Source organism: Neobacillus ginsengisoli (genome assembly GCF_030813055.1).
Genome location: NZ_JAUSTW010000009.1, coordinates 173,014 through 256,679, shown reverse-complemented (window position 1 = coordinate 256,679; position 83,666 = coordinate 173,014). Strand labels below are relative to the sequence as shown.

Annotated in this window: 79 protein-coding genes, 1 rRNA gene and 2 pseudogenes (1 of these 82 running past the window's edge); 68 read left to right on the top strand and 14 right to left on the bottom strand. The window is 38.3% G+C overall.

All coding sequences use genetic code 11. The features are described from left to right. The first annotated feature begins 90 nt into the window (after nt 1–90). Nucleotides 91–207 (top strand): 5S ribosomal RNA (rrf, locus tag J2S10_RS23380). A gap of 252 nt (nt 208–459) precedes the next feature. Here the strand turns inward: rrf and J2S10_RS23375 are convergent. Further along, nucleotides 460–612 (bottom strand): Fur-regulated basic protein FbpA, encoded by a 153-nt coding sequence (locus J2S10_RS23375; protein WP_307412886.1) that lies wholly within the window; start codon nt 610–612, stop codon nt 460–462. Nucleotides 613–735: 123 nt separating this feature from the next. Beyond that, entirely contained in the window at nt 736–1,509 is a 774-nt protein-coding gene (locus tag J2S10_RS23370; protein WP_307412883.1) for an alpha/beta hydrolase, read from the bottom strand. Nucleotides 1,510–2,077: 568 nt separating this feature from the next. On the opposite strand from J2S10_RS23370, the gene J2S10_RS23365 reads away from it, so the two are divergent. From J2S10_RS23365 to J2S10_RS23295, 15 genes and pseudogenes are all read left to right on the top strand, one after another. Continuing rightward, entirely contained in the window at nt 2,078–2,587 is a 510-nt protein-coding gene (locus tag J2S10_RS23365; RefSeq protein ID WP_307412881.1) for a GNAT family N-acetyltransferase, read from the top strand. Nucleotides 2,588–2,628: 41 nt separating this feature from the next. Beyond that, the gene (locus J2S10_RS23360) at nt 2,629–3,447 is read left to right on the top strand and encodes an amino acid ABC transporter substrate-binding protein (RefSeq protein WP_370876268.1); all 819 of its coding nucleotides are present in this window, start codon (nt 2,629–2,631) and stop codon (nt 3,445–3,447) included. A 36-nt stretch (nt 3,448–3,483) separates the two neighbouring features. Then, a complete protein-coding gene (locus J2S10_RS23355) occupies nt 3,484–4,182 on the top strand; it encodes an amino acid ABC transporter permease (RefSeq protein WP_307412879.1) in 699 nt (232 codons plus the stop codon). Between the two features lie 67 nt (nt 4,183–4,249). Continuing rightward, on the top strand, nt 4,250–4,960 hold the full coding sequence (locus tag J2S10_RS23350) for an amino acid ABC transporter permease (protein ID WP_307412876.1): 711 nt from the start codon (nt 4,250–4,252) through the stop codon (nt 4,958–4,960). Further along, on the top strand, nt 4,957–5,712 hold the full coding sequence (locus J2S10_RS23345; RefSeq protein ID WP_307412874.1) for an amino acid ABC transporter ATP-binding protein: 756 nt from the start codon (nt 4,957–4,959) through the stop codon (nt 5,710–5,712). Before J2S10_RS23350 ends, J2S10_RS23345 begins: the two co-directional genes overlap by 4 nt. Nucleotides 5,713–5,964: 252 nt before the next feature. Next, the gene (locus J2S10_RS23340; protein WP_307412872.1) at nt 5,965–6,945 is read left to right on the top strand and encodes a sulfonate ABC transporter substrate-binding protein; all 981 of its coding nucleotides are present in this window, start codon (nt 5,965–5,967) and stop codon (nt 6,943–6,945) included. 27 nt (nt 6,946–6,972) lie between these two features. Continuing rightward, a complete protein-coding gene (gene ssuD / locus J2S10_RS23335; RefSeq protein WP_307412870.1) occupies nt 6,973–8,112 on the top strand; it encodes an FMNH2-dependent alkanesulfonate monooxygenase in 1,140 nt (379 codons plus the stop codon). A 13-nt stretch (nt 8,113–8,125) separates the two neighbouring features. Continuing rightward, on the top strand, nt 8,126–8,884 hold the full coding sequence (gene ssuC / locus J2S10_RS23330) for an aliphatic sulfonate ABC transporter permease SsuC (protein WP_307412868.1): 759 nt from the start codon (nt 8,126–8,128) through the stop codon (nt 8,882–8,884). Nucleotides 8,885–8,899: 15 nt separating this feature from the next. Then, nucleotides 8,900–9,658: an ABC transporter ATP-binding protein gene (locus tag J2S10_RS23325; RefSeq protein WP_307412865.1), complete on the top strand. Its 759-nt coding sequence runs from the start codon at nt 8,900–8,902 to the stop codon at nt 9,656–9,658. Between the two features lie 403 nt (nt 9,659–10,061). After that, the gene (gene ssuE / locus J2S10_RS23320) at nt 10,062–10,619 is read left to right on the top strand and encodes an NADPH-dependent FMN reductase (RefSeq protein ID WP_307412864.1); all 558 of its coding nucleotides are present in this window, start codon (nt 10,062–10,064) and stop codon (nt 10,617–10,619) included. Nucleotides 10,620–10,676: 57 nt separating this feature from the next. After that, nucleotides 10,677–11,699, top strand: coding sequence for an LLM class flavin-dependent oxidoreductase (locus tag J2S10_RS23315; RefSeq protein WP_307412860.1), 1,023 nt, complete (start codon nt 10,677–10,679; stop codon nt 11,697–11,699). A gap of 21 nt (nt 11,700–11,720) precedes the next feature. Beyond that, nucleotides 11,721–13,055, top strand: a complete 1,335-nt coding sequence (locus J2S10_RS23310) for an LLM class flavin-dependent oxidoreductase (protein WP_307412857.1) — start codon at nt 11,721–11,723, stop codon at nt 13,053–13,055. Between the two features lie 54 nt (nt 13,056–13,109). After that, complete coding sequence (locus tag J2S10_RS23305) at nt 13,110–13,364, top strand: glutaredoxin family protein (RefSeq protein WP_370876267.1); 255 nt, start codon at nt 13,110–13,112, stop codon at nt 13,362–13,364. A 203-nt stretch (nt 13,365–13,567) separates the two neighbouring features. After that, nucleotides 13,568–14,392 (top strand): dienelactone hydrolase family protein, encoded by an 825-nt coding sequence (locus J2S10_RS23300; RefSeq protein ID WP_307412851.1) that lies wholly within the window; start codon nt 13,568–13,570, stop codon nt 14,390–14,392. A gap of 33 nt (nt 14,393–14,425) precedes the next feature. Beyond that, nucleotides 14,426–15,419 (top strand): annotated as a pseudogene (locus J2S10_RS23295) (aldo/keto reductase). 429 nt (nt 15,420–15,848) lie between these two features. On the opposite strand, the gene J2S10_RS23290 reads toward J2S10_RS23295, so the two are convergent. The 3 genes from J2S10_RS23290 to J2S10_RS23280 are packed head-to-tail and all read right to left on the bottom strand — an operon-like array spanning nt 15,849 to nt 19,593. After that, the gene (locus J2S10_RS23290; protein WP_307412848.1) at nt 15,849–16,964 is read right to left on the bottom strand and encodes a Ger(x)C family spore germination protein; all 1,116 of its coding nucleotides are present in this window, start codon (nt 16,962–16,964) and stop codon (nt 15,849–15,851) included. After that, nucleotides 16,961–18,061, bottom strand: coding sequence for a GerAB/ArcD/ProY family transporter (locus J2S10_RS23285; RefSeq protein ID WP_307412846.1), 1,101 nt, complete (start codon nt 18,059–18,061; stop codon nt 16,961–16,963). The genes J2S10_RS23290 and J2S10_RS23285 overlap by 4 nt, the downstream gene beginning before the upstream one ends. Then, nucleotides 18,058–19,593 (bottom strand): spore germination protein, encoded by a 1,536-nt coding sequence (locus tag J2S10_RS23280; protein ID WP_307412844.1) that lies wholly within the window; start codon nt 19,591–19,593, stop codon nt 18,058–18,060. The genes J2S10_RS23285 and J2S10_RS23280 overlap by 4 nt, the downstream gene beginning before the upstream one ends. A gap of 255 nt (nt 19,594–19,848) precedes the next feature. Here J2S10_RS23280 and J2S10_RS23275 point away from each other — a divergent pair, with 255 nt between their 5' ends. From J2S10_RS23275 to J2S10_RS23265, 3 genes are all read left to right on the top strand, one after another. Next, nucleotides 19,849–21,234, top strand: coding sequence for a protoporphyrinogen oxidase (locus J2S10_RS23275; RefSeq protein ID WP_307412841.1), 1,386 nt, complete (start codon nt 19,849–19,851; stop codon nt 21,232–21,234). 238 nt (nt 21,235–21,472) lie between these two features. Next, entirely contained in the window at nt 21,473–21,934 is a 462-nt protein-coding gene (locus J2S10_RS23270) for a YsnF/AvaK domain-containing protein (RefSeq protein ID WP_307412840.1), read from the top strand. A gap of 108 nt (nt 21,935–22,042) precedes the next feature. Then, a complete protein-coding gene (locus tag J2S10_RS23265; protein ID WP_307412838.1) occupies nt 22,043–22,480 on the top strand; it encodes a YsnF/AvaK domain-containing protein in 438 nt (145 codons plus the stop codon). Nucleotides 22,481–22,599: 119 nt separating this feature from the next. Here the strand turns inward: J2S10_RS23265 and J2S10_RS23260 are convergent, their stop codons facing one another. After that, nucleotides 22,600–22,908, bottom strand: a complete 309-nt coding sequence (locus J2S10_RS23260; protein ID WP_307412835.1) for a hypothetical protein — start codon at nt 22,906–22,908, stop codon at nt 22,600–22,602. 218 nt (nt 22,909–23,126) lie between these two features. Here J2S10_RS23260 and J2S10_RS23255 point away from each other — a divergent pair, with 218 nt between their 5' ends. After that, nucleotides 23,127–23,474, top strand: coding sequence for a hypothetical protein (locus J2S10_RS23255; protein WP_307412832.1), 348 nt, complete (start codon nt 23,127–23,129; stop codon nt 23,472–23,474). Nucleotides 23,475–23,835: 361 nt separating this feature from the next. Next, nucleotides 23,836–24,378 carry an NADPH-dependent FMN reductase gene (locus J2S10_RS23250; protein WP_307412830.1) on the top strand — a complete coding sequence of 181 codons (543 nt, stop codon included), beginning with the start codon at nt 23,836–23,838 and terminating at the stop codon, nt 24,376–24,378. A gap of 193 nt (nt 24,379–24,571) precedes the next feature. Here the strand turns inward: J2S10_RS23250 and J2S10_RS23245 are convergent, their stop codons facing one another. Continuing rightward, entirely contained in the window at nt 24,572–25,669 is a 1,098-nt protein-coding gene (locus J2S10_RS23245; protein ID WP_307412828.1) for a BMP family lipoprotein, read from the bottom strand. A 385-nt stretch (nt 25,670–26,054) separates the two neighbouring features. Between J2S10_RS23245 and J2S10_RS23240 the strand changes: the two genes are divergently transcribed. Next, entirely contained in the window at nt 26,055–27,155 is a 1,101-nt protein-coding gene (locus J2S10_RS23240; RefSeq protein ID WP_307412827.1) for an FAD-dependent monooxygenase, read from the top strand. Nucleotides 27,156–27,380: 225 nt separating this feature from the next. Next, nucleotides 27,381–27,473 (top strand): annotated as a pseudogene (locus J2S10_RS23235) (nitroreductase family protein); the annotation flags it as partial. A gap of 207 nt (nt 27,474–27,680) precedes the next feature. Here J2S10_RS23235 and J2S10_RS23230 read toward each other — a convergent pair. Next, a complete protein-coding gene (locus J2S10_RS23230) occupies nt 27,681–27,887 on the bottom strand; it encodes a hypothetical protein (protein ID WP_307412825.1) in 207 nt (68 codons plus the stop codon). Between the two features lie 185 nt (nt 27,888–28,072). Between J2S10_RS23230 and J2S10_RS23225 the strand changes: the two genes are divergently transcribed. From J2S10_RS23225 to J2S10_RS23215, 3 genes are all read left to right on the top strand, one after another. Next, nucleotides 28,073–28,924, top strand: a complete 852-nt coding sequence (locus tag J2S10_RS23225; protein ID WP_307412823.1) for a pentapeptide repeat-containing protein — start codon at nt 28,073–28,075, stop codon at nt 28,922–28,924. Between the two features lie 174 nt (nt 28,925–29,098). After that, nucleotides 29,099–29,491, top strand: a complete 393-nt coding sequence (locus J2S10_RS23220; RefSeq protein ID WP_307412822.1) for a VOC family protein — start codon at nt 29,099–29,101, stop codon at nt 29,489–29,491. Nucleotides 29,492–29,551: 60 nt separating this feature from the next. Next, nucleotides 29,552–29,710, top strand: coding sequence for a DUF3934 family protein (locus tag J2S10_RS23215; protein WP_307412820.1), 159 nt, complete (start codon nt 29,552–29,554; stop codon nt 29,708–29,710). Nucleotides 29,711–29,880: 170 nt separating this feature from the next. Here the strand turns inward: J2S10_RS23215 and J2S10_RS23210 are convergent, their stop codons facing one another. Together J2S10_RS23210 and J2S10_RS23205 are read right to left on the bottom strand one after the other, a co-directional pair. Continuing rightward, the gene (locus J2S10_RS23210; protein WP_307412818.1) at nt 29,881–30,708 is read right to left on the bottom strand and encodes an HAD family hydrolase; all 828 of its coding nucleotides are present in this window, start codon (nt 30,706–30,708) and stop codon (nt 29,881–29,883) included. Nucleotides 30,709–30,855: 147 nt separating this feature from the next. Next, complete coding sequence (locus tag J2S10_RS23205) at nt 30,856–31,584, bottom strand: GntR family transcriptional regulator (RefSeq protein WP_307412817.1); 729 nt, start codon at nt 31,582–31,584, stop codon at nt 30,856–30,858. 331 nt (nt 31,585–31,915) lie between these two features. Here J2S10_RS23205 and J2S10_RS23200 point away from each other — a divergent pair, with 331 nt between their 5' ends. The 8 genes from J2S10_RS23200 to J2S10_RS23165 all read left to right on the top strand — a co-directional run bounded on the left by J2S10_RS23200 (nt 31,916) and on the right by J2S10_RS23165 (nt 39,302). Beyond that, entirely contained in the window at nt 31,916–32,224 is a 309-nt protein-coding gene (locus J2S10_RS23200) for a PTS sugar transporter subunit IIB (RefSeq protein ID WP_307412815.1), read from the top strand. Between the two features lie 5 nt (nt 32,225–32,229). After that, nucleotides 32,230–33,600, top strand: coding sequence for a PTS sugar transporter subunit IIC (locus J2S10_RS23195; protein WP_307412813.1), 1,371 nt, complete (start codon nt 32,230–32,232; stop codon nt 33,598–33,600). A 202-nt stretch (nt 33,601–33,802) separates the two neighbouring features. Beyond that, nucleotides 33,803–35,116, top strand: a complete 1,314-nt coding sequence (locus J2S10_RS23190) for a 6-phospho-beta-glucosidase (RefSeq protein ID WP_307412811.1) — start codon at nt 33,803–33,805, stop codon at nt 35,114–35,116. Between the two features lie 24 nt (nt 35,117–35,140). Continuing rightward, nucleotides 35,141–35,476, top strand: coding sequence for a PTS lactose/cellobiose transporter subunit IIA (locus J2S10_RS23185; RefSeq protein WP_307412808.1), 336 nt, complete (start codon nt 35,141–35,143; stop codon nt 35,474–35,476). Nucleotides 35,477–35,545: 69 nt separating this feature from the next. Continuing rightward, nucleotides 35,546–36,250: a chitin disaccharide deacetylase gene (gene chbG, locus J2S10_RS23180; RefSeq protein ID WP_307412806.1), complete on the top strand. Its 705-nt coding sequence runs from the start codon at nt 35,546–35,548 to the stop codon at nt 36,248–36,250. A gap of 586 nt (nt 36,251–36,836) precedes the next feature. Beyond that, complete coding sequence (locus J2S10_RS23175) at nt 36,837–38,018, top strand: NupC/NupG family nucleoside CNT transporter (RefSeq protein WP_307412804.1); 1,182 nt, start codon at nt 36,837–36,839, stop codon at nt 38,016–38,018. 104 nt (nt 38,019–38,122) lie between these two features. Beyond that, nucleotides 38,123–38,752 carry an AmiS/UreI family transporter gene (locus J2S10_RS23170; RefSeq protein ID WP_307412803.1) on the top strand — a complete coding sequence of 210 codons (630 nt, stop codon included), beginning with the start codon at nt 38,123–38,125 and terminating at the stop codon, nt 38,750–38,752. Nucleotides 38,753–38,864: 112 nt separating this feature from the next. Further along, the gene (locus J2S10_RS23165; protein WP_307412801.1) at nt 38,865–39,302 is read left to right on the top strand and encodes an SRPBCC family protein; all 438 of its coding nucleotides are present in this window, start codon (nt 38,865–38,867) and stop codon (nt 39,300–39,302) included. Nucleotides 39,303–39,360: 58 nt separating this feature from the next. Here J2S10_RS23165 and J2S10_RS23160 read toward each other — a convergent pair whose 3' ends face one another. Further along, complete coding sequence (locus J2S10_RS23160; protein WP_307412800.1) at nt 39,361–40,806, bottom strand: DEAD/DEAH box helicase; 1,446 nt, start codon at nt 40,804–40,806, stop codon at nt 39,361–39,363. A 331-nt stretch (nt 40,807–41,137) separates the two neighbouring features. Between J2S10_RS23160 and desA the strand changes: the two genes are divergently transcribed. From desA to J2S10_RS23120, 8 genes are all read left to right on the top strand, one after another. Beyond that, nucleotides 41,138–42,169, top strand: coding sequence for a Delta(5) desaturase DesA (gene desA, locus J2S10_RS23155; protein WP_307412798.1), 1,032 nt, complete (start codon nt 41,138–41,140; stop codon nt 42,167–42,169). A 90-nt stretch (nt 42,170–42,259) separates the two neighbouring features. Continuing rightward, a complete protein-coding gene (locus J2S10_RS23150; protein ID WP_307412797.1) occupies nt 42,260–42,799 on the top strand; it encodes a response regulator in 540 nt (179 codons plus the stop codon). A gap of 773 nt (nt 42,800–43,572) precedes the next feature. Then, the gene (locus J2S10_RS23145) at nt 43,573–43,971 is read left to right on the top strand and encodes a GNAT family N-acetyltransferase (protein ID WP_307412796.1); all 399 of its coding nucleotides are present in this window, start codon (nt 43,573–43,575) and stop codon (nt 43,969–43,971) included. Between the two features lie 417 nt (nt 43,972–44,388). Next, nucleotides 44,389–45,357: an efflux RND transporter periplasmic adaptor subunit gene (locus J2S10_RS23140; RefSeq protein WP_307412795.1), complete on the top strand. Its 969-nt coding sequence runs from the start codon at nt 44,389–44,391 to the stop codon at nt 45,355–45,357. After that, on the top strand, nt 45,357–46,067 hold the full coding sequence (locus J2S10_RS23135) for an ABC transporter ATP-binding protein (protein ID WP_307412792.1): 711 nt from the start codon (nt 45,357–45,359) through the stop codon (nt 46,065–46,067). The genes J2S10_RS23140 and J2S10_RS23135 overlap by 1 nt, the downstream gene beginning before the upstream one ends. Next, nucleotides 46,045–47,211 (top strand): ABC transporter permease, encoded by a 1,167-nt coding sequence (locus tag J2S10_RS23130; protein ID WP_307412790.1) that lies wholly within the window; start codon nt 46,045–46,047, stop codon nt 47,209–47,211. The genes J2S10_RS23135 and J2S10_RS23130 overlap by 23 nt, the downstream gene beginning before the upstream one ends. 162 nt (nt 47,212–47,373) lie before the next feature. Next, nucleotides 47,374–48,612 carry a sensor histidine kinase gene (locus J2S10_RS23125; RefSeq protein WP_307412787.1) on the top strand — a complete coding sequence of 413 codons (1,239 nt, stop codon included), beginning with the start codon at nt 47,374–47,376 and terminating at the stop codon, nt 48,610–48,612. 39 nt (nt 48,613–48,651) lie between these two features. Beyond that, nucleotides 48,652–49,710 carry a tartrate dehydrogenase gene (locus J2S10_RS23120; RefSeq protein WP_307412786.1) on the top strand — a complete coding sequence of 353 codons (1,059 nt, stop codon included), beginning with the start codon at nt 48,652–48,654 and terminating at the stop codon, nt 49,708–49,710. A 199-nt stretch (nt 49,711–49,909) separates the two neighbouring features. On the opposite strand, the gene J2S10_RS23115 is transcribed toward J2S10_RS23120, so the two are convergent. Further along, nucleotides 49,910–51,097: an MFS transporter gene (locus J2S10_RS23115; RefSeq protein ID WP_307412783.1), complete on the bottom strand. Its 1,188-nt coding sequence runs from the start codon at nt 51,095–51,097 to the stop codon at nt 49,910–49,912. Nucleotides 51,098–51,303: 206 nt separating this feature from the next. Between J2S10_RS23115 and J2S10_RS23110 the strand changes: the two genes are divergently transcribed. The 5 genes from J2S10_RS23110 to ftsH all read left to right on the top strand — a co-directional run bounded on the left by J2S10_RS23110 (nt 51,304) and on the right by ftsH (nt 57,455). Next, nucleotides 51,304–51,585 (top strand): hypothetical protein, encoded by a 282-nt coding sequence (locus tag J2S10_RS23110; protein ID WP_307412781.1) that lies wholly within the window; start codon nt 51,304–51,306, stop codon nt 51,583–51,585. A gap of 299 nt (nt 51,586–51,884) precedes the next feature. Beyond that, nucleotides 51,885–53,354: a protein adenylyltransferase SelO gene (locus J2S10_RS23105; protein WP_307412779.1), complete on the top strand. Its 1,470-nt coding sequence runs from the start codon at nt 51,885–51,887 to the stop codon at nt 53,352–53,354. Nucleotides 53,355–53,931: 577 nt separating this feature from the next. Beyond that, the gene (locus tag J2S10_RS23100) at nt 53,932–54,660 is read left to right on the top strand and encodes an ABC transporter ATP-binding protein (RefSeq protein ID WP_370876271.1); all 729 of its coding nucleotides are present in this window, start codon (nt 53,932–53,934) and stop codon (nt 54,658–54,660) included. After that, a complete protein-coding gene (locus J2S10_RS23095; protein WP_307412776.1) occupies nt 54,657–55,427 on the top strand; it encodes an ABC transporter permease in 771 nt (256 codons plus the stop codon). The genes J2S10_RS23100 and J2S10_RS23095 overlap by 4 nt, the downstream gene beginning before the upstream one ends. A 204-nt stretch (nt 55,428–55,631) precedes the next feature. Next, complete coding sequence (gene ftsH / locus J2S10_RS23090; protein WP_307412775.1) at nt 55,632–57,455, top strand: ATP-dependent zinc metalloprotease FtsH; 1,824 nt, start codon at nt 55,632–55,634, stop codon at nt 57,453–57,455. A 400-nt stretch (nt 57,456–57,855) separates the two neighbouring features. On the opposite strand, the gene J2S10_RS23085 is transcribed toward ftsH, so the two are convergent. Continuing rightward, nucleotides 57,856–59,676 (bottom strand): helix-turn-helix domain-containing protein, encoded by a 1,821-nt coding sequence (locus tag J2S10_RS23085; protein WP_307412773.1) that lies wholly within the window; start codon nt 59,674–59,676, stop codon nt 57,856–57,858. A 368-nt stretch (nt 59,677–60,044) separates the two neighbouring features. Between J2S10_RS23085 and J2S10_RS23080 the strand changes: the two genes are divergently transcribed. From J2S10_RS23080 to J2S10_RS23035, 10 genes are all read left to right on the top strand, one after another. Then, nucleotides 60,045–61,184, top strand: a complete 1,140-nt coding sequence (locus tag J2S10_RS23080) for an acyl-CoA dehydrogenase (protein WP_307412771.1) — start codon at nt 60,045–60,047, stop codon at nt 61,182–61,184. A gap of 42 nt (nt 61,185–61,226) precedes the next feature. Continuing rightward, nucleotides 61,227–62,861: an AMP-binding protein gene (locus tag J2S10_RS23075; RefSeq protein ID WP_307412902.1), complete on the top strand. Its 1,635-nt coding sequence runs from the start codon at nt 61,227–61,229 to the stop codon at nt 62,859–62,861. Nucleotides 62,862–62,874: 13 nt separating this feature from the next. Further along, nucleotides 62,875–64,236, top strand: coding sequence for an acetyl-CoA carboxylase biotin carboxylase subunit (locus J2S10_RS23070; RefSeq protein ID WP_307412770.1), 1,362 nt, complete (start codon nt 62,875–62,877; stop codon nt 64,234–64,236). A gap of 15 nt (nt 64,237–64,251) precedes the next feature. Beyond that, nucleotides 64,252–64,464: an acetyl-CoA carboxylase biotin carboxyl carrier protein subunit gene (locus J2S10_RS23065; RefSeq protein ID WP_307412768.1), complete on the top strand. Its 213-nt coding sequence runs from the start codon at nt 64,252–64,254 to the stop codon at nt 64,462–64,464. Nucleotides 64,465–64,485: 21 nt separating this feature from the next. After that, nucleotides 64,486–65,403: a hydroxymethylglutaryl-CoA lyase gene (locus tag J2S10_RS23060; protein WP_307412766.1), complete on the top strand. Its 918-nt coding sequence runs from the start codon at nt 64,486–64,488 to the stop codon at nt 65,401–65,403. A gap of 13 nt (nt 65,404–65,416) precedes the next feature. After that, nucleotides 65,417–66,199 (top strand): enoyl-CoA hydratase, encoded by a 783-nt coding sequence (locus tag J2S10_RS23055; protein ID WP_307412764.1) that lies wholly within the window; start codon nt 65,417–65,419, stop codon nt 66,197–66,199. A gap of 24 nt (nt 66,200–66,223) precedes the next feature. Beyond that, complete coding sequence (locus J2S10_RS23050; RefSeq protein ID WP_307412762.1) at nt 66,224–67,768, top strand: acyl-CoA carboxylase subunit beta; 1,545 nt, start codon at nt 66,224–66,226, stop codon at nt 67,766–67,768. Nucleotides 67,769–67,830: 62 nt separating this feature from the next. Next, on the top strand, nt 67,831–68,517 hold the full coding sequence (locus tag J2S10_RS23045; protein WP_370876270.1) for a CoA transferase subunit A: 687 nt from the start codon (nt 67,831–67,833) through the stop codon (nt 68,515–68,517). Nucleotides 68,518–68,544: 27 nt separating this feature from the next. Continuing rightward, a complete protein-coding gene (locus tag J2S10_RS23040) occupies nt 68,545–69,195 on the top strand; it encodes a 3-oxoacid CoA-transferase subunit B (protein WP_307412759.1) in 651 nt (216 codons plus the stop codon). 1,052 nt (nt 69,196–70,247) lie between these two features. Beyond that, on the top strand, nt 70,248–72,440 hold the full coding sequence (locus tag J2S10_RS23035; protein ID WP_307412757.1) for a transglycosylase domain-containing protein: 2,193 nt from the start codon (nt 70,248–70,250) through the stop codon (nt 72,438–72,440). A 156-nt stretch (nt 72,441–72,596) separates the two neighbouring features. On the opposite strand, the gene J2S10_RS23030 is transcribed toward J2S10_RS23035, so the two are convergent. Next, complete coding sequence (locus J2S10_RS23030; RefSeq protein WP_307412755.1) at nt 72,597–73,784, bottom strand: HD-GYP domain-containing protein; 1,188 nt, start codon at nt 73,782–73,784, stop codon at nt 72,597–72,599. 143 nt (nt 73,785–73,927) lie between these two features. Between J2S10_RS23030 and tnpA the strand changes: the two genes are divergently transcribed. The 11 genes from tnpA to J2S10_RS22975 form a co-directional block, all read left to right on the top strand. Continuing rightward, the gene (tnpA, locus tag J2S10_RS23025) at nt 73,928–74,329 is read left to right on the top strand and encodes an IS200/IS605 family transposase (protein ID WP_307412753.1); all 402 of its coding nucleotides are present in this window, start codon (nt 73,928–73,930) and stop codon (nt 74,327–74,329) included. A gap of 48 nt (nt 74,330–74,377) precedes the next feature. Continuing rightward, the gene (locus J2S10_RS23020) at nt 74,378–74,986 is read left to right on the top strand and encodes an N-acyl amino acid synthase FeeM domain-containing protein (RefSeq protein WP_307412752.1); all 609 of its coding nucleotides are present in this window, start codon (nt 74,378–74,380) and stop codon (nt 74,984–74,986) included. Beyond that, nucleotides 74,986–75,750 carry a ThiF family adenylyltransferase gene (locus tag J2S10_RS23015; RefSeq protein ID WP_307412750.1) on the top strand — a complete coding sequence of 255 codons (765 nt, stop codon included), beginning with the start codon at nt 74,986–74,988 and terminating at the stop codon, nt 75,748–75,750. The genes J2S10_RS23020 and J2S10_RS23015 overlap by 1 nt, the downstream gene beginning before the upstream one ends. 247 nt (nt 75,751–75,997) lie before the next feature. Beyond that, nucleotides 75,998–77,002 (top strand): aminoglycoside phosphotransferase family protein, encoded by a 1,005-nt coding sequence (locus tag J2S10_RS23010; RefSeq protein WP_307412748.1) that lies wholly within the window; start codon nt 75,998–76,000, stop codon nt 77,000–77,002. A gap of 419 nt (nt 77,003–77,421) precedes the next feature. Then, nucleotides 77,422–78,249 carry a sugar phosphate isomerase/epimerase family protein gene (locus J2S10_RS23005; protein WP_307412744.1) on the top strand — a complete coding sequence of 276 codons (828 nt, stop codon included), beginning with the start codon at nt 77,422–77,424 and terminating at the stop codon, nt 78,247–78,249. Between the two features lie 18 nt (nt 78,250–78,267). Beyond that, on the top strand, nt 78,268–79,335 hold the full coding sequence (locus J2S10_RS23000) for a Gfo/Idh/MocA family protein (RefSeq protein ID WP_307412742.1): 1,068 nt from the start codon (nt 78,268–78,270) through the stop codon (nt 79,333–79,335). An 11-nt stretch (nt 79,336–79,346) separates the two neighbouring features. Further along, nucleotides 79,347–80,660 carry an ABC transporter substrate-binding protein gene (locus J2S10_RS22995; RefSeq protein ID WP_307412739.1) on the top strand — a complete coding sequence of 438 codons (1,314 nt, stop codon included), beginning with the start codon at nt 79,347–79,349 and terminating at the stop codon, nt 80,658–80,660. A 69-nt stretch (nt 80,661–80,729) separates the two neighbouring features. Further along, on the top strand, nt 80,730–81,608 hold the full coding sequence (locus J2S10_RS22990; RefSeq protein ID WP_307412737.1) for a carbohydrate ABC transporter permease: 879 nt from the start codon (nt 80,730–80,732) through the stop codon (nt 81,606–81,608). Nucleotides 81,609–81,620: 12 nt separating this feature from the next. After that, complete coding sequence (locus tag J2S10_RS22985; protein WP_307412735.1) at nt 81,621–82,460, top strand: carbohydrate ABC transporter permease; 840 nt, start codon at nt 81,621–81,623, stop codon at nt 82,458–82,460. Between the two features lie 75 nt (nt 82,461–82,535). Further along, nucleotides 82,536–83,579: a Gfo/Idh/MocA family protein gene (locus tag J2S10_RS22980; protein ID WP_307412733.1), complete on the top strand. Its 1,044-nt coding sequence runs from the start codon at nt 82,536–82,538 to the stop codon at nt 83,577–83,579. Between the two features lie 12 nt (nt 83,580–83,591). Then, nucleotides 83,592–83,666 carry the 5' end (the start) of an AraC family transcriptional regulator gene (locus J2S10_RS22975; RefSeq protein ID WP_307412731.1) on the top strand. It continues 822 nt past the right edge of the window, so only the first 75 of its 897 coding nucleotides appear in the window; it begins with the start codon at nt 83,592–83,594; its stop codon lies off the right edge, out of view.

Sequence of the window (83,666 nt, the reverse complement as noted above, 5' to 3'; positions counted from 1 at the left end):
AGGACTTAACCAGTTTTAAAGCGAACTCGTTTTTACAATACTTCTTCTGCATTATCTAGTTTTGAGGGAATGAAACCTCAACATAAATAGTCTGGCAGCAATAGCGAGAAGGTCACACCCGTCCCCATACCGAACACGGAAGTTAAGCTTCTCAGCGCCAATGGTAGTTGGGACGCGAGTCCCTGTGAGAGTAGGACGTTGCCAGGCAAAAATGAAAGACAATCTGATAAGGGTTGTCTTTTTTATTTTATGTCCGTAAGGGCAAATGAATAAACAGGTTTAATGCTCCTGAATTTGATGAAAATGAAGCATTAATAACATTTTATTATTACATTTCTTATTTACCAATCTCTGAGAAAATTACTTCTTTAAATTATCTGTAAAAAAACTAAGGACCTTCCGATTGTCGGATCAGTCAAATCAAATGCATGATCTATTGAATGATGAGATATCCTTATATTATTGTCTTAAGGACCTATATTCTTTTTCAAGTTCACTTAAAGTCCACTCAAAAAGATGTTTGTCATCTTTTTTATAAAAGCCCAATGCAATCAACTTATCAATCAAGTATTGTTTTTTCTTCTCAACAGCATCTCGAAGTAAATTGCTCATTCTTCAAACACCTCCGATTACCCTATGATTATCGTTGAGCAGCTCTAAGAATAATTCCCTCACTTCCATTTAACATCCATCTCATTAAGTGAATGAGTTGCAAGCAAACCTGTTGTAAAGAGGTTAGGATATTTCCATCTCCCTAGGATTACTAGCATATTTCTCAATAAATAGACAGCATTGGTCAGCAATGAATTTCTTTTCATAATCCATCGAAGCAACGTGATAGGAGTTATACAGTGGAATGATTTTTTTTATATCGGACTGAATATGAGCCATTATATAATCCGTGTTTTCAGGGGGAACGACATGGTCTTCCTCTGATCGAAACGCAAATGTCGGACACGTAACACTTGGAAGTTTTCCCCGTGTGATATCCATTAAGGATAGCAACTGCTTAATAGATCGTATTGGTGCCTTTGCATAAGTAATTTCATGTACATCGTTTGCCTTAATATCCGGTGCTCCTTCATCAATAAATCGAGGCTCCATTTTATCTTTAAACTCCTCCATTTCAGGAATTGCTGTCATTGCTGCATTCACCAACACAATCCCTTTAATGTCAGGGTATTTACTTGCAAGATTTATTGTTAAGGTACCACCCATGGATTGACCGATAATAAAGATATCGCGGCAATGTTGTTGTAAGAAACGATACCCATCTTCTAGACTTTGAATCCAATCCCAGTAGTTGCATCTTTCCATATCCTCATAATGCGTTCCATGACCTTTTAATCTTGCTCCGTATACAGTATAACCATGAGATGAAATATACTCTCCTAAAAACCGGACGCTTTGGGGGGTTCCAACAAATCCGTGGGAAATCAGGATACCAATATGATTCCCATTAAAGAAAAAAGGTTCTGCTCCTGGTAAGACGGGATATTTTTCAAGCATATTAAATCTCCTTCCCTATTCCTGCTATTTTTTATAAAAAAAATAAAGCACCTACCCTCAAAAGAGTTAGGTGCCTTTGGAAGACCAATCAGCCATTCAATATAAAGTATCATAATAATATACTTAACTATTCCGATGAGTCAACTGTGTTTTTAAAAAAATATTAAATTAAATATTTCAAAAAATGAATTGACAACAGATTCTTTAGGCTTTATATTTTAGTCAATAGTTTCAATCCCAAGTAAACAAGTAGGTAAAATACGAATGAAGGCTTACTGGTCAACCGGCGGCCCTTAGTATAAAGTGAATTTTATACTAAGGGTCTTTTTATTTAGGGATGTTACATTAAATTTCAAAAATAGTAAGTGGGAGGTAAAAAGCAATGTCGATCTCATAGTCAAATTGTTGTTAAATTAGATGGTAATTGCATGTAATGAAGCACATATTGAAAAAAGAGAAAAATTTATCTGCCTGATTTTCATTTATCTTAACAAAAGCCGATTGGACTACCAAAGGCTCCTGTATCTAACAGGAGCCTTTTCTATTGAAAACATGAGGAGGAAAAAAATTGAGTAATACATATCGCTTAGCCACGTTGGAAGATGCGGAAGAGCTGTTGAGTCTAACATTAAGGGCATATGAACCAATTAGAAAACTAGGCATTCAGTTCCCGGCTGCAACTGCAGATATAGAGCTTGTTAAACATAATATAACGAATCATTCTTGCTATGTGTTAGAGCAAAATAATTCAATCGTTGCAACCCTTTCCGTTAGATTATTCGAAGAAGTAACTGATTTGCCTTGTGTATGGTGGTTCGCGGTTGACCCCGCCTATAAGAAACAAGGATTTGGGTCAAAAATACTACGATATGTTGAAGAGGTTATTATTAGAGATACTTTGAAGGCACCTGCTGTTGCACTCGGTACATCCGATAAGCACCCTTGGTTAATTCCAATGTACGAAAGGAATGGATATGAGCGATTTTATGAAGTGGATCACGGAGAACGAGGAAAAGGTGTTTTTTTAAGAAAGGTTCTGATACCAGAGATGTTTTTTACTACAAATAAAAAAATATAAACCAAAAACAAATAAAGAATAAAAAGATGGGGGTTAAGGAATTGAAAAAAATTACATTTGCCGTAACATTATTAGCTATTATATTACTAATCACAGGCTGCGGGTCAAACACTGCTGGCATATCTGAAAAAAATGACGCAGGTAACAAAGAAGTCAAGACGATTGTCGTGGGGACAGGTACGCAGTTTCCGAATATCTGCTTTATCGATGATAAAGGAAATTTAACTGGTTATGATGTAGAACTCGTGAAGGAAATTGACAAACGACTTCCTGAATATAAATTCGAGTTCAAAACTATGGAGTTCTCGAATTTGCTGCTTAGCCTGGAAACGAAGAAAATTGATTTTATCGCCCATCAAATGGAAGTGAACGAAGAGAGACAGAAGAAATTCCTTTTTAATGATGTACCATATAATGTTTTTCCGCTAAAAGTTACTGTTCGTCAAGATAACAACGATATTAAGTCAATTGAAGATTTAAAAGGTAAGAAAGTCATTGTAGGCGCGACAAGCAACGCAGCGGTACTCCTTGATAAATATAATAAAGAACACGGTAATAAAATTAACATTGTCTATTCCGGTCAAGGATCTGATGATACCAAAACGCAATTGAAAACAGGCCGTGTAGATGCAACGATCAGCACGCCATTTGCAGTAGATTTTATCAATAAAGCTGCTAATGCACAGCAAAAAGTGGTAGGGCCGGCACTCTCTAATTCAAAAGTATATTTCCTTTTACGTAAAGACGAAACGGATTTGAAAGCAAGTATTGATAAAGCACTAAAAGAAATCAAAGCAGATGGTACATTAAAGAAACTGAGCACAAAGTGGTTAGGTGAAGACTATACACAGGCTGAATAGATTTTAATAGATGCATAGAAAGGTAAAGGGTGTGAAATGGGAAAAGCGTTCGATAGTTCACTTGTGTGGGAGTTTATCCCCAAATTGTTGTCATACTTTCACGTAACATTGCTTATTCTTGCTTTATCCGTTCTGTTTGGCATTGTCATTGGATTTTTGGTTGCCCTGCCGCGCCTATATAATATGCCTATTTTGGGCCATATAGCCGCCGTATATGTATCGTTTATGAGAGGTACTCCAATATTGATCCAATTATTCTTGATTTTTTACGGGTTACCGGCACTTTTAGAAGCTGTTAATATTGATCTTTTTAAGACGGGACCGTTGGTGTTTGTTATTGTTACTTACTCACTTAGCAGCGGGGCTTCATTTTCTGAAATCATACGCGGTTCGGTTAATAGTATTGAAAAAGGTCAAGCTGAAGCCGCGTATTCCGTAGGGATGACAGGGAAACAAGCATTTGTACGTATTGTCCTTCCCCAGGCCTTAGTCATTTCATTCCCTAACTTCGGTAACTCGGTTATCGGATTTTTAAAAGATACTTCTCTTGCTTTCACCATTGGAGTAATGGATATGATGGGCAGGGGGGACACCTTGATTACAGCTACCGCTCATGCATTGGAAGTGTATATGTCATTATCAATCATATACTATGCAGTTGCTGTCCTGCTTGAAAAAGTCTTTGCTTTTTTTGAAAACAGATTGCAACGGCACGAGCAAAGGTTAATCTCATAGTTTTATCGGATTACTCAAGGCTTTTTATATATTAATCTATTTTGAATTAGAAGGTGAGGTGGAGACGATGACCATTGATATCCCATTTATCTTTACGGCATTGTTGGAAATTTTAAAAGCTTTGCCACTTACACTTGTCATTACGATTGTACCGTTAGTCATTGGTTTTGGTATAGGTGTTGTCATTGCAATGATTAGGCTTTATAAAGTAAGGCTTCTTCATCGGATTGCTGATTTTTATGTATCTTTCCTACGGGGTACACCAATAATCTTGCATATTATGCTCATTTATCTGGGATTGCCAATAGTCATTGATCGTTTATGCAAGTATTATGGTTGGGGATTTAAAACAAATTCGATCCCAGTTCTTGTGTTTGTGTTAACCGCATTTTCGATCACTGCCGGTGCCTATATGTCGGAAATCATTCGATCAGGGATATTAGCAGTGAATCGCGGGCAGATTGAAGCAGCCTATTCTGTGGGCATGAGCAGTTCACAAGCAATGAGACGCATCGTGCTTCCTCAAGCCTTTGCGGTTACATTACCAAATTTGTGTAATATATTTGTCGGATTTTTGCACACTTCCTCCATTGCTTTTATTGTGTCTCAAAAGGAGTTGAATGGCGCAGCGAATATTGTGGCATCAAATAATTTAAAATTTCTCGAGGCTTATATTGCAGCTGCTATTATTTATTGGACCATGACCATTATGGCAGAATCGTTTACAGCCTTTTTAGAAAAGCGGGTTACTTTATACAATAGAGGTGAAGTCCGATGATTCAATTAAAAAACATTCATAAATCCTTTCATAAACATTCTGTTTTGAAAGGAATCAATTTATTTGTTAAAAAAGGAGAGGTTGTCGTCATTCTCGGTCCAAGCGGGTCAGGAAAGACAACGCTACTTCGGTGCATTAATTTTTTGGAGAGGCCGAATGATGGAGAAGTGACCATCGGAGATTTTACTATTAGTTGTAAACGACCAAGTAAGCAGGAAATTCTTAAACTACGGAAAAAAACGGCGATGGTTTTTCAACATTATAATTTATTTAAGCATAAAACTGTACTCGAAAATGTGATGGAGGGGCTAGTGATTGCACAAAAGGTTCCGAAAGAAACAGCGAGGAAGAGAAGTCTTGAAGTGCTTGAAAAGGTTGGTTTATCGGATAAAATAGATACTTATCCGATCCAGTTGTCCGGGGGACAGCAGCAACGTGTTGGCATTGCCCGAGCTCTGGCTTTAAATCCGGAGGTTATCTTGTTTGATGAGCCTACATCTGCACTGGATCCGGAACTTGTAGGGGAAGTATTAGAAGTCATTCGGAATATTGCCAGTGAAGGGATCACGATGGTAATTGTAACACATGAAATGGGGTTTGCACGGGACATCTCAAATCATGTCGTTTTTATGGATCAAGGTACGATTGTAGAACAGGGAAGCCCAATAGAAATATTCACAAACCCTAGAGAAGAACGAACTAAGCAGTTTTTAAAACGGATTACACCGGATGTGTTGTATGGTGTTTCATAATCCTTAATAGATATTTCTTTTTTATAGTTCTAGATAGTTAAAATTTCTAAGATCCTGATTTATTTTTTTAAAACTTAAAACCTAGTTGATAAATTCAATTATAAATCTTTCAGACGATATAAATAATGCTGGTCGGACTACCGAAGGCTCCTTTCTCCATTTCATGAGATTAGGGGCCTTTTTTGTAAACTTTATTCCGAATGAGATTTCAAAATCTACTAAGAGTAATTTGAGAAGCAGGAGGAGTCGAGCGTGATTAAAAAATATAAGCGTAATTGGTGGGTGGCATTTATCTTACTTTTGTCTTTTCTTCTAAGTGGATGCAGTACCTCCACATCTGGAGAAAAACAAGAGTCTGCGTCCAATACCAAGGAGTTAAAGGTAATTAATATTGGTTATCAAAAATTCGGGACCTTAAACATATTAAAGGCGAAGGGAAGCTTGGAAAAAGGATTAAAACCGCTTGGTTATTCTGTTAAATGGACCGAGTTTCCCGGAGGACCCCAGTTGCTGGAGGCACTAAATGTAGGAAGTCTGGATTTTGGCCATACAGGTGAAGCGCCGCCAATTTTTGCTCAAGCGGCGGGTGCACCACTTGTATATTATGCTGATGCATCTGCAAATCCAAAAGGAGAGGCGATTTTAGTACCAAAAAATTCACCAATCAAAACGCTGAAAGACTTAAAAGGAAAGAAAATCGCTTTAAATAAAGGGTCAAATGTCCATTTTTTATTAGTAAAAATATTAGAAAAAGCAGGCATTCCATACGGTGATATTAAAACTGTATTTCTTCCGCCTGCAGATGCACGGGCAGCGTTTGAAAAAGGAAGTGTAGATGCCTGGGTGATCTGGGATCCGTTTTTAGCAGATGCCGAGCGTGCTACAAATGCTCGTATTTTAGCAGATGGAACGGGGCTAGTGAACAACCGCGAATTCTTCTTAGCTACAAGTAAGTTTGAAAAAGAGAATCCTAAAGTCTTAGATGTGATTTTTAAAGAACTAAAAAAGACAGATAAATGGGTGGAAGGAAATCCAAAAGAAGCAGCAAAATTCTTGGCTCCTCAAATTGGAATGAGTGTGGATACTTTAGAGTTAACACTGAATAGAAGAACATTTGGATTAGAAAAGATGAATAAAAAAGTGGCAAAAGATCAGCAACAAATTGCTGATGCTTTTTACAAACTTAAATTAATTCCGAAAGATATCCAGGTACAAGAGGCAATATCAAAATAGATAAATGAAAGAAAGGGGATTTAAAAGATGAAAGTTTTTTGGTTTTTACCAACTCATGGAGATTCACGTTATTTAGGAGTAACAACAGGTGGCAGGGCAGTTACTTACCCATACTTGAAACAAGTCGCTCAGGCGGTTGATCATCTGGGATATACCGGTGCCTTACTTCCAACAGGAAGATCTTGTGAAGATTCATGGGTAGTGGCTTCAAGCTTAATTCCTGTTACATCAAGAATGAAATTTCTTGTCGCTGTACGGCCCGGCCTAAGTTCTCCGTCGCAGGCAGCAAGAATGGCAGCTACTTTTGATCGTTTGTCAAATGGCCGATTATTGATCAATGTCGTAACAGGTGGAGATCCTGTAGAGCTTGCGGGAGATGGCTTACATTTAAGCCATACAGAGCGCTATGAACTAACGGATGAATTCCTTACGATTTGGAGGGATTTAGTAGAAAAGGGAGAAGCTGATTTTTCAGGAGAGTACTTAAAAGTAGATAATAGTAAATTATTATATCCACCTGTTCAAAACCCTTATCCGCCTCTTTATTTCGGTGGATCTTCTGAAATTGGTCAAGAAATAGCTGCTAAACATGTGGATGTTTACTTAACATGGGGTGAACCGCCTGCAAAAGTCGCAGAGAAAATTGTGCAAGTAAAACAATTGGCAAAAGAGCAAGGCAGAACTGTTCGCTTTGGTATACGATTACATGTAATCGTAAGAGAAACAGAACAAGAAGCTTGGGCTGCAGCGAATGATTTGATTAAATATGTCGACGATGAATTAATCGCTTCCTCTCAAAAAATATTTTCCCGATTTGATTCCGTAGGACAGCAGAGAATGGCGGAATTGCATAATGGAAGGAAGGAGCAATTAGAGATCAGTCCTAATTTATGGGCCGGAGTTGGTCTTGTTAGAGGAGGAGCAGGGACTGCATTGGTCGGAGACCCTGAGACTGTTGCTAAAAGAATGAAAGAATACGCTGATCTTGGAATTGAAACATTCATTTTATCCGGATATCCACATTTGGAAGAAGCGTATCGCGTATCAGAATTATTATTCCCGCACCTTCCATTAGAACAGGATGTAACGGTTTCAGATACAGCTACTATCATCAGTCCATTTGGAGAAATTGTCGCAAACAACGAATTCCCAAAAGTTTTAAAGTGAAGGGTGGATGAAGATGAATAAAAAACAGATTGTTCCGTGGATTGTTCCTATTTTATTACTTGTTTCCTGGCAGCTGACAAGTCAATTTGGGATCCTATCTTCACGGGTGTTACCGAATCCTTTAGATGTCTTCAAATCAGCTGTGGAATTAGCTCGATCCGGTCAGCTTTTTGAATATATTCGTGCAAGTACTAAACGAGCTTTATTAGGTTTTTTTATCGGGGGAGGAATTGGCTTTGCATTAGGGCTATTGAACGGCTTGTCTAGAATTTCGGAAAGTCTGCTGGATAGTTCCTTACAAATGATTCGGAACATTCCCCATCTTGCTTTAATTCCGATCGTGATTTTATGGTTTGGAATCGAAGAAGAGGCAAAGCTGTTTCTTGTTGCATTAGGTACTTTTTTTCCGATTTATTTAAACACATTTCATGGAATTCGTTCTATAGACAAATCTCTTATTGAAATGGGAAAAGTATATGGTCTTAAAGGATTTTCGCTATTCAATAACATTATTTTACCGGGTGCTCTCCCGTCTATTCTAGTAGGAGTGCGGTATGCATTAGGAATTACTTGGGTAACACTTATTGTCGCAGAAACGATTGCATCGAATTCTGGTATTGGGTATATGGCGATGAATGCTAGAGAATTTATGAGGCTGGATGTCATCGTATTGAGTATTATTCTTTATGCACTTCTTGGAAAACTGTCAGACCTTGCAGCGAAAATTGCCGAGAAAAGATTTTTAAAATGGCATCCGACTTATCAAAAATAGATAGGAGGGTTATCAATGACTCAAAATAAAGTGAAAGATATGATTTTAGAAGTCTCTAATATAGAAAAATCATTTGGTAATCATAATGTACTTCGAAATATTAATCTAAAGGTTAATAAAGGAGAATTTATTGCAATTGTAGGAAAAAGCGGGTGTGGTAAGAGTACACTGTTACGTTTACTTGCCGGCCTGGATACTGCAAGAGATGGGACTATTTTTGTTAACGGTAAACGTTTGGAAGGTAGAAACCAAATTGCAAAAATAATGTTTCAGGATGGCCGACTACTGCCATGGAAAAAAGTGTATCAGAACGTCGGTTTAGGATTAAAAGCGGACTGGCAAGAGCGTGCTGAAACGGTATTGGAACAAGTCGGATTGAGAGACCGGATAAATGATTGGCCCTCCGTATTATCAGGAGGACAGCGGCAAAGAGTAGCACTTGCAAGAGCATTGGTTCATGAGCCGGAGATACTGTTATTAGATGAACCACTTGGCGCGCTTGATGCACTAACACGGATCGAAATGCACCGGCTAATTGAAGATTTATGGATGGAAAAGAAGTTTACCGCTGTTTTGGTAACTCATGATGTAGAAGAAGCAGTAGCTCTTGCTAATAGAGTCATATTAATTGAAGATGGAGAAATTGTGATGACCCATCCTATTAAACTTCCATATCCACGCCAGAGGGATCATCCTTTATTTTCTCCAACAGTAAGCCATATATTGAAACGAATTTTGGGAAAAGACAAATTGTCTAATCGAAAAATAGAGTGACAGGCACCATCCAATTTTTGAATGGTGCCTGTCACCTATGTAAAACGCTAAGAAAGGAGTGCATTTTATATGTCAGAGATCAATTTAAGCTCACGGAATATTTTCAGAAAGGAGTTAGGAAAGGACCCTTTGAAAAAGAACGGAAATCTAAATCTGCCTGATTTACAGTTTTTCAATTGGTGCAATCATCAATACAGATTAAACAGGGGGATATATAATACCATCGATCAATGGTTTTATGATTATGGGATCAAGGAAGTTCTTTCTCGTTGAATTTTTATTTACTATTTTATCTATAGTCCTATTAAATTATTATTTTAGTAAAACGTTATTTTAAAACCAAGTTTTTTAATAGCAATAATGAGCTATAGTAAAAATCCATTCAAGAAAGGGAGCATAACTGATGAGTAAAGTAACAATTATTTCTGGAAGTCCTGCTGAAGAAACGAGATTAAATGGGATATTAGATTATGTTGTAAGTTATTTTAAGGGTGTTAATATACCGCCTAATATAATCAATATCCGCAATCTTCCGGCACAAGTTTTAATCCAAGCGAAATTTGATAGCGAAGAAATTGTTGAGGCCAATAAGAAGGTTGAGGATTCAACTATGATTGTGGTTTTGACTCCTGTTTATAAAGCATCCTTTACTGGAGTTTTAAAAACTTACTTGGATCTGCTTCCGCAAAATAGTCTTGAAAATAAAACGATTTTGCCCATTGCAATCGGAGGAACCTTTGGTCATCTTTTAATGATCGATTATGCACTTAAGCCGGTGCTGGCAGCTCTTGGAGCAACCCATATATTAAAAAGCACTTTTATTTTAGATAGCCAAGTAAAAAAACTAGGTGGTAATCGTTATGAATTAGATTTAGAAGCTAAAAATCGATTAGAACCTTCATTGAATTTCTTAAAGACATCTTTCTCTCCTGAAAAGAATGTTTCCCGCTCCATTGTGTAATGAAATAAACAGTCTGTTGGTCTATATATAACTTATTTTTTCAAGGAGGGGAATCAAGTGGGATTACGACTAAGCATTTTGGATCAAAGCGTCATCGCTGAAAATGAAACAGCAATTGATGCGTTTAACCATACGATTGAATTAGTCCAGAAGGCGGAAGCGTTGGGGTATCACCGCTTCTGGGTATCAGAGCATCATAATTCAGATAAATTAGCAGGGTCTGTACCGGAAGTCTTAATATCACATCTTCTGGCAAAAACGAATCGAATTCGAATTGGTTCAGGAGGAGTTATGCTGCAGCATTACAGTCCATATAAAGTTGCCGAAATCTTTAATGTGTTAGCTTCTTTAGCTCCGGGGAGAGTGGATCTAGGATTAGGGAAAGCTCCCGGTGGTCTTCCGTTATCAACAAAAGCCCTTCAGGAGGGATTATCAGAAAAAACGAAAGAGTTGTGGGAAAAACTAGTTGATTTAAAAAAGTTTGTGTTCGATAACATTGAACCACACGCCCCTTTTTACGGACTGAAAGCTGAGCCTGTGCCTTCTAATCCTCCGGACCTTTTCTTATTGGGTGCAAGTGCATCAAGTGCCAAACTCGCAGGAGAATTAGGATATTCCTTTGTATTTGCCCAATTCATTAATAGTAATAAGGCTATCCTCGAAGAAGCTTTTGAGGTATTCAGTCGGCTGCAGGAACGGAAAAAATCAGAACCGATCTCTTTTATTCTTGCTCTTTCGGTCATTGTGGCTGACACAGATGAGGAAGCAAAGCAGCTTGTAACCAATTCGGAAATTTTTAAAGTTCATCTTGAAAGCGGAAAGACAGTGACAGTTGGGAGTATCGAGCAAGCAGAGATTTTTGCCAAACAGGCAGATGAAAACTATCGAATTGAAATACAAGAAGCCAGCATTATTCATGGTTCAAAGGAAACAGTGAGAGAAAAACTGCTCCAAATTCAAGATATCTACGATCTGGATGAGGTTATTATTATCACTCCCATTCAAAATTTTGAAGATAGACTTAAATCCTATGTACTCTTAAGTGAAGCATTTTCAGAAATTTCTGTTCTATTAAAATAGCTGTATGAAGGAGAGAGGAAAATGACAAAAGATAAAAAACTTAGACTAGGAGTTATGCTTCATGGCGCCGGGGGAAATATGGCTGCTTGGAGGTATAAAAATGCACCAGCCGATGCGAGTGTGAATTTTTCCTTCTATAAGCAATTAGCACAAAAAGCAGAAGCGGCAAAATTAGATTTGGTTTTTGTAGCAGATGGATTATACATTAACGAAAAATCCATTCCTCATTTTTTAAACCGCTTTGAACCGCTTACAATCTTATCTGCTCTTGCTTCGGTAACTTCTCATATCGGTTTAGTAGGAACTCTTTCTACATCTTATAGTGAACCTTTTACAGTGGCAAGGCAATTTGCATCACTTGATAGGATAAGTGACGGCCGGGCGGGTTGGAATGTTGTTACCTCACCGCTTGAGGGATCAGCCAAAAATTACAGCAAGCTGGAACATCCCTCCCATCAATTGCGGTATAAAATCGCAGATGAATATTTAGAGGTTACCAATGGTCTCTGGGATTCATGGGAGGAGGATGCATTTATCAGGGATAAAAAGACAGGTGTATTTTTTAACCGGGATAAAATGCACACCTTGAATCATCAAGGAGAATTCTTTTCGGTTGAGGGCCCTTTGAATATCAGCCGTTCAAAACAGGGGCAGCCCGTAATTTTTCAAGCAGGATCATCTGAACCGGGAAAAGATTTGGCTGCAAAGTGGGCGGATGCTGTGTTTACGGGACATGACAATATTGAACAAGCGAAAGAATACTATCATGATGTAAAAAAACGTGCAGTATCCTTTGGCCGGTCTCCAGATGAAATCCTCATATTTCCTGGTATTAGCCCTATCATCGGTCGCACCAATGAAGAGGCGGAGAAAAAATATTTGGAAATCGCGAGTTTAGTTACTGTAGAAGATTCCTTAAATTATTTAGGCCGTTTTTTTGACCATTTTGATTTTTCTCAGTTTCCACTTGATGAATTATTTCCTGATATTGGAGAAATTGGTAAAAATAGCTTCAGGAGTACAACCGACAGAATCAAGAAAATGGCCAAGGAGGAACAATTAACTCTTCGTCAAGTAGCTATTCGAGTAACGACACCTAAGACCACTTTTATCGGAACACCTGAAAAAGTTACTGACCTCTTACAGCAATGGTTTAAAGAAGGGGCTGCAGATGGGTTTATGCTTGGCAATGCTGTTTTACCGGATGGTCTCAATGATTTTATCCACTATGTGTTGCCGCTATTACAAGAACGCGGACTTTTCCGTTCGGAGTATGAGAATGACACACTAAGAGGGAATCTAGGAATTCCCGTACCAAAGAACCGTTATAGTAAAGAACTTTATTTTAATAAGTAGGTGAAAAGATTCACTGAATTCGAGTCAGCCGTAAAAAAAGAAAGGGTGATAATGATGGCACAAAATAAAAGGATTATTATATGGAGCAAGAAAGCTTGTCCAAATTGTGAAGAGGTAAAAAACTATTTAAGTGAGGCGGGCTATAAATACACCTCCATTGATGTCGAGAATAAAGATTACTTAAGAGATGTTTTGGAAACAAAGTATGGTATCCGCCATGTTCCCGTTATTGAGGTTGGTTCAGAACAAGTATACGAGGCAATATGGGAGAAAGATTTTGAGAAACTCAAGATTCTGATCAATAAATAAGACTATTAAAGCAAGCAATTAGAAGTAATCTATTTAATAGATCGTCTATAAGACGGTCTATTTCTTTAGGTTAATTATTCTCTAACAAAGTCTTACAAAACAGCATCGTTTAAATTTGAATTTGAATGAGGTTTTATTTAACATGGGATTAAAGGAAACTCTTGGAAAGTTTAAGATTATATTTTAGGAATGGAGGAGAATGTATGTCGTTGGAAACAAAGTGGGTTCAATATGGGGAAAATCAAGAATTTATTGGCTATATGGCAAAAATGGATCAAGAGAAGGAAAACCTGCCTGCCGTTATTATCATTCAAGAAATATGGGGCGTAGACGCCCATATTCAAAATATCACTGAAAGATTCGCCCAGGCGGGTTACCTTGCTTTTGCTCCTGATTTATATGCGAAAAATGGGAATCGTATTGAAGAGTTACGTTCAGAACGAATAGATGAGGTAAAGGCATTTCTAGATTCGTTGCCCCATACCGTGTGGAATAATCCAGCGGAAAGAGAGCAAGCTCTAAAAGAATTACCTGAGGAAAAACAAACTCGCGTTTCCCAAACATTTGAAAGAATGTTTGGAGGAATGCATTCATCCGATTATATTGAGCAGCTCGTTGCAACTTCAAATTATTTGCGGAATGACTGTGATGCATCAAAAGGACAAGTTGTTGCTTCAATTGGATTTTGTATGGGTGGAGCTCTTTCAGCGTTGTTAGCCTGTCGCGATCCTCTTTTAAAAGGGGCTATCATTTTTTATGGCAATGCACCATCTAAGGAAGAGCTGAATCAAATTAACTGCCCGGTTTATGGTTTTTATGGTGAAACTGATAAACGAATATCGGACTATGTCCCTGCATTTGCCGAACAAATGGAGCAACATGGCAAAACATTTGATTATCAAATTTATAAAGAGACAGGCCATGCGTTTTTTAATGATACCCGTGCTTCTTACAGTGTGACCGCTGCAAGGGATGCCTTTCAGAGGGTGTTACAGTTTTTCCACAAAGTGCTTGTTTTAGAAAAGTAGTTAATTTTAAAAAAAGAGAGGATGAGGTTAGCTATGCAAAAAAGAATGCTTGGGAGTACTGGCTTAGAGGTTTCGGCTCTTGGCTTGGGTTGTATGGGAATGTCCGATTTTTATAGTGGCCGCTATGATGAACAGTCAGTCAAAACGATCCATAAAGCTCTTGAATTAGGTGTTACACTTATGGATACCGCTGATATGTATGGGGTAGGCAGGAATGAAGAATTAGTGGGACGGGCAGTTAAGGGTTATCGGGACCAAGTGGTTATTGCCACTAAATTCGGGAATGTAAGAGCGGAGGATGGTGCGTTTTTAGGCATAAATGGCCGTCCTGAATATGTAAAACAAGCTTGTGAGGCCAGCCTTCGCCGCTTAGGTGTGGATCACATTGACCTTTACTATCAACATCGGGTTGATCCAAATACACCAATAGAGGAGACCGTCGGTGCGATGGCTGATTTAATTAAAGAAGGGAAAATACGATATATTGGTTTATCGGAGGCTGCTCCACAGACGATACGCCGTGCCCATAAAGTTCATCAAATTACGGCTGTCCAAACAGAGTACTCTCTTTGGAGCAGAGACGTTGAAGATGAAATTCTTCCGGTTTGCCGGGAATTGGGAATTGGGAATTGGTTTTGTACCCTACAGCCCTTTAGGCAGAGGATTTCTGACTGGACAAATCCAAAGGTTTGAGGATTTGGCAGAAGACGACTATCGCCGTCATTCTCCCCGTTTTCAGGGTGAAAATTTTCAAAAGAACATAGATTTAGTCAAAAAGATTAAAGAAATTGCTGAGGAAAAAGGCTGTCTTCCTTCGCAGCTTGCTCTTGCCTGGCTGTTAGCACAAGGAGAAGATATTGTTCCAATCCCCGGAACTAAGAGGGTTACGTACTTAGAGGAAAATATTGGAGCACTTTCAATTTCGTTAACAGCTGACGATCTTGCCCGTATTAATCAAGTTGCCCCACGCGGAATTGCAGCAGGTGAACGCTATCATGAAGCTGGCATGAATGGGGTTAATTTATAATAAAAGTCATAAACGAGGTCTGCTTAGATCAATAAAAGCAGGCTTCTTTTTGATTAAGAGTAGACTATTTCTATACTAACTCCAAACATTGAACGCCTGTTAACTTTGGGATTAAGTAGCTAATTCAAACAACCGACCTAGTTTTGGGCTTATTTCATTCATAGGTAAAGTGTCTTTTTTTCATCCTATGCATAGCTTCGATACTACTTATTAGGTTAGTTGTACGAAATGATTTCAGTCCTAACATTTGAGCTGGCCCTTTTCTTAATGAAATTGGTTCTGGTCTTCTAAGAGAAAAAAGAATTATTTTCGAACATAATACTATCAGGGTTAGCAACAAAATTGCTTACAAGTAATGCACTTCAATTATAATCCAGAGGGCTTTTCGTTGTTTCCTCCTTAAAAGAATGTAAACTCCTTTCTCTTTGTTTATTTGACAGCCCCCATGGATCGTGTTGTTACATCTACAGAAGTATTGATAGTTGCTTCTCCTAGGGCTTTGCCCCAATGATCCCGTACTTGCTCATAATGCTTATTTTGATAGGCTCTGGCATATACCCCTAGGCCAATCGGGTCAATTTTATGTTTTTGGATTTTCTTTATGAATTGACCAAATTGCATTTTCAGTTGTTCTTCTACCATCTGTTCTAGTTTGTCATTATTATTAATCATATCAAATGGAGATGGACGCTCCGTTAATTCCATGTACATATTAATGTGAATGTCGAATGTGAATTTACCATGTCTATACCCTGTATGAATTTTTGTTTTTACGCTATGCGCATTAAAGCTTAACATATTTCTGTAGATTGTGTTCTCCTCTTTCCCCTTTATAATAGGAAGGGTAAAGATATAATCGGCCTTGTCTCCTTGCAGTATTTGTAACAAGGTTGTTTCCTGAGAATCAAGCGAAGCACTGAGCGTTCCTTTCTCGTTTAATAATGTACTGCCAGTCACTATGACTTCTTTCCCCAGTTTAATCTTAGGGATGCAGGGAGTGAGGCCTTTGTCAAACATCTGCCGATGCAGGTCCTGTAGCGTTGTTTGTATGGATTCTCCCCTTCCATGTGAAGAATCGATCAGGGACCTTAAATATATTGAGGTGATTGGTTTGTTTTTAGGATTAAAGTGCATAATCCCTGAAACAGGACCATCTACGATTATTATTCTGGGATTGACCGTAGCTTTAGTATCACGATAAGAGTTATCTAGTAAGGAAAACCAATTTGGATCTTGAAGCAATCGTTTCCCGATAAGTAGAACCTGAACTTTTGATCCGACGTTCGTACCAGTTCCGCGCCTGTCGAATTCCTTTCTAGATTGCCGGATCGTTTTTGCCCTGACTTCATGTAATTCTTTTTTTTCTTTCACTTCTTTATTGAATATAGGACTTGATTCATAAAATACCAATTCATTTTCTTCATTCAAATCTATACCAAACGCTAAGGCAAACATTGTATCCTCCAAGTATGGTGGTTGCACAATTGCTGATGGAAGGATTAGTAGAGAAAATAGCAACAGAAAAAGTCCAATCAACCACTTCATTTGGTAACCCTTCCTCGAATACGTTCATGGATACTTAAGTAAATCCACAAAAATAAAGGAATGATATATATGAAGGGAAATGCAATTTTCGCACTCAGCCCTTGCAACAGGTCATTTTGATTAAAAGTAGGAACAACAAAATACATGAACATCACCATCAACAGTAATAATAGGAGCAAATGTTTGCTGTGATCCTGTTTCCCGAACAGCCAACTTGTACAGAAAGTAGCACCATACATATAAGGCATCCAGGTCCTAGATAGCACCATCAAGTAAAACGCAAGAAAAATAATTTCCATTCTCTCTAAAAATCGGAATTCCACTACTTTTAATATGCTTACTGTAGGTTCGTTAAATAGAGTAATTTGGTCTGGACTAAAAAAGACAAAACATGCAATAGTTACAAATAAAAATACCAGCATTGTTAATGAATTGGCGATTATAATGCCGATGGAAGCTTTTTGCTTCTTTTGTAAAAATGGATATAGCAAAAACGTAAGTTCAAAGCCATAAAAAGAATATGAAGTAGATTGAGTAGCCAACAGCACCTTCTTCATATCTTTGAACAGAGGGAGAAGGTGAATCCAGTGATGGTTTTCCCGCAAGGCAACCCAGTAAAAGAAAGGCATCCATAATGTAATGAAAAAGACGAGTTCTGCGTATCGACCGATAATGCGAAACCCATTACGAGCAATAGTATAAGTAGGGATTGCGAATAAAATCATAAGTACATAACCATCTACTCCCGGCAAAATCCATACTTGAATAAAAAGGATTGCCCGCTGAAAAATGATAAACCCACTATAAGCGAAATACAGGGCACTCAAAAGGGCAATGGCTTTTCCTGCCCACTTTCCAAAATACTTTGTACACAAATCAAATAGTGTTCCTTCTGGATATTTCTTCATTATTTGAATCATGATTAGGCTCGCTGCAACAGATGCCATCCAGCCAAAGATGATAGGGATCCAACCATCCGTACCTGCCTTTTCTGCCAAGATTCGTGGGAGTTGCAGTACACCGATGCCCACTTGTGCGCCATGTATTAAAAAAATATATTGCATTAATGTAATCTCATTGTAAGCATACTTTTTCACTTTCCATCTCCCCGAGGGTGATTGGAGCCTTGTTTCTTTGCTTGAATCGCTCTTGCGCTCAAAGGACGACGGTTCATTTTCCAGAGTGGAACACGCAAAAAACTATCCTTCCAATCGGAAAAATAGACTGGAGCAAATGGACTGCTGTATGGATTGCCCAGCGATTCCAAAGAAATAAGATGTCCAATCAAAGTGAGCAAACCAACCACAATACCTACAATTCCAAAAAAAGATGCTAGCAACATCATAGGAAATCGCAATAACCGAATGGCTGAGCTCATATCATAATTAGGTATAATAAAAGAAGCAATAGCGGTAGAGGCGACAACTATAATCATCATGTTGCTGACAATCCCAGCTTGTACAGCAGCTTGACCGATAACAATAGCCCCTACAATTCCTACGGTTTGCCCAATGGGAGCAGGAAGGCGTATCCCTGCTTCACGCAGCATTTCAAGAGCAATCTCCATAATAAGTGCTTCAATCAGCGGAGGAAAAGGCACCTCAGCCCGGTATTTTCCTATGTTTAGCAACAATTTTACAGGAATTAACTCATAATTAAACGAAATAATAGATATATAAAGTGAGGGTAAAAGAATAGCCACGAAAAAAGCAAGTAACCTCAGTAACCGTATAAAATTAGCAGTTAGGAAACGTGAGCCGTAGTCATCGACATTTTGAAAAAAAGATACAAGTGTTACTGGTGCGACCAACGCTGAGGGTGATCCATCCACCATAACGACAAATCTTCCCTCCAAAATATGAGAGGCAGCCGCATCCGGCCGTTCCGTTGAGATAAATTGCGGAAATGGGGAATAGGTATTATCCTCAATGAATTCCTCTAACTCTCCTGCATTAAGAATCGCATCGACATCTAATCGTCGGATGCGATCCTCCAGCTCTTGTAATACCTCTGGGTGTGCAACATCTTCTAAGTACATAATCGAAACCTTGCACTTACCTCGGCGTCCAACTATCATCTCTTTGATTTTTAGCTCACGGCTAGTAATATAGCGGCGGATTAAGGCGATATTTCTGCTGCCTGTCTCCACAAATCCTTGATGTGCCCCCTTTAAAGAGGCTTCGAGCTGTGGATCTTCAATTGCTCTTTCTGGCCAACCTTGGGTGTCGAAGGTCATTGCATCGTTTCGTCCCTCGACTAACAATACACTTTTACCTTGTAGTATACTGTTCTCAAGCTCTGTCCAATGATTCGATGATCCTACGTGACCAATCGATACCGGTAAGTTGGGATTCTCCTTATCTTCAATTCCATATATTAACGGGCGAAGGATATGATCATGGACGGAGTCTGTATTAGTTAGACTTGCAAGGTAAATAAGGACCGCTTTCTCACCACTCTTCTGAATATCCAAGTGTCGTACAATTAAGTCAGGGGTATGGGTGAAAAGTGTATACAAATCTACAAGATTTTCAGATAGGGTTGTGCTTATCTTTTTATTTTGAATTTCGTTTGCTTGTTTTTGAGGCTCATAAAAACTTTTTCTTGGTTTATTATGAAAAATCTTCATTTTACCATCACCCACAGGAATTAAATTATTATTATAATTAACTACTTATGTAAAAATAATTCAGGATATATCAAGTAAAAGGACAGTGGGTGTGCTTATATGTGCAGTCGATTCAAAAAGGGAATATCATTGATTTTTATTTAAGTAAATCAAGAGATACGCCAATTTTAGGAAGGAGCCATCATTTTCAACCTACTATTAGAGATATGGTACACTGTTAAGGACTATTAATGTAAATAAACAGAGGTGTCCAAAGTGAAAACAGTCCTAGTAATTGGCGGAGGCATTACCGGATTATCTGCCATGTATGAATTACAAAAATGGAAAAAGGCGAATCATGCTGACTTAAAACTTATTCTTGTAGAATCATCTAGTGAACTTGGGGGGAAAATTCGTACGGTAAAAGACGGCAGTTTTGTGATGGAATCAGGAGCTGATTCCATTGTCGCACGTAAAGCGAACAGCATGCCGTTCATCGATGAACTGGGCTTGGAGAGAGAAGTGGTCTATAATTCCACAGGCCGATCTTTTATTTATACAGATGGGGAATTAAAGCCGATCCCTGCAGATTCCGTCTTCGGAATCCCTGCAAGTATCGAATCGTTAGCCAATAGCACACTCGTCTCAGCGGAAGGAAAAGTGGAGGCATTAAAAGATTTTTTTACAAAAAACGAAACGTTCACAAAAAGCGATTCAGTCGGGACCTTTCTGGAGTATTTTTTTGGCAAAGAATTAGTTGAAAAACAAATTTCTCCAGTTCTTTCAGGTGTATATTCAGGTGAGCTAAGCGACTTAACGATCGCTTCCACACTTCCTTACCTTCTTGATTACAAGGAGGAATACGGAAGCATAATAAAAGGTTTTGAAGCAAATAAGAAGAGATTTCAAAGTAACGGAGAAAAGAAGTTTCTTTCATTTAGAAACGGCTTACGTTCATTGATTGATGCGTATGAGTCAAAGCTTGATGAGGTTGAAATTTTAATGAATACAAAAGCCGCCAAAATCACAAAAAGCAACAATCGTTATCATGTGAAATTAAACAACCATGAAATTATTGAAGCGGATTTTGTGGTGCTCAGTATCCCTCACACCGCTGCGGAAACATTATTTGGCGATGAAGAGCTTGTAAAAGAATTTACGGGTTTTAAAAATAGTTCACTTATTAGTATGTATGTGGGCTTTGATGTTCCAGACAGTATCCTACCGGCAGACGGAACCGGTTTTATTGCGGCAAACACTGATGAATTGTCGTGTAACGCCTGCACTTGGACAAGCAGGAAATGGGAGCATACCTCTGAAACCGGTAACTTGCTGGTAAGGTTATTTTATAAAAGCAGCCATCCTTCGTTTACAGCTTTAAAAGAAATGAATGAAGAACAACTGCTTCAGGTTGCCCTTATGGATATTCACAAAGGCCTTGGGATTATCGCTGAACCTGTGGCAAGTGAAGTAACAAACTGGACGGAACAGATGCCGAATTATTTGATTACCCATCCGAAAAGTGTGGAAGCGCTTGAAAACAAATTGGCGGAAACCTTCCCGGGAGTTATCATTGCAGGGTGCTCATATTATGGGGTTGGTATTCCGGACTGTGTTGAAAACGGGGTCCGTACAGCAGAGAAGATCATAGAATTTCTTTAATTAATGAAAATTTTTAATAAAGAAAACCGCTCTGTATTTTTTCATATCTTTATCCTCCCCTTTTTATATTGATATAAATTAATTTTAAAGGCTTTCATAGAGGATTGCGAATTTTAAAATTTATTTTGACACCCCCCTTTTTTAAAAAGAAACAATATAATTTCCAAGTTGTGGGTGGGATAGGATAAATCCTAATGGAGCATTCTGTACATGAATTAAAAATTTAGGGAGGGTAACGATGAGCGAATTATTTGGTTTTTTTGAGGATGAGAAGGATGAAAAGAATGAGAAGGTAGAAGCAGTTGATGATAAAAAACTGCTTCTACGTCAAGAGGAATTAGACATTGACAAGGATCGGGTTGAAACAGGTGAGGTCATCCTGAGCAAGGAAATTGTTGAAGAAACAAAGGCGGTTGACGTCCCGGTCATGCATGAGGAAGTGGTTATTGAGAGAAGGGCTATCGATCATGAACTGAGTGATTCCCCAATTGGTGAAGAAGAAACTATTCACATTCCTGTCAATGAAGAAAGAGTAGAAGTTGGAAAACATACAGTAGTAACAGGTGAGGTTTCTGCTTACAAGCGTGAAATTGAAGAAACACGCCATGTTGAAGAAACTCTTAGAAGAGAAGAAGCACGTGTGGAAACGACCGGCGACCCTAATATCGTGAATGATGAGGAGATTTCCCATTTAGAGTAAAAATATTATAAAAACACCTCACAAACAATTTTGAGAGGTGTTTTTTCAAAAAATCTTAAATATGGTTGTATATGCCTTAATTCAAAAACGGACTATGGAGGATGCAAAATGTCAATGAATATAGGCAAAAAATCGAACGATATTTTATCAAATCAGAAAACGGAAGGGAAGCTTAAACTACGTACTGAACAATTGGATATCATAAAAAAATGGGTGCAAACCGGAACAGTGACCGTACGGAAAGAAGTGATCAAGGAGGAAAAAACAATCGTCGTCCCGGTAACCCGCGAAATCCTTGTAATCGAAAATAAGATTTTTGATTCTGATAATATAAATGAAAATACAAAAACGATTCAAATTCCGATTAGTGAAGAACGCATTGAAGTGATAAAACATCCAACGGTTTTGGAAGATATCAAAATTTACAAACGGCAATTCCCTAAGATTGAGCATGTTGTAACGACCCTGAAAAGTGAAAAAGTTCATGTGAAAATTATCGGGAATGCTAAAATTAAAGACAATGAGACTCAGAATGAGCATTCCTAAAAGGGGTATACCATGCTGGGTTTTTACATAGGTTACAGGGAAATACAAATGATATATGTGAAAAAGAGTCCCAAGTGAAAACTGCACAAAGGACTCTAAAACAAAATTTATTAAAAATATTACCGCTTCAACCGTTGTAGGACACGTTCCTCAAAATTTGACGAATCTATATCCAATCCCAATATTTCATTTCTAAAGGGCTTGAAACGACCATTATTCACTTCTAGCGTAAAATAACCCCTTTGACTTAAAAGATTAATATCCCCAATAATATTTTTCCCGCGTACAGGATCGAACAAATTAACTAAATTAGGATTGCTGGGATGGGCTCTGAATCTACAGCCTTGTTCCACACAAACTCTTACAATGTTTCGCACCTTTGGATGAGCAATGCTCTCAATTTTCTTGCTTAAATCGTTACTGGCCATAATTGTAATCCTCCTTTCCAGTTAAAACGATATGCGACGAATGAAGATAATATGCATTTTTTAAAGGAACCTAGAATCCTACTGAAATCGAAAAATGGATTGCTGCATCTGGAGAAAAACTGCTTTTCTTAAACAAGCCTTACAGGCACACCTGACCTACTTTTCATCCGTAAAAACCGGGTTAAATGAGGTGGAAACGATAGTCTTAGAATATATTAATGAAAATACATGCTCTTTTACGGAATTTGTTTCATTTCGTAAGTAAGCAAAGGAGCATTGATGGAATTTGTGATCGCCACTTTGCAGCCATTCTAAACGGGCTAACATATGGACCTTATCCTCTTTTAGAATGCGATAGACCGTTACCAAATTATCAAAATCAAGCACCTGTTTCAAAGGTAAGCTTAACTTCCATAGGATTAGACGTCCTATATAATCAACAAGACTATCTTGAAATAGAAGAGCGTGATTGGTGGCTAGGCGAGGTTTTTTTAAAAATAATAAATGGTACCGAGATGGCAATAGGCTTTTACAACGGTAAGCGTGAACCAGGTCATCGCGGATAAGAATATATTACCCATTTTATTAGGCAGAATAATTCGAGATTCTTCATCAGCACTTAAGTGTTTTTATCATCGAATATGGATGGTAAAGACACTTTTTTTTGGTTGACAAAAAGAAATATATGTATTATTATTATCTCGAATTCAAAATATATTAATCAAAGATATCTTAATTAAGAATTTTTATATTCACATCAACTAACGATTTATTACCCTTCATAACTGAAAAAGATTTGCCAGATAAAGAATCTGGACTGAATTCATCGATTTCAGTTGAAGAACAACAAAGAGTAAATAGGAGGTGTAGGCATTGAGTTTTTTAGGCAGAATATTTGGTGGAACAAATAATAAGGAGGAAGAAACAATGACAAAATTAAATATCGGGATCATCTTAGGTAGTACACGACAAGGGCGCGTTAGCCCACAAGTTGGAGAATGGGTTAAAGGAATCGCAGACAAACGTGGAGATGCACAATATGAAATCGTAGATATTGCAGACTTCAAATTACCATTTTTGGGTGAAGGTACCGGTCAAGAACAAGGAATCCAAGCTTGGAATGAAAAACTGGCTAGCTTAGATGGATTTGTCTTTATTGTCCAAGAATACAATCACAGCATTACAGGCGCATTAAAAAATGCATTGGATTCAGCGCGCGAAGCTTGGAATAATAAGGCGGCAGGTATCGTGAGTTATGGATCAACAGGTGGGGCCCGTGCTGCTGAACATTTACGTGGAATCTTAGGTGAGTTACTCGTAGCGGATGTACGTGTTCATCCAACCTTATCCTTATTTACTGATTTTGAAAACGGAACTGTATTTAAACCGGCTGCATTACATCTGAACAATGTTAATGCAATGCTTGATCAAGTTATCGCTTGGAGCGGTGCTTTAAAAACTTTGAGATAAAATCAATTTCTAATCGGAAGATGTAAATTCCGATAATTTGGTGAAAAAGCAAAATTACAGTACGATTTTCAAATAAAATCACACCAGAATGAGCATATGAAATAACAGTAAATTTCGAACAAAATGGCATGGTATTAAACCATGCCATTTTGTGATCTTATGCTGCTGTTTGTTTCCTCCAGCATAAGAATTATTATTTAGCACTAAATGTTTTTAATTCAGCACGGGTGCCGGGAATTTTTATAGATCCAGACTTAATTTTACTTGTCCAGTCACTTACAGCTTTTTCAATTGCTGCTTTATTTGGAACATCCGGGTTAAGTGGCGCTAAACCAACACCATTTTCAGTTAAACCATAAACTGTTGTTTTTCCACCGGGGAAATTACCATTTTTCGCTTTAGTAGTAAGGTCTAGTACTGCATTGTCAACACGTTTCATTGCAGATGTAATCACAACGTTTACTTGTTTTCCTCCAGCAGTTACAACACCTTCATCACTTTGGTCATTGTCTACACCGATTGCCCAAATTGCTTGACTTGGATTTTTGGCTTTTCGGTCACGTGCTTCTTTAAATAATCCGTTACCAGTTGCACCGGCAGCGGCAAATACAACATCATCACCTGATTGGTACATTCTAGAAGCAATGGCTTGCCCTTTAGCTGCATCCGTGAAGGTTGCAGCGTATTGAATATCTACAGTAGCATTGGGATTAGCTGCTTTAACACCAGCAACAAAGCCTGATTCAAAACGTTCAATTACCGCACTTTCCATACCGCCAATAAAACCAATTTTATTTGATTGGGTGGTCATTCCAGCAACAACACCCGCTAAGAATGAACCCTCATTTTCTTTAAAAAGAATACTTGCAACGTTTGGTTCCTTCACTTCAGCATCAACGATGGCAAAATGCGCTTTTGGCTGTTGCTTCGCAATTTTATCAACATCATTTTGCATTAAGAAGCCAATACCATAAACTAAGTCAAAACCTTGTCGGGCAAGTGTGTTTAAGTTAGTTGCATAGTCCGCATCAGATTGGGATTGAAGATAATCATATCCGTTCTTGCCTTTTTGCAAATTGTTTGCTTTACCAAAATCTTGAAGCCCTTTCCATGATGACTGGTTAAATGATTTGTCATCAATACCACCAATATCCGTAACCATACCAACAGTGAACCCTTTTGCTTTGTTTCCGCCGGCATTGGTATTATCAGTAGTCTTTCCACATGCACTTAATAGTGTTCCAGCTGCCAGCACTAGCGATAATGCCAGACCGATTTTACGCTTTTTCAAGTTATGTCCTCCTAAATTTAGTAGTTATGAGAAACCAAGTTAAGTTCCTAGCAAACGAAAACTAAATTTGTTTGCTTTAAATTAGTTTACCGAGAGTAGGACAGTTTCATCCATTTCAACGATGTGCATTTTTATTTTGGAATTATCTTATCAAAACAATATGACAAGTATAATAATCGAACATAGGATTGACCAACAACAGAATTTTTGTTAATCTATAGTTAACTTTTTTTCTTATGGAGAAACTTTTTCGAAGAATAATATAATCGTTTTAAAAAGAATGTTTAACTTGAAGAAACGAATATCGTACAACGAATATAAATGATTCAGTGTACAGAATGTATCCTGAACGATGAATAATAAATGAGACCAGAAGGTGGCAATAATGAATTTACAAGCAGATGTTTGTATTGTTGGTGGGGGTCCTGCAGGGGCATTACTTGGGTTTTTATTAGCTAAAAACGGAGTGTCCACTATTACTATTGAGCGTTCTGCGGGGGGAATCAGAGAATTTAGAGGGGAACATATTAACGCTGAAACAGAGGCAATCTTAAAAGAACATGGATTGTTTGAAAAGATTGAAGAACAAGGAATTTTGAGAATGAACAAGGTCGAATTCTTTGCCGGAAAACAAATCGTTAATAAAGTCACACCTACTCCTCAGGAGGAGCATGTGGGAATACACGTCCCTCAAGCACATATCCTGAATGCGATTGTTCAAGAATCGGAACCATATAAAAATTCCTGTCTTCTTTTGAATACAACTGCAACAGAATTGATTCAGGATGAAAATGGATTCTATACTGGTGTTAAGGCAGTAAAGGATGGGGAAGAACTAATTATTAGCAGCTCAGTAATCATAGGAGCTGACGGCCGTTATTCTACTGTAAGAAAGCTTGCGAATATACCGGTGAACAAAATGAAACATGGTTATGACGTATTATGGGCAAAAATTCCCGCTCCGTTAGGCTGGGAGCCAACGACAAGAATGTTGCTTGTTGAAGGCCATCAGTTGGCTTTGTTCACACAAACCGGCGGGTTCATCCAAATTGGCTGGAATATAGAAGAGGGTTCCTTTTCTTCATTAAAAAGAACACAGTTAAAGCCATTTCTTGAACCGTTGATTGAAAGTTTCCCAGAATTAAAAGAAATAGTGTTGCAGCATCTAAATTCATGGAAAAATTTCGTTTGCTTAAAGGTAGAAAGTTCCCGTTGTGAAACATGGGTAAAGGACGGTTTAGTGATTATAGGCGACGCAGCGCATACAATGACTCCTACGGGGGCAATCGGAATAAACTGCGGGATGAAAGACGCACATGTGTTGACTCCAATCCTAACCGAAGCGCTTTTAGAAAAAAACATTAGTGCACAACGATTGAAAGTATTCGAAGAGAGCAGAAGATCGGAAATCGAAAAACAACAAGAAATGCAGAAAAAACAAGAAGAAGTATTTTCGGGAAAATTTGCGCAGTTTGTTCTTAAATGAAATTATTAATAATCGTTAGCAGATGAATTTTAAGACAACTTTTTTAAAAAGACTTAGAGGTGCAGCTATCTGCACCTATTTTTATGGAAATAGCAAATAAAACCTCCCCTTAATTTCTCTAAATTAAGGGTATTAATAAGGATATATTTAATTTAATTCGATTTTTTTCGGTTTTTAACCCATTTCTAATTTTTTTGACAATTAATTCTTCATTTTCTAAATCACGCAATCGCTAACAATCAAGAGCAGGTAGAAACTGCATCTGCCGTCATTGCGGTATTGGGCGATAAAGAAATGTATAAAAGTGTAGAAAATGTATAAAGAAGTGCTTTTGAAGACGCTTACCATTAGACGATGTGTTGATTGATTATATTTAAAAAAGGTGACAGGCACCATAAAAAGACATTTTTTGCAATCTGTCCGCAGTGGGTGGACAGTTTAGTTTTGATTTTTGGTGTCCGCTCTGTACGGACAAGGAAAAATTGAAATTGTTAGTAATTTAATATTAGAAATAAAAAATTCCCTTCAATCAAGGGAATTTTTTATTTCATTTGCTTTATTTGTTAGATTGTTTACAGCGTTTGCCGTTCCGTCTACAGCACTCATAGCGGCGTTTTCGGTTGCTTCTAAAGCATTATGAACTCCGTGGAATGCAGCTCCTGCAGTATCTTTTACGCTTTCTGAAATGCTTTGGTCATCTCGACGATTGTTATTATATGTTTGATCTGACATATTTTTCACCTCCTGAACAGCAATAGGTTATGTAATAAATGGAGAAATATTCATTTTTCTACATGAACCATTTTAGAAGAATATCTAATTGTTAAGAAAGATTTACTAAATTATAATGATTAGAGGTTTATCCATTATACAGATAAACTATAAAAGTAATAGCTTTATTAAAGGAAGTGTAAGGATTGTCAAATCAATTAACGAAAAACGACAATATTCTTAATCAGTTTAGGGCAGACTGTGAAAATTGTTTTGGCTTGTGCTGTGTAGCTTTGCCGTATGCAAAATCTGCTGATTTTGCAATTGATAAAGATGCCGGTACTCCCTGTCAAAACTTACAATCAGATTATCGTTGCAGTATACATAAAAATCTCAGAAAAAACGGGTTTCGCGGCTGCGCTGTATATGAATGCTTTGGCGCAGGTCAAAAGGTTTCTCAAGTCACGTATTCCGGAAACGATTGGCGAAATTACCCTGAGTTATCTAAGGAAATGTTTGAGGTATATCCGATTATGCAGCAACTTCAGGAAATGCTTTGTTACTTAAATGAAGCACTTAGTTTAGAAGAAGCTCAGCCGATTTATAAAGATTTGCATGCTGCTCTAGAAGAAACGGAATTTCTCACGAATCTTAGTCCAAAATCTATCCTGGGCCTTAATGTACCGGCTCATCGAGCGATTGTTAATAATTTACTTCAACAAACGAGTGAACTGGTACGTGCACAGGTTTCTCCTAATAAAAATCTGAAAAAAATAAGGAAGGGAAGCGACCTAATCGGTGCAGATTTGAGAGGGGCCGACCTTAGAGGGACAGATTTAAGAGGAGTGTTGCTTATAGCAGCTGACCTCAGACAAGCTGACATGAGAATGACTGATCTTATCGGTGCAGACTTTAGAGACGCTGATTTAAGCGGAGCTAATCTTACAGGAAGTATTTTTCTCACACAAGCACAAATTAACTCAGCTAAGGGAGATCATAATACAAAATTACCACCTTCTTTACACACTCCTCATCATTGGTTTAAAGTTAGTAAATAAGCTTCAGAAGGATTGAGTTATGCTGAATTTTAAAAAAATTACAAAAGTGCCGGCATATATAACACGTGAAAAAGAAAGGAAAATCAACTTCTAACAATGATAGAAAAAGGTGTTGAGTCCTTTGGTCTTCAAAAATCGGGTGGCGCATTTCGGTTGTTAAGGAGGAGTTAATAAATGAGCAGGGATATTTCTACAGCGATCCCGATGTTGGCAGTAAATGATGCTAAAAATGCAATCGAGTTTTACAAAAATGTGTTTCGCGCCGACGAGGTAAACAGAATGGTAACGATCGATGGGAAAATTGAGCATGCTGAGGTGAAGGTTGGAAATGCACACATCATGATAGCCGATGAATTTCCCGGACACAACCGTGCGGCGAAATCGCTTGGCGGTAAACCAGGAATCATTTATTTATATGTAGATAATGTTGACGATGTAGTAGAACGTGCTGTGAATTCAGGTTCAACTTCCCTTAGACCGATTCAGGATATGCCACATGGAGACCGTGTAGGAAAAATTGAAGACCCTTTCGGTCATGTATGGATGGTTGCTACACCATTGAAGTAAAATAGCAAAACAAAAAATTACTGGCACGCAGGTGTCCAAAAATAATGGAGTGATTTTAATATGAATAAACCTAAGGGTAAAGGTGGAACAGGTAGAGGAACAGGCAAGAAGGGCTGGAATCGTTGGCAAGCCAGTGCCAACAGAGCCAAGAGTGCCAAACCTTATGTAAGCAAAAGTGCTAAAAAATCGGAAGGGTCAAAGGATGCCGGCAATAGTTAACATTTGATGTTTAGTGATTTTACAATAAGGAAAGAAATAAATGAATATATAAGTGTAAGGTTGTTTATATATGAATTTAAATGCAGCAATCCGCTAGACATGTTTCTCATTTATGCAAACAGGCCTAGCGGATTCGCGTGAACATGGATGGTAATAATCGAAATTCCCAGCTAATTAACTGATAGTTCCTCTTCCTTGTTTAATAATTGTAATAGATGACAAACAGCATAAGCAAAACCATCTTCATCATTTGTCTTTGTTACTAAATCAGCTTTTTGCTGAATTTGAAGTGGTGCATTGCCCATTGCAACCGAAGTCGTGGCTACTTCAAATTGTGCGAGATCGTTGCCGCCATCGCCAAACGCAATAATTTCATCAAAAGATAGATTCATCATTTGCCGGTAACGTAATAATGCCTTTCCCTTATGTGCTTCGTTTGAAGTAATTTCCACATTATTAGGAAAAGAAGATGCCATTGTAATCGGAAATTTACCGGCTAATGCCGTTTTTACTTCTTCTACCTTTTCCAATTGATCATGGTGTACCAAAGCAATAAGTTTATAGATTTTAAGATTATCTTTTTCCAGAATTTCATCATAATTGTACCCTTGAAAAAGGATATCGAGTTCTTTTTTATTTTTACCATGTAATGGTGGCAAAGTGGACGGGAAGCCGCCATAATTTGTATATACGAGAATTCCTACACCTAACCCCTTTAAAATCTTGAATATTTCTTTATATGTGGAAACAGATAGAGTAGCCTCATAAAGCAGTTCACTTGATTTTGAGTATAAAACAGAACCATTAATACAAAAAATAGGAACTTCCATATTTTGCACCGCTTTTAATTTAATTACATCCGCATAAGCCCGACCTGTGTTCAAAATAATGCAGTGTCCCAGTTCTTGCAATTCATTTAAGGCTTTCACATTCGCATCAGAAATTTCATGTTCAGAATTTAATAACGTTCCATCTAAATCTATTGATATACATTTCATTGTTTATCTAAATTCCTTTCTATTTTTTCTTAAAGATTACTATATCAGATTTATAGGACAAAAAGTGCATGGATGTTGTTGCTAAAATAGAATGTCATATTTTTCGAACCAATCTGTAATAAGCAGGCAATGATTTCCTGCTATGTTTTAGTAGTTTCTTTCAATTACAAAATGGGCTAAATCGCCGCGATAAATTGTTTTCGAGTATTCAATAATTGTCCCATCACTTAGGTAGGCCAGAGTGTCGAGCTCAAAGCATGGATCGCCAATGCTGATATTCAATTTATCTGCTGCCTCCTGGTCAACAGTAAACAATTCTAGTGTTTCGATTGTCTTGTTTATTTTCAAACCAAATTGACTTTCTAAAAGTTTATATAATGATTTTTCACAAGCATCTCGATTTAAAGCAGGAGTTTTATACCAGGGTAAATAGGCAATTTCATACTGTAAAGGTACTTCATTGACAAAACGAACCCTCTCAAGCATATTGACGGGGTCACCCTCGCGAATCTTAAGTTGTTCACTGAGATACTCGTCCGCCGGTATTACTTCCAATTTCAGAACTTTAATTAACGGCTTTTTGCCCTGCATCTTAATTTGCTTCGAAAAGTGTTCAACAGTTGTTGTTAAAATTTGTTTTACTTTGTTGGCTGAAACAAAGGTGCCGCTTCCCCTTTTACGAAAAACATAACCTTCCGTTGTTAACTGTTGTAATGCAGTTCGTACCGTTGTCCTGCTTACCCCGTATTTCTCGCAAAATTCAGCCTCAGTCGGCAGCTGAGAGTTCGGCTTATATTCACCGTCGTTTATTAATTGAATAATTGCCTCTTTCACTCTTAAGTGCAAGGAATTTCCGTCTTTCACATATTCTTTCATATCGAACGTCCTCCTCAATATACTTAGAATAACAAAAATTAGGACTCAAATATAGAAATAATACAAATTTTATTAATTTGTAATAACAAATAAAAATAATGATAACAAATTTATAAAAAATGTATTGTAAATATTCAGAATTGTCATTACAATTAGGTTATAACAATTCAACACTACGTTTTCAAAATAAGGTATACGTTACATAAGGGGGAGGAGGTCAAACAACCGCATTACTGTTAAATTACGTTTTCAATTGGCCCATTTCCATTTTTATTAATGCAATTATTTTTCATTTTTGTAAACGTTATCATTTTTGCTTAGGTGGGATTTTATGAAAATCTTATTATGTTGTTCAGCCGGAATGTCCACAAGTCTCTTAGTTTCAAAGATGGAAGCAAGTGCAAAAGTTCAAGGTATCGATTGTAAAATTTGGGCAGTTGGTTCAACAGAAGTTAATAACCAAATAGAGAAGGCTGATGTGCTGCTTCTTGGACCGCAAGTTCGTTATTTGCTTTCGCAGCTTAAGAAAGTCGGAGAGAAGAAAGGAATTCCTGTGGAATCTATAAATCCTATGCATTATGGACTTTGCAATGGAGAGGAAGTATTGAAACAAGCAATCAATCTGTTAAAAGGGGCGTGAGGGACATGATGAATTTTATTGATAAATTTTTTATGCCATTCGCAAATAAACTCGGCAATAACAGGCATCTTCTTGCGATTCGTGACGCATTGGTTGGAATGATTGCAATTACAATTATTGGTTCTTTATCTGTGTTATTAACTAACTTAGGTGCAGTACCGGGCTTTGGTGATTACTACCAAAAATTTATGATATCCATTTTCGGTACGAATTGGAAGACATTGGGGTTAGATATTTGGTGGGGAACACTTGCCTTCATGACCATATTTGCCGTTTTTGGTATTGCTAATAAACTAGCAAGGTCTTACGGTGATGATGGTTTCGAAGCAATGTTTGTGTCCGCTGCTTCCTTTTTTGTTCTAGTTCCTCAAGTAGCAAATGTTACACTCACTCCCGCAAGCGGCAAAGCATTGACAGGGGGAGCGTGGGGTTTTGTCAGCTGGAATTATTTCAATGCTACAGCCTTATTCACAGGGATCATAGTAGCGATTGTGGCAACTGAAATATTCGTCCGCTTAGCTAAAGTCAAATATTTAGTGATTAAGTTGCCTGATGGTGTCCCACCAGCTGTAGCTCGTTCTTTTGCAAAGTTACTCCCAGGAATGGCGACGATATTTATAATAGGTTTGTTTGGACTTATTTTACGAACATTTATCAGTGATGGTGCATACCTCAATGATTGGATTAATAAAGTACTGGTCTCACCGCTCACAGGTGCAGTAGATTCCATGCCGTTCGCAATTCTGATCGTTTTCTTGATTCACGTCTTCTGGATCTTTGGTCTTCACGGTCCAAACATACTAGGAGGAATCTACACACCTTTATTAACGAAGCTAGGGCAAGATAATGTAAATATGTATGCACAAGGCGTGAATGATTTAAGCAAATATCACGTCCTTGCTGGCAATTTCTTCGATGCGTTTGTTTTTCTTGGCGGTTCTGGAGCAACAATTGGCTTATTAGTTGCCATGTTTATCGCCGGTCGAAAACGCCATAAACAATTACTTGCATTAGGTACACCACCGGGGATTTTTCAGATTAACGAACCCATACTGTTTGGTCTTCCAATCGTTTTAAATCCAATCTGGTTCATCCCGTTTATATTAGGACCAATTATCATGACGATCGTATCCTATTCAGCTATCCATCTAGGTTTAGTTTATCCAGTTGTTGCTGTAATTCCTTGGGTGACCCCACCGATAATTGGCGGTTTGCTGGCAACTGGCGGTCATATTTCAGGTGCTGTGTTAGCGGCCGTTAATTTAGCCATTTCCATCTTTATTTATTTGCCTTTTGTTATTGCACAGGGTCGAATTGAAGCTAAGAAAGAAAAAAGTAATACTACAACCGAACCAACTGATACCTTAAGTTTATAAAAACAGGTAAAAACACTAATTCTATGAAATTTACTATAAGCCCTGAGCACAACAGAATCATCGTATTTGTTTTCAACCCCGTTCCTACTCAGGGCTTTGCTTTTGGTCTGATCCAAGTGTTTTACTATTTGCTACATTTATTGGGGGTCTTACATAGAATTTTAACGACTTAAATAATCGATTCTACAAGAGGTGTAAAAGAATGAAAACAGGTTTAAAAATCGCAACGATTGGCGGGGGATCCAGTTATACACCTGAATTAATCGAAGGGTTTATAAAATATCATTCCGAGCTCCCAGTCAGAGAAATATGGCTTGTAGACATAGAAGAAGGAAAAGAAAAGCTTGAAATTGTCGGTAATCTAGCAAAAAGAATGGTTCAAAAAGCAGGAGTTTCTATTGAAATTCATTTAACTTTAGATCGAAAAGAGGCTTTAAAGTCAGCTGATTTTGTTACCACCCAATTTCGCGTAGGGCAGCTTGCTGCACGCGAACTAGATGAGCGTATACCGTTGAAACACGGTGTTCTTGGTCAGGAGACAAATGGTCCCGGCGGCTTATTTAAAGCCCTAAGGACGATCCCGGTTATCCTTGAGATTTGCAGAGAAATGGAAGAGTTTTGTCCGAATGCCTGGCTGATAAACTTTACAAACCCTGCCGGCATGGTAACAGAGGCAGTGCTCCGTTACAGTAATATCGATAAAGTTGTCGGGTTATGTAATGTGCCGATCGGAATGGAAATGGGCGTTGCCAAACTGTTAGAGGTAGATCATAAAAAAGTTAGGATTGATTTTGCAGGTTTGAACCATATGGTGTATGGACTTGATGTTTTTGTTGATGGGGTATCTGTGAAGGATCTAGTGATTTCATTAATTACTGACCCCGATAAAAGCATTACGATGCAAAACATCCATGCAATGGGATGGGAGCCGGAATTCATAAGAGCGTTAGCCGTTTTTCCGTGTCCCTATCATAACTACTATTATAAGGCTGGAGACATGTTGGAAAAAGAATTGGAAAATTTTAAAGAAGGCGGAACACGAGCAGAGGTAGTCAAAAAATTAGAAGAGGAACTGTTCGAGTTATATAAAAATCCAGCTTTAGCTGTTAAGCCTCCTCAGTTAGAGATGCGTGGAGGTGCCTACTATAGTGATGCTGCAGTAAGGCTCATTCACTCCATGTATACAGATAAACGGGACATCCAAGCGGTTAACACAATGAATAATGGAGCTATAGCCAGTATCCCTTTTGATTCCGCAGTAGAAGTCAGCTGCATCATTACAAAGGATGGACCTAAACCGATTGCGATGGGGGATTTACCTATACAAGTGCGTGGTCTCGTAAACCAAATGAAGTCATTTGAACGGGTAGCGATTGACGCTGCCATCAACGGTGATTATGGAACGGCTTTACTAGCCATGACAATAAATCCACTGGTACCCAGCGACAGAATCGCAAAAGTTATTTTAGACGAAATGCTTGAATCTCACAAAAAATACCTTCCACAGTTTCATTAAATAACAGAATAGGAGGGAAATAGAATGGATAACTTAGAAGTAGTGATCTTTCAAATTATTCTCCATGGCGGCAACGGAAGGAGCGCTGCGATGGAAGCAATATACTTAGCAAAACAGGGTGACTTTAATGGCGCAAAAAGTAAATTAAAAGAATCAGCAAACGCATTAAATGAGGCACATCATATTCAAACGTCTCTTATTCAAAGTGAGATCAGAGGAGAAAAAACCGAGATCTCCCTGTTAATGGTTCATGCGCAAGACCATTTAATGAATGCAATGATAGTAAAAGATTTGGCGGAGGAAATAGTTGATTTATATCAAAGGTTTAAATTATCAAAACGTATACCAATGGAAGAGTAAAGTAAATACTTGTTCGGAGTTCTTTTGCTCCTGGAGTGTTAAAAATTTTCGATTAAAGGTGATTCCTACATGATAAAATTAATCGTTAATGCAGACGACTTTGGATTAAGCCGTGGAGTTAACAATGGAATTATAGATAGCTATTTATATGGAATAGTCAATTCAACATCGATGATGATGAATATGTCAGGGACAGAACATGCCCTACACTTAGCTAAGAAATATCCGGAACTCCGCGTTGGAATCCATCTCGTACTTACATGCGGGCGTCCGATCTTAGAAGATGTGCCGAGCTTGGTCGATGAAAACGGGCAATTTAAGTCCTTGTCTATTTTTATGGCAAAAAATATTTCATTAGATGAATTGGAAAGAGAATGGAACGCTCAAATCGAACGATTTATCCATTCAGGACTTAACCCAACCCATTTCGACAGTCATCACCATGTCCATACATTAATAGAACTGTCTCCGGTTGTAAAAAGATTGTCGGAAAAATTCGGAATCCCAGTAAGACGGAATGGCAGTATAGGCATTGATGGTGTAGAATCACTCGCAGACCTAACACTTTTTGATTTCTACGGAGAAGGCGTAACACCCCATTATTTTACAAACCTCCCAGCCCGCCTACAGGATGGGGTAACCGTCGAAATTATGTGTCATCCAGCCTATTTAGATAATAATCTATTAAAGGGTTCTTCATATACTTATAAGAGGTTAGTTGAACTTGATATTCTGACATCAGTAAATCTGCCTGAAAACACCTGCTTGTTGTAATTCGGTAAACAAATAGAAAAGGACTTTTGTGAAATAATGAAAATAATTTGATTGGCAGTCTATAGCTATAAGTGAGCATTTAAGAAAAGATGGAGTTACAATTACAGACATCAGTTAGCAAAAAAATAATAAAAGAGCAGCCATTGCATGAGCGCAGTGGTTTTTTCTGTTAAAAATTGCTTTCCAGTTTAGAGCAAAAATGGTTGAGAAGTTTTTGTCATCTTAAATTCTTGTTGAAGGTGTTTTCTCGCAACTGCTTGCGAATTTGGAATGCAGGTTTTGGTGTGATATTGTTGTAAAACAATTCACCTTTTGTTAATATTTACATTTACATTTTTTCGTTGATGAGTTTACAAAATTTCGTAATTTCTAAAAATAAGATAATATTTTGTCAATTTTAATGTTGAAAAAGACAGATTCCAGGAGTGATGAAAAAATAATTTCACATTTGTTCAAATTTGTTTTTACACTTGTTCAATAATGTGTTATAGTTATTAAGCAAACAAAACATATCAAAACGTAAAAATGAAAGCGGTCACTAAAGTTATATCTTCTAGGAATTAATTACATCATTGTGGAGGACAACATGAAATATATCATTGCTATCATTGGATTACTAGTTGTTTTTGGACTTGCTTACGTGGCAAGTAATAATCGGAAAAATATTAAAATCAAACCGATTATTCTTATGGTCGTCATTCAAGTATTATTAGCAGGTTTATTATTAAATACAAAATTTGGTTTAGTATTAATTAAAGGATTTGCTGACGTTTTTAGTAAGCTATTAGAATACGCAGGTAGCGGAGTATCATTTGTGTTCGGAGGTCTTGCGAATAAAGGTGAAATGTCATTCTTTCTTAACGTCTTACTTCCAATCGTGTTCATTTCCGTGTTAATTGGTATTTTCCAGCATTTCAAAATACTTCCTTTTATAATGAAAGGTATTGGATTGTTGTTAAGTAAAATAAATGGTATGGGTAAATTAGAGTCATACAATGCAGTTGCTTCCGCAATGGTTGGCCAATCAGAAGTATTTATCACGGTTAAAAAACAACTCGGCCTCCTCCCTGCCCATCGTTTATATACATTATGTGCTTCAGCTATGTCAACGGTTTCGATGTCAATTGTCGGTGCATATATGACAATGATTGAACCAAGATATGTCGTTACAGCACTTGTGATTAACCTTTTTGGCGGATTTATTATTTCATCTATTATTAATCCGTATACGGTTCCAGCAGATGAGGATATACTCATTATTCAAGACGTAGAAAAACAAAGCTTCTTTGAGATGTTAGGGGAATATATTGTTGATGGATTTAAAGTAGCGATCATTGTCGGTGCAATGTTGATTGGATTTGTTGCGTTAATGGCATGTATCAATAACGTTTTTCAATTGATTTTCGGAATTTCATTCCAAGAAATTTTAGGGTATATTTTTGCGCCAGTTGCTTTTATTATGGGTGTTCCATTTGCCGAAGCTGTCCATGCTGGTGGAATTATGGCAACGAAGCTTGTGACAAATGAGTTTGTTGCCATGATGGATTTAGCAAAAATCCATGCAAGCTTTAGCCCGCGTACATTAGGAATTATTTCTGTCTTCCTAGTCTCATTTGCCAACTTCTCCTCAATTGGTATTATTGCTGGAGCAGTAAAAAGTCTAAATGAGAAAAAAGGAAACACAGTAGCACGATTTGGTTTAAAACTATTATATGGCGCAACACTAGTTAGCGTTTTATCATCCGTGATTGTAAGTATGGTTTTATAAATAATGATGAAAAAGCAATTTCTCTTCTTAATAGAGAGGAGAAACTGCTTTTTCTTATTTTGAAGGAGGGAAGGTTGTGAAAAAGGCTTTTCACAACGATTGATATGAGTTTCGTTGGTTTATTTCTTTCAGGTGCAGTTTTATTTCTAAATAGTCTTATGTTGATAGGAAAAGCAGAAGCAAAGAGTGTCGGTATCTTTAATATTTTCGTCGGAATCCTTCAAATGATTATTCCATTTTATTTAATCGTTCATTCTAATCAAAGTAATTGGGAGTTATATACTAACGCAGCAATCTTTTTATTTGGTTTAACATATTTATATGTAGGGGTAACGTTATTGAAAGATCTTGACGGAGCTGGGCTTGGTTGGTTTTGTTTATGGGTTGCAATTGTTGCAGTCGTTTATACCTTTACAGCCATTCAACACTTTCATGATGTTGTCAGTGCATTGACTTGGGGAATGTGGGCATTTTTATGGTTTCTATTCTTTTTATCAAATACACTAAAAAAGAAAATTGACAAATATATTGGTATTGTTGGAATTGTACAATCATGGGTAACGTTAACCATACCAGCTTTGCTTTATTTTTTAGGTATCTGGAATACATCTTTTGTTTATCAAATCTGGATCTATGTATTAATTCTCTCAATAGTGTATTTTATTGGCAGTCTTTTTAAATTGAAATTTTCAGTAAAAAAAGTGAATGGTGGCAAAAAAATTCAAGTGATTTAAGTAGGAGTTATTCTTATTTGTAGAAATTTGCATTTAAAACTGAGAGTATAATGTATACTTAATGGAACACGGCTAAATATATTAAATAAATGGAAAGAAGGGAATTTTAGTAATGAACAACCTTACAAAATTTAAACTATTGAAACCGGCGAATGAAGTATTTGAAGCCTTCATAGACCCTTCAAAAATCGGAAATTTTTGGTTCTCTTCAAGCTCTGAAAGATGGGAACAAGGTAAAACGGTTACGTTAAGATATGATGAATACAATGCTCAGGTGGATATAAAGGTAATAGAACTCGAGTTAAATAAGAAAATCGTGTTCAAATGGGGTCCTGCTGCGGAAGAACATATTGTTACGATTTCACTGAATGAGTTGGATCATTCAATTACCATAATTGAAGTTAACGAAGAAGGGTTTAAAGAAAATGATGTGGATTTACTACATAAATTGATTGACAATAAAGAAGGTTGGGTCTATATGTTGACCTGTTTAAAGGGATATTTAGAATTTGGTATTAATAAATTGCGAGCAGGAATAGTGAAGGATTAACCAACTAAAGCAAAAAGGACGATTATGGAAGGCATAATCGTCCTTTTTGTGGATTAAATTACTTAATAGCTTTGCTAACTTTCAGTTTCTTCCCCTTGATAGGTGTCTTCTCCAAAGCTTGTAAGACTAGCGAGCCTTTTCCGTTCAGAATATCAACATATGACAAATTATCCAGAATGGTAATAATGCCAATATCATCAGCTGCTACACCGGGAATTTTTGCGATCGTTCCAACAAAATCTACCGCTCGAAGCTTTTTATTTTTACCGCCGCTAAAATGTAGTTTCATAATATCTTGGTTTATTCGGGCCGTTTTATTATTTTTAACAACCCGGCGGCCGTGTAGTTTTTCTTCGAAAGCGGCTTTTCCTGCAGCAACCTCCTGTTGTTTTGGAGCTTCTATTTTAGGAATTTCAAAGCCGATATAGCCCTCAATGGCTCTAATGAACTTTCCTTCATAAGGTGTCGCAAACGTAATCGCTTTTCCTTTATTGCCCGCTCGGCCTGTTCTTCCTGTTCGGTGGACGTAGCTTTCTTTTTCCATTGGAACATCATAGTTAATGATTAGTGTTACATTATCAATATCAATGCCACGTGCTGCAACATCGGTGGCTACCAGATAACGGAAATTACCCATTTTAAAACCATCCATTACGGCAAACCGCACTTCTTGTTCTAATCCTCCATGGAGTCGTTCACAAGAATAATTGGATTGTTCCAATTCGGTAAACACTGTATCAACACGATCTTTTGTTCTGCAAAAAATGATACAGCTCTCCGGGTTTTCAACGACCGTAACATCTTTTAGGAGGGTTATCTTTTCTTCGTCTTTCACTTCAAGTAAAAAATGTTCAATTGTAGTTGTCGTAATTCCGGTTGATGCAATCTCGATATTATTCGGATTTTTCATATATTTATGGCAGAGATTTTCAACATCTTTAGGCATTGTCGCAGAAAAGACCATCGTTACTCTGTTTGAAGGGAGTTCTTGTATAATCGCTTCTACCTCGTCAATAAACCCCATATTTAGCATTTCATCGGCTTCATCTATAATAAGATACTTAATTTGGTCTAAAACCAGTGTTTCTCTCTCGATATGGTCCATAACACGCCCGGGTGTACCCACGACGACGTGCGTTTTTTGTTTCAATTCTTCTTTTTGTTTGGCAAAAGGTTCTTTCCCGTAAACGGCCATTGCTTTAATCCGTTTAAACCTTCCAATATTCGTGATATCCTCCCGAACTTGAACAGCAAGCTCCCGAGTTGGTGTAAGAATTAATACCTGCGGCTTTTTTTCCTCCCATTCAATCATTTCACAAATAGGTATCCCAAAAGATGCCGTCTTGCCGCTGCCTGTTTGCGATTTTACGACAAGATCTTTATTTTCCGTTGCTAATGGAATGACTTTACTCTGAACCGCTGTAGGAGTTTCGTATTTTAATACAGCAAGAGCTCTTTTTATTTCATCGCTTAAATGATAATCCTCAAAACTATTTTTACTCATAATGTTACCTCATTTTTTTTATATTATCTCACTTAAACATAGGATTCTCTCAAAGCACTATCATATGCAAAATCTGAGTATGGTTCATTATACTTTAAATGTTTAATATATGGGCTCTTATATCGAAATAATAAAAAAAACATACATAACAGGCTGAAAAGAAATCACAACTCATTTTGACCGAATGTGGAAACACTTTACAAATGTGTAAATTGTGATCAACTTGTACATGACATTTATCATGTTTTGCACATGACACCTGCTACTTACAAGAACATATTAATTCCTACATAATAAGGATTAACAACACAAGGGAAGTGAATTTAATAAAATGACCTTACAAAATACGAAAAACTTGAGAAAACAAATCGCCCCTTTTGAAAAATCAACGACAAAGGAAAGTGTATGGCAGCTCATCAACACGGTCGTGCCATTTTTAATCTTATGGTACCTTGCCTATAAAAGCCTGTCCGTTTCATATTGGTTAACATTAGGTATTTCTGTGATAGCAGCTGGGTTTTTGACAAGATTATTCATTATTTTTCATGACTGCACCCATCATTCCTTTTTTAAAAGCCGCCGCGCCAATAGAATTGTTGGGACAGCAATGGGTGTGTTAACGATCTTCCCGTTTGATCAATGGGGATATGAGCATTCTGTTCATCACGCCACAAGCGGTAACTTGGATAAGCGGGGGACAGGAGATATTTGGACACTTACAGTGGATGAATATTTGGCTGCACCACTAAGACTTCGTTTAGCTTATCGTTTTTATCGCAACCCATTTGTTATGTTTGGATTAGGACCAATTTATGTTTTCCTCTTGAAAAATCGATTTAACCGAAAAGGTGCCAAAAAGAAGGAACGCATGAACACTTATTTGACGAATGTATTAATTGTTTTATTAGTTGGATTGCTTTCATGGGCAATCGGATGGCAGGCATTTCTTTTAGTCCAAGGTTCAATTTTCATGATTTCAGGTTCTGTAGGTATTTGGCTGTTTTACGTACAGCACACATTTGAAGATTCATATTTTGAAGAGGATAAAACGTGGGAATATGTGAAAGCGGCAGTGGAGGGTAGTTCATTTTATAAGCTTCCAAAACTGATGCAATTTTTAACCGGAAATATTGGTTATCACCATGTGCATCATTTAAGTCCAAGGGTGCCAAATTATAAACTTGAAGAAGCACACAATAATACGGTTCCATTACAAAACGTCCCAACGATTACCCTTGCTACAAGCTTGAAGTCACTCCGTTTCCGTTTATGGGATGAGGAAAAAAAGAATTTTGTAAGCTTTAAAGAAGTTAAAGCTTTAGCCAAAAATAGTATTTCTGTTCAAGTAAAACCTGAACTATAACTTCACCGTTTATCGCTGACTCCCCTTAATAATCGTTAATTTAAGGGGAGTCTCTATTTATAGGAGCAACCGGAGAGGGAGAGAACGAATATGATTCGGATAGTCATTGCAGAGGATCAGGAAATGCTGTTAGGGGCAATTGGTTCTCTACTCAATTTGGAAGAAGATATGGAAGTAGTCGGTCTGGCCGGCAATGGAGAAGAGGCTCTTTCCCTTGTGCACCGATTACAGCCAGATGTTTGTATCATGGATATTGAGATGCCTGAAAAGAGCGGACTTGAGGCAGCAGAAGCGTTAAAGTCATTTGAATGCAAGGTCATCATTCTTACAACCTTTGCAAGGAACGGATATTTTAGGCGGGCAATAAAGGCCGATGTACAAGGTTATTTACTGAAGGACAGTCCGAGTGAGGAGTTAGCCTGCTCGATACGGAGCATTATGGAGGGAAAGCGAATTTACTCCCCCGAATTAATGGACGATGATTCAGGCGAAAACGAACGGAAAATGGAGTTGTTGGAAACTCCTGCCCATGGTCAAAATAAAAATGAAACCTCTTATCGGCAAAGTTTTGGAGCAGTCAGAAGGTATTTTTCAACCATTATGGATAAAATGAGGTTACCGACGGCATAGTGATATTCAACTCGGAAGCTTAATTTTTCAAAAGTGTTGGCATCGATAAAGCCTGGTAACTTTCATTTTATAGTTCGTTGGCTATAAATAACTCGTTCAACCGTAAAAAAATGGCTCCCTAAAGGAAGGGAACCACAAAAAATTTTGATAATGCTATGATTATTAAATGTCCGGAACACAAATTTTCTCCGGTATGCTATTCACTGAGCTGCCAAAGTTTTTTTGCATAATCAAGGTCAATCGACCAAGGACTTACACCGAAACCCTTTAAACTATTGGCTGGACAGCCTCAGCAATATCACTATCTTCACAATAGACCTCCCGTTCCATCCCGCATCATTCGTTGCACACCCTACCGATGTGGCACCCTGCCTAATGGTGATTGGCCATAGAAAGTTGCTGCCTGTTTTTAAAACTAATCTATAATAAACATAAAACATGAATAACGCTCGTTGACCTACGGTTAGTTACTAATAAAATTGCTCTTTAATTTGAGAAATACTAAATGAAGATTGTTCAGCCACTCTTTTTTTTATAAATCTTAATAAGCGGTTCAAAACATCCTTTACTTAAATTAGTACGTGTAAATAAATCAAAATCATGCTTTTTCATATTTACTAACAAATTTAATAACTCCTTAATCAAAATTATACAATATTTGGAATCGAAGGTTTCGTTCTAACTTTAATGTATTTTACTAGTGAAGCAGGATAGGACAAGTACCTTATCGAATTATTACCCGAGGTAGACTGATCAAGGAGAGGAATATCGAGATGGAGATAATATACGAATTTGTTCAAAAGATTGATGCATCGGAAGTAGCAGATGTCTTTAAAAAGTCAGGGATTACCCGGCCGGTAGATGATTTAGACCGTATTCAAAGGATGGTAGATAATGCAGACATTATTGTAACGGCGAGAAACAACGGTCAACTTGTTGGTATCACAAGAGCAATAACTGATTACTCTTATTGTTGTTATTTGTCAGACCTTGCTGTGGATGCTGAATATCAACGTATTGGAATTGGGAAAGAACTCGTTCGCATTGTTCAAGAAAAACTTGGTGAAGAGGTTACATTGCTGTTGGTAGCAGCACCAAATGCAATTGAATATTACCCTCGAATTGGATTTGAAAAACTGGATAAAGCATTTTCAATTAGGCGTAAACGCTAAGCAGGTTATGTCACTTAAAGTGCTTGAGTTGGATAAAGGGGTTGCGGCAGCGATCCTTTTTTATTTTGCTAACATTAAAGTTTCAATATGAATCGAATGCTTTTGTTCAATTAGAAATTCATATTAAAAATATGAGAGCCAGTATCTTTGATTACTTAGTAATAAAAGATACTGGCTTTTATATTTAATGTTTAAAGGGCTTAAATATATTTAACAATTAGTCTTGGTTGTCCCTTTTACATGCGAATAAAGCATTGCTTACTGCATTTATTATTAATAAAGTTCTGAAGCAAAAGAATAAATTTTTTTTTCTTAAGGGAATGTTAAGCAACTCACATAATAATAGGCTTATCAAATTTAAAATATCCTTGGTTGTCGAATCAGGAACATACCATGGAGTAAAGGAGTAAATAAAAAATGAAAAAATGGATCATGGTTATGATAAGTGTTTTAGTCATCGGAATTGGAGGATATATGTGGTTTAGCTCAAAAACAAGCGCTCAACAAGTTCCAACACAAGTACGAACTGCATCTGTACAAAAAGGAACATTAACGGTTAAAGTTAGTGGCTCAGGTACCGTTCAACCGGTTACGAGCGAGGATATAAAATCTACGATTGATAATAATTCGATTAGTGAAGTGAATATAACGGCCGGTCAGGCGGTAAGCAAAAGGGCTGAGTTGGTCACCTTTACAGATGGCAGTACCCCGATTACCGCACCAACCGACGGTGTTGTCACTTCTGTTTCAGTGGTTGCCGGTCAGAGAGTAACAAACGGTGAAGTTTTGGCCCATCTTACAAACTATAATGATTTACAAACTGTAGTTTCCATTGATGAGTTAGACATTGCAAAAATTCAAGTGGGCCAAGCTGTTAACATTTCTGTAAACTCATTCCCTGATCAAACCTTTACAGGGAAAGTAACTGCGATTTCAAATGAAGGAACATCAACAAATGGAGTATCCACTTTTGATGTGACCGTCCATATTGACAAATCAACAGGCTTAAAAGTAGGGATGAGCACGGAAGCAAGTATTGTCACCCAAAACAAGGCAAATGCCCTTTATGTACCAATTGAAGCCGTTCATGAAACTAATAATCAGAAATATGTGCTTGTTACAACTGCAAGTGCCGAAAATCAAACGAGCAAGACGCAAAAGCAGATTGTCCAAACAGGATTAGCAAATGAAGATAATGTAGAAATCACTCAAGGACTAACTCAAGGAGAGACGGTTCAGTTGCCGCAGCTTGCCACAGGAACAGCTTCAGTGTCTACTTCTAATAAATCAAATAGTTTTATGCAAGCCGGATTTGGCGGCATTGGCGGATATAGTGGAATGAGAAGTAGCGGTGGAAACGGTTATAGCAGAAGGAGCGGTAATTAATGAGCACCCCGATTATTGAAATTAACAACATTAGAAAGACGTATGAACTTGGAGGGGAAACCGTACATGCCTTAAATGATGTTTCTTTAGAAATTCAAAAAGGCGAATTTTTAGCCATCATTGGTCCTTCCGGTTCAGGTAAATCCACGTTAATGAACATGCTTGGCTGCCTTGATCGGCCTGATACTGGGACCTATCTGCTAGACGGGAACGATATTGGAAAAATGAATGATAATAAATTAGCAATGATTCGCAATCAAAAGATCGGGTTTATTTTTCAAAATTTTAACTTGTTAACGAAACTAACAGCTCTTGAAAATGTAGAATTGCCAATGCTCTATGCCGGCGTAACGGCAAACGAAAGACGTGAACGAGCATTGGAAGGTCTAGACAAGGTCGGGTTAAAGGAAAGGGCCGGTCATTTACCGACTCAGCTTTCAGGTGGTCAACAGCAAAGGGTAGCCATCGCTCGAGCTCTTGTTGGCCAGCCGGCGATTCTGCTTGCGGATGAACCAACGGGTGCCCTTGATAGTAAAACCAGTAAGGAAATTCTCACGATGATGAAAGAGTTAAATGAAATGGGCCATACGATAATTCTAATCACACATGATCTAGAAATAGCAAAACAAGCAAAAAGAATGGTCAGTATCCAGGATGGTCAGCTTTTTGAGAATGGGGGTGTGCTCCTTGGGCATCATTCAGTCTATTAAAATGGCACTCAAGAGTATTAAAAGCAATAAGCTGCGAGCCGTCTTAACTATGCTTGGGATTATCATCGGTGTTTCTTCGGTAATCGTGCTTGTCTCGATTGCCCAAGGCTCAACGAAAAATGTTACGAGCCAAATCAATCAATTAGGGACAAATCTATTAACCATTAATTCAACAGGTTCGGATATCACCTTAACAGAAGACAAAATCAACAAGTTAAGTAAATTAAACGGAGTCAATGCGGTCTCACCTGTCGTATCAGGACGAGTAACGGTTAAAAAAGAAAAGACGTCGTCTCAAGTAAGCCTGACAGGAACGAATGCAGCCTATGAGTCGGTTCGCGGTGCCAAGGTGAATCAAGGTCGGTTTATCACGGATCTTGATGTCGAATACAGACAAAAGGTCGTTGTTCTCGGATCGGATACAGCTTCGACATTTTTTGGAACCGACAATCCTGTGGGGCAATATATTCAAATTGAGGGAACTTCTTTTAAAATAATTGGCGTTTTAGCTTCTAAAGGGAGCTCTTTGGGACAAAGCGGAGATGATGTTGTCATTGTACCGCTTAGCACAGGTGAGCGTGTAGTTGGTACTACAACAATCAGCCAGGTTTATTTACAAGGAAAGAGCCAGGACCATATGGATTTTGTCATGACTGAGGTTGAAATGGAGATGGCTTCCTTGTATCCAAATAAAAGTGACTCTTATAGTGTTACTAATCAGCAGGATTTAATGAATACGATGAGTTCTGTTTCCAATACGATGACGATGATGCTAGGAGGAATTGCAAGTATTTCCTTACTTGTCGGCGGGATTGGAATTATGAATATCATGCTTGTTTCCGTGTCAGAACGGACAAAAGAAATCGGGATTCGAAAGGCGATTGGAGCCAAAAGGCGGGATGTTTTACTGCAGTTCCTTATTGAAGCTGTTGTTTTAAGCTCAATGGGTGGAGTCATCGGTATTTTCGCAGGTCTAGGGATAGGAAAAATTGTTTCAACCTTTATGAATATGTCTATTTCCTATTCAACATCGGTCATGCTGTTATCATTCTTGTTCTCTCTTGTAGTTGGAGTCGTGTTCGGGGTATTCCCTGCTAACAAAGCTTCAAAATTAAATCCCATTCAGGCCCTTAGGTATGAATAGGGAGAGGAAAGGTAGCGATCGCGTTATGCGGCCGCTTTTTTTATAGAAAAGCGAAAGCACCCGTTTAGTGACGTACACTAGTCTTTGGGCGCTAGAGCTGGACAATTCTTAAAGTCAAAATAACAGGCTGATTGTAAAATGAACGGGAAAGGAGTACTTAGGATGTTCCGCAAAACACATCTACGACTGACTTTTTTAAATTCCTTGGTTTTTATTGTGTTGATTGGGATCCTTGGCAGTATTGTCTATTTTTATACCGAAAATAGTTTATATAAGGATGTAAATCAATCGCTGCTCGAATCCGCCCGTCATTTTCAGCAGGATCAGCCTGTATCTGATCGTAATGGCAGCCCTATGGGAATGAGAGGAGACCCAAGGATTGTTACGTTATTATGGAATGAAAAAAATAATTTACTGGATCAACAAAGTCATGACTCAGGAATTTTTCAAGATAATGAAAAGCTAATTGAACCGAAAAATTTAAATACACTGAAGGATGTCACTATCGAAGGATTTTCATTTAGATATATTTCAATTGAAATGTACACAAGCGATTCCGGGAAAATAAGAGTCCAATTCATTCGGAATGTAAATTCGGAAAAAGAATTACTAAATCGGCTGTTGTTGATTTTACTGATTGGTTGTGGCCTAGGAGTGATATGTGCAGTGGTTTCCGGTTATCTCCTAGCTGGAAAATCCTTGATACCCATTAAAAATGCCTGGCAAAAACAGCAGCAATTTGTGTCCGACGCTTCCCATGAGTTAAGAACTCCATTAGCAGTGATCCAAGCAAAAACTGATGTATTATTTCGTTCGCCGCAGGCAAGTATACGGGAAAAAATTATCGATGTCTCTGCGATTTCAAATGAATCGAGAAGGCTTTCGAAACTGGTGGCCAATTTACTGATATTAGCCAGATCGGATTCCAATCAAATTGAAATAAAGAAACAGGTTTTTCGATTGGATGAGCTTTTAAAAAATATAACACAGCAATTTGAAGATATCGCTACGTATCAAGGGAAGTCGATTCATTTAGATGTTTCAGAGTCTGTCCTCTTTCTTGCCGATCAGGAAAGAATTCATCAATTAATCGTTATCTTGCTGGACAATGCCATGAAGTATACAAATGAAGGCGGGGAGATCTGCCTTTCCTGTCATCAAATTGGCTCTTCCATTACCTTAAGGGTAAAAGATACAGGAATCGGCATCCCGGAAGAGGACATTCCAAAAATCTTTGACCGCTTTTATCAAAGGGATAAAGTAAGAACAGCAGGCGAAGGAACCGGACTTGGTTTATCGATCGCAAAATGGATTATTGAACAACATCAAGGAAAGACAAAGGTTCAAAGCATCCCCGGAAAAGGAACAACAATTGAAATGATATTCAAAAGACAGGTTTAGAAGTAAAATAATGATAAAAAGGATTGAGAGAGGGTCAGGATGAAAAAATTTGAGATTGCTGCTATACCTGGAGATGGAATAGGGAAGGAAGTAGTTCCGGTTTCATTACATGTTCTAAACACGATTGAAGAACTTCATGGCGGACTGAAATTTGATTTTAAAGAATTTCCTTGGAGCTGCGACTATTATCTGGAGCATGGAAAAATGATGCCGGAGGACGGGTTAGAAACATTAAAAAGCTTTGATGCTATTATTCTAGGGGCGATTGGAAACCCTGAACTTGTCCCAGATCATGTTTCATTATGGGGACTATTAATAAAAATTAGAAGAGAATTGGAGCAATCGATTAATATTCGTCCGGCTAAATTTTTTAAAGGTCTACAGTCGCCGCTCGTAAATCCCAAAGATTTTGATTTGATTGTTGTTAGGGAAAACAGTGAAGGTGAGTACAGTGAAGTCGGCGGCAGGATTCATCGAGGAGAAGATGAGGTAGTTATTCAAAATGCTGTATTCACAAGGAAAGGGACAGAGCGTGCCATGCGATACGCTTTTGAGCTGGCAAAGAAAAGAAGAGGGCATGTTGCTTCCGCGACAAAGTCAAACGGGATCATCCACTCAATGCCATTTTGGGATGAAGTTTTTAATGATGTAAGAGCGGATTATCCGGATATTCAAACCGCATCCTATCATATTGATGCCTTAGCAGCTTTTTTTGTGTCACGTCCGCAAATCTTTGATGTCATCGTTGCAAGCAACTTGTTTGGAGATATTTTAACAGATGTCGGCGGAGCGATTATGGGTAGCATTGGGATTGCTCCGGCAGCTAATATCAATTTAAATGGAAAATATCCTTCGATGTTTGAGCCTGTTCATGGATCAGCTCCGGATATTTTTGGCAAGGGGATTGCGAATCCAATTGGACAAATTTGGACAGCGAAAATGATGCTTGACCACTTCGGAGAGATTGAGCTGGGCCGAAAGCTTCTTGATGTTGTAGAGGATGCTACAAATGACGGTTTTAAGACACCTGATATAGGAGGGAAGGCTTCTACCATTGAGGTTGGGGATGAAATTTGTAGGAGGTTAAAAAGATTATAATTGGGGAAATTTAGAGGGGCTTTGATTTTAAGAAGGACAAAATCCACTTTAGGAAGAGGGAAGTTATCTTTGAAATCGGTTTTGAAGGACAGAATCTGCTTTAATAAGAGGGACTCTGTCTTTGAAATCGGTTTTGAAGGACAATATCCGCTCAGAGAAGTGGATATTGTCCTTCATCAAGTTACCCTGAAACAATTCTTTATCCAAGCTTACTTTGTAATACCCGACTGTTTCGCTGTATAACAAAAGCGCCACACAGCAAGAACAACGTCAAGGTAATATATAAAGCATTTTCGCCGCCAAAACCAAAAAAGAATGAGCCAAGGAGCGGGCCAATTGCTGCTCCGCTAAAGCGGATAAAGTTGTAAATCCCCATTACTGTTCCTTTCTCCTTGGTAAATAAATTAACAAGAGAGGTAATTTGCGAAGGTAGACTTATACCTTGCAAGACACCGTAGACAAGTAAAAATACAATTAATGCCGGTATTGTGATGAGGTGTAAGGAAAGCAATACCCAGAAAACCGCAACCCCTAATCCGAGTCCATATGCTGAATACACGAGAATAGACGTATGCCGCATAAACGTTTGAATTTTGCCTCCTAGGAAGGACCCCAAAACAATCCCCGCTGTCAAAGGAACGAAAAACAAGCCTTTCATTACCAGAGACACCGTAAAAAGTTCGTCCAGTAAACCGGGAATAAAAACTAAATAAATATAATAGCCGTAAAACTGTACAAAACCAAGCAGCATAATCGAAAAAGCGGCACGATTCTTTACTATCCCTGTGAAGGTTTTAAAGGTAATTCGGCTCGGAGCAGCATCCTTCTTTAGCGTCTCTTCTAACGTAAAATGGTTATAGAAGTATGCAAACAATGCTCCAGCAGCCAAAACGGCAAATGCCCAATGCCATTCAGCGTATGATGCAATCAAGCTTCCGATGACAGGACCGAGAACAGGACCAAGAAAAACCATAGTTTGGTACACACTCATAGCTTTGCCTCGCTCGGCTGGAGCATAAATGTCTCCAATAACAGCAGCGGCTACGACAGAGCCGGTCGTAATCCCAAAAGCTTGCATTGCTCTCCCGAAGAGAAACAGAAAATAGTTTGGTGAGAGAAAACAAATTAGGGAGCCAACCATAAAAATTAGCAGGCCCGGCAGCAAAGTTGCTTTTCGCCCGCGAGTATCTGTCAGGGGACCAATAAAGAACTGATTGGCGGCCAAAACAAACGTATATAGGGAGATGGTTAGATTCACCATAAATTGATTTACTGCAAAATAATGTCCAACCTCCACCAGACTAGGTGTATAAATGGTCTGGGTAAATGGCCCCAAAAACGCAGCAACCGATAATCCGAGCAAAATCTTTCCGTTTCTGGATTTCAATGATCTCACTTCCTTTTTTCATATAGCTTTAAAGAGAAACAGAAAGTTCAATGTTGATTGTAACATACAAGTTTTGCATAGGTGTATTCATATGCGAATTCAGATCTATATTTTTTTGCACTCCGGCAGTTTCTGGGCATTTGCCTTTTCACACCGTAAATGTCTGCATATTCTGTAGGATATTAACCCAAAAGGAGAATGCCCAAATGTATCCGTATGGAAATTATCCAATTCAACAGGGTCAGTTCGACTACAATCCATATGCACAGCAGGAACTATATGACCCGAACAGACAACTGTCGCAGCTACTGCAACTTCCTCAATGGCAGCAGCTTGAACGCAGAGTTAGTCAGCTTGAAAGGCAAAATGATCGGCAACAAAAAGAAATTGACCAGCTTCAACGCCGGCTTCATCGAGTAAATCAGCGGCTTCGTGCAGTGGAAAACAGATTACACATTCAATTTACCCCCTTCGACGGGGAGTTTTAAAGAAAAACTTTAGAAGCTGACTCGAAAAGAGCGTTCAACATAACCTTTTCGAGTCAGCTATTTTTTATAAATAGTAGTTTATTTGGATGTAGGGTATAATAAATTGGCAAAAGTAGACATTAAAAAGGGTTGCCAAGAGTTAATATGGAAATAGATAACCATATAAAGTACTTAATTAGGTTTGAAAAAATCTGAAAGCCGATTTTTTCTAGGGTATAAATCAACTGTCATATAGAAATGAGTCTATGTAAAAGAAAAAATTTTGGAAACAGAAAGACAAAAGAAGGGAAGGAGATACGATGGCAAAAGAAATAAAAGAAACAGGATGGAACTTAGACAACAGTTATTCCCGTTTGCCAAAATCATTTTTTTCCAGTCAGAACCCGACCCCTGTTCGCTCACCGAAGTTAATCATTCTCAATGATCCGTTGGCAACATCCCTGGGATTGAACGTCGAGACGCTGCAAAGCGAAAATGGCTTAGCGGTGTTCGCCGGCAACCGAATTCCCGAAGGTGCTTCGCCTCTTGCTCAAGCTTATGCCGGGCATCAATTTGGGCATTTTACGATGTTAGGTGACGGCCGGGCTATACTGCTTGGCGAACAGATCACCCCTTTAGGTGAACGGTTTGATATTCAGCTCAAGGGTCCGGGCAGGACGCCGTACTCCCGAGGGGGTGATGGTCGGGCGGCACTTGGACCGATGCTGCGCGAATACATCATTAGCGAAGCCATGCATGCGCTTGGTATCCCTACCACCCGAAGTCTTGCAGTGGTGACAACCGGTGAGGTGGTTATCCGCGAAACCGACTTGCCCGGTGCCATTCTGACCCGTACGGCTGCCAGTCATATCCGTGTCGGCACCTTTCAATACGTTGCAAAATGGGGCACAGTTGAGGAACTACGTATTCTGGCTGACTATACAATAAAGCGCCATTTTCCAGATGTTGAAGCTGATGAGAACCGATATCTTTCGCTACTTAAGGAAGTGATCAAGCGTCAGGCTGCACTGATTGCCAAATGGGAACTGGTTGGCTTTATCCACGGGGTGATGAACACCGATAACATGACCATTAGCGGAGAAACCATTGATTATGGTCCTTGCGCCTTCATGGATAATTATGATCCGGATACGGTTTTCAGTTCCATTGACCGCCAAGGCCGCTATGCCTATGGCAATCAGCCGTATATTGCCGGATGGAATCTGGCGCGATTTGCTGAAACCCTATTGCCGCTGCTTCATGACAATCAGGAACAGGCTGTCAAACTAGCCCAGGATGCGATTTCAGATTTTATGGAGCTGTATCTGAATAATTGGCATGCGGGAATGAGAGCAAAACTGGGAATTTTCAACGTGGAAAAACAGGATGAATCCCTTTTTGATGACCTCCTCAGTATGATGCAGGAGTCTCGAGGGGACTATACTAATACCTTCCGAGCCTTAACTTTTGATACACCGGAGGAAACGGTCCTGTTTGGGACCCCGAAATTTGCTCAGTGGTATGAGCTGTGGAAGGCAAGACTAGGCAGGCAGCAGGAATCGAAAGCCTCATCGCAACAGTTGATGCGGAACAGCAATCCTGCGCTTATCCCTCGGAACCACCGTGTAGAAGCCGCACTGGAAGCCGCAGTGAAACAAAGAGACTACAGCGTGATGGAGCAACTTCTTAATGTTCTTTCAAGCCCCTATGCGCATAATCCCGAACAGGCTGAATACTCCACACTGCCTGCGCCATCAACCAATCCTTACCGAACATTTTGCGGTACATGATATAGAAGCATTGGGATAGTCATTCTGCTTTTCTCAATCAAGTTGCTGCTTCGTCATGGTTTACTACTACTGATAATGCTACCTCTTTACTTGAGGTGGCATTATTTTAGTTTATGAATACCTTCATACACTAGAAGGAAGATTGACAAAATTAGAAGAGGAACGAAGGGAAGGTTTAAAGGATTTTCTGCCCCTTGAAATTAATAACTCTAAAGTTAAATGGTTATTCTATGCCATTTAACAATGCCTTTTTTCTTTGTGTTATAATATAAAAATTGGAGGTATCCAATGATGAATAATGAATTATTAGAAGTATTACGTTCAGTTTAAATAAACGTGTTTATGCTTTGGAAAGAAAGATACATAGGTTAAGCAGACAATAAAATTTAAGGAACCAACTATTGCTGGACCCGACATTTTCCTTCTTGCTCGGTCTTTTTTAATAGTATCCCGTATATAGAATGTAATCGGAGGAATGAAAGGTGGAAAAATATAATTTGAATAAACAGACTTTTCTTTTTGTACCTGAATTGGCAAATACACTTCCTGATACAAACTTGAGAAATCAAGAAAAATGATGTCAAACGATAATGAATTCATTAAATTTGAGAATGTCCATTATTCTTTTGGAGATGCACCTATTTTAATAGATATTACCGGTTCCTTTCCCGAGGGCAAAATTACTACATTAGTCGGTCCTTCAGGCGCAGGGAAAACAACCTTGTTTAAATTGTGTAATGGACTGATATCTCCTGATTCAGGTGCAATTTTTATTAATGGCAAAAAGATCGAAAGCTTTGACCCGGTCGAATTGCGCCGGAAAGTGGGGCTTGCTCTCCAAAGTGCAACGATGATCAGCGGAAGTGTATGGAGAAACCTTGCACTGCCGGTTACATTACAAGGAAAGCAGCTGCCTGAGGAGAAAGCTATAGAATTATTAAACCTTGTCGGACTGGAAGAAAAATTCTTGAAACGGAATGTAAAGGATTTATCCGGTGGTCAGCGTCAAAAGATATCCATCGCTCGCACCCTAGTAAACAGGCCAAAGGTGTTGCTGCTGGATGAAATAACTTCCTCGCTTGACCGTGTATCCCAGCAGGAAATTGAAGAGCTTATCGTTAGAATTAATAAAGAATATTTAACAACCATTGTCTGGATTACCCATAATCTAGAGCAAGCATTATCGATTGGCGACTATTCGTGGGTTATGATGGGCGGAGAAGTGATTGAAATCGGGGAGAGTGACATCCTTCATCATCCAAAAGATGAAAGAGTGCAACGCTTTGTAAGGGGGGATATGGAATGAGTTTTCTAACTTTAGCATTAGCCCTTATTTTCGTTCTAATCCCTATCATTTTATCGAAAACATTAAAATTGGGATTGGAAAAGGATACCATTATCGCTACCGTTCGCTCGATTTTTCAATTATTGATCGTCGGATATATCCTGAAATTCGTATTTGCTTCAGACCAATTTATTTTTATTATCCTAATGCTGATGCTAATGATTGGAGCTGCAACTCAAAATGCAAGAAAAAAAGGTGGATCCATTAAAGGTATGACAAGGAAACTGGTGGGAACTTTTGTGTTCGTTGAAGTGCTGACCCAAGCCATATTGATTGGATTTCACATCACACCTCCAACAGCACAATACATCATTCCCATTAGCGGGATGGTCGTCGGGAATTCTATGGTACTTGCCATATTGTTTCTCAATCGGTTCACGGCAGAAGTGGAGGCACGTCAGGATGAAACGGAACTGATTTTGTCACTGGGCGGAACTCCAAAGCAGGCAATTCAAACTTCTCTTATTACATCCATAAAAGCAAGCACGATTCCCACGATTGAAAGCCAGAAAACTATTGGTCTCGTTCAACTGCCAGGCATGATGAGCGGTCAAATTATTGCAGGCGCCAATCCCGTACAAGCTGTGCAGTTTCAGCTGCTCATTCTTTTCCTGTTATTAACGACTGCAGTTGTCACAAGTATTATGATTGGATTTCTATCTTATCCAACCTTATTTAACAAGCGTATGCAGATGCTAAAGCAAGAGCGGAATAAAAATTTCCTGTAAATTTAAATATGGCAGGGTGTCATCAAATATTTTGACAAGTGACACCTTGTTATTTATTATACCTATATAGTGACACGATGTCATATATATGTATTTTTAAAAATGGCATTGTACAAATTAGGGGGAGGAGCTTAGCCCAAAATAACCTTTTTTAATATTACTCGAGAAGTAAAAAATTACTAACCGCCCTGGAGGAACACATAAATGAAACAAATAAAACCACCTAAGAAACCGCTTCTTTTTTACTACGGAGTTACAATAGTTGTCATTTTGCTGCTAAATTCGTTTATTTTTCCTGCAATTTTTAATCATTCGGTAAAAGAAGTCGATTATGGGACATTTTTAACCATGGTTGAAAAAGGTAAGGTCAAGCAGGTTGAGATTGAAGATGATACTATTATGTTTAAACCTGTTGATACGAGTGAAGCTAAGCTTTATAAGACTGGAACAATCGACGACCCTCAATTAGTCGATCGCCTGCATAAGGCGAATGTTAAATTTACAAAGGTGATTCCGAAAGAAACCTCGCCGCTTTTAAATTTCATTTTGACTTGGATTCTTCCGTTCTTCATTTTTCTTGCGATCGGTCAATGGTTTATGAGAAAGATGCAAAATAAGATGATGGGCGGAGGAGGTCCCTTATCGTTTGGAAAAAGTAATGCCAAAGTATATGTAGAAGCACAAACCGGGATTACTTTCAAAGATGTGGCAGGTCAGGATGAAGCAAAAGAGGCCTTGCAGGAAATTGTCGATTTCCTCCATAACCCTAAAAAATATAAAGAAATCGGTGCAAATATTCCAAAGGGAGCCTTGTTAGTCGGCCCTCCAGGAACAGGAAAAACCCTTCTAGCGAAAGCAGTAGCAGGGGAATCCAAGGTTCCTTTCTTTTCCATGTCAGGTTCTGAATTTGTTGAGATGTTTGTCGGTATGGGTGCTGCAAGGGTCAGAGATTTATTTAAACAAGCGCAAGAGAAAGCACCATGCATTGTTTTTATTGATGAAATCGATGCGATCGGAAAAAGCCGTAATTCTGGTATGCCCGGTGGCAATGATGAAAGGGAACAAACCTTAAATCAGCTTCTAACGGAAATGGATGGATTTGATGCCGATAAAGGTGTCGTCATCTTGGCAGCAACCAACAGACCTGAAACTCTTGATAAAGCACTTCTAAGACCAGGCAGATTCGATAGAAGAGTTCCGGTTGAATTACCTGACTTGGCAGGCCGTGAAGCGATTTTAAGGGTACATGCCAAGGACGTGAAATTAGATGATCATATCGATTTTAATGTAATTGCCAGGGCTACCTCGGGAGCTTCCGGGGCTGATTTAGCCAATATTATCAATGAAGCAGCACTAAGAGCCGTCAGATTGGGTCGCAACAAGGTGATCCAAAGTGATTTGGAAGAGTCAGTTGAAGTGGTTATTGCCGGATATCAAAGGAAAAATGCTGTGATTTCAATGAAAGATAAATTAACGATCTCCTATCATGAGATTGGCCACGCTTTAGTTGCGGCAAAACAAAGTTTTTCCGCACCTGTTCATAAAATTACTATCATCCCTAGGACTTCTGGTGCACTAGGCTATACGATGCAGGTGGATGAGCATGAAACAATACTGATGACGAAAGAACAGGCTTTGGATAAAATCACAACCTATATGGGAGGTCGTGCGGCAGAAGAGATTATTTTTAAAACCGTTACATCCGGCGCTTCCAATGATATTGAACAAGCAACCAAGATTGCCAGAGCCATGGTAACCAGGTTTGGGATGAGTGAGGAATTTGATATGATGGCCCTAGAAACCGTTAATAACCCGTATTTGGGTGGAGATACTTCTCTTATGGTATCAGCAGAAACAGCTTCAAAGGTAGATGCAGAGATCCTTAAAATAATTAAATCCTGTCATCAAAAAGCCATTAAGATTTTGGAGGAAAATAAAGATAAATTGCACGAATTGACAAAATATCTTTTAGAGAAGGAAACGATAACAGGAGAGGAATTTATGTCCATTTTAGTAAAACCGTCATAATCAAAAAGGCTAGGGTGCTCGGGTTTACTGTCGGATAGGTTGGTTTTACTCTCGTTTATGGGGGATTTACTCTCGGAAACGAAGCCTACTTTTTAGAAGTTGGTGCCTGCTCCCTTGCGTGAGAAATACAAGATTGGGTGTCCTTTAACGGAAAATTATGGAAAGAAAGAATTTTCAAGCTAAGTCTGATATTAGATGAAAATGGGCTCAGATAAAACCATTAAATATGATCCGGCTAAGTCCGTTTTGAAATATAAAGTCGGTGATGAAATTAAATTGAAGGATAAGGATTTTGAATTAATATCCGAGGCTTTTTTTGCTGAAATTGAAAAGAAGTTTTTATAAAGTACCACTTTATGGCATTCATTGAAATTTGAGTGCCATTTTTTCACCCAACAGATCAGAATGGATCTGTTGGATGTTTTTTTACATACTTGAACATACTTACCGCTAAATGAATGTTAAGTAATTGTTTACTATCTGTTAAATCAATAGAGAGAATTTCTTCAATCCTTTTTAAACGATAGTTTAGGGTGTTTATATGGACATGCAAGGCATCTGCCGTTCTCTTTACATTTTGATTCCCTTCCAGATACTCATAAAGTGTCTTAAGTAGATCTCCTTTTCGTGAATTTTCATAGTCAATAAGGGGACCTAACACTTCATTGATAAAATCAATCACTTCCTCCTCTGAATTTTGAAGGATGAACCTTTGTATACCAAGGTCTGTATAACTGACTATTGAATTTTCCCAATTAATACGCTGAATAAATTTCAAACATTTTTCAGCTTCCTGGAGGGATTTGTGAACATTAAGTATCCCTTGTTTGACTCGTCCGATTCCAAAAGCAACCTCAACCTCCCATTTCCTAGACATAATTTCCTGCTGAATCCATTTTGCCCTTTCTTTTATACGTGAAATGATCAAAGAAAAAGCAATATTGGAATGATAGGAGAGAAGAACGACGATTTGATGATGATGCCTTACTGTCATGCCTTTGGTGGATTGCTCCAAAAAAGCCTGATTTGTAATTTGAATTATTTTTCTTATAAGACCATCTTTAGGATGGAATTTATTATTAGAGTTCGTGGAAAATTCAATAATGATAGTGATGTAGTTTCGTGTAGGATTTAAATTCAGACTTTTTGCCTTTTGTATTAGGGCATCATCCATATGCTCTGCAAAAATTCTTGTTACGAACTCTCCTTTTAATCGTTGCTGAGTGTCAAATAAAGTCTGTTCTTTAAAAAGTTCTAATGAAAGGACGGTACAAGCATGTTCGAGAGCCGCAATATCCACATCAGCCATTTTTTTAGTAGAAAGGATGACCAACAAACCAAGAAAATTAGGTTTAGATCCAAGAGGCAAGCTAACCAAATGGTAGGGCATTCCATCTATTTCCGTTTCTTTTACAGCTAGTGTATTTTCAGGTGACTTCATAAACACACTGGCCTGTTGTTTTACAAACTTTAGGATCTCGCTTGATAGGCTTGGATCATAGGATGATGCCATCAGCTCTCCTAAATCATCAAATAAAAAAGTGTTTTGCCCAATCCATTGATGAATATACTGAAGAATGGAATGAAGATCCTCGCCTTGGAGGACAAGATTCGCCAAGGTTCTGTGTGCTTCAATCGAATCCGAAAGGCTATTTACAGTTTCTTCTTTTTCCTTGTAGAGGCTTGATCTTTCTATAGCGACAGCCGCTTGATGACAAATTGCCTCTAATAGATGAGTATCCTCAGGCTTAAAGTTTTTAGACTGTTGGAAAGAATCCAATGTAAACACTCCGATGCATTTACCTTTCAAAAATATGGGGGAAGAAATAACAGTTGAAAAACTAAAATTATTAGGAATAGACCTCCTTAATAGCTCAGAATTTTGTGAAGATAACGATGTTAATGCTTTTTTTATTTCTTTCTCATTTGGAAATATTAAAGAGTTTCTAGCTTCAAAGGTTTTGCCTGTCATGGATTCACCGGGTTTTAGCCGGATCTGTTGAAAAATCTTTGGGTAAAACACGCCCTGTGCGGATTGTGCGATTAGGCAATCTTTATTTTTATCATATAACCATAGTGAGCCGCCTTCGGCAGCTTCAACAACAGAAATAGTTTCTCTCATAATTAATTCAATAATGGTGTCAATATCAATTGATGTATTTAGAACATTGGAAATATGTATTAAGGATTGAAGCTGGCGATGTGTTAATGTCTCCTCCATTTGGCCCTCCTTAGAAATTAGTAAATTACTAACTCAAATCCTATTATTAGTCTAAATTAACAAATACATATTCTTAAAAATTGATTAAAATTTTTCAATAAATTTACTACTTTTCCTAACAATCAGCCAAAATAAACATTTATCTAAGTAGAATTATAGAAAACCATGGGAAACTTATCAATTATTCTTTTTGTGTAAAACCTACAAAAATTATTTAATCATTTTTATGAAGATAAACATAGTATTCTCATATTTTATTGCTATAATTATTAGAAGATTTAGATTTATATTTAAAAAATTCATCTTAGAAACAATCAGAATTGTATCAAAATTTAATTCTATTAAAACAAGAGAGGATTGATACTAATATGAATTTTGATTTAACAGAAGAACAGGCAATGATTCGAAAATTAATTCGTGATTTTGCAGAAGCAGAAGTAGCCCCAGGGGCCGATGAAAGAGACCGAAAAGGGGAATTTCCAAAGGAAATTTTCGATAAGTTGGCGAAGTTGGGAATCATGGGACTGCCATTTCCTGAACAATATGGCGGAGGTGGAGCTGATACCATAAGTTTTGCCATTGCAGTAGAGGAATTAAGCCGGGTATGTGGGTCTACTGGAATCACATACTCTGCGCATATTTCATTAGGCGGTGCTCCGATTAATTTATTTGGTACACATGAACAAAAGGAAAAATATTTAACTCCACTTTGTACTGGGGAATATTTGGGGGCTTTTGGACTGACAGAGCCGAATGCCGGGTCTGATGCCGGAGGAACTCAAACGACTGCAACATTAAATGGTGACCAGTGGTCCATTTCCGGTTCCAAATGTTTTATTACAAATGCCAGCTATGCAAAAAATCTTGCCATTACAGCCGTTACCGACCGTTCGAAAGGAACTAATGGAATAAGTGCATTTATGGTATCGACGGATGCTCCAGGGTTTACTGTCATTAACAATTATGAAAAGATGGGCCTTCACGCATCGAATACAACAGAATTAATACTTGAAAATGTAAGCGTATCCAAAGACGACTTGTTAGGTGTTGAAGGAAATGGTTTTAAACAGTTTTTAGCTACTCTTGACGGAGGCCGGATCGGCATTGGCGCAATGGCTGTGGGGATTGCTCAAGGCGCCTATGAGAAAGCGCTTCAATATGCTCAAGAAAGAAAACAATTCGGCCAAAGCATTTCGAAGTTTCAAGTAATTCAATTCAAACTGGCTGATATGGCCATGAACATTGAAGTAGCCCGAAACATAGTATATAAAGCAGCATGGTTAAAGGATCAAGGGAAGAAATTTAAAAAGGAAGCCGCTATGGCCAAATTATTTGCATCGGAAATCTGTATGCGGGTTTGTGATCAAGCTGTTCAAATCCATGGCGGATATGGGTATATGAAGGAGTATCAGGTGGAACGTTTCTTCCGTGACGCGAAACTTCTGGAGATTGGGGAAGGAACCTCTGAAGTCCAAAGAATGGTCATTGCACGCGAAATTGGTTGTTAACAACTTACTAATTTTAAGAGGAGAATTTCCAATATGAATGAAATCCTTCAAATTACGGTAGGAAAGCTGTTAGAAAATCTGGCATTGGAAAGACCTGAAAATGAAGCCGTCGTCTATGCAGATCGAGGTCTTCGCTATACCTATAAGCAATTCAATGACCTGTGCAGGCAAGTGGCAAAAGGATTTATGAAGCTGGGAATCGGTAAGGGAGAACATATGGCCATATGGGCGGCCAATCGTCCTGAGTGGGTCGTTACCCAATTCGCCTCCGGTAAGATGGGCGGTGTCCTTACTACCGTAAATACCAATTATCAGGCAGCCGAACTAGAGTTTTTATTAAAGCAATCAGATGCAACTACGTTAATTTTAATGGAATCATACCGTCATACACCCTACGTTGACGTGCTTTATCAGGTTGTCCCGGAATTAAAAAATTCCCATCCCGGCTGCCTGCAATCTGAAAAGCTCCCTTATCTAAAGAATGTCATTGTTTTAGGTGATACCCGCTATCCGGGTATGTTTCTGTGGTCGGATATTTTAACAATGGGAAACGATGTCAGTGATGATGAATTAATGAACAGAATGGATTCATTGGATCCAAACGACGTCATCAACATGCAATATACATCGGGTACCACTGGATTTCCAAAAGGAGTTATGCTGACTCATATTAATATCGTTAACAACGGGTTCAATATTGCTAAATGTATGAAGCTTACATATAAAGATCGAATGTGTATTCCGGTTCCTTTCTTCCATTGCTTTGGTTGTGTACTGGGAACCATGGCATGTGTAACGGTTGGAGCTACGATGGTGCCGATTCAGGAATTCGATGTGGTCTCGGTTCTAAAAACGGTACAGGATGAGAAATGTACTGCTCTGCACGGCGTTCCGACCATGTTCATTGCTGAATTAAATCATCCTGATTTTGAAAAATATGATCTGTCATCATTAAGGACAGGAATCATGGCGGGTTCGACTTGCCCAATTGAAGTTATGAAAGCCGTAGTTGGAAAAATGGGGGCTAGCGAAATAACCATTGTATACGGGCAGACAGAATCTTCACCGGGAATTACCCAGACAAGAACCAATGACCCAATTGAACTAAGAGTAAGTACAGTTGGCCGCGCCCTACCTAACGTGGAAGTGAAAATTTGTGATCCTTCGACGAATCAGGAGGTACCAAGGGGTGTACAAGGAGAGTTATGTACACGTGGCTATCATGTCATGAAAGGTTATTATAAAAATCTGGATGCAACAATGGAAGCAATCGATCCAGAAGGATGGCTACATACCGGTGATTTGGCTGTTATGAATGAAGCCGGATATTGTACGATAACCGGACGTTTAAAAGATATGATCATTCGCGGCGGCGAAAATATCTATCCACGTGAGATAGAAGAGTATATCTATACTCATCCAAAAGTATTGGATGTACAGGTCATCGGGATTCCAGATGAAAAATATGGTGAAGAAGTTATGGCGTGGATTCGCCTTAAAGAAGAGACATCCGCCACAGCAAAAGAAATTCAGGATTATTTTGTTGGGAAAATCTCCCGCCACAAAATACCTCGCTTTATTGAATTTTGTGATGAATTTCCAATGACCGCATCGGGTAAAATTCAAAAATTTAAACTGAGGGAACAATCCGTACAATTAATTAGGTTGAAAAATTAAAGGGGGAGCGCACATGTTTAAAAAGGTGTTAATTGCTAACCGGGGGGAAATTGCGGGACGAGTAATCCGGACTTGTAAAGCATTGGGGATCCAAACGGTCGGAATTTACTCAGAAGCTGATAAGGATGCCCTCCATGTGAAAGCGGCGGATGAGGCTTATTTACTGGGGGGACCCAAAGTTTCAGAAAGCTACTTGAACATCGATAAAATCATCGAAATCGCTCGTCAATCCGGAACAGAAGCGATTCACCCAGGATACGGACTTCTTTCGGAGAACGCCGAATTTGCCCGCCGCTGCGAGGAAGAAGGCATAGTTTTTATTGGCCCAACTCACGATGTTATTTCCAAAATGGGCAGCAAAATTGAGGCAAGAAAGTTAATGGAGTTAGCAGGAGTTCCCGTTGTGCCTGGGATTACCTACCCTTTAGCTGATGTGGAGGAAGCTATAGAAATAGCTGGGAAAATTGGCTATCCGATTATGCTGAAGGCTTCTGCAGGCGGCGGTGGTATTGGCATGCAGATCGTTCGAAGCGATGATGAACTTAGAAAAGCATTTGAAGGCAATCAGAAACGCGCTGTTAGTTTTTTTGGTAATGGAGAAATGTTTATTGAAAAATATGTTGAAAATCCTCATCATATTGAAATTCAAATTCTAGCTGATTCAAGCGGGAATACCGTTTATTTATGGGAACGTGAGTGTTCCATTCAACGACGCCATCAAAAAGTAGTCGAAGAGGCTCCATCACCATTTTTAGATGAGGCTACCCGCAGTAAGATGGGAGAAGCTGCTGTAAAAGCTGCCAAATCAATCGGCTATAAAAATGCAGGTACGATCGAATTTTTAGTCGATGAGCATAAAAATTTCTACTTTTTGGAAGTGAATACCCGCTTGCAAGTGGAACATCCCGTAACAGAAGAAATTACTGGGTTGGACCTAGTTGCCGAGCAGCTTCGAATTGCCTACGGCGAGTCCTTACCGTTTAAACAATCTGAGATTAAACGTGAAGGGCATGCGATTGAAGTGCGAATCTATGCAGAGGATCCGAAAACCTTCTTCCCTTCTCCAGGAAAAATTACAACTTTAGTTTTACCGGAGGGCCCTGGGATTCGACATGAATTAGGAGTGAGCGAACAGTCAGTCGTTACCCCTTTTTACGATCCGATGATTGCCAAGCTTGTCGTAAAGGGGAAGGATCGTGAGGAGGCAATTGGCATTCTAAAGGATGCATTAGCCCTTTATGAAGTACAAGGAATTAAAACCAATATCCCGATGCTCCAACAAGTTGTCGAGCACCAAGCCTATCGTTCAGGTAATACGACAACGAACTTTGTAGAAAAGTATCTGCAGGGAACTAACAAAAAAGTCATGAAATAAGTGGAGGTTTTACTAATGAATAAAATTGTTGCAGTAATGGCAGGTAATGTCTGGAAGGTTTTAATTCAACCAGGTGACCGGGTAGAGGAAGGGCAGGATGTCATCATTTTAGAATCGATGAAAATGGAAATTCCTATTACGGCGGAATTCGCTGGTACGGTTAAGGAAGTAAAAGTAAATGAAGGCGACTTTGTAAATGAAGAAGACGTATTAATTGAAATGGAATAATCCTTCAAGGGAGTTGAGAACATGAACTGGCCAACGAATGTAACCATTAAAGAAGTTGGACCAAGAGATGGGCTGCAAAATGAGCAAACATTTCTTTCGGTGGAGGATAAAATCAGCTGGATTAATCAACTGTCTCGTACAGGTCTTCAATCTATCGAAATTACTTCATTTGTGAATCCCAAGTGGATTCCTGCGCTCGCTGATTCCCTTGAGGTGGCAAAAGGAATTGAACGCCTGCCAGGTATCACTTATACAGCACTTGTCCCAAACCGTCATGGGCTTGAGAGGGCATTTAAGGGCAGCGTGGATGAAGTCGCCGTATTTATGTCGGCCAGTGAAACACACAACCAAAAAAATATCAACAAATCCATACAGGAAACCTTTCCTGTATTAAGAGAAGTCGTCCAGGAAGCATTATCGGCAGGAAAGTCTGTCCGCGGCTATGTTTCAACCGTTTTTGGATGCCCATATGAAGGTCAGGTTTCGGTTGAAAATGTGATTTGTGTGGCTGAACATTTATTTGAAATGGGGATTCAGGAATTATCCTTGGGTGATACAATTGGCGTTGCCAATCCCAAGCAAGTGCAAGCCGTGTTAAATATTCTTTTAAAACGATTTCCTGTTGAAAAATTAGCACTACACTTTCACGATACGCACGGCACAGCACTAGCGAATATTCTGGCGTCATTAGACATGGGGATCACTACCTTTGATTCTTCAACAGGTGGATTAGGAGGCTGTCCTTATGCCCCTGGTGCTTCAGGAAATGTGGCCACAGAAGATGTTCTTTACATGCTGAATAACATGGAGATTCAAACAGGAGTCAATCTAGAAAAACTGCTGAGTGCCGGACACTTTATCCAAGAAAAAATAGGAAGAACACTAACTAGCCGCAATCTTCAAGCATGTAACATCAATCATACCAGTCCACATAAATAAAGAGGTGACACATATGGATCAAGCTGTGCTTGTTTCTACATTAGAAAATGGAATTGTTGTCATTACATTAAATCGGCCCGATGCTGCGAATGCACTATCTATCAAAGTTCTGGAAGAACTTAAAAACGTAATCGATAACTGTAAATTTGACCCATCCGTTCGTTGTTTGGTAATTACAGGAGCTGGAGAAAAAGTTTTTTGTGCAGGGGCAGATTTAAAAGAGCGGGCTGGAATGGATGAGCAGACAGTAAGGAAAACCGTTTCCTTGATTCGGGAGTGCATCAACAATCTAGAAACCTTACCTCAACCCGTCATTGCTGCGGTAAATGGTGCTGCGTTTGGGGGTGGAACTGAATTGGCTTTGGCATGTGATATTCGTGTGGCCTCAGAAAAAGCAAAATTCGGTCTTACTGAGACTTCACTCGGAATCATCCCCGGTGCTGGCGGCACACAGCGGCTCCCTAGGCTGGTCGGGAAAGGAAGGGCGAAAGAGCTTATTTTTACAGCAAGACGTATTGATGCGGAGGAAGCAAAGGAAATTGGCTTAGTTGAATATGTAGAATCTCCAGAATCACTGTTAGAAAAGGCAATTGAAATAGCGGGCCAGATTGTTCGAAATGCGCCTATTGCGGTTCGCCAAGCCAAATTTGCCATTGAAAAAGGATTTGATGTCGATTTAACAACAGGGCTTGCAATTGAACAAAATGCCTATGAAGTCACCATCCCTACAAAGGATCGTTTGGAAGGGCTTCAGGCTTTCAAAGAAAAGCGGTCACCTGCTTATAAAGGTGAATAACTTCATTAGAAGGAGGAAAACGTTATGACCATTGAAGTTCAAAAAGAGAGTCGAACATTACAAGAACGGCTTGAAAAGATTTATAAAGGCGGTGCTCCAAAATATCACGAAAAAAACAGCGAGCAGGGAAAACTATTTGTCCGTGATCGTTTAAAGCTATTGTTGGACCCAGGTTCTGAGCTCGAAGATGCCTTATTTGCTAATTGTCTTTCAGAGGATCTTCCAGCTGATGGTGTCGTTACGGCCATCGGAAAAATAAATGGTAAGACCGTTTGTGTAATGGCAAACGATTCAACGATTAAAGCCGGTTCTTGGGGATCACGGACAGTTGAAAAAATCATTCGAATTCAAGAAACTGCCGAAAAACTGAGAGTACCTTTGATTTATCTCGTTGATTCCGCAGGAGCACGTATAACAGATCAAGTTGAAATGTTTCCCGGGCGCCGCGGAGCAGGTCGGATTTTTTACAATCAGGTAAAATTATCAGGAAAAATCCCACAGGTGTGCATTTTGTTCGGACCTTCTGCAGCGGGTGGAGCATACATCCCGGCATTTTGTGACATTGTCATCATGGTCGATAAAAATTCCTCTATGTATCTTGGATCACCACGGATGGCGGAAATGGTGATCGGTGAAAAAGTAACGCTGGAAGAAATGGGCGGTGCACGCATGCACTGTTCGGTTTCGGGCTGCGGAGATATTTTGGCTAAAAATGAAGAAGACGCCATCGTAATGGCCCGAAAATACCTCTCTTATTTTCCAGCAAATTTTTCGGAAAAGCCGCAAAGTCAAGAAGCACTGCCGCCTAAGTCATTCGAAAAAACCATAGAAGACCTTATTCCTACAAATCAGAATACACCTTTTAACATGTATGAATTGATAGACCGAATTATTGATGAAGGATCCTTTTTTGAAATCAAGAAGCTTTTTGCTGCTGAATTAATTACGGGATTATCCCGTATTAATGGAAAACCTATCGGGATTATCGCAAACCAGCCAAGATTTAAAGGTGGAGTTTTGTTCCATGATTCCGCAGATAAAGCAGCTAAATTTATTAATCTATGCGATGCCTTCCATATTCCGATCCTATTCCTTGTGGATGTCCCTGGTTTTATGATTGGGACAAAGGTTGAGCGGGCGGGTATCATCCGCCATGGAGCAAAAATGATTTCGGCTATGGCAGAAGCAACCGTACCGAAAATTTCTGTCATTGTCCGTAAAGCCTATGGAGCCGGACTCTATGCAATGGCAGGCCCTGCATTTGAACCAGATTGCTGCCTCGCTTTACCTACAGCTCAAATTGCTGTGATGGGGCCAGAGGCCGCAGTTAACGCAGTCTATTCCAATAAAATTGAGAAATTGCCAGATGACGAGAAGGCTGCATTTGTTGAACAAAAACGTGAAGAATATACGAAAGATATTGATATTTATAGACTGGCTTCCGAAATGATAATTGATGGTATTATTCCAGCCAATTCCCTGCGTGAGGAACTGGCCAATCGATTTGAAGCGTATTCCACTAAATATACTTGTTTCTCTGAACGAAAACATCCTGTTTATCCAGTATAAAATATTTATATAAACCTAATTTAGAATTTTAAAAGGGGGCTATTTCTTTGAAAAATGGGAAAATTGTAGACTCTTTTTCTAAAGCCATCCATGATATTCATGATGGAGCTACAATCATTGTCGGAGGATTTGGATTGTGCGGAATTCCTGAAAAAGCCATCATCGCTTTACGTGATAAAGGTACAAAGGATTTAACCATCATAAGCAATAATTGCGGGGTGGATGATTGGGGGCTTGGTTTATTATTAGCCAACAAGCAAATTAAGAAGATGATTTCATCCTATGTGGGTGAAAATAAGATTTTCGAACAACAGTTTTTAAGCGGGGAATTGGAGGTAGAACTGGTTCCACAAGGTACATTAGCAGAACGAATCCGGGCAGGCGGGGCTGGAATTCCTGGATTTTACACAGCTACAGGTGTAGGGACTGCCATTGCCGAAGGAAAGGAACACAAGGTATTCAACGGAAGAACCTATATTTTAGAAGAGGGAATCGTTGGAGACTTTGCTCTCGTAAAAGCGTGGAAAGCAGACCCAATCGGAAATCTAATTTACCGTAAAACTTCCCGTAACTTTAATCCTTTAGCGGCGATGGCTGGAAAGATTACGATTGCAGAAGTAGAAGAGATCAAAGATCTTGGCGAGTTAAATCCAGATGAAGTTCATACGCCTGGTATTTATGTTCAACGCCTGTTACTTGGTGAAAACTATGAAAAGAGAATTGAAAAGCGGACAGTCTTGCAAGCATAGTCCAAAGTGAGGAAAGGAGGAACTATTATGAGTAATGCTCGGTCCATTATTGTTAAACGTGCTGTTCAGGAGATTAAAGACGGAATGAATGTCAATCTTGGGATTGGCATACCAACCCTAATCGCCAATGAAATTCCAAGCGAATTTAATGTTCTGCTTCAATCAGAAAACGGATTATTAGGGATAGGGCCATACCCTATAGAGGGTAATGAAGACCCTGATCTTATCAATGCTGGAAAAGAAACCGTTACTGCTCTCAAAGGGTCATCCTTTTTTGACAGTGCCGAATCCTTTGCGATGATTCGCGGGGGGCACATTGATCTCGCCATCCTAGGCGGTATGGAGGTTTCTGAACAAGGAGATTTGGCCAATTGGATGATTCCAGGGAAGATGGTTAAAGGAATGGGCGGCGCCATGGACTTAGTTAATGGAGCTAAACGGGTAATCGTCATCATGGAACATGTAAATAAAAATAGGGAATCTAAAGTAAAAAAAGACTGTTCACTTCCTTTAACAGGTAAACAAGTGGTCCATCGATTAATTACTGATTTAGCGGTTTTTGATTTTACTCCAGAAGGAATGGTCCTTATCGAAACACAAGATGGCATAATGGTAGAAGAAGTAATCAAAAATACTGAAGCATCTTTTACAGTAAGCAGGGAATTAGTAGCAAAATAAACCATTATTCGCTCGATAATAGATAACGAGATTTTAAACAACGAGCAACTTTAATTGGTTGCTCGTTTTTTTTAAGGCTTAGTTAATGATTATTGTTGATCTTTCAATAAATACACTTCTCCACAATTGCCCATTATCTTGTAAATACCATCGCGATGCTTTCCTTCTATTTCAAAATTTTATAGGCTTGAAAATAGGAATTTAACCTATATCTACTGTTCCAACACCAATTTCTGCTTAATACATTGTAATGTACCTTACGAAGAGATGTTTTTACTAAGGATTTGCGAAAAAGTCTCTTCCGTTTGTTCAATAACACGCACCATTTCGGTGCGTGTTATTGAACTTTATTGTTGTCTATATGGGGGGGGGTTGCATTCCTTGAAAATCCGCAGTTTGGAAAGACGGATTCATGTAATGCTGTGGCTGCATGTCAGTGAATCCCATTTGGTGCAGCCATCGTTGGCAAGCGATAAATCTTTGCGGCGAAACCTATTATCATCATCGCTTCCCACTCTATACATCTGTGAACTGGAAAATAAATACAAAAAAGGAAGGGATTCTTCTTATCTTGGCTTTTTGTCATTTTTTGATTCATACAGGTTTTTACGAAAATAATTTTCGCTAAAGAAAATATAGACATTCACAACGCTTATGTTATTATATTTTTTTCTGGCATAAAACAATGCCCTCTTGATTTCTAACGATTTCATTTTTAAAAAAAATTGTCTTGCCCCCCTTAAAAACAATGCCACCTACGAACAAGTATAAATGTACAGTTTATGGAGTGAATAAAATGAAATTTACAATACACGATTTTCTATATATTTTTTTAGGCTTTGTCTTTGGAATTTATGAATTATTTATAAATAGCACGCCTAGGCTTTATACAAAAATAGTTGGAATGCTTTCGCTTATTTTAGCAATATGGATCCTTGTTTCATGTTTAAAGTCTATTAAAAACAAAACCAAGAGATAATAGCTGCTAATGGAACAAATAGCTTCTTACTTTAAATCAACTTTGAGTAACTTAAATATGGGAGAGAAAATGAATGGCAGAAGAAAAGTATCGTTATCGGCAGGAACGAAAAGAAGCGGAAAAGGCAAAAGAACAACAACAAAGAGGTAAAAAATTACCCCAAAAAAGCTCTTTATTGAAAAAAGTTTTCCTTGTTTGTTTACTTCTTGGTGTCGTTTCGGTTGGAGCAGGGGCTATAACCTTTGCTGCTATGATAAAGGATGCACCTCAACTGGATTCTTCAAAACTAGTCGATCCACTTTCGACGAAATTCTATGATAAAAACGGAAATTTTCTTTATGAATACGGGAAAGAAAAACGAACAAAAATTACCTATGATCAAGTACCGAAAGTGCTGGAACATGCATTTATCGCTACGGAGGATGCACATTTTTATGAACACCATGGCATTGATATAAAAGGAACTGCTAGAGCAATATTCGAGAATATTACAGGGCATTTCGGAGCCCAAGGCGGGAGTACGATTACACAGCAGGTGATTAAAAATTCATTTTTGTCACCTCAGAAAACATTAAAGCGAAAAATACAGGAATGGAGTCTCGCCTATCAGCTGGAACAAAAGTATTCCAAGCAAGAAATTTTAATGATGTATTTAAATAAGATCTACCTTGGAGACGGGTCCTACGGAGTGGCTGCTGCCGCGAAAAGCTACTACGGAATCGATGCAAATAATCTAAATAAATTGACGCTTCCTGAGGCTGCTATGTTGGCAGGGCTCCCACAAAGTCCAAGTAATTACGATCCTACCAAACCAGAAGACAAAAAAGCTGCTACCGATCGCCGAAATCTTGTCTTAAGCTCTATGCAAAAACAGGGTTATATTACGGAGAAACAAATGCAGGATGCAATGAAAGTTCCAATAACGGAAGGGCTTGTGCCGAAAATCAGTCAGCAAGTTATGCCCTATGAAGCGTTTTTGGATGCTGCTGTAAAAGAAGTGGAAGGAAAACTTAAGAATGTAGACATTAGCACTGACGGATTATCTATTTATACGACTTTAGATCCGAAAGCACAGGATTATGCGGATAAAATGTTGAACACCAATGAAATTATTGCCTATCCGAATCCTAAGTTTCAGGGAGCCTTCGTATTCTTAGATACAAAAACGGGTGAAGTCAGGGCAATCGGAAGCGGTCGAAACGACTATAAAGCAGCATTCCGGGGAAACAACTTTGCGATTGATATCAGTCGTCAACCGGGTTCTTCATTTAAACCGATTTTTGATTATGGTCCAGCGATTGAAAATTTAAAATGGTCGACAGCTCACCAAATCAATGACCAGGAAACAACGTATTCAAATGGCCAACCCATTTCAAACTGGGATCATCAATATCACGGGATGTTGTCGATCCGGACGGCACTGCAAAACTCTTACAATATTCCTGCTCTTCTTACGCTCCGAGAGGTAGGGATGGATAAGGCAAAGAATTTTGCAGAACAACTTGGAATCACTTTTAATAACAACCAAGTATATGAATCCTATGCGATCGGAAGTAATACCGTTAATCCTCTTGCAATGGCAGGGGCCTACAGCGCTTTTGGAAATGACGGTGTATATAATAAACCGCATTTTGTCCAAAAAGTTGTCTTCCCAGATGGCAAAGTTGTTAGCTTTTCGCCGAAACCTAAACGGGTTATGAAGGATTACACTGCCTATATGGTGACTGATATGTTACGGACAGTTGTAGATGCTGGGACAGGAATAACAGCAAATGTCCCTGGATTGGATGTTGCTGGAAAAACAGGCACAACCAATTTTGACGACAAGACTAGTGCTAAATTTGGATACCCGTCCACTGCGACAAATGATAGTTGGTTCGCAGGTTATACACCACAATACACAATGGCTGTCTGGACCGGCTATGCGCAAAATGGTCCGGGTAACTATATGATTGGAAATACTACAAAAATCTCGCAGCTGATGTTTAAAGCGATGATGCAAAAATTCGGTACAGACAGTACAAACTTTCAGCAGCCTAGCGACGTATACAGAATGAATAATGAGCTGTACATTAAAGGTGGAAATCCTGACGATATCCCATTTGTACCTCAGAACGACAATGGGATTAGCCAACAAGACAATAATGGAAATCAAGACAATAATGGAAATCAAGACAATAATGACCAAAAGAAATTTAAAGATGAATTGAAACAGTTTAAAGATGAATGGAAGCATCAAGGGAAAGAGAAACATAAACACGGCTAAATCAGTAGAAACATATCTACTGATTTTTTTTACCTAATGGAGCGAAATAGGAAAAAATAAGCAGTGGAATCTTTAGTGATTCCACTGCTCTTAAAAGTCAGATGAGGTGCATGTGAATTTTTATCCAGATAAAGCGTCAGCTTTATAAAGTGACAGTTAAAAAATATCAAATGTCCTTTCCAGTTCATCAAGGTCATCTTGTGATTCCCTGCATATTTTGAACCAACTTAACTTAACACTTTCCAACTTTTCAACAAGATAAGGATCAAATTGTGTCCCCTTACCCTCAACAATTCGTATAAAGGCTTCCTTTTCAGACAAGGCACTTCGATAAGCTCTAGTGCTTGTCATGGCATCAAAGGCATCGGCAAGAGCTAATACTCTAGCTTCCAAAGGAATATCTAATTCTTTCTTTTGAGTCGGATACCCTTTACCATCCCATCGTTCATGATGATACAGAACCCCTGATTTTAATCCCTCTAGCCCTTCAACTTTTTCAATCATTTTTGCGCCCACAACTGTATGGGTTTTGATTAGTTCATATTCTTCGTAAGACAATTCTGAGGTTTTACATAAGACTGATTCTGGAATATTAATTTTCCCGATATCATGAAGGAGCCCCATTAGGTGAAGTTGAGTCAATTTTTTTCCATCTTCAAATTCTGGTAAGGTTTTGGCGAACGCCACAGCATACTTACTAACACGATCAGAATGTCCGAACGTATACCTATCCTTTGCCTCAACAGAGACAACGAACGTTTTTACCACTTGTTCAATGGTGATTTCAGCAGACTCTTTTACAAATTCAATTTGTTTTTTATATAAACCATTTAGTTTTCTGATAACCATAAAACTAAAGGAAGTAATAATAATGTGTGTCAGCAGTTGATTGGAAAGATCAATTGAATCAAATGGTTTTTGAATAGGGAACAGGAGGGAAACCCCAAATAACAATACAAAACTGAAAAAAGAATAGATCAATAGTATTTTAGATTGCCCATATAACGCAGCGATGATCGGAACAATTAAGTAGTAGGTCCAAGCGTCCGTAAAACCTGATCCAAAATAAAGACAAGTGAAAATGAATAGCATAAAACTTAAGATTACATGAATCATTATGTCCTTTGGAAGGAACTTCTTTAGGATCATAATTAAAAGGCAAATAACGAGTCCAGCAAAAAGTATGGAAAGATTGGCACGGGAATACGGGACATTTAACAAATGGAAAATCACATTCCATGTAACACTTAGAGCTAAAAAAACAAAGGATATTTTTAAAATTTGCTCATTTAAATGATTGTTGTGAGAATCAAAGTATTGTTGTACTCTATTTTGTTTTATCAAGTTAATTCTCTCCGCTAAATTGTTTATATCACAGTTTCAATTTTACATGAGAAACAAATGATTAGAAAGACGAATTACGAAATTTGTCGTATTTCCCAATTTCACTGTTGCAGTTTAATTGGTATACTGATACAATGAGGACTATGAAAAAACAACAATATTCCACAATTAAATCCCAAGTTTATAAATTGAACTATCACTTTGTTTTTTGTACACGCTACCGAAGAAAGGTATTGGTTGATCGTGTAAAAGATAGATTGGAAAATATTTTGATTCAATTCTCATCTGAGCAAGGGTGGGAAATTATAAATTTGGAAGTAAAACAGGATTATTGCCACTTCAAAATAAGCGCACCTCCAAATTTATCTCCTTCAGATATTGTGGCAAAAATAAAACGTGTTACTTCACGAGCCTTAAGACATGAATTTGAGCACTTACATCATTTACCAAGTTTATGGACAAGGGCTTTCTTCGTTAGTACCGATCCATTTCTATCATCATCCTTGATTCAAGAATACATTCAAGAACAAAAAACAAGGGGCTAATCAAGTAAAAAATACAAAAAGAGAGTTATTGAATGGGAGAGTAATAAAATGGGAGAAAGTGAAAACGATTATTATTATTACCATGTAGCAAGTAAGGAATTACGTGAAAAAGCTATAGAGCTCCATTTTCAACGATATATGGAAGTGGGTTTCTTTAAAGATGGTGAGGTGGATCCGTACCAAGATTCCTCAGTTTATTTTGCAGCTGTTTATAAAGAAGATCATTCTGTTGTTGGCGTGAATCGTTTGATTTTTAAACCAATGAATGAACTTCCTACATTACAGGAATTTACGATATATGATCTTGAAAGGAAAAAACTGAAACTACTAGAATCACATCTATATGCAGAAATGAGCGCACTTACAAAACTTCCAAAGCATGACTGTACACTTGGTATGCTTCGTACTACCTTGCAATATTCGCTCGAAAACGGGATCTACTATTGGTTTTGTTCGTTAGATCAACGAGTGCATAATTACATGAGAAGAATGTTCAATTTTCCTTTTATCCAAATCGGCGAACCTAAAGTATATTTAGGGTCAACCACCGTTCCATGTATTTTAGATTTGAAGGAAACAGCGAAGGTTTTAAAGGATACCAGGTTAAAACTTTATGAGTATTTATATACTCCGAATCCAATGGAGGCAATTAAATAATGATAATTAAAGAACAGTTTAGCAGGAACATTGGGATAATGTCGGAAGAGGAAGTTTACACATTACATAGCACTACAATTGCCATTGCAGGCTGCGGATGCATTGGCGGTTTTTCCGCCGAGCTATTGGCAAGGATGGGCGTTGGAAAGCTAATTCTTGCAGATCCAGATATCTTTGATGAAAGTAATATTAATCGTCAATGTGCTGCTACACATCATACAGTTGGACAAAAAAAAGCAGATGCACTAAAAAATCATTTATTATCAATTAACCCGGAATTAGAAGTTGTTTGCTTTCCTGAAGGTGTTGATGAAGGGAATCTTGACCTTTTTCTTGAGGGAGCGGACTATGTAATAGATGCAATCGATTATTTTGCATTTCCGGATGCCGTTACCCTTCACCGTGCAGCTAGAAAAAGGGACCTCTATATCACAACAGCAGTAGCTCTTGGATTTGGTACAAGTGTGCTTACCTTTGATCCCTGCGGAATGACCATTGAAGCTTATACAGGTATTACCGAGGATACAACCATTGAAGAATTAAAAGGTTTTATGTTTCCTCCATCAAGCTATAGTGCAAATTTACCTTCTTATGCTACTCCTGAAAACTTGAAAAGATGGATTGAAACGAAGTCCATCCCAACAATTAGTGTAGGGCAAGCATTAGGACCTGGAATATTGGTATCGCAAATGGTGTTGCATATATTAGGCCGAAAATCACCAAAAATCGTACCGGAATCGATTCAATTTCAATTCGAAGAATAATATAACTTAAAAGTAAGACCATTGCATTCCAGGCAATGGTTCTTTTTCTTTTAGTTAATTACTCAAACTTCGTACCTAAATAAGTAGGTGCAATACTTGGTCCTGTAAAAATCCTCACGTATTCAATTTGTCAATTTCACTCTGCGAAGTTTGAGTTGTTAATTTTATATTTTCTCATTGGACAGATGTTATATTTAAGGTACAGATCCTATCATAAAAGATAATAAAAAAAAGGGGGAGTAGCGTAATGTGTGAGCATAAGCCCTACTGGCGAGATGTTCCTCTAGAATTACGGAAGCAAATTGAAGTAAAAGTAGGAAGTCCGATACGGCTGGCTAATCGTGTATTTGGAGGTTACGGACCAAGTGCAACATTTCGAATTTTCTTAGAAGACGGCAGAACTGTTTTTGCCAAAGGAGCTGGACTAGGGTCTATTTCAGAGAATTGGAGAGTGCTTCCACTAGAAGAAACTGTATATTGTGATATCGCTGCGATTTATCCAATTTCTCCTCGTTATCTTGGATCGGTGCGTGTTGAAGGCTGGCATCTTTTATTGTTAGAGGATTTAAGAAATACGAAAAAAGTACCGCCTTGGTCAGATAAGCTTGCACTAAAAGCTGTTCGGGATATAGCAGAATTTCATTTGCGGGGACTTTCTGAGGTTGGTAAGGTTGAAGCAATGATAAGTAAAGGTGTAACTGATAATTGGTTCAATATTAAAAATAACAATGATGAAAGAAATTACTTTCTGGGGCTGTTCCGGGAGAAAAGAAGGGAATCTGAGTCTTGGCTGGAAGCGGTAATTGACACGTTTATTTCAATCGAAGCGGAATTTATGAATACAGACCAACCTTGGGGGTTAATCCATAAAGACATACGATCGGATAATCTTCGTTTTAGAGACGGTTCATTGTTATTGTTCGATTGGGCATTGGCATGCAGAGGACCATTGCTTTTTGATGTGGGATTCTTTCTTCCGAGTATTGAGGGGGAAGGGGGACCAACCGCAGAACATTTGTTACCTGAATATAAAAGAGTAATGGCTGATAATAATATTAATTTTTCTTTGGTTGCTCAACAATCCGTTGCCGTTGCTGCAGCAGGATTTTTTGCATCACGTGCAGGGAAGCCGCCAATATCGCTACTGCCTCGGCTAAGATACATTCAGCGTTTACAATTAGGACCTGCACTGCGATGGTCCTGCAATATTCTCGGATTGCCCCAGCCTCCTGTATTGAATTTCAATGATTAATTAATAATGTTTCAGATAAAACCAATACAACCAATTTTTTTTAACAGGGGTATCTCCAAAGAGATGCCCCCATTTAAATTCCCCTTTTTTGGACATGGCTGTCGAATTTTCATAGGATAGTCGAGAGACCTTCGCAAGTATGAGGATAAAAATTATAATTTTCACTACAGTCCTTCCTTTTTAATCCATTATTTACGTATGATAAAAATATCTAAAATGTAAAAAGGAGAAAAAAATTATAAGTATCAAGAAATGAAGGGAAATAGAAGTTTAAAATAGGAATTGCGTATCCCTCTTAAAAAAGTACGCAGAGTAAAAAATAACTGAAATTTCAGTCCTTATAGGCAAGCATCTAAAAAATCAACTTGCTATACTAAAAACTATATTAAAGATTTAAAAAATCACAGAGGAGGAGCAAGATGATTCAATTGACCGGTTTTGCCGATGAAATTTCACCAGAATTAGATGTACAAATCGAAGTGCTTCAATCCGAAAAAATGAAAAATGTTGAATTTAGGGGAGTTTGGGGAAAAAATGTTCTCAAACTAACTGATGAAGAATTAGAAAGAGTAAAAAAGGAATTTGATCAGAATTCAATTTCTGTTTCTTCCATTGGATCCCCCATTGGAAAAATCAAAATTACGGATGATTTTGAACAACATCTAAAAGATTTTGACAGAGCCCTAGAAATTGCTAAATTTTTTCATTCTCCATATATTCGCGTTTTTTCTTTCTTTATCCCTGAAGGTGAAGATCCAGGAATATACCGAGATGAAGTTTTGTACCGAATGAAAACGCTTACAGAAAGAGTAGAAGGAACAGAGATCGTCCTTCTTCATGAAAACGAAAAAGATATTTATGGTGATACAACTGAAAGATGCTTGGAAATCTTAGAGCATGTAAATTCTAAAAATTTACGCTGCGCATTTGATCCGGCGAATTTTGTCCAATGCGGGGTAAAACCGTATACAGAGGCATATTCAAAACTTCTTCCTTTTATTGAATATTTACATATAAAAGATGCGAGATTTGAGGATGGAAAAGTGGTTCCTGTTGGCGAAGGGGACGGAGAAGTTCGGGAAATTTTAAGTGCATTAAAAATCAATGGATATGACGGCTTTATGTCGTTAGAGCCACATTTAAAAGCAGCAGAGATATTCCAAGGTTTCAGTGGTCCTGATTTATTTAAAGTAGCAACACTAGCATTGAAAAATATTTTAGCTGAAACCAATTGGCAGTGGAATTGATAGAAAGGGGTACTACATATGTCAAAGAAAAATTATAATTTTGCGATCATTGGTGCAGGTGTGATTGGTAAATCCCATGCGGAAATGCTGCAACACGTTGAACGTGGAAACCTTATTGCTATATGTGACATAATTCCAGAGAAGGCGCAAGCACTAGCAGAAAAATACCGGTGCAACTGGTACAACAACATTGAGGAAATGTTAGAAAATGAACCCATCGATATTGTTAATATTTGTACTCCCAGTGGATTGCATGCAGACCACACAATACAAGCAGTTAGAGCTGGAAAACATGTTATTTCAGAAAAACCAATGGATGTAACCTTGGAGAAAGCTAGACAAATGATTGAAGAATGTAGAAAAGCAAACAAAAAGCTTGCTGTCATTTCTCAACACCGTTTTGATGCAGCTACTATAGAAGTAAAAAAGGACCTTGATAATGGAAAATTCGGTAAGGTAATCATTGGAAATGGAGCAATCAATTGGTATCGCTCTCAATCCTACTATGATAGCGGAGATTGGAGAGGCACATGGGAATTGGATGGTGGAGGGGCACTTATGAACCAAGGTATTCATACTATTGACGTGCTTCAATATCTAGCTGGTGATATCGAAAGTGTTTATGCCCATTGCGAAACCATGGGACATGAACGAATTAATGTGGAAGATGCAGCAGTGGCCACCTTACGATTCAAAAATGGTGCTATCGGGACACTTGTCGGAACTACCTGTGCTTTTCCTGGATTATCAACGAGAATTGAAGTGTTTGGAAAAGATGGTTCGGCAGTTATTGAAAACGATCGCTTAGTTCATAAAGTATTTCGGGATGATATTGGGGAAGTTGGTAACTATGGTGGAGGTAGCCAATCGAGAACCCAAGAAGAAATAAATGAAACAGGTGCTTCAGATCCAGCAGCGATTTCACAAAATAGTCATGTTCTTCAAATCAACGATTTAATTAAAGCCATTGAAGAAAATCGAGAACCAAAAGTAAATGGTCTCGAGGCAATCAAACCACTGAAGGTCATATTGGCAATCTATCAATCTTCAAAAAAAGGTGAGCAAGTTCAAATTGACGAAATCTAGGAGGATATCATATGAAGAAAAATATGAAAAAACTAGCAGCAGTCACATTAATCGCAGGACTTACTTTTGGGATTGTGGGTTGTTCCAATTCAACTTCTGGACAAGCAAACAGTTCTGATGCAAATAAGCCCATTACATTAAAAGTAGCTTGGTGGGGCTCACAGGATCGAAACGATCGTACACAAAAAATGATTCAACTCTTTGAAAAACAAAATCCCAACATTAAAATCGAAACAGAATATACAAATTTCAACGACTATTGGCCAAAAATGGCTACCGAAGCCGCAGGTCAAAGCTTACCGGATGTTATGCAAATGGATTATGGCAAACTTGGAGAATATACTGGTCGTCATTTGATTGACCCGCTTGATTCTTATATCAGTTCAGGAAAAATAGATTTATCTAATGTTGATAATAAGGCTTATCTTGCAGGGGGAATTATAGACCATAAAAACTATGCCATTTCACTTGGAATGAATGCACCTGCAGTAGATTATGACCCAACGATTTTTCAAAAAGCAGGTGTCCCTGAACTTCAACCTGGATATACAACTGAAGATTTAGATAAAACATTGTCCGCATTAAAAGAAAAATTGGGAACAAAAGGATTTAGTCCAGAAGATACAGTACCATATGACTTCCCTTTTTACCTTCGCCAAAGAGGAACCCATGAGTATAGCGCAGATGGAAAAAGTCTGGGGTATAAAGATGATAAACTATTCGTAGATTATACAAATTACAGACTCTCACACTACAAAAATGGATTGTTTGGAGATCCAAAGGTTGTAGATTCACTAAAAACGAATGAAGCAAATTTAATGATTTCCACAGGAAAAGCAGCTGTACACGGTTTTACAAGTAACTTGGTCGTTGGGGAATCAAAATATGCCGGCCATACCTTAAAACTCATCGCACCGCCAGAATTGCCAGGTGGACATGAAGGGAACTATTTAAAGCCGGCCATGTTAGTTTCTATGTCTTCTGCTTCCAAACATAAAGATGCCGCTGTTAAGTTTATCAACTTTTTCCTTAATGATTTAGTGGCGAATGATATTTTGAAAGCAGAACGCGGTGTTCCCATTTCTAAAAAAGTTCGCGACCACTTACTTCCAACATTAAGTGAATATGAAAAAGAGCAATTCTCTTATATTGAATATGTCGCAAGTCACTCTAAACCAATTGATCCTCCGGCACCACAGGGTAGTACGAAAGTGTCCGATCTATTCGATCGGCTACAGATGCAAATTGCTTATGGTCAGCTGACTCCTGAAGCAGCGGCAAAACAATTCCGTGAGCAAGCAAATCAAATTTTAAGTACGAATTAATATAAATTAAATTTGAACAACAAGCCATCTATTTAGTAGATGGCTTGTTTAAAAAAAAAGGGGATAAAAATGGGGAAAACATGGAAAAAGCATTTAGTTGGATATTCCTTTATTTTGCCGTGGCTTTTAGGATTCATATTTTTTGTCTTAGGTCCCATGATTGCTTCGCTTTATTTCTCATTTACCAACTATGACATGCTATCAAGTCCGAAATGGGTAGGTATTAGAAATTATGTTTATATGTTTACAAAAGATCCTAGGTATTGGAATTCTTTAAAAGTAACATTTGAATTTGTATTGATATCTGTGCCGTTGAAACTGGTATTCGCCTTGATGGTAGCTATGCTTTTCGTAAAACCAAGAAAAGGAGTCGGAATTTATCGGACTACCTATTATATTCCATCTTTGGTTGGCGGAAGTGTGGCAGTAGCGGTCATGTGGAGACAGTTATTTGGAACTGAAGGAGCAATCAACCATGCTTTATCCCTCATTGGAATTCATGGACCTGATTGGTTGTTAGATCCAAAAACATCCATTTGGACACTTATTTTACTTGTCACATGGCAATTTGGTTCTCCGATGATAATTTTTTTAGCAGGATTAAAACAAATCCCTCCTGAGTTGTACGAAGCGGCTAATGTAGATGGAGCAAATTCAATTACAAAATTCTTTAAAATTACACTTCCGATGTTGTCACCCATTATCTTTTTTAATCTTGTGATGCAGATGATTAGTGGCTTTATGACATTTACACAAAGTTTTATGGTTACACAAGGCGGACCGTTGGATTCAACATTATTTTATGCAGTCTACCTGTACGACACGGCATTCAGTAATTTCCAAATGGGATATGCATCAGCGATGGCTTGGGTTTTGTTAATTATCATTGCTGTATTCACTGCTATTGTCTTCAAAACATCGAAATCATGGGTACATTATGAGTCGTAAGGAGGGAAGTAAATGAAGAAAAAATTAATTCCAAATACAATATTTCATTTGTTCACTATAACATTTGGACTATTTATGATGTATCCAATTATTTGGACACTAATTAGTTCTTTAAAACCAGAGTCAGAGATTTTCAAACAAGCGGCTTCTCTAATACCTTCCAGTTTCCAGTGGCATAATTATCCGGATGGGTGGAAGGGGTTTGGCGGCACTTCCTTTGGAACGTTCTTTTTAAATTCGTTTATCATATCATCTTTGTCAATGATTGGGGCAATGTTTACATCCAGTCTTGTGTCATTTGGATTTGCAAGGTTAAAATTCCCATTTCAGAAACCATTATTTGCTTGTCTTATGGTCACCATGATGTTGCCAGTGCAAGTAACCATGATTCCACAATACATTTTGTTTCATAATCTAGGGTGGATTAATACATTTCTTCCCCTAATTGTACCCCAGTTTATTGGGGGCAATGCCTTTTTCGTCTTTTTAATGATGCAATTCATTCGATCAATTCCAAAAGAATTAGATGAAGCAGCGTTCATTGATGGTTGCTCAACTTATAGGACGTTTTGGAAAATCATCTTACCAATATGTAAACCTGCTTTAATTACAGTATCTATTTTTTCATTCATTTGGACATGGGATGATTTCTTAGGACCATTGATCTATTTAAACCAACCAAGCAAGTTTACAATTTCTTTAGGGCTACGGATGTTTTCAGACCCATCTTCTTTCACAAATTGGGGAAATTTATTTGCAATGTCGACTCTATCATTATTGCCGTTGTTCATAATGTTTATCATATTCCAACGTTATATAGTAGATGGAATTGCCACACAAGGATTGAAGTAATTAAATTTCTGAAAGATAAATGGTGAATTTGAAGCTATGACCATTTAATAGCAGAGTGTAATGGAGGGAGCGAGTATGCTAAAAGAATTCCGTTTTGCTGTCATAGGCTGCGGGGGAATTAGCAAATTGCACATTAAACAAATTCAATCCATTCCTAATGCAAAACTGATAGCAGTAGCAGATGAAGTGGAAGAAAGAGCGAAGGAATTTGGAGAATTGTATGATGTGGACTGGTATGTCGGGTACAAAGAAATGCTAAAGCGTGATGACATAGACATCGTTAATATTGTGACACCAAGCGGACTACACGGTAAAATAGCTATCGATGTTGCAAAGTCAGGAATGCATGTAATAGTAGAAAAGCCGATTGAGGTGACCCTGGAAAAGGCAAACGAAATGATTCAAGTGTGTAAGGAATCCAATGTAAAATTAACCGTCATCTCTCAACATCGTTTTGATGCTGCAACAAGAAAGATCCACAATGATATAATAGAAGGGAAATTCGGTGAGTTAGTAATGGGTCAGGCATGCATTCATTGGTATCGTTCCCAGGCCTATTATGATAGTGGAGCATGGAGAGGAACCTGGGAACTGGACGGTGGGGGAGTACTCATGAATCAGTCTATCCATACAATCGACCTGCTACAACTATTTATGGGCCCTGTGGAAAGCGTATTTGCGCATACAGCAACTAAAGCCCATAAGAGGATTGAAGTGGAGGATATAGCGGTTGCTACAGTAAAGTTTAAAAGTGGCGCTCTCGGAACGATAACAGCTACAACAGCGGCCTTTCCCGGACTATCAACTCGAATCGATATCTTTGGAACAAAAGGCACTGCAATCATACAAGATGACAAACTCACTCAATGTTATTTCTCAGAAGAGAATAACATTGAGTTTTTAGATCTAGAAAAAACTAAAAATATAGCAGAAACAATACATCTTGAAAATCATCATCAGAATGCACATCGATTGCAATTTTTAGATATGATGGATGCCATTACTAATGATCGAGAACCGGAAGTAAATGGTCCAGAAGGAATCAAGCCCCTTGAAATTATCCTAGCTATTTATAAATCTGCCCAAACCGGAAAAGAAATTAGTCTGCCAATTACATGAGGAGTGACCGCAATGATGGATAATTGGATTCCGAGTGCTTTTTATAAAAAGAGAAATGAATATACTCAGACAGATTTTCATTCTCAT

Excerpts from the sequence above, each read along its gene's own strand:
- J2S10_RS23375 (WP_307412886.1), bottom strand. The coding sequence starts at position 612 with ATGAGCAATTTACTTCGAGATGCTGTTGAGAAGAAAAAACAATACTTG.
- J2S10_RS23370 (WP_307412883.1), bottom strand. The coding sequence starts at position 1,509 with ATGCTTGAAAAATATCCCGTCTTACCAGGAGCAGAACCTTTTTTCTTT.
- J2S10_RS23355 (WP_307412879.1), top strand. The coding sequence starts at position 3,484 with ATGGGAAAAGCGTTCGATAGTTCACTTGTGTGGGAGTTTATCCCCAAA.
- J2S10_RS23350 (WP_307412876.1), top strand. The coding sequence starts at position 4,250 with ATGACCATTGATATCCCATTTATCTTTACGGCATTGTTGGAAATTTTA.
- J2S10_RS23345 (WP_307412874.1), top strand. The coding sequence starts at position 4,957 with ATGATTCAATTAAAAAACATTCATAAATCCTTTCATAAACATTCTGTT.
- ssuD (WP_307412870.1), top strand. The coding sequence starts at position 6,973 with ATGAAAGTTTTTTGGTTTTTACCAACTCATGGAGATTCACGTTATTTA.
- ssuC (WP_307412868.1), top strand. The coding sequence starts at position 8,126 with ATGAATAAAAAACAGATTGTTCCGTGGATTGTTCCTATTTTATTACTT.
- J2S10_RS23325 (WP_307412865.1), top strand. The coding sequence starts at position 8,900 with ATGACTCAAAATAAAGTGAAAGATATGATTTTAGAAGTCTCTAATATA.
- ssuE (WP_307412864.1), top strand. The coding sequence starts at position 10,062 with ATGAGTAAAGTAACAATTATTTCTGGAAGTCCTGCTGAAGAAACGAGA.
- J2S10_RS23310 (WP_307412857.1), top strand. The coding sequence starts at position 11,721 with ATGACAAAAGATAAAAAACTTAGACTAGGAGTTATGCTTCATGGCGCC.
- J2S10_RS23305 (WP_370876267.1), top strand. The coding sequence starts at position 13,110 with ATGGCACAAAATAAAAGGATTATTATATGGAGCAAGAAAGCTTGTCCA.
- J2S10_RS23300 (WP_307412851.1), top strand. The coding sequence starts at position 13,568 with ATGTCGTTGGAAACAAAGTGGGTTCAATATGGGGAAAATCAAGAATTT.
- J2S10_RS23290 (WP_307412848.1), bottom strand. The coding sequence starts at position 16,964 with ATGAAGTGGTTGATTGGACTTTTTCTGTTGCTATTTTCTCTACTAATC.
- J2S10_RS23280 (WP_307412844.1), bottom strand. The coding sequence starts at position 19,593 with ATGAAGATTTTTCATAATAAACCAAGAAAAAGTTTTTATGAGCCTCAA.
- J2S10_RS23270 (WP_307412840.1), top strand. The coding sequence starts at position 21,473 with ATGAGCGAATTATTTGGTTTTTTTGAGGATGAGAAGGATGAAAAGAAT.
- J2S10_RS23265 (WP_307412838.1), top strand. The coding sequence starts at position 22,043 with ATGTCAATGAATATAGGCAAAAAATCGAACGATATTTTATCAAATCAG.
- J2S10_RS23260 (WP_307412835.1), bottom strand. The coding sequence starts at position 22,908 with ATGGCCAGTAACGATTTAAGCAAGAAAATTGAGAGCATTGCTCATCCA.
- J2S10_RS23255 (WP_307412832.1), top strand. The coding sequence starts at position 23,127 with ATGAAAATACATGCTCTTTTACGGAATTTGTTTCATTTCGTAAGTAAG.
- J2S10_RS23250 (WP_307412830.1), top strand. The coding sequence starts at position 23,836 with ATGACAAAATTAAATATCGGGATCATCTTAGGTAGTACACGACAAGGG.
- J2S10_RS23240 (WP_307412827.1), top strand. The coding sequence starts at position 26,055 with ATGAATTTACAAGCAGATGTTTGTATTGTTGGTGGGGGTCCTGCAGGG.
- J2S10_RS23230 (WP_307412825.1), bottom strand. The coding sequence starts at position 27,887 with ATGTCAGATCAAACATATAATAACAATCGTCGAGATGACCAAAGCATT.
- J2S10_RS23220 (WP_307412822.1), top strand. The coding sequence starts at position 29,099 with ATGAGCAGGGATATTTCTACAGCGATCCCGATGTTGGCAGTAAATGAT.
- J2S10_RS23215 (WP_307412820.1), top strand. The coding sequence starts at position 29,552 with ATGAATAAACCTAAGGGTAAAGGTGGAACAGGTAGAGGAACAGGCAAG.
- J2S10_RS23210 (WP_307412818.1), bottom strand. The coding sequence starts at position 30,708 with ATGAAATGTATATCAATAGATTTAGATGGAACGTTATTAAATTCTGAA.
- J2S10_RS23205 (WP_307412817.1), bottom strand. The coding sequence starts at position 31,584 with ATGAAAGAATATGTGAAAGACGGAAATTCCTTGCACTTAAGAGTGAAA.
- J2S10_RS23200 (WP_307412815.1), top strand. The coding sequence starts at position 31,916 with ATGAAAATCTTATTATGTTGTTCAGCCGGAATGTCCACAAGTCTCTTA.
- J2S10_RS23195 (WP_307412813.1), top strand. The coding sequence starts at position 32,230 with ATGATGAATTTTATTGATAAATTTTTTATGCCATTCGCAAATAAACTC.
- J2S10_RS23190 (WP_307412811.1), top strand. The coding sequence starts at position 33,803 with ATGAAAACAGGTTTAAAAATCGCAACGATTGGCGGGGGATCCAGTTAT.
- J2S10_RS23185 (WP_307412808.1), top strand. The coding sequence starts at position 35,141 with ATGGATAACTTAGAAGTAGTGATCTTTCAAATTATTCTCCATGGCGGC.
- chbG (WP_307412806.1), top strand. The coding sequence starts at position 35,546 with ATGATAAAATTAATCGTTAATGCAGACGACTTTGGATTAAGCCGTGGA.
- J2S10_RS23175 (WP_307412804.1), top strand. The coding sequence starts at position 36,837 with ATGAAATATATCATTGCTATCATTGGATTACTAGTTGTTTTTGGACTT.
- J2S10_RS23170 (WP_307412803.1), top strand. The coding sequence starts at position 38,123 with ATGAGTTTCGTTGGTTTATTTCTTTCAGGTGCAGTTTTATTTCTAAAT.
- J2S10_RS23165 (WP_307412801.1), top strand. The coding sequence starts at position 38,865 with ATGAACAACCTTACAAAATTTAAACTATTGAAACCGGCGAATGAAGTA.
- J2S10_RS23160 (WP_307412800.1), bottom strand. The coding sequence starts at position 40,806 with ATGAGTAAAAATAGTTTTGAGGATTATCATTTAAGCGATGAAATAAAA.
- desA (WP_307412798.1), top strand. The coding sequence starts at position 41,138 with ATGACCTTACAAAATACGAAAAACTTGAGAAAACAAATCGCCCCTTTT.
- J2S10_RS23150 (WP_307412797.1), top strand. The coding sequence starts at position 42,260 with ATGATTCGGATAGTCATTGCAGAGGATCAGGAAATGCTGTTAGGGGCA.
- J2S10_RS23145 (WP_307412796.1), top strand. The coding sequence starts at position 43,573 with ATGGAGATAATATACGAATTTGTTCAAAAGATTGATGCATCGGAAGTA.
- J2S10_RS23140 (WP_307412795.1), top strand. The coding sequence starts at position 44,389 with ATGAAAAAATGGATCATGGTTATGATAAGTGTTTTAGTCATCGGAATT.
- J2S10_RS23135 (WP_307412792.1), top strand. The coding sequence starts at position 45,357 with ATGAGCACCCCGATTATTGAAATTAACAACATTAGAAAGACGTATGAA.
- J2S10_RS23125 (WP_307412787.1), top strand. The coding sequence starts at position 47,374 with ATGTTCCGCAAAACACATCTACGACTGACTTTTTTAAATTCCTTGGTT.
- J2S10_RS23120 (WP_307412786.1), top strand. The coding sequence starts at position 48,652 with ATGAAAAAATTTGAGATTGCTGCTATACCTGGAGATGGAATAGGGAAG.
- J2S10_RS23110 (WP_307412781.1), top strand. The coding sequence starts at position 51,304 with ATGTATCCGTATGGAAATTATCCAATTCAACAGGGTCAGTTCGACTAC.
- J2S10_RS23105 (WP_307412779.1), top strand. The coding sequence starts at position 51,885 with ATGGCAAAAGAAATAAAAGAAACAGGATGGAACTTAGACAACAGTTAT.
- J2S10_RS23100 (WP_370876271.1), top strand. The coding sequence starts at position 53,932 with ATGTCAAACGATAATGAATTCATTAAATTTGAGAATGTCCATTATTCT.
- J2S10_RS23095 (WP_307412776.1), top strand. The coding sequence starts at position 54,657 with ATGAGTTTTCTAACTTTAGCATTAGCCCTTATTTTCGTTCTAATCCCT.
- ftsH (WP_307412775.1), top strand. The coding sequence starts at position 55,632 with ATGAAACAAATAAAACCACCTAAGAAACCGCTTCTTTTTTACTACGGA.
- J2S10_RS23085 (WP_307412773.1), bottom strand. The coding sequence starts at position 59,676 with ATGGAGGAGACATTAACACATCGCCAGCTTCAATCCTTAATACATATT.
- J2S10_RS23080 (WP_307412771.1), top strand. The coding sequence starts at position 60,045 with ATGAATTTTGATTTAACAGAAGAACAGGCAATGATTCGAAAATTAATT.
- J2S10_RS23070 (WP_307412770.1), top strand. The coding sequence starts at position 62,875 with ATGTTTAAAAAGGTGTTAATTGCTAACCGGGGGGAAATTGCGGGACGA.
- J2S10_RS23065 (WP_307412768.1), top strand. The coding sequence starts at position 64,252 with ATGAATAAAATTGTTGCAGTAATGGCAGGTAATGTCTGGAAGGTTTTA.
- J2S10_RS23060 (WP_307412766.1), top strand. The coding sequence starts at position 64,486 with ATGAACTGGCCAACGAATGTAACCATTAAAGAAGTTGGACCAAGAGAT.
- J2S10_RS23055 (WP_307412764.1), top strand. The coding sequence starts at position 65,417 with ATGGATCAAGCTGTGCTTGTTTCTACATTAGAAAATGGAATTGTTGTC.
- J2S10_RS23050 (WP_307412762.1), top strand. The coding sequence starts at position 66,224 with ATGACCATTGAAGTTCAAAAAGAGAGTCGAACATTACAAGAACGGCTT.
- J2S10_RS23040 (WP_307412759.1), top strand. The coding sequence starts at position 68,545 with ATGAGTAATGCTCGGTCCATTATTGTTAAACGTGCTGTTCAGGAGATT.
- J2S10_RS23035 (WP_307412757.1), top strand. The coding sequence starts at position 70,248 with ATGGCAGAAGAAAAGTATCGTTATCGGCAGGAACGAAAAGAAGCGGAA.
- tnpA (WP_307412753.1), top strand. The coding sequence starts at position 73,928 with ATGAAAAAACAACAATATTCCACAATTAAATCCCAAGTTTATAAATTG.
- J2S10_RS23020 (WP_307412752.1), top strand. The coding sequence starts at position 74,378 with ATGGGAGAAAGTGAAAACGATTATTATTATTACCATGTAGCAAGTAAG.
- J2S10_RS23015 (WP_307412750.1), top strand. The coding sequence starts at position 74,986 with ATGATAATTAAAGAACAGTTTAGCAGGAACATTGGGATAATGTCGGAA.
- J2S10_RS23010 (WP_307412748.1), top strand. The coding sequence starts at position 75,998 with ATGTGTGAGCATAAGCCCTACTGGCGAGATGTTCCTCTAGAATTACGG.
- J2S10_RS23005 (WP_307412744.1), top strand. The coding sequence starts at position 77,422 with ATGATTCAATTGACCGGTTTTGCCGATGAAATTTCACCAGAATTAGAT.
- J2S10_RS23000 (WP_307412742.1), top strand. The coding sequence starts at position 78,268 with ATGTCAAAGAAAAATTATAATTTTGCGATCATTGGTGCAGGTGTGATT.
- J2S10_RS22995 (WP_307412739.1), top strand. The coding sequence starts at position 79,347 with ATGAAGAAAAATATGAAAAAACTAGCAGCAGTCACATTAATCGCAGGA.
- J2S10_RS22990 (WP_307412737.1), top strand. The coding sequence starts at position 80,730 with ATGGGGAAAACATGGAAAAAGCATTTAGTTGGATATTCCTTTATTTTG.
- J2S10_RS22985 (WP_307412735.1), top strand. The coding sequence starts at position 81,621 with ATGAAGAAAAAATTAATTCCAAATACAATATTTCATTTGTTCACTATA.
- J2S10_RS22980 (WP_307412733.1), top strand. The coding sequence starts at position 82,536 with ATGCTAAAAGAATTCCGTTTTGCTGTCATAGGCTGCGGGGGAATTAGC.